The organism is Dyella sp. (assembly GCF_035503745.1).
Lineage (GTDB): Bacteria > Pseudomonadota > Gammaproteobacteria > Xanthomonadales > Rhodanobacteraceae > Dyella_B.
On sequence record NZ_DATJTC010000043.1, the window covers coordinates 57376 to 138982 of the forward strand.

The 81607-nt window shown below is 64.4% G+C and carries 95 protein-coding genes and 3 tRNA genes; 49 read left to right on the forward strand and 49 right to left on the reverse strand.

Annotated elements, in window-relative coordinates; genetic code table 11:
* The first annotated feature begins 73 nt into the window (after positions 1-73).
* The 3 genes from VME63_RS16640 to VME63_RS16650 all read left to right on the forward strand — a co-directional run bounded on the left by VME63_RS16640 (position 74) and on the right by VME63_RS16650 (position 3985).
* Positions 74-664, forward strand: a complete 591-nt coding sequence (locus tag VME63_RS16640) for an AHH domain-containing protein (protein WP_325434477.1) — start codon at positions 74-76, stop codon at positions 662-664.
* A gap of 57 nt (positions 665-721) precedes the next feature.
* Positions 722-1267 (forward strand): hypothetical protein, encoded by a 546-nt coding sequence (locus tag VME63_RS16645; protein ID WP_325434478.1) that lies wholly within the window; start codon positions 722-724, stop codon positions 1265-1267.
* A 1116-nt stretch (positions 1268-2383) separates the two neighbouring features.
* Entirely contained in the window at positions 2384-3985 is a 1602-nt protein-coding gene (locus VME63_RS16650; protein ID WP_325434479.1) for a hypothetical protein, read from the forward strand.
* 6 nt (positions 3986-3991) lie between these two features.
* Here the strand turns inward: VME63_RS16650 and VME63_RS16655 are convergent, their stop codons facing one another.
* The 14 genes from VME63_RS16655 to VME63_RS16720 all read right to left on the reverse strand — a co-directional run bounded on the left by VME63_RS16655 (position 3992) and on the right by VME63_RS16720 (position 14972).
* Entirely contained in the window at positions 3992-4456 is a 465-nt protein-coding gene (locus VME63_RS16655) for a hypothetical protein (protein ID WP_325434480.1), read from the reverse strand.
* Positions 4402-4836, reverse strand: a complete 435-nt coding sequence (locus VME63_RS16660) for a hypothetical protein (protein WP_325434579.1) — start codon at positions 4834-4836, stop codon at positions 4402-4404. Before VME63_RS16660 ends, VME63_RS16655 begins: the two co-directional genes overlap by 55 nt.
* Complete coding sequence (ptsP, locus tag VME63_RS16665; RefSeq protein WP_325434481.1) at positions 4787-6526, reverse strand: phosphoenolpyruvate--protein phosphotransferase; 1740 nt, start codon at positions 6524-6526, stop codon at positions 4787-4789. The genes VME63_RS16660 and ptsP overlap by 50 nt, the downstream gene beginning before the upstream one ends.
* A 124-nt stretch (positions 6527-6650) precedes the next feature.
* Positions 6651-6920 carry an HPr family phosphocarrier protein gene (locus tag VME63_RS16670; protein WP_325434482.1) on the reverse strand — a complete coding sequence of 90 codons (270 nt, stop codon included), beginning with the start codon at positions 6918-6920 and terminating at the stop codon, positions 6651-6653.
* Complete coding sequence (locus tag VME63_RS16675; protein WP_325434483.1) at positions 6913-7305, reverse strand: PTS fructose IIA subunit family protein; 393 nt, start codon at positions 7303-7305, stop codon at positions 6913-6915. The genes VME63_RS16670 and VME63_RS16675 overlap by 8 nt, the downstream gene beginning before the upstream one ends.
* Before the next feature lie 43 nt (positions 7306-7348).
* Positions 7349-8242, reverse strand: a complete 894-nt coding sequence (gene rapZ, locus VME63_RS16680; RefSeq protein WP_325434484.1) for an RNase adapter RapZ — start codon at positions 8240-8242, stop codon at positions 7349-7351.
* Positions 8243-8246: 4 nt separating this feature from the next.
* Positions 8247-9197 carry an HPr(Ser) kinase/phosphatase gene (gene hprK / locus VME63_RS16685; RefSeq protein WP_325434485.1) on the reverse strand — a complete coding sequence of 317 codons (951 nt, stop codon included), beginning with the start codon at positions 9195-9197 and terminating at the stop codon, positions 8247-8249.
* Positions 9198-9333: 136 nt separating this feature from the next.
* A complete protein-coding gene (gene hpf, locus VME63_RS16690; RefSeq protein WP_325434486.1) occupies positions 9334-9657 on the reverse strand; it encodes a ribosome hibernation-promoting factor, HPF/YfiA family in 324 nt (107 codons plus the stop codon).
* 162 nt (positions 9658-9819) lie between these two features.
* Positions 9820-11298, reverse strand: coding sequence for an RNA polymerase factor sigma-54 (locus VME63_RS16695; protein ID WP_325434487.1), 1479 nt, complete (start codon positions 11296-11298; stop codon positions 9820-9822).
* A 142-nt stretch (positions 11299-11440) separates the two neighbouring features.
* A complete protein-coding gene (gene lptB, locus VME63_RS16700; RefSeq protein ID WP_325434488.1) occupies positions 11441-12157 on the reverse strand; it encodes an LPS export ABC transporter ATP-binding protein in 717 nt (238 codons plus the stop codon).
* 9 nt (positions 12158-12166) lie between these two features.
* On the reverse strand, positions 12167-12748 hold the full coding sequence (gene lptA, locus VME63_RS16705) for a lipopolysaccharide transport periplasmic protein LptA (RefSeq protein ID WP_325434489.1): 582 nt from the start codon (positions 12746-12748) through the stop codon (positions 12167-12169).
* On the reverse strand, positions 12732-13412 hold the full coding sequence (lptC, locus tag VME63_RS16710) for an LPS export ABC transporter periplasmic protein LptC (RefSeq protein WP_325434490.1): 681 nt from the start codon (positions 13410-13412) through the stop codon (positions 12732-12734). The genes lptA and lptC overlap by 17 nt, the downstream gene beginning before the upstream one ends.
* Complete coding sequence (locus VME63_RS16715) at positions 13409-13951, reverse strand: HAD-IIIA family hydrolase (protein ID WP_325434491.1); 543 nt, start codon at positions 13949-13951, stop codon at positions 13409-13411. The genes lptC and VME63_RS16715 overlap by 4 nt, the downstream gene beginning before the upstream one ends.
* A gap of 10 nt (positions 13952-13961) precedes the next feature.
* Positions 13962-14972: a KpsF/GutQ family sugar-phosphate isomerase gene (locus VME63_RS16720; protein ID WP_325434492.1), complete on the reverse strand. Its 1011-nt coding sequence runs from the start codon at positions 14970-14972 to the stop codon at positions 13962-13964.
* Between the two features lie 161 nt (positions 14973-15133).
* Between VME63_RS16720 and VME63_RS16725 the strand changes: the two genes are divergently transcribed.
* Together VME63_RS16725 and murA are read left to right on the forward strand one after the other, a co-directional pair.
* A complete protein-coding gene (locus VME63_RS16725) occupies positions 15134-15373 on the forward strand; it encodes a BolA family protein (protein ID WP_325434493.1) in 240 nt (79 codons plus the stop codon).
* Between the two features lie 46 nt (positions 15374-15419).
* Positions 15420-16679: a UDP-N-acetylglucosamine 1-carboxyvinyltransferase gene (gene murA, locus VME63_RS16730; RefSeq protein WP_325434494.1), complete on the forward strand. Its 1260-nt coding sequence runs from the start codon at positions 15420-15422 to the stop codon at positions 16677-16679.
* A 94-nt stretch (positions 16680-16773) separates the two neighbouring features.
* Here the strand turns inward: murA and VME63_RS16735 are convergent, their stop codons facing one another.
* From VME63_RS16735 to purM, 3 genes are all read right to left on the reverse strand, one after another.
* The gene (locus VME63_RS16735; RefSeq protein WP_325434495.1) at positions 16774-17481 is read right to left on the reverse strand and encodes a DUF3108 domain-containing protein; all 708 of its coding nucleotides are present in this window, start codon (positions 17479-17481) and stop codon (positions 16774-16776) included.
* A 51-nt stretch (positions 17482-17532) separates the two neighbouring features.
* Positions 17533-18198, reverse strand: coding sequence for a phosphoribosylglycinamide formyltransferase (gene purN / locus VME63_RS16740; RefSeq protein ID WP_325434496.1), 666 nt, complete (start codon positions 18196-18198; stop codon positions 17533-17535).
* Positions 18199-18386: 188 nt separating this feature from the next.
* Positions 18387-19415: a phosphoribosylformylglycinamidine cyclo-ligase gene (purM, locus tag VME63_RS16745; RefSeq protein ID WP_325434497.1), complete on the reverse strand. Its 1029-nt coding sequence runs from the start codon at positions 19413-19415 to the stop codon at positions 18387-18389.
* A 96-nt stretch (positions 19416-19511) separates the two neighbouring features.
* On the opposite strand from purM, the gene VME63_RS16750 reads away from it, so the two are divergent.
* From VME63_RS16750 to VME63_RS16785, 8 genes are all read left to right on the forward strand, one after another.
* On the forward strand, positions 19512-20510 hold the full coding sequence (locus tag VME63_RS16750) for a DUF2066 domain-containing protein (protein WP_325434498.1): 999 nt from the start codon (positions 19512-19514) through the stop codon (positions 20508-20510).
* A 6-nt stretch (positions 20511-20516) separates the two neighbouring features.
* A complete protein-coding gene (locus VME63_RS16755; protein ID WP_325434499.1) occupies positions 20517-21092 on the forward strand; it encodes a CDP-alcohol phosphatidyltransferase family protein in 576 nt (191 codons plus the stop codon).
* 78 nt (positions 21093-21170) lie between these two features.
* A complete protein-coding gene (locus tag VME63_RS16760; RefSeq protein WP_325434500.1) occupies positions 21171-22337 on the forward strand; it encodes an AI-2E family transporter in 1167 nt (388 codons plus the stop codon).
* Positions 22334-23032 carry a DnaA regulatory inactivator Hda gene (hda, locus tag VME63_RS16765; RefSeq protein WP_325434501.1) on the forward strand — a complete coding sequence of 233 codons (699 nt, stop codon included), beginning with the start codon at positions 22334-22336 and terminating at the stop codon, positions 23030-23032. Before VME63_RS16760 ends, hda begins: the two co-directional genes overlap by 4 nt.
* Positions 23033-23267: 235 nt before the next feature.
* On the forward strand, positions 23268-23507 hold the full coding sequence (locus tag VME63_RS16770) for a DUF2164 domain-containing protein (RefSeq protein ID WP_325434572.1): 240 nt from the start codon (positions 23268-23270) through the stop codon (positions 23505-23507).
* Between the two features lie 25 nt (positions 23508-23532).
* Positions 23533-23919 (forward strand): VOC family protein, encoded by a 387-nt coding sequence (locus VME63_RS16775; RefSeq protein WP_325434502.1) that lies wholly within the window; start codon positions 23533-23535, stop codon positions 23917-23919.
* A gap of 51 nt (positions 23920-23970) precedes the next feature.
* On the forward strand, positions 23971-24285 hold the full coding sequence (locus VME63_RS16780; protein ID WP_325434503.1) for a hypothetical protein: 315 nt from the start codon (positions 23971-23973) through the stop codon (positions 24283-24285).
* Positions 24286-24305: 20 nt separating this feature from the next.
* Complete coding sequence (locus VME63_RS16785) at positions 24306-24653, forward strand: VOC family protein (RefSeq protein WP_325434504.1); 348 nt, start codon at positions 24306-24308, stop codon at positions 24651-24653.
* A gap of 46 nt (positions 24654-24699) precedes the next feature.
* Here VME63_RS16785 and VME63_RS16790 read toward each other — a convergent pair whose 3' ends face one another.
* Positions 24700-25503, reverse strand: coding sequence for an inositol monophosphatase family protein (locus VME63_RS16790; RefSeq protein ID WP_325434505.1), 804 nt, complete (start codon positions 25501-25503; stop codon positions 24700-24702).
* Between the two features lie 122 nt (positions 25504-25625).
* On the opposite strand from VME63_RS16790, the gene VME63_RS16795 reads away from it, so the two are divergent.
* Positions 25626-26387 (forward strand): RNA methyltransferase, encoded by a 762-nt coding sequence (locus VME63_RS16795; RefSeq protein WP_325434506.1) that lies wholly within the window; start codon positions 25626-25628, stop codon positions 26385-26387.
* A gap of 77 nt (positions 26388-26464) precedes the next feature.
* On the opposite strand, the gene VME63_RS16800 is transcribed toward VME63_RS16795, so the two are convergent.
* A complete protein-coding gene (locus tag VME63_RS16800) occupies positions 26465-27784 on the reverse strand; it encodes a hemolysin family protein (protein WP_325434507.1) in 1320 nt (439 codons plus the stop codon).
* 113 nt (positions 27785-27897) lie between these two features.
* Here VME63_RS16800 and VME63_RS16805 point away from each other — a divergent pair, with 113 nt between their 5' ends.
* Positions 27898-28527, forward strand: coding sequence for a pit accessory protein (locus VME63_RS16805; RefSeq protein WP_325434508.1), 630 nt, complete (start codon positions 27898-27900; stop codon positions 28525-28527).
* Between the two features lie 57 nt (positions 28528-28584).
* Complete coding sequence (locus VME63_RS16810; RefSeq protein ID WP_325434509.1) at positions 28585-29709, forward strand: inorganic phosphate transporter; 1125 nt, start codon at positions 28585-28587, stop codon at positions 29707-29709.
* A gap of 5 nt (positions 29710-29714) precedes the next feature.
* On the opposite strand, the gene VME63_RS16815 is transcribed toward VME63_RS16810, so the two are convergent.
* Positions 29715-30119 (reverse strand): hypothetical protein, encoded by a 405-nt coding sequence (locus VME63_RS16815; protein WP_325434510.1) that lies wholly within the window; start codon positions 30117-30119, stop codon positions 29715-29717.
* A gap of 167 nt (positions 30120-30286) precedes the next feature.
* Here VME63_RS16815 and VME63_RS16820 point away from each other — a divergent pair, with 167 nt between their 5' ends.
* Both VME63_RS16820 and recQ read left to right on the forward strand, forming a co-directional pair.
* Entirely contained in the window at positions 30287-30628 is a 342-nt protein-coding gene (locus tag VME63_RS16820) for an MGMT family protein (RefSeq protein WP_325434511.1), read from the forward strand.
* Positions 30629-30745: 117 nt separating this feature from the next.
* Positions 30746-32560 (forward strand): DNA helicase RecQ, encoded by a 1815-nt coding sequence (recQ, locus tag VME63_RS16825; RefSeq protein WP_325434512.1) that lies wholly within the window; start codon positions 30746-30748, stop codon positions 32558-32560.
* A gap of 71 nt (positions 32561-32631) precedes the next feature.
* Here recQ and VME63_RS16830 read toward each other — a convergent pair whose 3' ends face one another.
* The 3 genes from VME63_RS16830 to VME63_RS16840 form a co-directional block, all read right to left on the reverse strand.
* Entirely contained in the window at positions 32632-32970 is a 339-nt protein-coding gene (locus VME63_RS16830; protein WP_325434513.1) for a hypothetical protein, read from the reverse strand.
* 161 nt (positions 32971-33131) lie between these two features.
* The gene (locus tag VME63_RS16835; RefSeq protein WP_325434514.1) at positions 33132-33446 is read right to left on the reverse strand and encodes an MliC family protein; all 315 of its coding nucleotides are present in this window, start codon (positions 33444-33446) and stop codon (positions 33132-33134) included.
* Between the two features lie 83 nt (positions 33447-33529).
* The gene (locus tag VME63_RS16840; RefSeq protein WP_325434515.1) at positions 33530-33919 is read right to left on the reverse strand and encodes a thioredoxin family protein; all 390 of its coding nucleotides are present in this window, start codon (positions 33917-33919) and stop codon (positions 33530-33532) included.
* 198 nt (positions 33920-34117) lie between these two features.
* Between VME63_RS16840 and VME63_RS16845 the strand changes: the two genes are divergently transcribed.
* On the forward strand, positions 34118-34843 hold the full coding sequence (locus VME63_RS16845) for a cytochrome c biogenesis CcdA family protein (protein WP_325434516.1): 726 nt from the start codon (positions 34118-34120) through the stop codon (positions 34841-34843).
* A 47-nt stretch (positions 34844-34890) separates the two neighbouring features.
* Here VME63_RS16845 and VME63_RS16850 read toward each other — a convergent pair whose 3' ends face one another.
* On the reverse strand, positions 34891-35310 hold the full coding sequence (locus VME63_RS16850; RefSeq protein ID WP_325434517.1) for a PepSY domain-containing protein: 420 nt from the start codon (positions 35308-35310) through the stop codon (positions 34891-34893).
* 547 nt (positions 35311-35857) lie between these two features.
* Here VME63_RS16850 and VME63_RS16855 point away from each other — a divergent pair.
* Positions 35858-37369, forward strand: a complete 1512-nt coding sequence (locus VME63_RS16855) for an MASE1 domain-containing protein (RefSeq protein WP_325434518.1) — start codon at positions 35858-35860, stop codon at positions 37367-37369.
* Positions 37370-37449: 80 nt separating this feature from the next.
* Here the strand turns inward: VME63_RS16855 and VME63_RS16860 are convergent, their stop codons facing one another.
* Complete coding sequence (locus tag VME63_RS16860; protein WP_325434519.1) at positions 37450-37935, reverse strand: hypothetical protein; 486 nt, start codon at positions 37933-37935, stop codon at positions 37450-37452.
* Between the two features lie 634 nt (positions 37936-38569).
* On the opposite strand from VME63_RS16860, the gene VME63_RS16865 reads away from it, so the two are divergent.
* Complete coding sequence (locus VME63_RS16865) at positions 38570-38848, forward strand: HigA family addiction module antitoxin (protein ID WP_325434520.1); 279 nt, start codon at positions 38570-38572, stop codon at positions 38846-38848.
* A gap of 306 nt (positions 38849-39154) precedes the next feature.
* On the opposite strand, the gene VME63_RS16870 is transcribed toward VME63_RS16865, so the two are convergent.
* From VME63_RS16870 to VME63_RS16880, 3 genes are read right to left on the reverse strand one after another with little or no spacing between them, the layout of a single operon-like run.
* A complete protein-coding gene (locus tag VME63_RS16870; protein WP_325434521.1) occupies positions 39155-39607 on the reverse strand; it encodes a YeeE/YedE family protein in 453 nt (150 codons plus the stop codon).
* On the reverse strand, positions 39604-40032 hold the full coding sequence (locus VME63_RS16875) for a YeeE/YedE family protein (protein ID WP_325434522.1): 429 nt from the start codon (positions 40030-40032) through the stop codon (positions 39604-39606). The genes VME63_RS16870 and VME63_RS16875 overlap by 4 nt, the downstream gene beginning before the upstream one ends.
* Positions 40029-40904 carry an MBL fold metallo-hydrolase gene (locus VME63_RS16880; RefSeq protein WP_325434523.1) on the reverse strand — a complete coding sequence of 292 codons (876 nt, stop codon included), beginning with the start codon at positions 40902-40904 and terminating at the stop codon, positions 40029-40031. Before VME63_RS16880 ends, VME63_RS16875 begins: the two co-directional genes overlap by 4 nt.
* 76 nt (positions 40905-40980) lie before the next feature.
* Between VME63_RS16880 and VME63_RS16885 the strand changes: the two genes are divergently transcribed.
* Positions 40981-41289 carry a metalloregulator ArsR/SmtB family transcription factor gene (locus tag VME63_RS16885; protein WP_325434524.1) on the forward strand — a complete coding sequence of 103 codons (309 nt, stop codon included), beginning with the start codon at positions 40981-40983 and terminating at the stop codon, positions 41287-41289.
* Between the two features lie 643 nt (positions 41290-41932).
* Here VME63_RS16885 and VME63_RS16890 read toward each other — a convergent pair.
* From VME63_RS16890 to ftsY, 5 genes are all read right to left on the reverse strand, one after another.
* Positions 41933-42008, reverse strand: a tRNA-Phe gene (locus tag VME63_RS16890).
* 70 nt (positions 42009-42078) lie between these two features.
* A complete protein-coding gene (locus VME63_RS16895; RefSeq protein ID WP_325434525.1) occupies positions 42079-42357 on the reverse strand; it encodes an oxidative damage protection protein in 279 nt (92 codons plus the stop codon).
* Positions 42357-43412 (reverse strand): A/G-specific adenine glycosylase, encoded by a 1056-nt coding sequence (gene mutY / locus VME63_RS16900; RefSeq protein ID WP_325434526.1) that lies wholly within the window; start codon positions 43410-43412, stop codon positions 42357-42359. The genes VME63_RS16895 and mutY overlap by 1 nt, the downstream gene beginning before the upstream one ends.
* A complete protein-coding gene (locus VME63_RS16905) occupies positions 43409-44497 on the reverse strand; it encodes a membrane assembly protein AsmA (RefSeq protein ID WP_325434527.1) in 1089 nt (362 codons plus the stop codon). Before VME63_RS16905 ends, mutY begins: the two co-directional genes overlap by 4 nt.
* Before the next feature lie 21 nt (positions 44498-44518).
* Positions 44519-45628, reverse strand: coding sequence for a signal recognition particle-docking protein FtsY (gene ftsY / locus VME63_RS16910; RefSeq protein WP_325434528.1), 1110 nt, complete (start codon positions 45626-45628; stop codon positions 44519-44521).
* A 74-nt stretch (positions 45629-45702) separates the two neighbouring features.
* On the opposite strand from ftsY, the gene rsmD reads away from it, so the two are divergent.
* The 8 genes from rsmD to bla all read left to right on the forward strand — a co-directional run bounded on the left by rsmD (position 45703) and on the right by bla (position 52559).
* Complete coding sequence (gene rsmD, locus VME63_RS16915) at positions 45703-46260, forward strand: 16S rRNA (guanine(966)-N(2))-methyltransferase RsmD (RefSeq protein WP_325434529.1); 558 nt, start codon at positions 45703-45705, stop codon at positions 46258-46260.
* A gap of 46 nt (positions 46261-46306) precedes the next feature.
* Positions 46307-46846, forward strand: a complete 540-nt coding sequence (gene coaD / locus VME63_RS16920) for a pantetheine-phosphate adenylyltransferase (protein ID WP_325434530.1) — start codon at positions 46307-46309, stop codon at positions 46844-46846.
* Entirely contained in the window at positions 46839-47345 is a 507-nt protein-coding gene (locus tag VME63_RS16925) for a hypothetical protein (protein WP_325434531.1), read from the forward strand. Before coaD ends, VME63_RS16925 begins: the two co-directional genes overlap by 8 nt.
* 201 nt (positions 47346-47546) lie before the next feature.
* Entirely contained in the window at positions 47547-47801 is a 255-nt protein-coding gene (locus VME63_RS16930) for a YfhL family 4Fe-4S dicluster ferredoxin (RefSeq protein WP_325434532.1), read from the forward strand.
* Positions 47798-49513, forward strand: a complete 1716-nt coding sequence (gene ggt / locus VME63_RS16935; protein WP_325434533.1) for a gamma-glutamyltransferase — start codon at positions 47798-47800, stop codon at positions 49511-49513. The genes VME63_RS16930 and ggt overlap by 4 nt, the downstream gene beginning before the upstream one ends.
* A gap of 124 nt (positions 49514-49637) precedes the next feature.
* Complete coding sequence (locus VME63_RS16940; RefSeq protein ID WP_325434534.1) at positions 49638-50489, forward strand: MBL fold metallo-hydrolase; 852 nt, start codon at positions 49638-49640, stop codon at positions 50487-50489.
* A 30-nt stretch (positions 50490-50519) separates the two neighbouring features.
* Positions 50520-51578: a TMEM43 family protein gene (locus VME63_RS16945; RefSeq protein ID WP_325434535.1), complete on the forward strand. Its 1059-nt coding sequence runs from the start codon at positions 50520-50522 to the stop codon at positions 51576-51578.
* A 102-nt stretch (positions 51579-51680) separates the two neighbouring features.
* Complete coding sequence (gene bla / locus VME63_RS16950) at positions 51681-52559, forward strand: subclass B3 metallo-beta-lactamase (protein ID WP_325434536.1); 879 nt, start codon at positions 51681-51683, stop codon at positions 52557-52559.
* Positions 52560-52564: 5 nt separating this feature from the next.
* On the opposite strand, the gene VME63_RS16955 is transcribed toward bla, so the two are convergent.
* From VME63_RS16955 to cdd, 4 genes are all read right to left on the reverse strand, one after another.
* Complete coding sequence (locus VME63_RS16955; RefSeq protein ID WP_325434537.1) at positions 52565-53131, reverse strand: NUDIX hydrolase; 567 nt, start codon at positions 53129-53131, stop codon at positions 52565-52567.
* Positions 53132-53183: 52 nt separating this feature from the next.
* Entirely contained in the window at positions 53184-54083 is a 900-nt protein-coding gene (locus tag VME63_RS16960; protein ID WP_325434538.1) for a 5'-3' exonuclease, read from the reverse strand.
* Positions 54084-54087: 4 nt separating this feature from the next.
* Positions 54088-54657 carry a nitroreductase gene (locus VME63_RS16965; protein WP_325434539.1) on the reverse strand — a complete coding sequence of 190 codons (570 nt, stop codon included), beginning with the start codon at positions 54655-54657 and terminating at the stop codon, positions 54088-54090.
* Between the two features lie 87 nt (positions 54658-54744).
* Positions 54745-55158 carry a cytidine deaminase gene (gene cdd, locus VME63_RS16970; protein ID WP_325434540.1) on the reverse strand — a complete coding sequence of 138 codons (414 nt, stop codon included), beginning with the start codon at positions 55156-55158 and terminating at the stop codon, positions 54745-54747.
* 207 nt (positions 55159-55365) lie between these two features.
* On the opposite strand from cdd, the gene VME63_RS16975 reads away from it, so the two are divergent.
* Complete coding sequence (locus VME63_RS16975; protein ID WP_325434541.1) at positions 55366-56466, forward strand: NAD(P) transhydrogenase subunit alpha; 1101 nt, start codon at positions 55366-55368, stop codon at positions 56464-56466.
* 104 nt (positions 56467-56570) lie between these two features.
* On the opposite strand, the gene VME63_RS16980 is transcribed toward VME63_RS16975, so the two are convergent.
* The 3 genes from VME63_RS16980 to VME63_RS16990 are packed head-to-tail and all read right to left on the reverse strand — an operon-like array spanning position 56571 to position 58069.
* Complete coding sequence (locus VME63_RS16980) at positions 56571-57089, reverse strand: DUF3106 domain-containing protein (RefSeq protein WP_325434542.1); 519 nt, start codon at positions 57087-57089, stop codon at positions 56571-56573.
* Positions 57090-57092: 3 nt separating this feature from the next.
* Complete coding sequence (locus VME63_RS16985; RefSeq protein ID WP_325434543.1) at positions 57093-57485, reverse strand: hypothetical protein; 393 nt, start codon at positions 57483-57485, stop codon at positions 57093-57095.
* Positions 57482-58069, reverse strand: coding sequence for an RNA polymerase sigma factor (locus VME63_RS16990; protein ID WP_325434544.1), 588 nt, complete (start codon positions 58067-58069; stop codon positions 57482-57484). Before VME63_RS16990 ends, VME63_RS16985 begins: the two co-directional genes overlap by 4 nt.
* Before the next feature lie 138 nt (positions 58070-58207).
* Between VME63_RS16990 and VME63_RS16995 the strand changes: the two genes are divergently transcribed.
* Together VME63_RS16995 and VME63_RS17000 are read left to right on the forward strand one after the other, a co-directional pair.
* Positions 58208-58516, forward strand: a complete 309-nt coding sequence (locus tag VME63_RS16995) for an NAD(P) transhydrogenase subunit alpha (protein WP_325434545.1) — start codon at positions 58208-58210, stop codon at positions 58514-58516.
* Positions 58516-59979: an NAD(P)(+) transhydrogenase (Re/Si-specific) subunit beta gene (locus tag VME63_RS17000; RefSeq protein WP_325434546.1), complete on the forward strand. Its 1464-nt coding sequence runs from the start codon at positions 58516-58518 to the stop codon at positions 59977-59979. The genes VME63_RS16995 and VME63_RS17000 overlap by 1 nt, the downstream gene beginning before the upstream one ends.
* A 4-nt stretch (positions 59980-59983) precedes the next feature.
* Here VME63_RS17000 and VME63_RS17005 read toward each other — a convergent pair whose 3' ends face one another.
* The gene (locus VME63_RS17005) at positions 59984-60415 is read right to left on the reverse strand and encodes a hypothetical protein (RefSeq protein WP_325434547.1); all 432 of its coding nucleotides are present in this window, start codon (positions 60413-60415) and stop codon (positions 59984-59986) included.
* Positions 60416-60626: 211 nt separating this feature from the next.
* Here VME63_RS17005 and sufT point away from each other — a divergent pair, with 211 nt between their 5' ends.
* On the forward strand, positions 60627-61184 hold the full coding sequence (gene sufT / locus VME63_RS17010) for a putative Fe-S cluster assembly protein SufT (protein ID WP_325434548.1): 558 nt from the start codon (positions 60627-60629) through the stop codon (positions 61182-61184).
* Positions 61185-61376: 192 nt separating this feature from the next.
* Here sufT and VME63_RS17015 read toward each other — a convergent pair whose 3' ends face one another.
* Entirely contained in the window at positions 61377-61874 is a 498-nt protein-coding gene (locus VME63_RS17015; RefSeq protein ID WP_325434574.1) for an asparaginase domain-containing protein, read from the reverse strand.
* A 63-nt stretch (positions 61875-61937) separates the two neighbouring features.
* Complete coding sequence (locus tag VME63_RS17020; protein ID WP_325434549.1) at positions 61938-63581, reverse strand: acyl-CoA dehydrogenase family protein; 1644 nt, start codon at positions 63579-63581, stop codon at positions 61938-61940.
* A gap of 102 nt (positions 63582-63683) precedes the next feature.
* Between VME63_RS17020 and VME63_RS17025 the strand changes: the two genes are divergently transcribed.
* Positions 63684-64472 (forward strand): thioesterase family protein, encoded by a 789-nt coding sequence (locus VME63_RS17025; RefSeq protein ID WP_325434550.1) that lies wholly within the window; start codon positions 63684-63686, stop codon positions 64470-64472.
* Here the strand turns inward: VME63_RS17025 and VME63_RS17030 are convergent.
* Together VME63_RS17030 and wrbA are read right to left on the reverse strand one after the other, a co-directional pair.
* Entirely contained in the window at positions 64469-64825 is a 357-nt protein-coding gene (locus VME63_RS17030) for a DUF2069 domain-containing protein (protein ID WP_325434576.1), read from the reverse strand. The genes VME63_RS17025 and VME63_RS17030 overlap by 4 nt on opposite strands.
* Complete coding sequence (wrbA, locus tag VME63_RS17035; protein ID WP_325434551.1) at positions 64825-65421, reverse strand: NAD(P)H:quinone oxidoreductase; 597 nt, start codon at positions 65419-65421, stop codon at positions 64825-64827. Before wrbA ends, VME63_RS17030 begins: the two co-directional genes overlap by 1 nt.
* 58 nt (positions 65422-65479) lie before the next feature.
* Here wrbA and VME63_RS17040 point away from each other — a divergent pair, with 58 nt between their 5' ends.
* From VME63_RS17040 to VME63_RS17050, 3 genes are read left to right on the forward strand one after another with little or no spacing between them, the layout of a single operon-like run.
* On the forward strand, positions 65480-66751 hold the full coding sequence (locus tag VME63_RS17040; RefSeq protein WP_325434552.1) for a YihY family inner membrane protein: 1272 nt from the start codon (positions 65480-65482) through the stop codon (positions 66749-66751).
* Entirely contained in the window at positions 66751-67227 is a 477-nt protein-coding gene (locus VME63_RS17045) for a TlpA family protein disulfide reductase (protein ID WP_414648285.1), read from the forward strand. Before VME63_RS17040 ends, VME63_RS17045 begins: the two co-directional genes overlap by 1 nt.
* Positions 67228-67231: 4 nt before the next feature.
* Positions 67232-67498, forward strand: coding sequence for an acylphosphatase (locus VME63_RS17050; RefSeq protein ID WP_325434554.1), 267 nt, complete (start codon positions 67232-67234; stop codon positions 67496-67498).
* A gap of 138 nt (positions 67499-67636) precedes the next feature.
* Here the strand turns inward: VME63_RS17050 and VME63_RS17055 are convergent, their stop codons facing one another.
* From VME63_RS17055 to hemA, 3 genes are all read right to left on the reverse strand, one after another.
* Complete coding sequence (locus VME63_RS17055) at positions 67637-69739, reverse strand: tetratricopeptide repeat protein (RefSeq protein ID WP_325434555.1); 2103 nt, start codon at positions 69737-69739, stop codon at positions 67637-67639.
* Positions 69740-69883: 144 nt separating this feature from the next.
* Complete coding sequence (gene prfA, locus VME63_RS17060; RefSeq protein ID WP_325434556.1) at positions 69884-70963, reverse strand: peptide chain release factor 1; 1080 nt, start codon at positions 70961-70963, stop codon at positions 69884-69886.
* Positions 70964-71032: 69 nt separating this feature from the next.
* A complete protein-coding gene (hemA, locus tag VME63_RS17065) occupies positions 71033-72307 on the reverse strand; it encodes a glutamyl-tRNA reductase (protein WP_325434557.1) in 1275 nt (424 codons plus the stop codon).
* 96 nt (positions 72308-72403) lie between these two features.
* Between hemA and VME63_RS17070 the strand changes: the two genes are divergently transcribed.
* From VME63_RS17070 to VME63_RS17120, 11 genes are all read left to right on the forward strand, one after another.
* Positions 72404-74143: a tetratricopeptide repeat protein gene (locus tag VME63_RS17070; protein ID WP_325434558.1), complete on the forward strand. Its 1740-nt coding sequence runs from the start codon at positions 72404-72406 to the stop codon at positions 74141-74143.
* Positions 74140-74751, forward strand: coding sequence for a lipoprotein insertase outer membrane protein LolB (gene lolB / locus VME63_RS17075; RefSeq protein WP_325434559.1), 612 nt, complete (start codon positions 74140-74142; stop codon positions 74749-74751). The genes VME63_RS17070 and lolB overlap by 4 nt, the downstream gene beginning before the upstream one ends.
* Before the next feature lie 64 nt (positions 74752-74815).
* The gene (ispE, locus tag VME63_RS17080) at positions 74816-76201 is read left to right on the forward strand and encodes a 4-(cytidine 5'-diphospho)-2-C-methyl-D-erythritol kinase (RefSeq protein WP_325434560.1); all 1386 of its coding nucleotides are present in this window, start codon (positions 74816-74818) and stop codon (positions 76199-76201) included.
* Positions 76202-76230: 29 nt separating this feature from the next.
* Positions 76231-76307: transfer RNA gene (locus tag VME63_RS17085), tRNA-Gln, on the forward strand.
* Positions 76308-76340: 33 nt separating this feature from the next.
* Positions 76341-77297, forward strand: coding sequence for a ribose-phosphate diphosphokinase (locus VME63_RS17090; RefSeq protein ID WP_414648284.1), 957 nt, complete (start codon positions 76341-76343; stop codon positions 77295-77297).
* Between the two features lie 320 nt (positions 77298-77617).
* A complete protein-coding gene (locus VME63_RS17095; protein ID WP_325434561.1) occupies positions 77618-78289 on the forward strand; it encodes a 50S ribosomal protein L25/general stress protein Ctc in 672 nt (223 codons plus the stop codon).
* Positions 78290-78375: 86 nt separating this feature from the next.
* Entirely contained in the window at positions 78376-78960 is a 585-nt protein-coding gene (pth, locus tag VME63_RS17100; RefSeq protein ID WP_325434562.1) for an aminoacyl-tRNA hydrolase, read from the forward strand.
* A gap of 60 nt (positions 78961-79020) precedes the next feature.
* On the forward strand, positions 79021-80112 hold the full coding sequence (gene ychF, locus VME63_RS17105; protein ID WP_325434563.1) for a redox-regulated ATPase YchF: 1092 nt from the start codon (positions 79021-79023) through the stop codon (positions 80110-80112).
* A gap of 101 nt (positions 80113-80213) precedes the next feature.
* Complete coding sequence (locus VME63_RS17110; protein ID WP_325434564.1) at positions 80214-80711, forward strand: GNAT family N-acetyltransferase; 498 nt, start codon at positions 80214-80216, stop codon at positions 80709-80711.
* Between the two features lie 41 nt (positions 80712-80752).
* Positions 80753-81241, forward strand: coding sequence for an acyl-CoA thioesterase (locus VME63_RS17115; protein ID WP_325434566.1), 489 nt, complete (start codon positions 80753-80755; stop codon positions 81239-81241).
* 104 nt (positions 81242-81345) lie between these two features.
* Positions 81346-81431 (forward strand) — tRNA-Tyr (locus VME63_RS17120).
* Here VME63_RS17120 and VME63_RS17125 read toward each other — a convergent pair.
* On the reverse strand, positions 81394-81607 hold a 214-nt coding region (locus VME63_RS17125; RefSeq protein ID WP_325434568.1), incomplete at its 5' end, for a hypothetical protein. The genes VME63_RS17120 and VME63_RS17125 overlap by 38 nt on opposite strands.

Genomic DNA, 81607 nt, shown 5'->3' on the forward strand with positions numbered 1-81607 from the left:
CTCTTAGGCACGACACAACGGCCTGCGTCGATGCCAGTGCGCACATGAGGTGCCGTTTCACGGGAGGAGAAATATGGCATTTGACGAGGGCAAAAATCCGTCGAGTCAGCCTGATCTGGACATGGTGGCACTAAGGATAGGGGCCAATCAGGTCGCCGGGGGCGCCGCAGCCTACGAAGCCGGCAATGAAGCCGTTATCAAGAAGACGAAGCGTGAGACGCTCTATAAGAACGGCTTCACGTTGTCGGTGACCGCTGAACGATTGATCGCCGAGGCCGAGAGAACGACCCGACATTCGGCAAAACTGGCAAGAAATATGAAAGCTGCAGGTCAATTGCGGCCATCTGATGCGGGGCCAAAGACAGTTTCTACGCACCATGTTGTGGCTGCAACGGACGACCGGGCTTTCGAATCACGAAAGAAGTTGTTTCGATGGGGCATCGGCATCAATGACGTCGATAACGGAGTGTATTTGCCCGCCTTTGAAAATTCGACCGTGTCGAGCCTCCCTAGGGCTGTGAAACATGCCGTCGTGCACACGGACGTATATCACGTGAACGTCTTTGCACGCTTCGTCATGATCCCCAATGACGGCACGGCAAGAGGGCGTGTGGCGCTACGTCAAATCAAGCAGGAGCTGATCGATGGCGTTTTTCCCTATTAATTGGGCAATGAAATGAGACTTTGGGAAATAACAAACGACTTGATCGGTCAAGTATCCATGCTTGTGGTGACCGATCAGGACCGATTGAACTTGGGTTTTTGGGACCAGTTCAGTGACGACGGGTCGATGATGCGTTGGAACAGGCGCCCTAAATTACAACCATACGTGGATAAGAAACGGAAGAAGCAAAAGCCACGTGCCGATATAAGCCCCTTCCGGCCCGGCAGCCTTGCGCTCAACGCCAAAGCGCACGATGCGCTGGGCGACTTCCTTGGCCAGTTCGGGCAGTTGCTTGAAATCGACGTGTTGGGCGAGGTTGAGTATTACTATAACGTCACCAACGTCATCGCCAGTGTTGATCTTGATCGATCGGACGTGGTTCCTGGGGGATTCGTAAAAAAGCCGGCGTTCAATGAGTCTTCGATCCCTGCGCAGGCGACGGTATTTAAAGATGCGGCAGTTCTTTCCAGCATTTACGTCAATGATGCGGCGAAGTTCGAGCTTGAGGAGCGCATTGCCGCGTCAGGCATCACTGGCATGGGCTTCAAGCAGGTTTGGGGCGAGGTATCCAATGATGGAAGCTTGGGTCGGGGCGATGGCTAGCAGTACATGCGCCAAGCAACTCTCAGCCAAGTCTGCGCCCATCTGGGTTTCGGGTGATCGCGCGAAACAGTGAAGGCAGCTAAGGGGGCTAATATGGATGGCCGTGGAGTGAGTGAACGCTAGTTGCAGCGCTTCTCCTATTTGGTGGTGCTATTTATCTGCGGCGCGCTACATGCCCAGCAGTAGCGCGCTGTTACGACACGGCTGAACTGTTGTTGAGGTTCAAACCCTGCGGATCGCCATTGAACTGCCGGTATCGGTCATGCGACACGCCAGCGGCGAAGGGCGCGTTGACGGAACGACGATGATGAAGCCTACGAATGATGAGCCAACATGAGTCTGTCCTTAGACGATAGGTCCTTGGACGATAGTTTGATGCCAGGGCGCGAAAGCATCGAAGGGCATGCGTGATGCCGCCTTATGTATGGGGCACACGATGGCGTAGCTTTACTTCCCGTATTGCTTGAGGCGCATGCCGAGCCGATGGACGGCTAAATTTTGCAAAACGCTTCATGGCCAGAGCCTTCACCGCATGAGGTGCACGCATGGCGAGTGGCTTCATTGAGGGCGGCGGCGCCGTTGAAGACCGCCTCGCCATGCGCGCGAGGTGAAGTATGGCGAGCGTGTCGGCGTGGAACATTCGTCCTACCGGCAGGATTCGTGTAGTCGAACGCTGATATGGACGGTGATGAGTCTGATAGCGAGGGTTCCAGGCTCGCCGGGTACGGGATCTGGGCGGGTCGCGTGGCTTTGCAGCGCGAGTCAACGAATCTTTTTTCCAGCGAGCGCCATAAAAAGCGGCAGCGCTCGATGTGTTGAACAGGATTTATCCAATGGTTGTCACGCGTGAAATTTGGTGCGGACCAGTCGCGACGCTCCGGGCTTTCTGTCGCATGAAGGACATTCCCTGCAACTAAGTCAGGGTTGCCTGATAAGACGACGCGCCATAGTCAGCTTTCGTGCGCGCCATCAGTCCGGCGATCCTAGTCACCAGAAAGAAACTGGTCGCCGAGCCCCTGGGATAACCGATGGCGCGGCCTCGGTGACGGAGTGAGGGAGCGCATGCGCAACCGTATGGTATCGATTGGCACGGCGATTCAAAACAGGCGTTGGTTGATGCACGTCGTCATGGCGCTGGGATACGCCTTGGCGTATTCGCTGGTGCAAGCGGTCTCGGCCAGGCAGGGGTCGTTTATTCTTCCGCTTCGTGTGGCATGCCTGTTGCTGATCCCACGGCGGTACTGGGCTGCCATGGTGCTGGGCGAGCTTGGGCCGATGATCTATCTCAACCTCCAATGCGTGCAGGACTTCGGTCCGACCTGGGTGGTACTGAATTCCATTCCGGGGCTTGTGTTTGCCATCCCGCCAGTGGTCTGGTTTCTGCGGGGAGGCGGGCTATTTCCAAGCAACCGGTGGGTGAACATGCAACGCCTGTGGTGCTGCCTGGCGGCGGCGTCACTGATCTGGACCCTGCGAAGCTACGGGATCTTACTGGCCGTGCGCTTGCCAACCGGGCCTTATGTCATTCCATCAGGCATGGCGCTGATGTTTTTTGCCAACGCCTACCTGGGACTATTCATATGGGTGCCTTGGGTGGTGATGGTTCGCCTGCGGGGCCGAATGGACACCTGGCGCGTTCCCTCGTGGCGGACATGGCTGTCGCGCCCATGGGCGCGGGACGCGGCGATCGCGACGCTTGCGACCCTGGTGCTGATGGGCATGCAGCATCAGCTCGACGGGCAGGGCAAATTCATCATGGTGATGGCCCTGTTTTTGGCACCCATCTGGCTAACGGTCAGACACGGGTGGCGTGCCGCGGTGTTCGGCTGCACGCTTGTATGGATGGCCGCCTACTCGCTATGGACATGGAGGGTCGGTGAAACGGACGTCCAGGAGTTGCGATGGCTGGTGATTGTCCTGACGACCTGCTTGTACGTATTCGGGGTGCGCATTTCCGAGCAATCGCAGCGCAATCAGCAGTTGATGCTGACCACCCAGGCCAGGCAGCGCGTTGCCAAGGATGCCTTGCTTCGCGGGGAAAACCGCCTGGCTCAGGCGTCGATGGCGCTTGAATCGGTGGTAGGCATGCTGCAGATCGACTACGACCACGTGCTGGACCACTTCGTGCCCGCGGAGCAGCGCGAGAGGCAACGTAAACTGGCCCGGCATTTGCGGACTCAGGTGATGCGCCTGGCCGAAAGCATCAGTCCCAGCGCGTGGCGGGACCGCGGCGTCGTGGCGGCGCTTAACGAAACAGTCGGCGGGGTCTTGTACGAGGCAGGCATTACCTACGGTTGTGATGCGTCCAAGCGCTCGCTGGAAACCCTGAGCCAGGTGTTGCAGGCGGCCATTTATCGGATAACGGGCGAGGCGATGGCCGTGCTCAGCGAGTCCTATGAGTGCGCGCGCATCGACCTGACCGTGCGCACGCTTTGGCGGCAACGCAGGCGCTGGGTGGTGCTGCGCATCGATAGCACCGAAGACCAGGCGCATATCGCACGCGCGCTTGAGCACGCCCAAGAGCGTCATCGTGTGGGTATGAAGCTGGGTGCCAGCATGCACGACGTCAACGAGGTGCGGCAGTTCGTGCGCGTGTTCGACGGGACACTGCGCATGCGCCGCATGGGCGACGGCATGCGCATGTCGGTATTGCTACGGGAAGGGCCTCAGCGAGGCGAGTGCGAGCGTAAGGCACCTATCCGGTGGCGGGTCAGGTAAAGCCACTCAATGCAGTGAGGCATCCGTGCGGTTGGCCGGATCCAGATCATCACCGGGCGCCATCGCCATCGTGATCTGCACGTCGCCATCGTTTTGCGAAGTAGCTTCAATGGTGAGGTTTTCGTCGTGGTAAATGGGCTGGGACAAACCGCCCATGCTTGATGCCTTGGTGATTGCAACGCGCTGTGCATCCACGCCGATGGGCAATGCGAAGGCCACTGGTCCCGCGCTGCCAACGGCGGCGTGCACCGTGCCGTTGCGATCATTGACCTGGATGTAGCGCACGCCATCCTTTTCGAAAACGTACACGTGCCAGTTCGGATTGGCGCTAACGTCGGTGGCGTTCGGCCAGGATTCGCCCAATCCGGTGGTGGGTATCGACGAGGATGTGTGTGCCGTTGCGGTGCAAGCGATGCTCAGAGCGGCGATGCCGGCCAGTGCGGCACGGCGGATAACGTCGTGAGATAACAAGGCGTGTCCTTTGCATTGAATGGTGATTCCCCTGCGGGCGGAAATGTATCAAATGTTTCAGGCGCCTTTTGTTGATGCAGCGCAGATTTTTTTGTCAGATCAAACGCGGTGCGAGCGTTGCGCGTTGTCGTTGCTCGCAGCGTTTTTCGGCCGGTATCGCCGCGGTTTTTGTCATCGATGATTGCAGTAGTGTGCTCACTGCGATGGACGGCAACAACTAAACGCCGATACAGGCTGGGAAGTGTCCGCGACATTCGTACTAGCGCGTAGTCCCATGACAATGGATCGGCAATGCTTTCATTGCCGCTCGCGACGACGCTGCAAGAAAAACTACTGCCCGCAGCCCACCAGGCTGTTGAGCAGCAGCTCGGCTTCCTCATGCGTGCGCGCGCGGATCAGCAGCGGCGCATGCGCGCGCAGGCGCTCGTGGTCGAGCGTGGCGAGACGGTCGCGCACGTGCAGGATCTGGCTCGGGTGCATGCTGAATTCCTTCAGCCCCAGCGCCAGCAGCAGGGCGGTAAAGTTGACGTCGCCGCCGATTTCCCCGCACAGGCTCACCGGCTTGCCCGCGCGGCGGCCGGCGCCGATCACGTGCGAGAGCAGGCGCAGCAGGGCGGGCTGCAGCGGGTTGTAGATGTTTTCCAGCGCATCGTTGCCGCGGTCGGCAGCGAGCACGTATTGGGCCAGGTCGTTGGTGCCGATGGCGAGAAAGTCGGCGTGTTCCAGCAGCGCGCGCACGTTAATGGCGGCTGCCGGCACTTCGATCATGGCGCCGAGCGCCAGTTTTTCCGGCAGGTCGATGTTTTCGCGTTTCAGTTCCTGCCGCGCCAGCTTGAACAGCGTGCGCACGGCGATCAGTTCGTCCGGCTGGGTCACCATCGGTACCAGCACGCGTACCGGCCCGTAGCAGGCGGCGCGCAGGATGGCGCGGATCTGCGTGGTGAACACGGCCGGATGGCGCAGCGATAGCCGCACGCCGCGTACGCCGAGCGCGGGGTTTTCCTCGCCGCGGATCACCAGGCCCGCGGCGTCCGCCTTGTCGGCGCCCAGGTCCAGCGTGCGGATGGTGACCGGCGCGCCGCCCATGCCCAGCACCACGTCGCGATAGGCGATGAACTGTTCGTCTTCCGAGGGCAGGCCCTTGTGGCGCAGGAACAGGAATTCGGTGCGGTACAGACCCACGCCGTCGGCGCCGCGCGCGCGCGCCAGCGCGACATCGCCGGGCGATTCGGCATTGGCCAGCAGGTGTATTTCGATACCGTCGCGGGTGCGCGTGGGCGCGTTGGCGAGGCTGGCCAGCCGGCGGCCTTCCAGCGCCGCTTCGCGTTGCCAGGCGCGGTAGCGGGCGAGATCCTGCGCGGTGGGGTGCACGATCGCTTCACCGTGTTCGGTGTCGAGCAGGATCAGGTCGTCGTCGTGAATGGTGGCCAGGGCGTCGCGTGTGCCCACCAGCATCGGCAGGCTGAGGCTGCGCGCCAGGATCGCGCTGTGCGAATAGGGGCTGCCCGAACTGGTGATGACGCCCAGCAAGCCGTTGCCGGCCAGGTGCGCCATGTCGGCCGGCGCCAGGGTGTCGGCAACCAGGATCTCGCCCACGCGCGCGGCGATCTTGCGTTCTTCGACGCTGGTTTGCCGCTGCAGCGCGGAAATGACGCGGCCAATCACTTGGTCTACGTCTTCCATGCGGCTGCGCAGGTACGGATCGTCCATCCCGGCGAACACGCTGGCCAGGCGGTCGCGCTGTTTTTTCAGCGCGGCGCCGGCGCGGTAGCGGCCGATGCTGATCATTTCGTCCAGGCCGCGCAGCAGTTCGGCGTCGTCCAGCAGCAGGCTGTGCGCGTCGATGAATTCGTTGACTTCGCGCGCCAGCGCGCCGTGCAACTTGCCGCGCAGTTCGTGCAGCTCTTGCCGGGCGGTTTCCAGGGCGCCGTGCAGGTGTTCGAGTTCGGAGGAGATTTCCTCCTCGGTCAGCGGGCGCGTGTCGACCAGGTAGCGGCTGGGCTGGACCAGTCGCGCGCGGCCCAGCGTCATGCCGCGCGAAGCCATGGTGCCGGGCAGGATCTGCCTCATCGGCACCCTCCCGCCGGGGTCGGCGCAAGCGGCAAGGAGGGGAGGGCGAACGGCACCGTGCGCAGCGCTGGCGCTGCGTTGCTGTGGGCGTGGCGTTCGTCGGTCCCGGACCCTTGCTGCATGCTTACGCTCCTTCGTCGAATTTGCGATCGAACAGATCCACCACCGCGCTCAAGGCGTTGGTTTCGTCCGGGCCGTCCGCGCGGACGGTGAGTGGCGTGCCGATGCCGGCGGCCAGCATCATCACGCCCATGATGCTTTGTGCATTCACTTCGCGTCCTTTGCTGATCAGCCAGACGGTGGATTTGAAACCCTGCACGAGCTGCACCAGCTTGGCCGATGCGCGGGCGTGCAAGCCCAGTTTGTTGGAGACGACAATTTCTTTTTCAAGCATGGTCTATGAAGATTCCCCCGCGACCGCCGCTGGCCGCGATTTCTGCAAGTTCGTCCAGCGGTTTGTCGGCGTAATTGAGCACGCGCAGCAGCATCGGGAGGTTCAATCCTGACACGCAGCGTAGCCTTACCCCTAACGTTCCCAGCGACAATCCGATGTTGCAAGGCGTGGCGCCGTACAAATCGGCCAACACCAGCACGCCTTCGCCGTGATCCAGTTCACGCGCGTGCTTGGCGGTAAGCGTGCGCATGACATCCGGATCGGCGCGCGCGGGTATCTCAACCGTGGCCACGCGCAGCGGCAGTTTCGGCAGCACGTGGCGGGCGGCTTTGACCAGGGCCTGGCCGACCGACTCGTGGGTCATCAACAACACGCCGACGCTCATGACACGGCGGCTTCGTTGGGGTTTGCTTGAGACAGCATGGAGATCACTCAAGTTCACGATGGAAGGTGAGCACGCCTTCGCGCGTGGCGCGGTAGTGCGTGGCCAGTTTTTCGACCAGGTACACCGAGCGGTGGCGCCCGCCGGTGCAGCCGATGGAGATGGTGACGTAGCTGCGGTCGTCCGCCTCGAAACGGGGTAGCCAGGCATCGAGCCAGCGCGTGGTGTCGGCGACGTATTCCTCCACCATCGGCTGGCGTTCGAGGAATTCGCGCACCGGCGCGTCCTTGCCCGAGAGCGGGCGCAGGGTGGGTTCCCAATGCGGGTTGGGCAGGCAGCGGGCGTCGAACACGAAATCCGAATCCAGCGGCAGGCCACGGCGAAAGGCGAACGACTGAAACATCAGGGTAAGGCCGGCCATGCTTTGCGCGTAGCCGGTGGCGATCAGGCGGCGCAGCTGGTGCACGTTCAGTTCGGATGAATCGATCACCCGTTCGGCAATGGCCATCAGCGGACGCAGCAGGCGGCGTTCCTCGGCGATCGCGTCGGACAAGGAGCGCCGGCGCGTGGCCAGCGGATGCCGCCGGCGCGTTTCGGAGAAGCGTTTGGTCAGCACCGCATCGCTGCAATCGATGAAGATCAGGTGCACCTGCACGGTTTCGGCGAGCGCCGAGAGCACCTGGGGCATGTGCTGGAAGTCTTCGTCGCGGTTGCGTACATCCACGCCCACGGCGATGCGGCGGCGGTGGCTGTCGCCGCGCGTGGCCGCTTCCACCAGCTGCGGCAGCAGCGCGCTGGGCAGGTTGTCGACGCAGTAGAACTCCAGGTCTTCCAGTGCGCGCAGCGCCACGGTCTTGCCGCCCCCGGACATGCCGGTAAGCACCACCAGGTGAATGGCGTTCGGATCGTCGGCCATCAGGAGGCTTTCGGTCTGGCTCATGAGGTCACCAAGGAGGAAGTCGACGCATCTGGTGGGCCTGCCGGTCCATGAAGCTCAGCGCCGGATCGATGCCCTTGCTCTTGAGCATATGGCTGCGTACGGCCGCTTCCACCAGCACGGCAAGGTTGCGGCCGGGCGCGACGGGCAGGGTAATCATCGGCACCTTCACATCGAAGATTTCGCGGTGCCCGACGTCGCCGGTCAGGCGCGTCATGGCATCGAGGGGTTCGCCCTCGCGCATGGTTTTCAGATGCACGACCAGGCGCAGGTACTTGGACGTTTTTACCGAGGTGTGGCCGAACATCTCGCGCACGTTGAGCACGCCCAGGCCGCGCACTTCCAGCAGGTCCTGCAGCAGCTCGGGGCAGGCGCCGTCGATGACGTCCGGCGCGATCAGGGTGAATTCGGGCGCGTCGTCGGCGACCAGGCGGTGGCCGCGGCTGATCAGTTCCAGCGCCAGCTCGCTTTTGCCCGAGCCCGCTTCGCCGGTGATGAGCACGCCGATCGAAAACACCTCCAGCAGCACGCCGTGCAGGGTCAGGCGTGGCGCCATGGTGCGCGCCAGGTGGTATTGCATCCAGGTCAAAAGCTCGTGCCCGCGCTTGGCGCTGATCCACAGCGGGGTGTTGGTTTCCTCGGCCACCTCGCGCAGGTCCGCCGGGATCGGCTGGTCTTTGGTCACGATGAAGGCGACCGGGTGGGTGGCTGCGGCCTTGTGGATCACTTCCCAGCGTTGGCGCGAATCCAGGCCGTCGAGATAGCTCAGTTCCTCGGTGCCCACGATCTGGATCTTGTTGGGGTAGATCACGTTGAGATAGCCCACCAGCGAGGGCCGGCGGGCGGGGGTGGAGCCGTATTCCAGCACGCGCGATTCGCCACGCATGCCCGCGACCCAGCGTAGCGCCATGCGCTCGTGGATATCGTCGAAGAGTTGTCTTGCGGTGAGGCGATCCAAGGGCGTTCCTTTGCGCCGCGGGGGGCCTGGGCGAGGCGGCGGCGGGAACATTGTGCCAGTTCGAGCCCGGCGGCGCGTCTGGGCGCGGCCTGATCGGGTGAAATCGCCCGCCCCGGAGGGGGCGGGCGGAGGGGGGTCAGACGTATTGGCGAACCTCGCGCACTTCGCGCTGGTGTTTGTTGCACAGCTTTTCACGGTAGCGGCGAAGCTGGGTCAGGAGCGTGTCGAAGAGGTGGTCGATGGAGACGTACATGTCGTTCTCGGCGGCCGTGGCGTGCAGCGATCTACCCGCCACCATGAGCGTTCCTTCCGCGCGTTGCTGCAACTTGTCCACGGAAAGCACGACGTTCAGGCTGACTATGCGGTCGTCGAGGCGGGTCAATCGATCGAGCTTGGACTCGGCATGATCGCGCAGAGCCCTGGTGACATCGATCTTTTGGCCACTGAGTTGGAATTGCATGGTACGCCTCCTTCTAGAGCTGCCGCCGGGGGCGGCGTTGATCGATGCGCTGATCGCCGTGAAACGATCATTGCACCGTGAAGCTAAACCTTGATCTTGAATATGGGAACGCTCCGTCTGGCCGCAAGTTCCGAGTCGTGATGCCTTAACGACGCGAAGGATTCAGCTACTGCGCTGTCGTTCGCTGGAACTGGGAATGCGGAGAATTTCGCGGTATTTCGCGACGGTGCGGCGGGCGACCTGAATGCCCTTGCCATGCAGCTCTTCGGCGAGCGCCTGGTCCGACAGCGGCTTGCGCGGATCTTCGCCGTCGACGAGCTTGCGCAGCATGGCCTGGATGGCGGTGGCCGATGCACTGCCGCCATCTTCGGTGGACACGCCGCTGGAAAAGAAATACTTCAACTCGTAGGTGCCGCGCGGCGTATGAATGTATTTGCGGGTAGTTACACGTGAAATGGTCGATTCGTGCATACCTACCTCCTCAGCTACTTCGCGCAACACCAGCGGCTGCATCGCTTCGGGACCGTAGTCCAGGAAAGCGCTTTGCCTGCGTACGATGGCTTCGGCCACCTTAAGCAGTGTTTCGGCACGGGACTCCAAACTCTTGATGAGCCACCGCGCTTCCTGCAACTGACCACGCATCCAGCTCGCATCGTCGCTGCGGGCCTGCGCGATTAGACTGCAATAGTGATGGTTAAGACTTAGTTTGGGCTGGCTGTCGGGGTTCAAAACGACCCGCCAGCGGGTGCCTTCCTTGCGGGCGTAGACGTCGGGCGCCACATATTCCACCGGGGTGGTGTCCATGGCGGCGCCGGGGCGCGGGTCCAGGCTGCGGATCAGGATGGCGGCGGCGGTGGTGTCTTCCTCGCCGGCATGAAGCCGTCGCGCAAGCTTGGCCATGTCGTTGCGCGCCAAAAGCTCCAGTTCGCTTTCGACGATGCGCAAGGCCAGTTCCCGATGCGGCGTGGCCGGATCGAACTGTTCCAGCTGCGCGCGCAGGCAATCCTGCAAGTCGATGCTGCCCACGCCGGCCGGATCGAAGCGTTGCAGCTGCCGGCGCACGCTTTCCACTTCGTCCAGCGTGGCCTTCAGATGCGGCGGCAGCGCGGCGAGTACCGCGTCCAGGCCTTCGCCCAGATACCCATCGGTATTGAGCGCGTCGATCAGGACCGTGGCGATGGCCTTGGCGCGCGGATCCATCGGCGTGAGATTAAGCTGCCACAGCAGGTGTTCCTGCAGGGACTCCGGCGCCGCGTTCTGCGGCTCTATACCGTCTTCGTCGCGGTTGTTCTGGCTGTTGCCGTTGCCGCTGCCGTTGGTGGAGGAGAAATCGATCGGCTGGTCGGTGCTGATGTCGGCTTCGGTCCACTCCGGCGCTTCGTCGTTTTCGCTGCGGGTGGACGAATCGCTGTTGCCCGAAAGCGCGGACTGGAATTCGGCTTCGAATTCATCCTCCGTCTCGGCTTCGTCCTGCTCCGGGTCGGCGTCCTCGGCAAACTCCAGCAGCGGGTTGGCCTCGGCGAGCTGGCGCAACTCCGCGGCCAGCTCCAGTTGCGACAATTGCAGTAGCCGGATGGCCTGCTGCAATTGCGGCGTGAGAGCCAGTTGCTGATTGAGGCGGAACTGAAGTCCGGGTTTCATGCCTGCCAAAGTGGTGAATTCGGCATCATCCTAACCCTTCGCCGGAGTGCCGGCCATAGCTGCGCCGGCAGGAAGCGCGAGCCGCATCCGCGGATGTGAAACGGCGCAAATTGCCGCTTGTGCGGCGGGTTTGAATGGAGTATTACAGTCGGAATTCCCGCCCCAGATACACTTCGCGCACTTTTTCGTCCGCCAGGATGTGCGCGGGGGTGCCGCGCGAGAGCACCTCGCCCTCGTTCATGATGTAGGCGCGGTCGCAGATGCCCAGGGTTTCGCGCACATTGTGGTCGGTGATCAGTACGCCGATGCCGCGCTCTTTCAGATGCCGCACGATGCGCTGGATTTCCCCGACCGAGATCGGGTCCACGCCGGCGAACGGTTCGTCCAGCAGCATGTAGCGTGGCTCGGCGGCCAGCGCGCGGGCGATTTCCACGCGGCGCCGCTCGCCACCGGAGAGGCTGATGCCTTTCTGGCCGGCGATATGTGCGATTTTCAGTTCGTCCAGCAGGCTTTCCAGTTGCGCGTCGCGCTTGCGCTGGTCCGGCTCGCGCAGTTCCAGCACGGCCATGATGTTGTCGGCCACGCTGAGACGGCGAAATACCGAGGCCTCCTGCGGCAGGTAGCCGATGCCGAGCTTGGCGCGCGCGTGCATCGGCAGGCCGGTGATGTCCTGCTTGTCGAGCTTGATGGCGCCGCCATCGGCTTCGATCAGGCCCACGATCATGTAGAAGCAGGTGGTCTTGCCCGCGCCGTTGGGGCCGAGCAGGCCGACCACTTCGCCCTGGCGGATGGAGAACTGGAAATCGCGCACGACCTGGCGTGCGCGGAAACTTTTTTGCAGGCCTTCAGCGGAAAGCATGAGTCGCGGTTATCCCTTGCTCGGCGCGCTGCTGGCAGGCGCCGGTGTGGTCGGTGAACTGGAAGACGATGCCGGCTTGGACGTGCCCGGTGCCGGCTTGGCGGGCGCCCCCTGCTTGGCGTTCTTCGGCGGCGGCAGCGGTTTCTGCTTGGGCAGGAACGTCATGGTCACCGGACCTTCGTTGCCGCTCTCGCCGACCATGTAGCCGGTGTTGGTGTTGTAGGTGAGCTTGGCGCCGTGGGCGTCGCCCTTGTTTTGCTGGTGCACGACCGCGTGGCCGGTGAGGATGGCGATGCTGTTGACGTTGTCGTAGTACAGCTGGTCGGCATCGCCGGTCATCAGGTTGCCGTTGTCGTCGATCTGCTCGATATGCGGGCGCTTCTGTGGCGTGCCGGTCACGATGATGTGATCGACCGTGGTGTCATCCTTGGCCGTCCAGATCTTGGCGACTTCGCCGGTCAGCTTCATCGTGCCCTGGGTGATCAGGATGTCGCCGGTGAAGGTGCTGACCGAGTTGGGTTCGTTGTAGCCGTCCATGTTGTGGGCATGGACGACGTGGATCGGCTGGTTGCGGTCATCCTGCCTTGCCAACGCCGGCTGCAGGAATAAGAGACCTGCAGTCAACAGGCTTAGCCGCAGCATTGTTTTGGCTTGAATACAGCAGGCCGTGCACGTCATTGAGCAACTCCAGATGGTTATCGTTTAGGTTGGCGCGCATGCCAACGCCGTGCATGACGCTTGCTCCCTGCGTCATGATGGCCGGATCCGCGGTTTGGATGCGGTTCTCCTTGGGCCAGCCGGTGACATTGGAACTGCATAATGTTGCCACGGGGCTCAATGCCCCCGACGGTTTTTGAATGAAGGCCGGGCGTTGCATGTAGACCGGGCCGTTGAGCTGCATCAGCGTACCGCTCTTGTTGACCCAACCGTATGGCGCGTTGCCTTGCCAATCGGGTACGCCCGGTTTTTTTGCCTTGATGTCGAACACGGGCGAGTTGATGTACATCGACTCGTCACCGGCGCGACGGTCCATGCGCGGCGCGCGCATGGTGAAGCTGAGCTGGCCGTTGACGTCGTAACTCCATACGGTGGAGTCGTACAGCAGATAGTCGGAGATCGGCGGCCCGATGAACTCGTTGACCGGCGTGCTGCCCGCCACCCAGCGCTGCAGAAACCAGCTGGCGGGAGCGGCGATGGCCAGGAACACGATCGTGGCGGTGGTGCGGTTGTCGCGCAGGTATTGGCGAAGGTTCATCGCCAGTGCTCCTGTTCGGCGGCGCTCTTGCCCTGCGCGTGCAGGATCAGGTCGCAGACCTCGCGCGCGGCGCCCTGGCCGCCGGCAAGGCGGGTCTGCCAATGCGCCTGTTCGACCACCCATGGATGGGCGTTGCTCACCGCCACCGCCAACCCGCTGATGCGCATGGCGGGGAGGTCGGGCAGGTCGTCGCCGACGAAGGCGGCCTGCTCGGGCGAAAGGTTCAGCGCCTCCAGGATCTGCTGCAGGCATTCGCGTTTGTTGCCCTGGCCCTGGTAGACGTGCGCGATGTCCAGTTCTTCGGCCCGCAACGCCACCGGATGGCTGATGCGCGCGCTGATGATCGCCACGTGCACGCCATGGGCCTGCAGGCGCTTGAGCCCCAGCCCGTCGTGCACGTGGAACACCTTGGTTTCGTGACCGCTTTCGCTGTACCACAGGCGGCCGTCGGTGAGCGTGCCATCCACGTCGAACGCCGCCAGGCGGACCTTGGCGGCGCGGGCAAGCAGATCGGCGGGGAGATGTTGGAGATAAGCCATCAGGTTTCCGTCAGACCACGCGCGCGCGCAGCAGATCGTGAATGTTGAGCGCGCCGACCACGCGCTGTGCCTGGTCTACCACCAGCAGCGCGTGAATCTGGTATTTCTCCATCAGCTGCGCGGCTTCGATGGCAAGCTTGTCCGCGCCGATCACCTTGGGGCCGCGCGTCATCAGGTCGCTGACCTTGGCGTTGCGCAGGTCCACGCCGTCGTCATCCAGTGCGCGGCGCAGGTCGCCGTCGGTGAACACACCCAGCAGGCGCTGTTCGTGATCGACCACGGCGGTCATGCCTAGGTGCTTGCGGGTCATTTCCATCAGGGCTTCGGTCAGGCTTGCGTCGGGTGAAATGGTCGGTACCCCGGAGCCGGTGTGCATGACGTCGCTGATGTGCAGCAGCAGGCGCCGGCCCAGGCTCCCGGCCGGATGAGAACGCGCGAAGTCCTCAGAGGTAAACCCGCGCGCTTCAAGCAGCGCGATCGCCAGCGCATCGCCCATCACCAGGGCGGCGGTGGTGCTGGCAGTGGGGGCCAGGCCCAGCGGGCAGGCTTCGGCCGAGATGCCCGCGTCCAGGTGTACGTCGGCCTGGCCGGCCAGCGAGGAATCGGGGTTGCCGGTAATGGCGATCAGCGGGATGCCCTGGCGCTTGATTACCGGCAGGATGAACAGGATCTCGTCCGTCTCGCCGGAGTTGGAGAGCGCCAGCACCACGTCCTGGGGCAGGATCATGCCCAAATCGCCATGGCTGGCCTCGCCGGGGTGGACGAAGAAAGCCGGGGTGCCGGTGGAAGCCAGGGTGGCGGCGATCTTGCGGCCGACGTGGCCGGACTTGCCCATGCCGGTGACCACCAGGCGCCCCTTGCAGGCCTGGATGATCCGGCAGGCGTCCACGAAGGCGCCGTCGATGCGCGGCTCCAGGGCGCGGATGGCGGCCGCCTCGGTGGCGATGACCGTGCGGGCGCTCTGGACGAGGGCGGCGGCATCCACCCGGGTGGATTTGGCTTTGGCGATGGGTGCGTTCATGCGTCCTCAGGGGCGGCTGGCGGGGCCGCTGGTCGGTCCGTGTCGTTTCTGCGACAGCAGATTTCCATTAACATGGCATATTCGCATTCTATCTTGATGCCTGACGCCCATGGCCCGATTCTTCGCCGGCCGGCGTTCAGGATCTCCGCAGTGGAAGAACAATGGACGCAGCCAGCATCCAGGCAATGATCGAAACCGGCCTGCCCGGCGCCCGGGCCCGCGTACAGGGCGACGATGGCGTCCACTTCGAGGCCGAAGTGGTGGCCGCGCAGTTCGCGGGCAAGTTGCCGCTGGCGCGCCATCGGCTGGTCTACGGCACACTGGGCGATCTGATGGGTGGCGCGATCCATGCGCTGGCGCTCAAGACCCTTACCCCCGAAGAGGCTGCCGCGCGCCGTTGACGGTTGCCGCCGCGCCCTTTGGTCTTCGTTTTTCCAAGGATTCCCAATGGCCAAAATTCTGATCAGCGGTGGCGAGCCGCTACGCGGTGAAGTAGGTATTTCCGGTGCCAAGAACGCCGTCCTGCCGATCCTCGCGTCCTGCCTGCTGGCCGATGAGCCGGTGACGATCAGCAACGTGCCGCACCTGCACGATGTCACCACCACCATGGAGCTGCTCGGCCAGATGGGCGTGCAGCTGGTGCTGGACGATCGCATGAAGATCCAGGTCGACCCGCGTTCGACCGACCGCTATTTCGCGCCGTACGAGCTGGTCAAGACCATGCGCGCCTCGATCCTGGTGCTGGGGCCTTTGGTGGCGCGCTTCGGCCAGGCGGAAGTCTCGCTGCCCGGCGGCTGCCAGATCGGCTCGCGTCCGGTCGACCAGCACATTCGCGGCCTGCAGGCGCTGGGCGCGGACATCGATGTGGAAAACGGCTACATCAAGGCGCGCGCCAAGCGCTTGAAGGGCGCGCGCATCGCCATGGACATGGTTACGGTGACCGGCACCGAAAACGTGATGATGGCCGCGGTACTGGCCTCGGGCACCAGCGTCATCGACAACGCGGCGCAGGAGCCGGAAGTGGTCGACCTGGCCAACTGCCTCAACGCGATGGGCGCCCAGATCGAAGGCGCGGGCACCTCCACCATGGTGATCCATGGGGTGGAGCGCCTGCATGGCGCCTCCTACGAGGTGCTGCCCGATCGCATCGAAACCGGCACCTTCCTGGTCGGTGCGGCGATGACCGGCGGCAAGGTGCGCGCCCGCAATGCGCGCGCCAGCACGCTCGACGCGGTGCTGGCCAAGCTGGAGGAATCGGGTGCGCACATCTCCACCGGTCCGGACTGGATCGAGCTGGACATGCAGGGCCGCCGCCCGAAGGCGGTAAACATCACCACCGCGCCCTATCCGGCGTTTCCCACCGACATGCAAGCACAATTCACCGCGCTCAACTGCGTGGCCGAGGGTGTAGGCATCATCACCGAGACGGTGTTCGAAAACCGCTTCATGCACGCGCACGAATTGCAGCGTCTGGGCGCGGACATCCGCCTGGAAGGCAATACCGCGATCATCCAGGGCGTGAACAAGATGAGCGGCGCGCCGATCATGGCGACCGACCTGCGCGCCTCGGCGTGCTTGGTGCTGGCAGGCCTGGTGGCCGAGGGCGATACCACGGTCGATCGCGTGTATCACATCGATCGCGGCTACGAGAACATCGAAGAGAAGCTAGGCACGCTGGGCGCGCGGATTCGTCGTCTGCCCACGTAAGTTTCCGCGTGTCATTCCTGCCTGCGCGGGAATCGCGCGCTTGGCAGGGCAAGGCAAGTCTTGAAGAAACGGGTCGCCGGTGTGGCCCGTTTTTTTATGGCGTGCTGTAGCGAACCAGCTGCAAGGTAAGATCGCCGCCGTCGCTCTGTGCCATCTTTACCGGCAACGCAAATTTTTTGGGCACGTACCACGCATCGAAATGCTTGTCCGAATCGGTGCGCGTCACGCGTTCGGCCTGGAAGCTGCCCGCCGGAACCTGTACCGCTTCGGTGCCTTGCACTTTGAACTGCTGCTGCTCCACGCGCTGCTTCACGCCCACCGGCAAGTTCACGCTCTGGTTGCCGCCCTGCAATGCCAGGCCGATGGCCAGTGGCATGGTGTTGCGATCGACCATGCCCGGCGTGGCGGCGTAGCTGGTCGTGCCCTTGCCGTCATCGACGCTCACTTGCCTGGTGTTCCAGTTCACCTGCATCAGACGCTGCTTGGTTTTCAGCGCGCTTTGCTTGGAGTGGTAGGTTTCGGTTTCCGGCGCGTTGTTGTTCCAGCGAAAACGCGTCACGTCGCTGGTGTTGGCGCCGAGCATGGCGGCAAGCCCGGAGGTACCTTTGATCTGATTGCTGTATTCGTATTCGCCGTTACCCAGCGACTTGAGCGTGATGGTGGCTTCGCCCATCGCTTCGCCGTCGCGCGATACCTGATAGGTCGCGGTGAACGGCGCAGGGCCGGCGGCAAACGCGGCAGTGGCGGACAGGGCCAGCGCGGCGCCAGCGAGGAAGGTGCGGGAGAGTTTGAGTATGCGCATGGATCGGCAGTGTACGCCCGGATCCTGAACGCATCGTTGCAACGGCGCGGTTCAGGCGATCAACGCGCCTTGGTGCCATCGCAAAGGTTTGCGAAGCACTTGGCCGTCGAAGATGATGGTGTCGGCGGCGAGCGACAATCGTTCCGAGGCGATCAACGCAACCACAGCCGGCAGCAGCTGGTGTTCCAGCGGAAGCAGTCGTGCGGCAAGCGTGTTTTCGTCGTCGCCGGGTTCGATCGTCAATGCGGCCTGTGCGATGACCGGGCCACCATCCAGTTCGGCGGTGACGTAGTGGACGCTGGCGCCGTGCTCGCTATCGCCCGCCTCGAGCGCGCGGCGGTGCGTGTGCAGGCCGCGGTATTTGGGCAGCAGCGAGGGATGGATGTTGATCATCCGCCCCACCCACGGCGTCAGCGCATCGGCGTCGATGATGCGCATGAACCCGGCCAGCACCAGCAGATCCGGCTTGCTGGCCGCGATACGCTCGAACAGCGCAAAGTCGTAGTCGCGGCGTTCGGCGTAGTCGCGCGGATCCAGCACCAGGGTCGGGATGCCCGCCGTCTTCGCCAGTTGCAACGCGCCTGCGTTGGCCTTGTCGCTGCCGACCAATACGAATTCCAGCGGCGATTGCCCGTTCGCGCGTGCCGCCAGCAGCGCGGCGAAATTGCTGCCGCGTCCGGAGGCGAGAACTGCGATGCGAAGAAGTGTAGATGGCATGGGTACGATTCTTTACGCCCTCTCCCCTCCGGGGAGAGGGCTGGGGTGAGGGGGCAGTCTTGCAAAAATTTTTATCGCGCCTGGAACGGGCGGCACTTAATGTGCGATCCAATTCAAATTCGTGTTCAAATTCGCGGCGAGGTTGGCCCCTCTCCCCAACCCTCTCCCCGAAGGGGAGAGTGAGTACATCAGTCGATATGCACGCGCTCGTCGCCTTGCGCGGCAACGACTTGGCCGATCACCGAACTCTTCAAGCCATGTCTGGCCAGCAGGTCCGACGCGGCGCCGACGGCGTCGCGCGGTAGCAGAACGGTGAAGCCGACACCGCAATTGAAGGTGCGCCACATCTCGGCGCGTGCAACGTTGCCTTCGCGCATCAGCCAGTCGAACACGGGTGGCAGCACGATGGCCGACGCGTCGATATGCAGGCCCAGGCCTTCGGGCACGACGCGGATGATGTTTTCCTTCAGGCCGCCGCCGGTGATGTGCGCCATGCCGTGCACAGGCACGGATTTGAGCAGCTCCAGCATCGGCTTGACGTAGAGGGTGGTGGGCGCCATCAGCGCGTCCGCCAGTTTTACGCCACCCAGGTCCAGATCGAACGGGTTGCCCGCGCGTTCTGCGATCTTGCGGATCAGCGAGTAGCCGTTCGAATGCGGGCCGGAGGAGGCCACGCCGAGAATCACGTCGCCCGCCGCCACGGTGTCGCCGCTCAGCAGGGCTGCTTTTTCCACCGCGCCGACGGTGAAGCCGGCCAGGTCGTATTCACCCGGCGGATACATGTCGGGCATCTCGGCGGTTTCGCCGCCGATCAACGCGCAGCCGGCCAGCTCGCAGCCCTTGGCAATGCCGCCGACCACCGCCACGGTGGTGTCCACGTCCAGCTTGCCGGTGGCGAAGTAATCGAGGAAGAACAGCGGCTCGGCGCCCTGCACCAGCACGTCGTTCACGCACATGCCGACCAGGTCGATGCCGATCGTGTCGTGGCGGTTCAGCTGCTGGGCCAGCTTTAGCTTGGTGCCCACGCCGTCGGTGCCCGACACCAGCACCGGCTCCTTGAAGCGGGTGCCGAGGTTGAACAAGCCGCCGAAACCGCCCAGGCCGCCCATCACCTCGGGCCGGAAGGTGCGCTTGACCAGGGGCTTGATACGTTCGACCACGGCATTGCCGGCATCGATATCCACGCCGGCGGCGCGGTAGGTGAGGGCGTCGGACATGGCGAACCTGCGCGTCGGAAAACGTCCAATGATAGACGTTAAGCGTCGGATTGGGCAGACTTTCCGTCATATCCCCGCCCTGAGTCCGGCCCGCCCATGCGCCTGTCACGCCTGCTGATCGTTACCCTATTGTTCGGCCTGGTTACCGGGTTGCCGCAGATCGCCCGCAGCCAGGCCGTGCCGCCCGCGTCGCCTTATACGGTGGTGGTGCCGGTGTCCGATGTCAGCGACGCACAGCGCGGCCAGGCGTTTTCCACCGCGCTGGGGCAAGTGCTGGCGCGCGTGTCCGGTGGCGAAGATCTCACCACCAAGCCTGGCTACGGCGACGCCCTGCAGAACGCCGCCGGCATCATCAAGAACTTCCAATACCAGCGCGGCGAGGGCAATCCGCCCACGCTGACCCTGGCGATTACCTTCGACCAGGGCGCGGTGCAGCGGCTGATCGCCCAGTTCGGCGCCAGCACCGCCGGGGTGAAACCGCCGGTGCTGCTGGTGGTGCGCGGCCCCGACGGCAAGGTGCTGGGCAAGGACGGCCTGGGCGCGCTGGCCGACGCGGTGGGCAAACGCGGCTATCCGGTAAGTTTTGCCGATCCTGCGCAGCTGCCCGATCTGGACAAGCTCGCCTCGGCCGATCCGGCGGCGATGTCGGCGATCAGCCGGCTGTATCACACCGGCTTGGTGCTGCTTGGCGACGTGCACGCCAGCGGCGCGGACTGGACCCTGATCAGCGGCGGCCAGGCCCAGCATTGGACCGCCCAGGGCAGCGGCAGCGACCTGCTCGCCGATGGCGGCAACAGCGCCGCCGATAGATTGGGGCAGGCGCTCAATGTGATCGGCGCGTCCACCGTCGAGGGCACGCTGTGGGTGTCGGGCCTGCATTCGGCGATGGACTACGCCAACCTGCTGTCCCTGCTGCGCGCCGATCCGTCGGTGCAGAACGTCGTCACCCTGGGCGCTCAGGACGATGGCCTGCTGCTGTCGGTGAAAGCGGGCATGCCGCTCGACGGACTGGCGGCCAACCTGACCGCGGGCGGGCGCCTGTTGCAGGGCAGTGCGCATGATGGCGCGGACGTCAGCCTGCGCTGGCTGCACTGAACGGCCATGATCGCCGCGATGCCCGCCGCGTCGCATTCCCCTTGGCGGCATCTGCCCAATGCCATCTCCATGCTGCGCGTGCTGCTGGTCGCACCGATCGGCTGGCTGCTGTGGCATCGGCAATGGTCCGGTGCGCTGACGCTGGTGGCGGTTGCCGGGGTCTCGGACGGGCTGGATGGCTTTCTGGCGCGCCATTACGGCTGGCAAAGCCGGCTTGGCGGCATGCTGGACGCGATGGCCGACAAGTTATTGCTGGTCAGCTGTTTCGTGATTCTGGCCTGGCTCGGCGAGGCACCGGTGTGGCTCACCGCGATCGTCTGCGGCCGCGATCTGCTGATCGCTACCGGCGCCTTGCTGTGGCGCATACTGATTGGCCGCATCTATCCGCAGCCTAGCCTGCTGTCCAAGGCCTGCACGCTGATGCAGATCCTGTATCTGCTGGCGGTGCTGCTGGCGCTGGCGCGCTGGCCGGCACTGGATGCGCGGCCGCTGGTCTGGCTGGTGGCCGCGCTGTGCGCAGCCAGCGGCGTGGATTACCTGCTGCGCTGGTCACACCGCGCATGGCACACCCTGCGCCCATAATGTGCGCAAGCCCCAAGACTTTGAACGGTTACCGACATCGGCGACACTTCCCATCACGCCCATACGCATGAGCCCTTCGTGTCCATAAGCCAAGAGACATCCCGCCGCTGGCAGATGCTGGCGATCACCGTCGTCATCGGATTGCTGGTGTGGCTGCTGGCGCCGGTGCTGATGCCGTTTGCGATCGCCGCGATGCTGGCTTACCTGGGCGATCCGATGGCCAACCGGCTGGAGCGCCTGGGCATGGGGCGTGCGCTGGCGGTGAGCATCGTGTTCATCGTGCTGATCCTGGTGATCGTGGCCACCCTGCTGCTGCTGGTGCCGCTGATCGCGCGGCAGATCGAAAACCTGGTGCTGAACTTTCCCCATTATGTGGAGTGGTGCAGGGACACCGCGCTGCCATGGCTGCAGACGAAGCTTCACCTTGATCCGAACGCGTTCGACACCGATCGCCTGGTCGCCCAATTCAAGGCGCACATCGGTTCGATCGGCAGCGTGCTCGGCAAGCTGTCGCGCTCGGGCATCGGCGTGGTGGCATGGCTGACCAACCTGGTATTGATTCCAGTGGTGTGGTTCTACCTGCTGCGTGACTGGGACCGCCTGGTGGCGTGGATCGATAGCATGCTGCCGCGTTCGATCGAACCCACCATCGCGCATCTGGCGCGTGAATCGGACGCCGTGCTCGGCGCGTTCGTGCGCGGACAATTGCTGGTGATGCTGGCGCTGGCGATCTACTACGGCTCGGCCCTGACGGTGGTAGGCATTTCAGTAGGGCCCCTGATCGGCATGATCGCGGGCTTGCTGAGCTTTGTGCCGTATCTGGGGTTCATCACCGGTTTCGCCGCGGCGCTTATCGCCTCGCTGGTGCAGCACGGCGACTGGACGAATCTGCTGCTGGTGGTCGGCGTGTTTGTCATCGGGCAGTTGCTGGAAGGCTATGTGCTGGTGCCCCGGCTGGTGGGCGAGAAAATCGGCCTGCATCCGGTGGCAGTGATTTTTGCCGTGCTGGCTGGCGGTTATCTGTTTGGATTCCTCGGCGTGTTGCTGGCGTTGCCGGCGGCGTCGGTGATCCTGGTGCTGTTGCGCTATCTGGCCGAACGATATCGGCAAAGCAATCTGTATACCGAAGAGGGGCCGCCGGACACGGCGATTGCCGAGATCGACGTGCAGGTCAGCGAGGATGGCGAAGGTCACGTGCATACGCAGACGCGCGTCGTCCGCGACGGGAATTCGCCCCAGTCATGACCGCGCAGTTGCCGTTAAGCCTGCGCTGGCCGCGCCGCCAGCGTTTCGAGCATTTCCACGCGGGCGCCAATGCCGCCGCGGTAGCCGCGGTGCGGGCGCTTGCCGTGCAGGCCGGTGCGCCATGGTTGTTGGTGAGCGGCGTGGCGGGCAGCGGCAAAAGCCATCTGCTGTTGGCTGCCTGTCAGGCGGCCAGCGAAGCGGGTCGCGCCGTGCAATACCTGCCGCTCAAAGCGCTCAAGGATCGCGCCGCGGCGATTCGCGGCGTGGCGGGCAGCGAGTTTCTCGCACTCGACGACCTGGATGCGCTGGCCGGCGAACGCGATGCCGAGCACGCGTTGTTCGATCTCTACAACCGTGCGCGCGCCGAAGGTACCGCGTTGCTTTTCGCCGCCGAATCGGTGCCGGCACAACTGCCGGTCACGCTGCCGGATCTGCGCTCCCGGCTCGGCGCCTGCACTCAGTTCGCGCTCAAGCCGCTGGACGACGAGGAGCGCCGCGAGGTGCTGAAGAATCAAGCCAACGTGCGCGGCATCGCGTTGGATGACTCCGTGCTCGATTGGCTGTTCGCGCGCTACGCGCGCGATATCGGCGCCTTGCTCGACTTGCTCGAGCGCCTGGATCAGGCTTCGCTGGCGGCGCAACGACGCGTTACGGTGCCTTTTTTGCGCCAATTTTTGCACGGCGACCGGGCATAGCGTTCTTGGCCGCGACTGTCGGCGCGCAGGCGGCAGATGATGAAAATGGCCTGGAATGACACTGCTGCCGTCCCCGCGGCAGCGTTGGCCATACGGGGTAAAGCCGTTTCGCCATGCAGGCAGATGTCCGGTCTAGGGCCTGTTCGCCTTTATTTCTTTTGATCGGTCCGAGGCAACTGTTTAACCAGTAATGCCGCAATCGGAGTATGTGCGGCGGTGACGCCATGCACCCGCTATTTCGCGGGCCGAAAAGCACGTCATCGTCCGGCGGATCAAGCATTACTTTTCCCAGGAGCTGCAACAGCAGATCGGTAGCTTCGATGCGGAATTCATGCTTGACTTTTTCGCCGGGAAAATTGGCGCATACTTCTACCATCGCGGCCTCTACGATGTGCAGGCCGCACTGTCGCGCAAAATCGACGATATCCAGGATGCGATCCTGCAGCGTGAGCAGGCCACGTCATTGCAGCGTTGATGCACGCTTCATCGGAGCCACCGGCATGATCGATCACACCGGCATTTACACCAGTCAGTTCGAACGTAGCAAGGCGTTTTACGCGGCCGCGCTCGCGCCCATCGGCTATGCCTTGCTGATGGAGTTTCCCGCCGCGGTCACCGGGCACACGGATGTCGCCGGCTACGGCGAGCCGGCCAAGCCGGACTTCTGGGTGTACAAGGGCGTTGCGCATGTGCCGCCGTTGCATGTGGCATTTCGCGTGGGCGACCGCGCGCAGGTCGATGCGTTTTACAAGGCCGCATTGGCCGCCGGCGGCCGCGACAATGGACCGCCTGGCCCGCGGCCGCATTACCACGAACATTATTACGGCGCGTTCGTGCTGGATCCGGATGGCAACAACATCGAAGTGGTGTGCCATCAGCCGGAGTGAGTGCCGGCGTTGGGCACGATGCGCGTCAGTGGATAAACAGGAGGACCGCACATGATTTGCCGTATCTGGCACGGACGAACGTCCCGCGAGCGGGCCGACGAGTACGCGGTGTTTCTCGCGCAACGTGCGATTCCCGATTACCGTTCGGTGCCCGGCAACCTGGATGCCGCGATACTGCGCCGCGATGAGGGCGAGGTCACGCATTTCCTCACCGTCACGCATTGGGTGTCCGAGCGCGCCATCAGCGCCTTTGCCGGCGAGGATGTGCTCAAGGCCCGGTACTATCCGGAAGATGCCGGGTTTCTGCTGGAATTCGAAGCGCAAGTACAACACTTTGACGTCGTGGCCGGGCAAGCTTCGCGTTGACGTCCACGCGTTCGAGGGTCATGGATATGGTCGGTTACGTACGTTCTTCGCGCGATGTCATCGTGCGCACCGGCGACTGGGCCGCGGCAACGCAGTTTTATGCCTCGGTGCTGGGTTTCGAGCAGGTGTTTGCAGACGAGAACCTGGTCGGTTTCGAGACAGGCTCGTTTCGCCTTTACGTCGAAAAAGGCCGCCCGCACGGACCCGTCTTCGACTTTCTGGTGCCCGACGTGCAGATGACGAAGCAGCAGCTGATCGCCTGCGGATGCACGGTGGTGGAGGAAGATCCCGCCGTGCCGCGCTGCTATCTGCGCGATCCGTTCGGCGTGACTTTCCATCTTGGCTTGCGCGATGGATCGCCGCCATGAATGAAGACGCCCGGCGGGCGCCTTTTTCATTCTCCGGGAGTGCCGATCAGGCTTTCAGCAGCGAAGGTGTCGCGTGGGCGCCGATCGCCTCGGTCATGGCTTTGACCACGTGCAGGTTGCCCGCGATGATGTTGCCGCTTTCGGGAATGCCGTCGCGGCCGGCGAAGTCGGTGTACAGGCCGCCGGCTTCGCGTACCAGCAGCGCGCCGGCCGCCATGTCCCACGGCTTGAGGCCGATTTCGAAGAAACCGTCGTAGCGGCCTGCGGCGGTGTAGGCGAGGTCCAGTGCGGCCGAACCGGAGCGGCGGATGTCTTCGGCCTGCGCCAGCAGCGCGCGCGTCATGGCCAGCTGCGCGTCCAGATGGGTGCGCTGGCGATAGGGAAAACCGGTTCCAATCATCGCGCCATTGAGGTTTTCGCGTTTGCCCACGCGGATGCGGCGATCGTTGAGGTAAGCGCCATCACCCTTGCTGGCGGTAAACAGCTCATCGCGCAGCGGATCGAACACCACCGCATACACCGGTTCGCCCTTGTCCAGCAGCGCGATGGAAACGCTGAAATGCGGAATGCCGCGCAGGTAGTTGTGCGTGCCGTCCAGCGGATCGATGACCCACACCTGCGGGCTTTTACCCGAGGCACCGCTTTCCTCGGCGAGGATGGCGTGCTGGGGATAGGCCCGGCGCAGTTCCTTGACGATTTCCGCTTCAGCCAGCTTGTCGACCTCGGAGGCGAAGTCCATGCGCTGCTTTTCGACGACGTTGAGGCCCTCGATGCGGTTCATGTAACGCAGGATCACGTTACCGGCGGAGCGCGCGGCGCGTACCGCGACGTTGACGGCGGGTCTGGTCATGGCTTTGGCTTGGCAAAAGAACGGGTTAGCGGTCGCGCAGTTTAGCAGATGACCGGGGCCGCTGCCCCGCCGGCCCCGGGTCGACTATGCTTTCGGGCCGATTCGCCCTCCTTTTCGCCGCAATGACCGTCAGCCACGATCTTCCAGACAGTTTCCGCTTCGTGCTTGTGCGCACCTCGCATCCGGGCAACATCGGCAGCGCCGCGCGGGCGATGCGCACGATGGGTTTTACCCGGATGGCACTGGTTGCGCCGCATCGCTTCCCCGACCGGGAAGCCTCGGCGCTGGCGGCCGGTGCCGACGACGTGCTGGAAGGGGCCGGTGTGCACCAGGGGCTGGTCGAGGGTCTTGCCGGGGTCAGCCTGGCCCTGGGTCTGTCGGCGCGTCGGCGCGGGGTCAACCTGCCCGAGCTGTCGCCACGTCAGGCGGCCGCGCAGGCCCTGGCGGCCGCGCAGCGCGGCGAGCGGGTAGCGCTGGTGTTCGGCAACGAGCGCACGGGGCTGGAGAACGAGGAGCTGGCGCGCTGCCATGCGATGGTGCGCATTCCCAGCGTGGACGATTTCAGTTCGCTGAACCTGTCGCAGGCAGTGCAGGTGATGGCCTACGAGCTGCGCATCGCCCTGCTTGGCGAACACGTGCCCGCGCCGCCGCCGCTGCACGACGAGCCCCCCGCCGACGCCGCGCAGATGGAACGCTTCTACGAGCACCTGGCGCAGACGCTCGACGATATCGATTTCCATAAGGGGCGCGCACCCACCACGATCATGCTGCGCCTGCGCAAGCTGTTTCAGCGCGCGCAGATGGACGAGCGCGAGCTACGCATGATGCATGGCATTTTTGCCGATGCACAGCGCATGGCGCGCCTGGCCGGCGAAAAGAAATAGCGCCAGCGTGCGTTCTCTTTAAAAGGAGGCGGCAGCCGTATTTCTGCTCGCGCGAGCCCAGGGGGTAAGCCGGCGCCTTACTGCTCGCCGTCGGTCAGTTCGATGCGCGGTGCCGGCGTGATCAGCAGTTTGTCGATGCGCGCGCCGTCCAGATCCACCACTTCGAAGCGGATGCCGCGCCACTCGAACACTTCGCCGGTTTGCGGAATGTGGCCCAGCGCGGCCATGACCATGCCGGCGGCGGTGCGGAAGTCGTGCTCGTCTTCGCCGGGCAGGTCGTCCACGCGCAACAGTTCGCGCAGGTCATCGGTGGAAATGGCGCCGTCCACCAGCCAACTGCCGTCTTCGCGCTGCACGATGGGCGAATGTTCCTCCGCGCCGTGGCCCAGCTGGCTGGCGCCCACCACGGCGGCGAGCAGGTCGTTGAGAGTGACCACGCCTTCGATGTCGCCGTATTCGTCAACCACCAGGGCCATGGGCGTTTCCGCGTCGCGGAATTCTTCCAGCAGATCCAGCGCGCGCGCGGTGGCCGGTACGTAGAGCGGCTTGGCCAGGGTGCGGAACAGATCCGGCTTGCCGGCGGTGATGGTGCGCAGCAGGCTTTTCACTTCCAGCACGCCTACGATGTCCGCCTCATCGCCGCGGCACACGGGGTAGCGCGAGTAGGGTGTCTTGCGCAGTACTTCCAGGTTTTCCGACAGCGGGGCATCGATGTCCAGCCAGGCGATGCGCATGCGCGGGCTCATTACGCTGTCGACCGTGCGGTCGCCCAGGCGCAGCACGCGGTTGACCATGGCCTGTTCGTCGGCGTCAAGCACGCCCTGTTCGGTGCTTTCGGCCACCAGCAGGCGGATTTCCTCTTCGCTGGCCGCACTTTCGCCGCGGTCCTTTACGCGCATGAGCACCAGCAGCAGCCCGCTGGAGCGGTTGAGCAGCCAGACGAACGGGGCGGTGGCGCGCGAGAGCAGCAGCATCGGCAGGGCCACGTAGCCGGACAGCTTCTCCGGCGCCGACAGTGCCAGGCGCTTGGGCACCAGTTCGCCGACCACGATCTGGATGAACGAGATGACCACGAAACCCAGCGCGATGCCGATGATCCGGGCGTAGGGCGCCAGCCAGCCCAGGGCGCCGATCTGCAGCAGTTCGCCGATATGCGCGCCGGCGGCGTCACCGGCCACCGCGCCGGTGATCATCATGACCAGGGTGATGCCAACCTGGACGGTGGACAGGAAGTGCTCCGGCGCTTCGGCATGGCGCAACGCCAGGCGGGCGCGGCGGCTGGTGCGGGCCATCTGCTTGAGGCGGCTCTTGCGCGAGGCGACCAGCGCCATCTCGGAAAGCGCAAAGAAACCGTTGAACAGGGCAAGGATGAGGACGAGCGCGACAGTAGTCAGCATCGCGACAGGGCATCTGGTGCGGGCATGGCACCAGTGTAAGGCATCGCAAGTGGTGCGGCGCGGGAGGGGGCTCCTGTAACATGCGCGTCACATTTGCCCCCCGGTAGGCCCCGATGTTCTCCCTCCAGACGATTTTCGGCAAAGGCGACAAGTTTTACGGCCTGCTCGAACAGAGCGCCGACGCCGCCCGCGAAAGCGCCAAGGCGCTGCACGAACTGGCCACCCAGGCCGACCACGCGCCCGTGATGGCGGCTTTCGCCGCGGCCCGCTCGCGCGAAAAGGCGCTGGCGGGGCAGATCAGCGAGGAACTGGTGAACACCTTCGTCACGGCGCTGGACCGCGAGGACATCGAGGCGCTTAACACCGCGCTCTACAAAATCCCCAAGGCCATCGAAAAATTCGCCGAACGCTACGAGATCGTGTCCAGCCGCCTGCAGGGCGTGGATTTCGGCCAACGCACCCTGGTGCTGATGCGCGCCACCGAAGTGGTGGCGCAGATGATCGGCGAACTGCGCAACGGCCTGCGCATCGATCCGGTCAAGAAACTGCAGGATCGCCTGCAGACGCTGGAATCGGAAGGCGACCGCATGCTGCTGGCGCCCTACCGCACGCTCTACCTGGAAAGCAACGACGCCATGCGCGCCATGCTGGCCAAAGATCTCTACGAGCTGATCGAAAAGGCCATCGACAAGTGCCGCGATGTGGGCAACATCGTCTATTCCATCGTGTTGAAGAACTCCTGAGGAATCCGCCTTGCACGCTTTCCTTCATGCATGGCGCACGGCCACGGGAGCGGGCGCATGAGCCTGGGCCTGGTCGCCATCGTGGTGCTCATCGCACTGGCCTTTACCTACATCAACGGTTTCCACGACACCGCCAACTCCATCGCCACGGTGGTCGCCACCAAGGTGCTGACGCCGGGACAGGCGGTGCTGCTGGCGGCGGTCACCAACATGATCGGCGCGCTGTGGGGTACCGCGGTGGCGGCGACGATCGCCGCGGGCATCGTCAATACCGGGGTGGTCGGGGCCGGCCCGCAGCTGCTGATCTGCGCCTTGCTGGCCGCGATCGTGTGGAACCTCATCACCTGGTGGCTGGGCTTGCCGTCCAGTTCAAGCCACGCCCTGGTCGGTGCGCTGGTTGGCGCGGCGATCGCGGCATCCGGCGGCCGTTTCGACGCGGTCATTTGGGCCCAGGGCACGGCGCACTGGTGGGCAGGTAAAGGCGTGCTGCCCAAGGTGGTGGTGCCGATGGTGGTCTCGCCGCTGATGGGCTTCGTGCTTGGGTTTGCGCTGATGGGCGTCTTGTACGGGTTGCTGGCCTGGTTTGCCAGCCGCAAGGGCGTGCTGCGCTACCTGGGGCGCACCCCGTTCGTGAACCGCTTTTTCGGCAAGGCCCAGATCCTGTCCGCCAGCGCAATGGGGCTGGCGCACGGCATGAACGACGCGCAAAAGAGCATGGGCATCATCGCACTGGCGCTGGCCAGCGCGACCGCCGCCGGGCAGTTCGATGGCCTGCCGCATTGGCTGTCCTTTCTGCGCATCCACGAATCGGCCGCCAGCGGCTTTGCGGTGCCGTCGTGGGTCGCGGTGGTCTGCGCGCTGACCATGGCTGGCGGTACCGCCGGCGGCGGCTGGCGCATCATCAAGACCCTGGGTCACCGGATGGTGAAGCTCCATCCCATCAACGGCCTGGCGGCGGAGGGTAGTTCGGCGCTGGTGATCCTGCTGGCGTCCCGCTTCGGCTTGCCGGTGTCCACCACCCACGTGGTGTCGTCCTCGATCATGGGCGTGGGCGCGGCCAAGCGCTTCAACGCCATCCGCTGGTCGGTGGTGGAGCGCATGGTATGGGCGTGGATTCTTACCTTGCCGGTCACGGCGCTGATCGCCTACGGCTTTGTCTGGCTGGCCCGGCACTGGGCCTAGCATCTCTAGAAAGTATCGCCGCCGCTGACGATCACTTGTTCCAGCTGATCCCCCAGCGTGCCCAGTTCACCGATCAGCCGGCGCAGCTCCTGCTGGTTCAACAGCTCGTACGGCCGGTTTTCGCACAGATGCAGGTAGGGCGAGCCATCCAGGTCCGCCACCGCCAGGAAGCCGTTGCGCTGTTCCCAGTTGAAGCGCAGGCAGCGTTTGGGGTCGGTGCCCGAAAGCGGGCCGATGGGCGTTGAGATGCGCAGATAGCGCCGTCCGCCTTCGTCCTCCAGTTCCGCCAGGTAAATACCCTGGTGGCGCCCGTGCGGCAGTGCCAGGTCGAAGCTGATGAGATATGGATCGTTCTGCCGCAACGGATGCAGACTGCCGATCAGCGAGCGCACGGCCTCGAAATGATGCATGGCGCGATCCTGATAGAAGCGAACAGGGCACTACTGTGCCACGACGCGGGCCCGCCCGGATTAATTTTGCGTACAAGGCATGCGAGGATGGCCCGGCGGCGCGCGCGCGCCGCGCCCATTGGCGCCCATGAACGATGCGGCGCGTCCCTGGCAAGGTGCACGTTGTCATGAAACCGGAATACCTGAAGGTCTTCGAAGCGATCGCGGCGATCCCGCCCGGCCGCGTGGCCAGTTATGGGGCGATTGCCGCCCGCGCAGGCCTGCCTGGGCGGGCGCGGCTGGTCGGCCGGCTGCTGGGCGAGGTGCCCGACGGCATGGTGCTGCCGTGGTTTCGCGTGCTGCGTTCCAATGGCCAGATCGCGATGCCGCCGGGCAGTCGCGGTTTTCGCGAGCAAAGCCGGCTGTTGAAGGCTGAGGGCGTGGAGGTAAAGAACGGCCGCGTGCCGCTGGCGCGTTTTGGCCTCGATGCGGATATCGATCGCGCCCTGTGGGGGTTGCCGGGCCGTTAGCGGCGAGATATGGCCGCGTTGTCGGCCGGGACTGTCGCGCATGTCCGACACCACGCCAGGTGATTGGACTACACATTCGGCGTGAGCCGCACGAAGCGGTTTGCTACGATGCGACGGATGTCCGCCACCGCCCTCGATATTCTGCAGAGCGTCTTCGGTTACGCTCACTTTCGCGATCCGCAGCAAGCCATCGTCCAGCACGTTGCCGAAGGCGGCGATGCGTTGGTGTTGATGCCCACCGGCGGCGGCAAGTCGTTGTGCTATCAGATTCCGGCTTTGTTGCGGCAGGGTACCGGTATCGTGGTGTCGCCGCTGATCGCGTTGATGCAGGATCAGGTCGATGCCTTGCGCGAAGCGGGCGTGGCGGCGGCGTACCTCAATTCCAGCCTCGATGCGCAGCGCCAGCGCGAGATCGAAAAGCAACTGCTGCAGGGCGAACTGGATCTGCTTTACGTGGCGCCGGAACGCTTGCTCACGGCACGCTTCCTGGAGTTGCTCGAACGCACCGGGATCGCGCTGTTCGCCATCGACGAGGCGCACTGCGTTTCGCAATGGGGACACGATTTCCGTCCGGAATATCGCGAACTGACGATCCTGCACCAGCGCTTCCCCGAGGTGCCGCGCATCGCGCTTACCGCCACCGCCGATCCGCGCACGCGCGCGGAGATCGTCGAGCGGCTCGCGCTGGAACAGGCCAAGCAGTTCGTCTCCAGTTTCGACCGGCCCAATATTCGCTATCGCGTGGGATTGCGCCACAACGCACGGCGCCAACTGCAGGATTTTCTCGCCGAGCGACGCGGCGACGCGGGCATCGTGTATTGCCTGAGCCGCAAGAAAGTGGACGACACGGCAAGCCAGCTGGTCGAGGCGGGCATGGCGGCGCTGCCCTATCACGCAGGGCTGGACGCGGCCACGCGCGCGGCCAATCAGACACGTTTCCTGCGCGAGGACAGCGTGGTGATGGTGGCAACCGTCGCCTTCGGCATGGGTATCGACAAGCCCGACGTGCGTTTCGTGGCGCATCTGGATCTGCCGCGCAGCATGGAGGGCTACTACCAGGAAACCGGACGCGCGGGCCGCGATGGCTTGCCGGCCGAGGCATGGATGATCTACGGCCTGTCCGACGTGGTGACGATGAGCCAGATGATCGCCCAATCCGAATCGGCGGATGAGCGCAAGCGCATCGAGCGACAGAAATTGGAATCGCTGCTCGCCTATGCCGAAGCCACGCGCTGCCGCCGCGAGTTGCTGCTTGGCGCGTTCGGCGAAGATTTTCATGGACCGTGCGGGCGCTGCGACAACTGCATCGAACCGCCCAAAACCTGGAACGCCACCGTGCCTGCGCAAAAAGCGCTGTCGGCGGTGTATCGCAGCGGCCAGCGCTTCGGTTCGGGGCATGTGATCGACATTCTGCGCGGCATCGATGGCGCGCGCATGAGCGAACTGGGACACGATCGCCTCACCACCTTCGGTATCGGCGCGGACATGGACGAAAAGCAATGGCGCTCGGTGTTTCGCCAATTGCTGGCGGCGGGCTTGCTCGCCACCGACGGAGAAGGGTACGGCACCCTGCGCCTGACCGCGGCTAGCCGCGATGTGCTGGTGGGCAACCAAGCCGTGCACATGCGCGAGGAAACGCGCGAGGCACGGCGCGCATCGCGCCGACGCGATAGCCAGCTGGTGACCGGAGCAAGCCTGGGCATCGAAGCCTACGAGCAGCCGTTGTGGGAAGCCCTGCGCGCACTGCGTTCGCGCCTGGCCAAACAGCATGGCGTACCGGCCTATGTGATCTTTCACGATGCCACGTTGCTGGCCATGCTGCGTGCGATGCCCGAAAGCGAAGACGACCTGGCCTCGATCAGCGGTGTGGGCGAGGCCAAGTTAAAACGCTACGGCCGCGACTTCCTGGAAGTGATCAACGCCAGGGAGTAAACACCTGACGTCATCCTCGTTCTCGACGTGACGACAAGGATTAAGGACGCTGGGCAAAAGAGCGCAACCGATCATCCGTGATCGGTCACGCCACGACTCGGACGACCCTGGATACGCCGCGAACGGCGCACGCGGGCCTGCGAAGGATCGACACTGCTGGGCCTGAAGGTGCTGGTGGCGCGCGCCAGCCGCGCATGCGGCAGATCGGCCTGTCCGGCGATGTAGCGCCATTCGCCCAAGGTTTGCGGAAGGCGCGCCTGCGGCCAGGCCACACGCAGCGCGTCCAGCGCCGCCTGTGCCGAATCGTGCCGCGCCCATTCGCGCGCCTCGACCAGCGAACGCCAGCGATGACCGTGCCGGACAATGCGAAACAGGCCACGGCTGGACGGAAAAACATACTGCGACATCACGGGAATGACTCCATGTCCGATGTTGCAAGCATGCCTGGCGCTGATGACGCGCCCGTTATTCCTATGCGTCATCCAGATGGCGGCGCGGGGATGATCCGATGACGTTTGTGACCGGGTTGTTAGAACCAGTGACTGTCAGTGCAAACTGACCCCAGGTCAGCTCAGTGCGCGTGGCAGGCGAGGCCCGGGTCGGCGATGGTTTCGCCCTTGGCGAGCGGGGCGAGCATGCCCTCGCGCATGCCCTTGGTCCACCATTGCCAGCCCTCGCCGGTATAGCGCGCGCCGCTGCCGGAGATGACTACATGCAGGGTGTGCATCTGTCCTTTGATCTTGACCCAGGCGGTGTGGGTATCCGGATACGCCGCCTGCACAGTCTGACCGTCACGGCAGACGTAGTTCGTCCAGGAAGCGGCATCGTCGGTTGCGGCCCGCTGCTCGGCCGATGCTGCACCGCAGCATGCCAGGGCCAGCGTCATGGCCGTGAAGGTTGTGCAGCCAATACGCATGGGCTGGCCCTCGGTTCACCAGGGGCCAGCATAAAACGACGCCTACCGGGTCACTAGGGCAGGGCGGATTTCGCCAGCATCCTGATCTGGCCGGGATCGGTCACGCCCACCTCGCGCCCGGTTTCCTTGGTGCCGTGGAAGACGATCAGCGTGCTTTGCTGGGTGATGCCCAGTGCGCGCTTTTCGGCGGTTTGATTGTCGTAATCCAGTCGCAGAATCAGCAGCTTGGCGAATGCCGGATCGTTGCTGAGCGCATCAATGGTCGGGGCCTGTTTGCGGCAGGTCGGGCACCAGCTCGCGTAGGCGTCCACCAGTATCGGCTGGCCGGCGGCCTGGGCGGCTTTGAGGGCATTCATGGAAAACGGCTGGATCGGTTGCGCATGCGCCACGGCGGTGACGAGCAGCGCCAGGGCGATGAGGTAAAGCGTGCGGAGCTTGGACATGGGACGTTTCCTTGCGATGGCTTTCACTATCGCTGTTCGGTGACAGGCGGCGATGGGTTACATGTATTGCGCAGGTTGTAACTGTTTGGATCCATTCGCCGAAAGACTCCGTGCACGGCAGCGTTCGCGCTTGACGGGCCTGGGCATGAACCATCGCGCGCACGGCGGCATTCACTTTCTTGGTAGGCCAATTAGCTTATGAATCATCATCTCAATCCTCTGGTTGCCTATCTCGCGGGCGTGCTGACGATCCTCTCGCCCTGCGTGATTCCGCTGGTTCCCATCGTGCTTGGCAGCGCCGCGCAGCGCCATCGCTTCGGGCCGCTGGCGTTGGCCTTGGGCCTGGTGGCTTCGTTTACGCTGGCCGGTTTTGCCATCGCCACCGTTGGCGCATCGGTGGGGCTGGACAGCACCAGCATCCGCACCTGGAGTGCGGCGCTGCTGCTGGTTATCGGGGTGGTCCTGCTGGTGCCGGCTCTGCAAACGTGGTTCGAGCACCTCATTGCGCCGCTGGCGAACTGGGCCGGCGAGCGGCAGGCGCGGCTGGAGCGCTTCGGATTGGCCGGGCAGGCCGGCATCGGCGTGCTGTTGGGGCTGGTGTGGAGCCCGTGCGTAGGTCCCACGTTGGGTGCGGCTATCGTGCTGGCCGCGCAAGGCAAGAATCTCGCCCAGGTGGCCTTCGTCATGCTGGCCTTTGCCTTGGGCATCGCCACCGTGTTGCTGATCCTGGCATTTGCCACGCAAAGCTTGCTGTCGCGTTGGCGCGGCCGCCTGATGAGCGCGGGGACGCGCGGCAGGCGCGTGCTCGGCGGGCTGATCGTGGTGGTGGGGGTGTTGATCGTCACCGGCATGGATCACAGCCTGGAGGCGGCGCTGATAGGCGTGCTGCCCGATTGGGTGACCAACCTCACCACCTCGCTTTAGGAAATGCGCGCCCACGCATGGGCGCGCTTGCACCGGTGCCGCACCGATCAGTCGCCGCCGATGATGCGCCCGGTCTGGGCGTCGATCTGCAACGATACGCCGGCGCCCGCGGCACTCTTCGCTTTGGCCGTCCAAATGCCGTGATCGAAATCGACGTCATGCACGTGGGTGAAGCCTTGGGTCGATAGCGACGCGCGCACGTCCGCTTCGCTGAAACGTGAGACCTGCTTGTCCGGATAGGCGCGGCCCGTTTCCGGATCGATGCGCAATGCCACATGCTCGCCATCGCCGCTGCGCGCGCGGGCCGTCCACATGCCGTGGTGGAAATCGAGGTCGTGAATATCGGTATAACCCTGCTCGGCGAGCTGTGCGCTCACCTCCTGCTGAGTCATCGCCTGTTCCTGTGCCATGGCACCGCCAGTCCATCCCAGCGCCAGCGCAATGGTCAATGAAACGATCTTCTTCACGGACGTTTCCTCATCTGCCTGCGGGACATCGAGTCTTGGATGCGATGCATCAATCCCGGATGAATGAAGCGTTGAGAGGCGGTTTTTCGTTCATCTTCTTTCGGCATGCATGCGCGCTGCCGCCAGCGAAATCCAGGTCAGTGGCGCTAACCTTGTGCGACTTTCCCGCGCTGGATCGTGTGATCCAGCCGCACCGGACAAGACCAAAAGGACGCGTTGCCGTTTCATCTCGATACGGCGGTAAAAAAGGCTGCATGGGTGGGCAAACCGGCAAATGTTCCATCCGCAGCGGCAGGGCGTGAGGGCGGCTTTCACAACTGAGGTCACAGCTTGCGCCGCGCAAGTTATTGCGAGGCTCCGCTTGCGTTAATATGGCCCGAAACATGGGGCAGGAAACTTCACCACGGTTTCACGCCAAAACGTGGATCGTCACCACGTCATTCCAAGCGTCACCGATCCTTCTGGGGAGTGGGATACGATGCAGGAAAAGTCAGGGCTAAACGGTTGGTGGAAGCAACTTGTCGTAGCTGTCTGCTACGGCATCGGAGTGTCTCTCATCCGGCAACTGGATGTTCCGCACTTCATGTTGCTTTGCGGTGTGCACGTGGCGGTGTTGATGCTGACGCCTTATCGCTATTGGCCACTGATGATGGCTGCGGAGGCCATCACGCAAGTTCCCCTTGCCATTGCATGCGCTCCGCAATGGGGGCTCACCTGGGCTTTGCTAAAACCCATTCCCACGCTGTTGCTGTGCGCCCCTATTGTGTATTTTTTCCGCAAGCGGACCGCGCTATTGGACCGCAAGGCAGGGGTGCATGTCGGCCTGCTGCTGGCTTGCGCATTGATCGTGTCCGTCGTGGTCATGGCCAACGACATGCTGCTGTTCTCCACCATCGTCTACCCAGCCGGGACCAAGCCGGCGCACTATGATCATCTGGCCGCGCAATGGCTGCTAGGCAACTTCCTGGGCATCCTGGCGGTGGTGCCGGCTTCGCTGGCGGTGCATCGGGCCGTTCGCGCAAACGGATGGCGCGATACGCTGGTCAAAGTCTCCGAAAGCCGTGTCGCCCTGGAAAGCGCGTGTTTTATCGCGCCGGCACTGGCAGTGCTGATGTGGGTGGGCTTTAGCAGCCCCCATCTGCGCGGCATGGTCCAAGTCGCCATGTTCCTTCCGGTGGTATGGCTGGCTTTGCGTCACGGCTGGCAAGGCGCGGCTTTTGGCGGTACCGCGGCCAGTCTTGCGCTCGTGGGGTTGATGCCGCAGACGTACGACCATGCCACCATTCAGGCGGAAGTGGTGATCGCGTTCGCCATTTCCACGATGCTGCTGGTAGGCGGGCGTATCGAAGCGCTGGACCGCAAGGCGGAGCGGGAGCGGCAGGAAGTGCGCACCGCGTTGGCCCTCGCGCAGCGCAACGTGCACTTGGGCGAGATGCAGTTGCGCATGACCGCGCAGGCACTTGAGCAAGCGCGGGAAACTGTGCGCGCCGGATATTCGATGATGCTCGGAAGGCTTCGCCACCTGCAGCCGGCCATCGATGATGGCGGCTATCAACGTGTCGCGTTGGCAGCGCAGGACCAGTTGTTCGGTATTTCCGACAGCCTGCATCCGGTGGTCTGGCGCGAGCGCGGTTTGCCGGCGGCCCTGCGCGAAGGCGCCGTTGCCCGCATGCTGGATCGCGCGGGCTTACGCTACTGGTGCGAGCTTCAAGGCCAGCTCAGCTGCCTTTCGTCAACGGTTCACCTGGCTCTTTACCGCATGGTTTGCGAGGCTGTCTCGGAGGGATGCAGTTACAAAGATGTCAGCGATGTATGCGTTCGAATCCGCAGTGGCGAGTCGGAAGGGCGGCGATGGGTGATCGTCAGTATCGTCTTCCAGGCCCATCCCATGCGCTTGCCCCACGTTCGCTGGGAAGACCTGCTTCCCCGTCTTGTGCGCACCACCAGCGGAGTCGGACTCAAGGCGATCAAAGATCGTGCCGCGACTTTCGAAGGGTACGCCCGCGAGCGGACTTTCCCCGGCGGACGAAGAATCAGTTGGCTGATGCGCGATGGCTAACAAAAGCCCGGCAATGTGCCGGGCTTTTTTCTAGTTGGCAGCGTCAGCCTTTGCGTGTGCTGACGCCTGCAAATTGCCAGTTACGGCCCATTGCTGCTGCATATGGCCGGATCGGTGCAGGTGTCCTGCGCCGTGACCGGCGAGGCGGTCAACTGCGTCGTGCCGTCGCTCATGGGCGTCGCGGTCACCGTGGTGGCTCCGTCGTTGTAGACGGTGGCTGGCGATGACGCCGGCCTCGCGTTGTTGCTTGCGGCAGCGGCGTGCTGCGGCGTGGAAACGTACTGAGCGAACTTGCCGATCGGCAAGACGATGAATTGACCGCCCGCCGTGCCGACACTGCCCAATACGTTGCCGTTCAAATCGTTGATCTGGATGTATTGAATGCCGCCGAGCACGAAGACATAGGCGTGATAACGCGGGCTGACGCTGACATCGGTGGTGTTTGGCCACGCCTGGCCCAGACCCGTAGACGGCGGCTCGGTCGCGAACGCTGCGAACGCTGCGCTCGATAAGCCGATGGTCAGCGCAGTGGTGAGCACGGCACGGCGAAAAACGTTCTGCAACATGGCTGATATCCCCTCGCGTGACGGTGGGCGGCGCCCACTTCTGCTTGCAATCTAGCATCGGTGATTGTTGCGCGCGCGTGTAGAAGTGCCTGCTAACGCAATTAATTCAGCGCGCCGAAGGCGGCGTGATTTTCATGTGAAGACGGTCGCGTACTCTTGCGGAAGGCCGTAAACAAAAGCGCTCCGCGGGCCGGCGCTGGGTATTGGGGATGGTGATTCTTTCATTGTCGGCATGTAGATCGATTAAATCGAAAAAATGCAGCCACGATTGCCGAAGGAGAACGGGGCTTACCCGGTGGCGCCACCGGTGCAGCGGTCGCCTTCACAGCCTGGATGGCGGACTTCGCCAGGAAGGCGTTGCAGGAGACACGCGCAACTCAAAGAGAGTTATCGAATTTGATCAGCGAGCGGCACCATCAAGAGGCATTTCGCCCAATTCTTAAATTTGAAGTACCGAGGGGCGGGTGCGTTGGATGCCCCCAGATCAATTATTGTTGAAGTGCGAGGATCGATCAGTCCAAGACAGCAGACTCGTTGTTTATCCATGGTGTCGTCGAAAACATTGGCCTTGGGCCCGCCATGAATGTGCGACTTGAACTAAGGCCTGAGGGGCGCGTTAGGTAAGGAGTGGCAAATGATTAGGAATCCTGTGCATCCGGGCGAGATCATCAAGAGCGATGTTCTCGAGCCGTTGGGTTTGACGATCGGGGAGGCTGCGGAACGTCTGGGCGTGACGCGTGTGACGCTGTCGCGTGTGGTGAATGGCCGCGCGGGCATCAGTGCCGAGTTTGCATGGCGGTTGGAGCAGGCTGGTGTGGGCACCGCGGAAACGTGGATGAACCTTCAGGCGAGCTATGAGCTTTGTCAGGCGCGTAAGAGTGCGCCAAAGGGCGTCACGAAGCTCGCAGCGTGATGCGAGGGCGCGCTCCGGTGCATAGTCTTCGACGCTCACAATGAATTTCATGCAACGCCACTTCAACGAATTAAGGATCACTACCATGCCTGATCACCGACGAGCATTTGCGAGCTCCGCGTGCGCACGATGTACACGCCCCGGACCATTTCATCCTCGGTCCGGCGTGCCCAATCTTCGGCGTCACGCTTGATGCGAAATGTCATGGAAACAGCGGGCCAGCCGGTCTTGCGGACGATGGCTTTCCACGACCCCTGTGCGGTCCTGATCAGCAGGGACAGGTTTGGCAGAGCAACCCTACAAGGCTCATTTCGCTTCTGCTGCGATGGTCTTCACGGGCAGCGATGGTGCCTTTGACCAATAGTCGGCGATCCATCCGCCAAACAGCATGCTTGGGACCAGTGCGAACACATCGGGATTAGACAGCCCGAGCCCGGCTAGTGCAGGGCCTGGGCAGTAGCCGCTAAGTCCCCAGCCGATACCGAAGAGGGCCATGCCGCCGAGCAAACGCACATCGATGCGCGAGGCGGTCGGCAGATTGAAAGTGTGTGCCAGCCACGGGCGATCTCGTCGTATCAGCAGGCGATAACCTATTGCGTATACGGTCACCGCACCGACCATGACCCATAGCAGGCTCGGATCCCATTGGCCAAACACGTCAAGGAAGGCTAGCACCTTACGCGGATCGGCCATGTTCGATTCATCCAGTCCAGCACCAAACAATGCGCCAGCAGATAGCGCCGCGAGAATGCGCTTCATGGTGTGCTCCCAAAGACATGGCGGATCAATGCGACCGTGAGCATGGCCGTAGCCATGAATACCGGCACCGCGACGAGTGAACGTGGTGACAGCCGTGCCACGCCGCAGATGCCGTGACCGCTGGTGCAGCCACCTCCAAGGCGGGTGCCCATGCCAACCAACAAGCCGGCCAGCGCCAATTGCCAAGCAGGTGCATGGCTGGTTGCATGAGCGTGACCATGCCAGAAACTCCACAGGCACGCACCTAGAGGTAAGCCGATAACGAATGCCACGCGCCATAGGGCGTCACCGGCTTTCGGCGGAAGCAGGCTATAGGTAATGCCGCTGATACCGGCGATGCGTCCGAGTGTTGCCATCAGCCACAGTGATGCCAGGCCGATCAATATGCCGCCGTACAACGCACTCCATGGCGTGAAATTACTCACGTGACCTCCCATGCGCCAATGTCCAGCGGGAGTTGCAGGAACCGCTGTCCATTTATGTCAGGTGAGGGCAGGTGGCCGGCGCGAATGTTTACCTGCAAGGACGGCCACAGTAGGCGTGGTACGGCGAGCGTGGTATCCCGCCTCATGCGCAGTTCGACAAATGCTTCTTTGGTGACGTGCGCGGCGAGATGCGCATTGCTTTCCCGTTCCTCGGCAAGACTCACCTGCGCCCGCGGTGCCACACCGTCGGGCGGATAGTCGTGGCAGAGATAGACGCGTGTCTCGGGTGGTAATTGGTACAAGCGCTGTACCGAGTCGTACAACGTGGCGGCATCGCCACCAGGAAAGTCGCAGCGGGCACTACCACAGGCAGGCGAAAACAACGTATCGCCAATGAATACAGCATCGCCGATGCGATAACTCACGCTGTCGGGTGTATGTCCTGGCGTAGCCATCACTTCCACTTCCAGCGTACCCAACGGCAGTCGCTCGCCTGTGTGCAGCAAACGATCGAAGGATGACCCATTGGCAGGAAAACTGTCGCTAAGACCCAATCGAGGTTTGAAGGTGGCTTCTACAATCGTGATACCTGCCCCGATCGCCACCGGTGCGCCGGTGCGGGTGCGCAGCCACGCCGCTGCACTGAGGTGATCGGCATGAGCATGCGTCTCTAGGATCCACACCAGCGACAGTTGCTTGTCGTGAAGGTAATCAAGCACGGCATGCGCGGCATGCGTGTCGATGCGTCCGCTGGCTGGCTCAAAATCCAGCACTGGGTCGATCACCACAGCCGTGTGGCTGGCGGGATCGCTGGCGACATGGGTCCATGTCGAGGTGGGCCTGTGGAAGAACGAGGTAACAAGCGCAGTCATGGCGGCCTCTGCAATGAACGGAGAGGCCAGTATATTAGAAAAATCTAATTAATAAAAGTACGGCACAATACGTGGCATGAAGTCCATCACCAATCCCGCGCGCATGCGCGCTCATGCAGGTGAGGCCGCCGACTTGCTCAAAGCGCTGGCCAACCAGCAGCGGCTGTTGATCTTGTGCCACCTGGCCGAAGGGGAACTGGCTGTGGGCACCATGCAGGAACGTCTGAACCTGAGCCAGTCGGCGCTCTCACAGCATCTGGCGCGGTTGCGCGAAGAAGAGTTGGTGACTACCCGGCGCGAGGCACAGACGGTGTACTACCAACTGGCCGATGGTCCGGTGCGGGCGCTGATGGCAACTCTGCACAGTATCTATTGCGCCAAGTGATCGATGACGGGTATGCATATCTCAGAGGTAGAACTGGCAGATCAGGTGCGTGTACCTGCACCTCCCCTCCCACTCTCCATTTGGCCGTCTAAACGCTATCGTTTCTAGGCTCGCCTAGTTGGGGACGCGCGCGTACATCGTCGCTCTTGAGGGCTTTTCGGGTCGCTAACGCGGTCGGCGCGAGGAAAATCCGGACGGCGCCGACGCGACTTCTGCGGTGGAGTAGGGGAGATGAAAAAACGTGCCCAACCACCGGTGGAGTCGGGGTGAGCGAAAGCGTTGATTGGTGTTTTAGCAGGACGCTAGGAAAAAAGTAGCAACGTGGGGCGGAGAGTTGCCACACAGCTCTCATATGGTGGTAACGGGGGATTTTTTCCTGGAAAAACGAAAACTGGTACGCACCCGGTTCCACAGACCTATCAGGTGTCTATCGGCAGCAGGTTAGGGAACTGCACCGACTATGGGACACAGTGTGGGAAGAGGAGGTCATCTTGGCCCATGTGGGCAAGCGGAGAAACACACGTAGTGTTTGCATCAATCAAATTGCTGGCAAGCCGTTGCCAAACGGCAACTGAGCGGCTAACAAAGTGACCCGATGCAGAAATGAAAACGGCCTGCATTGCTGCAAGCCGTTGAAATCTAATGGTGGCCGGGGACGGAATCGAACCGCCGACACGGGGATTTTCAATCCCCTGCTCTACCAACTGAGCTACCCGGCCAGGGTGGACGACCGCTTGGGTCATCGGTATTGCGTGGAGCCGCACATTAAATCGGATGGTGAGGGCCGCGTCAAGACTCGGTGTCGGGGGCGACGTAGCCATCAGGCTTTTTCGCTTCGCCGCCGAACAGGAATTTTTCCATTTCGCCGCCCAGGAACTGGCGCGATTTCGGATCGAGCGGGTTCAAGCGGTATTCGTTGATCAGCATGGTCTGATGGTTCAGCCACTGCTGCCATGCGGGCTTGGAGATTTCCGCGTAGATGCGCTGGCCCAGTGGGCCGGGCCAGGGGGCGAAGTCCAGGCCTTCGGCATCGATGCCGAGCTTGGCGCAGTGAACGGTACGGCTCATCAAAGGGGCTCCTCGGAGGATTGTGGCAACGCCAGCAGCAAGGATCTGACTGGAGCGGGCAGACCCAGCGAGGGCAGCTCCGACTCCGCGCACCAGCGTTGGTTGTCATTATCGGCGATGGCTTGCCTTGGCGCTGCGCCCTCGAACAACAAGGGCTGGATCTGCAGGCGGTAGTGGCTGAATACGTGGACGAACGGGGTCAGTGCCAGCGCATCGTCGATCCGCGCGCGCGCCTGCGCCTCGCGCCATGCGCCATCGGTGTCATCGGCTTCGGGCAGGCTCCACAGGCCGGCCCACACGCCGTGCGCGCCACGTCGTTGCAGTAACACGCGCTGGGTCGCGTCGCGCAGCACCAGCATGATGGTGCTGCGCGTGGGAATGGCCTTGGCTGGCTTGGGTGTGGGCAGTTGCGCGGTGAGGTGGTCGCGGTGCGCTACGCAGGTCTTGCGCATGGGGCAGGTATCGCACAAGGGACGAGTGCGCACGCATACCGTGGCGCCCAGGTCCATGATCGCCTGGGTGTAGTCGGCCGTGCGTTTGGCAGGCGTGTGTTCGTCCGCGCGCAGCCACAGCTGTTTTTCCACTTCGCGCTCGCCCGGATGACCCACGATGCCGTGGTAGCGCGTCAAGACGCGTTTGACGTTGCCGTCGAGAATGGGAAAGCGCAATTGGTAAGCCTGCGCGAGTATCGCGCCCGCGGTGGAGCGGCCGATGCCCGGCAGTGCCGCAAGCGCGTCGAAATCGCGCGGCAGTTCTCCGTCGTGCCGCTCCGCGCATAGTTGCGCGGCGCGATGCAGGAAGCGTGCGCGGCGGTAGTAGCCAAGCCCCGACCACAGTGCGAGCACGACGTCTTCGTCGGCGGCGGCGAGGTCGCCCAGCGTCGGCAGGCGCGCGAGGAAGCGCTGAAAATAGGGAATTACGGTGGACACCTGCGTCTGCTGCAGCATGATTTCCGACAGCCACACGCGATAGGCGTCGCGCGGATGCTGCCAGGGCAGGTCGTGGCGGCCATGGCGATCGAACCAGGCGAGCAATGACGTGGCGAATGCGGTCACAGGGGATGCGGCCCGGCGGGTTGGGCGGGTGCGGCGGCACTGCTTGCGTTGGCGGGCACGGCGTTGCCGGTCTGGATGCTGAGGCCCTCGATATGCACTTTGCCCACGTCCAGCGTGGCCATCTCGATTTGGCCGTTGCCGGGTGGCGAGGCAATCATCGGCCCTTGTGGATTGGCCATCTGGTTCCACCATTGCGCCAGCGCCAGGGGCGGCAGTTCCAGGTCGATGTGGTTGTCCTTGCCCAGCAGCTTCACGCGCAGCAGCAGCGGATTGTGCTGCGTGGCCGGCGACAGCGAGATGGCGGCGTCGTAGTCGCCCTGGCCGGCCTCGTAGAACTTGCCCGCAAGTGCGATCGATGCGTGGGCCGCACCCCACCAGCGTGCCTGGCCGCTCAGGCGCAGCGCCGAGGCGTTGCTATCGGAGGCGCGCAGTTGGAGGTTGCTGAGCAGCAACGTGCCATCGGCGATGCTTGGCACGCTGGATATCTGCAGTTGCAAGGGCGTGCCGTCGTTTTCCCTGGCCGAAAGGTTGATCCAGAATGGCTGCGAGGGCGCGAGGCGGCCGGTGTCGAGCGATACGCCGCTCAACCATTCGCTGTCGCCTTCCACCACGCTGCCGTTGCGGATGCGCACGCCGGTGACGATGCTTGGAATTTCTTCCGGCACGGTCGCCGACTTCGGGGGCAGGCTGGTCAGCCATGCCTGCAGCGCATCGAGATCTACGCGCGGCGAGTCGATCTGCAGGCGCGAGATCACGATCGGGCCGCCGAACAGCGAGCGCCAGGGCAGCACCAGCCGGCCGTTGGCCGCCAGCAGGATCGGCATGTTCGGTGCGCCCAGGCCGCTGTCGCGCGCGGCCAGCGTAATACCCACCAATTGCAGCGCCGGACGCGGAAACAGGGTGGGGCTGGCGGGGCTGGAGAGGGTGAGCTGCAAGCCAGCCTGATTAGCCTGGGTCTGCAACAGCCGGGTGAACCGGTCCGGTTGCAGCAGCAGATACAGCGCGGCCAGCACCGAGAGCGCCATGGCTCCGGCCATGCCGGCGCAGGCGATCAGCAGTACTCGCAATGGGCGCGGCAAATTCATCGGCGTTGGCAGGGCAATCTCTCAGGCACGAGCGAAATCGGCGGGAAGCAGGCCATCGACATAGGCATCGGCATCGAACACGCGCAGGTCCGCGGCGGTTTCGCCCAGGCCGACGAAACGAATCGGCAGCCCGAACTCGCGCGCCAGCGCGAATACCACGCCCCCCTTGGCGGTGCCGTCGAGCTTGGTCACCACCAGGCCGGTGACGCCGACGATCTGGCGGAACTGGCGCACCTGGTTCACCGCATTCTGGCCGGTGGTGCCGTCGATCACCATCAACACCTCGTGCGGGGCCTGGTCGTCGAGCTTTTTCAGCACGCGCGCGATCTTGCCCAGTTCGTCCATCAGCCCGCCCTGCGTGTGCAGGCGGCCGGCGGTGTCGGCGATCAGTACGTCGGCGTGGCGCGAACGCGCCGCTTGCAAGGCGTCGAAGATGACGCTGGCCGCGTCGGCGTCCTGGCCTTGGGAGATCACCGGCACCTGGTTGCGTTCGCCCCAGGTCTTCAATTGCTCGACCGCCGCGGCGCGAAAGGTGTCGCCGGCGGCCAGCAGCACCTGGCGCTTTTCCTCGCGCCAGCGGCGCGCGAGCTTGCCGATGGTGGTGGTCTTGCCCACGCCGTTGATGCCTACGGTGAGCACCACGAAAGGTTTGTGCCCGTCGATGGAGAGTGGCTTTTGCACAGGCTTGAGCAACGCGATCAGTTCTTGCCGCAGGGCCTGCAGCAAGGCATCGGCATCGGCGAACTCGCGCTTGTGCATGCGTTTGCGCAGGTCTTCCACCAGCGATGTGCTGGCTTCGATGCCCACGTCCGCGGTGATCAGCGTGGTTTCAAGCTCGTCCAGCAGGTTGTCGTCCAATTTTGGATGGCGCCGGAACAGCGAAGACAGGCCGCGCGCGAACGTGCTGCCCGACAGCCGCTCGCGCCAGCCGCGTTTGGCCGTCGCCTCGGCGGCAGGCTCGGCGGCAGCGGGCTCATCGGCGGCAGGCGCAACGGCCGCAGGGGCGGGATCGGGCGTATCCAGCGCGAGCGGCGTCTCGGGCGCCGCGACAGGGGCGGGTGCCGGTTGGGCCGTTTCCTCGTGTTCCCCGGTGCCGTTGTCGGCGGGCTTCTTCTTCCAGAACTTGAGCATGGGGGTCGTGATTCAAAGACAATGGGCGGCATGCTACCACCCCGACCCGTACTGCCCGCTGAGGGCTTGTGTCCATGAAGCCCGCGCCTGGGCGTATCCGCATCATCGGCGGCCACTTGCGCAATTCCCGTTTGGACGTGCCCGATCTTCCCGGATTGCGGCCCACGCCCGAGCGCGTGCGCGAAACCCTGTTCAATTGGCTGGCGCCGACCATGGCCGGGGTGCGCGCGCTGGACCTTTGCGCCGGAACCGGCGCGCTGGGCATCGAGGCGCTTTCGCGCGGTGCGCAAAGCGTGCAGTTTGTGGAGCCGCAAGCGGCGAGCGCCGACGCGCTGCGCGCCAATCTGGCGCGGCTGAAAGCGCAGGAAGGCGAGGTTGCCTGCGTGGATGCGGCGCATTTCCTGCAGCGCGCGGCCACGCCCTTCGGGCTGGTGTTCCTGGATCCGCCGTTCGCGCTGCAGCTGTGGTCGCCGCTGGCGCTGCGGCTGGAGCAGGGTGGGTGGCTTGCGCCCGCGGCGCAGGTCTACGTCGAATGTCCGCGTGAGACGACGCCCGCCATGCCCGACAACTGGGTGCTGCACCGCGAAGGCTACGCCGGCGAGGTACGTTATGCGCTCTATCGCCGTCACTAGGGCATTCCATTAAGCTAATGCGGTCCTTCCCGCGAACGTTGCGCTTGTGAACAAACCGCCGGTCAATACACGCCTTGCCGTTTATCCGGGTACGTTCGACCCGATCACCAACGGTCATGCGGATCTGGTGGCGCGCGCCGCCCCCTTGTTCGAACGCGTGGTGGTCGCGGTGGCGGAGAGCCCGAACAAGGGCAAGGGCCCCGGGTTCACGTTGCAGGAGCGCATCTCCTTGGCGCGCCTGGCGCTGGCCGACCTGCCCAACGTGGAGGTGCGCGGTTTCGACTGCCTGCTGGCCCAGCTGGTGGAGGAGATCGGCGCGGGCGTAATTATCCGCGGCTTGCGTGCCGTATCGGATTTCGAATACGAATTTCAGCTGGCGAGCATGAATCGCCATCTCATTCCCAAGGCCGAAACGCTATTCTTGACCCCGGCCGAGCAGTACAGCTTCATTTCTTCCTCGCTGGTGCGCGAGATCGGTCGCCTTGGGGGTGACATCTGCGGCTTCGTGCATCCGGCGGTTCAACAAGCCATGCGGCAGCGCTGGCATAAAAAGCAACCCGACACCGAAGGGGATAACTATGCGTAAACTCACTCTCATCGCCACGGCTCTTGCGTTGACCGGCTGCCTTGCCTTGTCTGCCTGCAACAAAAGCGGCGACGGCCAGGAGCAGGCCCAGCAACAGACCCAGAAGCTGACCAAGCCGACCGATCCGACCGATACCAAGGCCTGGAGCGCATACCTGGGCCAGATCGTGCAGGCCAACTTGCAGGGCATGTCCGCCCCGCAACCGTATGCCTACATGGTGCCGGCGGGCGACGACGATGCCACCAAGGACGCCCGCGACCGCCAGCTGAGCAATGTGCAGGACACCGTCGCCCGCGGCGTGCTGCCCGGCAACATGCTGGTGTTCGGCGGCCCGGATTCGGGCAAGACGGCGGACCTCGTCACCACGGCGTTCAAGGATGCCAAGCCGGGCTCCTTCAAGGGCGTGATCGTGCTCTTCATCGGCGACAAGGCCGACGAGCAGCGCGTGGACGACGTGCTGAAGCCGACCAACGCGACGATTCGCTTCGTTGCGATGTAATGGCAACTTCTCCCCCCTCTCCCTCCGGGGAGAGGGTTGGGGTGGGGGCAGCCGCGCGCCAGGGGCCGTGGAAATTGCCCTTGGCCGGCGCCGATACAGGCAAAAGCGCTGTCCCTGGCCTCGCTTGGCGCTCCCGCACGGGAGTGATCCGCGGATTGTTGCTGCGCACAACCGACAGCGGTCCATGTAGACTAGCCCGGCATGTCCCTGAAGATCCTCGATACCTGCGTCAACTGTGACGTCTGCGAACCCGCCTGCCCGAACAAGGCGATTTCGCTTGGCGAGGAGTACTACATCATCGATCCCGCCTTGTGCACCGAATGCGTCGGCCATCATGAAGAGCCGCAATGCGTGGTCGTATGCCCGGTGGAATGCATCATCGTCGACCCCGCGCACACTGAAACGCGCGCGCAGCTCGAGCTTAAGTACCAACACCTGATGGAGACCAAGGAATGAAGCGTGCGTTGCGCTGGCAGGCGTTGCTGATTGGGTTTTTGCTCGGCACGGGCGGGGCATTTGCCGCCGACCACCCCACGCCATCCAACCATGCCGCGCCGTTTGCGCAGCGACCCGGCCACGCCGGGATCGCCAGCGCCAATGCCCTGGCTACCGAGGCCGGCCTTGAGGTGCTGGCCAAGGGCGGCAATGCCTTCGATGCGGCGGTGGCGGTGGCGTCCACCTTGTCCGTGGTCGAGCCGGAAAGTTCAGGCCTCGGCGGCGGCTTCATGGCCACCATGCATATCGCCGCCACCAACCGCGACGTGTTCGTCGACGCCCGCGAGGTGGCCCCGGCGTCGGTCAACCCCAAGGACTACCTCAATCCCGACGGTACGCCCAATCGCGACACCTCGCTGAAGGGGCCGCTCTCGGCGGGTATTCCCGGCGAGCCGGCAGGGCTGGTGTGGTTGGCCAAGCACTACGGCAAATTGCCGCTCGGCGCGTCGCTGGCGCCGGCGATCCGCACCGCGCGGGACGGCTTCAAGCCCGACAGCCGCCTGCTCGGCGCCATCGCCGAAGAACAGAAGAACCTCAACCGCTGGCCGGCCTCCGCCGCCAAATACCTGCCCAACGGCAAAGTTCCCGCGCAGGGCGAGATCTGGCGCGATCCGGATCAGGCGCACACGCTGGAGCTGCTGGCCCAATACGGCGACTCGGGCTTCTACAGCGGCGAAATCGCGCAGAAGCTGGTCGATGCGGTGAACGCGGCCGGTGGCCGTTGGACGCTGAAGGATCTGGCTTCGTATCGTGTCAAGGAGCGCGCGCCGATCATCGTCGATTATCGCGGGTACAAGATCATCACCGCGCCGCCGCCGTCGTCGGGCGGCGTGGCGATCGCGCAGATCCTTAATATCCTTTCCGGCTTCGACCTCGCCAAGCTCGACCAGGCCCATCGCGTGCATCTGGAAATCGAGGCGATGCGCCGCGCGTTCCGCGATCACAATGATTACCTGGGCGATCCGGACTTCGTGAAGATGCCGCTGGACATGCTGCTGTCGCCTTATTACGCCGACGGCCTGCGCCAGAGCATCCTGCCGGACAAGGCCACGCCCTCCTCGATGCTGGCGCCGTCCAACGGCCAGGATCCGGGCATGCACACCACCCATTTCTCGATCATCGATGCCGACGGCAACATGGTGGCGATCACCTCCACGGTGAACTACGTGCTTGGTTCCACCTTCGTCGCCGACGGCACCGGCGTGCTGCTCAACGATGAAATGGACGATTTCGCGCTGGTGCCGAACAAGCCCAACGTGTATGGCCTGCTCGGCAGCAAGGCCAACGCGCCGGAACCGGGCAAGCGCATGCTTTCATCCATGTCGCCCAGCATCGTTATCGGCCCCGACCGCACCGCGGTCATCGGCTCGCCCGGCGGTTCCACCATCATCACCCAGGTGCTGGAAGGCATCCTTGCCTTCATCGACGGCGGCGACGCGCACCAGGTGGTGGCGCACAAGCGCTTCCATCATCAGTACATGCCCGATGTCGTGATGGTCGAGCCCGGTGCGTTCGACGCGGCCACCACCCAGGCGCTGATGCGCATGGGCTACACGCTCAAGGAGCGCGAACCGTGGGGCTTCATGAACGTGGTCATCTGGGATCGTCGCAGCAACAAGCTCGATGCGGCCAGCGATCCGCGCCGCGAAGATGGCCTGGGCAAGGTACAGTAAGCGCCTGCATTGAACGCTGCGCTTACATCCGCGTCACTGCGGTGCGGGTCGCGGTGGAGTTAAATATGCCGTGTGCGCGCAGGAATGGTGGCGCGGCAAGCAGGCAAGCGGTTCGGGAGCAGTCATGCAGTTCTGGTCGATCAACGGCAATACGCAGAAACTCGACGGCGGCGCGATGTTCGGCAACGCGCCCAAGGCGATGTGGTCGCGCTGGATCGCGCCGGATGAACTCAACCGCATTCCGTTGGCCTGCCGCTGCCTGCTGATCAAGGATCTGGAAGGCCGCAACGTGCTGTTCGAGACAGGTATCGGCGCGTTCTTCGAACCGGCGCTGCGCGAACGCTACGGAGTCGTGGAAAACCATCACGTGCTGCTGGACTCGCTGGCCGCCGCCGGGGTGTCGCACGAAGACATCGACGTGGTGGTGCTCTCGCACCTGCACTTCGATCATGCCGGCGGCCTGCTGGCGGCGTGGGAAGAGGGCAAGGCGCCTGCGCTGTTGTTTCCCCATGCGAAATTTCTGGTCGGCGCGCAGCACTGGCAGCGTGCGCTGAATCCGCACCCGCGCGATCGCGCCTCGTTCATTGCGCCGTTGCAGCAGCTTTTGCTCGATAGCGGGCGTCTGGAACTGGTCGCCGGCGAGTACTCGCAGGCGCTGGGGCGCGCGGTGCGCTTTTATTTCTCCCAAGGCCACACGCCGGGACTGATGCTGGCCGAATGCGCGGGCGTGGTTTTCTGCGCCGATCTGATTCCCGGCCGGCCGTGGGTGCATCTGCCCATCACCATGGGCTATGACCGCTTCCCAGAGGCGCTGATCGAAGAAAAACGCGATTTCCTGGAAGACAAGCTCTCACGCAACGTGCGCCTGTTCTTCACCCACGACCATGCCTGCGCCCTGGCCCGCGTGACACGCGACGAGCGTGGGCGCTATGGTACGGCTGAGGAGCAGCCCCAATTGTGCGGCGCTCTGTCCTGAGGCATCACCTGGCATCCACCCGGAGGTTCGATGAGCGGCGAGCGGAAGGCACCACTTTCCATCCGTGAGCTGCTGCTACCTGCGCTGGGTGCCATCCTGCTGCTGCTGGGTGTGGGCCTGGTCGCGGTCACCGAGAAGGGACATATCGATTACCGCACGCAGATGAAAAGGCATGGCGGCGACGTGCTGGACCTGGGCACCAACGCCCGTCCCGATTCGGACGAGCAGGGTTACATGGTGCGCGTGGTCGGTACGCTGGAAACGGTGGAGTCGCCGCTGGACCGTCAGTTCAACCAGCAGGCCAACGTGCCGGTGCTGATCCGCCACGTGCAGATGTTCCAGTGGCACGAGCAGCGCTACGGCGGTCCGGCGTCCTACGAAATGGACTGGGAAGACAAACCGATCGATTCCAGCCAGTTCGAACATCCCGAAGGACACGCCAATCCGGGCGCCTTTGCGATCCAGAGTGCGCAGTTCGATGCCGGGTTGCTGCGTCTGGACGATTTCACGCTGTCGGCATCGCTGGTGCACGGGCTGATCGCCAACCAGCCGGTAACACCGGACCTGCGTAACCTCCCCAGCAATCTCGCTGCCAGTTTCAGTCTTTACCAGAATGCCCTGGTGACCAGCGCGGTGCCGTCCAATCCGCACGTGGGCGATCTGCGGGTCAGCTGGGAAGGCGTGCCATCGCAGGAGGTGACGATCGTGGCCAAGGTCCAGGGCCGCGAACTGGTACCCGCCAGCGATGCCGCCGATGGCGTGGGTTACGCCGTGCAGCCCGGCGATATTCCCCTGACCGATCTGTTTCCCGATCTTCCGGTGCCGTTGCCGATGGGCCTGGTATGGCTGCGGCGCCTGTTTTCGCTGCTGCTGGCCACGGCCGGCACGGCGTTGCTGGTGCGTTGGCACTACCAGCGGCTCGATCTCGTGCTGGCGCCGTCCATCGCCGTGCTGGCGATCGGCGCGGTCGTCGGCGTGCTTTGGCTGGGGCACGACAATGCGCTGGCCGGATGGTGGCTGGGCCTGGCACTGGCCGGGGTCGCCGTGACGGCCTGGCGCGTGCGGGCGCTGCAATCGCCGCCGCAGTGACGCATCGCGCGCCGGGCTTTGCCTGCGCGTTGCCCTGAGCGTGCCTGCACAAAGCCCCGTGCGTGCAGCAGTATCGCCGCCAGTCCGCTACGGGAGTCCGCCATGCCGATTCGCTTGTCGTTGGGCGTTGCCTTGTCGTGCTGCATCGCCTGGTCGGCGGCGCATGCGCAGGATCGTGCCGCGTGGAACGCGCCGCAGCAGCCGTTCAAGGTGTTCGGCAACACCTACTACGTCGGTCCGCACGGTCTGTCCTCGATCCTGGTGAAGACATCGCAAGGGCTGGTACTGATCGATGGCGCCCTGCCCGAATCGGCGCCACGCATTGAAGCGAACATTCGCGCGCTGGGCTTTCGCGTCGGCGATATTCGCTGGATTCTCAATTCGCACGCGCATTCCGACCATGCCGGCGGCATCGCCGAACTTCAGCGCGCGAGCGGCGCCCAAGTGATCGCCAGCGCCGCCGGTGCGCATGCCATGGCGCTGGGCGGTGCCGACCCTGACGATCCGCAATACGGCCTGGCGCCGACCTTTCCCCCTGTGCACCACGTTCGCGTGGTAGCGGATGGCCAAACCCTGCATCTGGGCGATGTCGCGATCACGGCGCACTACACGCCCGGCCACACGCCGGGCAGCACGTCATGGACGTGGCGCAGTTGCGAGGGCGGCGCCTGCCTGAACATCGTCTATGCCGATAGCCTCACTGCCCTGGGCAACGCGCACTACCGCTACACCGATACGCCCGCGCATCCGCATCGCGTGGAGGACTTCCGCCGTTCCATCGCAACGGTGGCGGCGTTGCCTTGCGACATCCTGCTTACGCCGCATCCCGATGCCAGCGACTTTTGGGATAAGGTGAAACAGCGTCAGGCCGGTGTGCGGCCCGACCCGTTGGTGGACCATGCCGCGTGCAGGGCGTATGCGGCGGATGCGCAAAAAGGTCTCGATGCGCGTCTTGTGAAGGAGCGCGTGTCACCGCCATGACGGCTTTAGCCGAAGATCGCGGCGTGCTCGATGAACCATAGCCCCGCAAACAGCTTCGGATCGATCGAGTAGCCCTCCGCCGCGCGCGCAAGCAGCCACGCACCGGCTTGCGTGCGCGGTACTTCGTGCACCACGATGTTCTCGCTTTCATCGCCGCCGCCGTCGCCGATCTTTTCCAGGTCATGGGCGCGCACGAAAGCAATGATTTCGCTGCTCATGCCCGATGACGAGGGTCCTTCGTGCACAAAGCTCACGCGTGCGCAGCGATAACCGGTTTCTTCTTCCAGTTCGCGTTGCGCGGCCAGCAAGGCGCTTTCGTCCTGGCTGCCGGCAAGATCGCCGACGAGGCCGGCCGGCATTTCGATGGTGAATTGCTGTACTGCGACGCGGTATTGCTCCACGAACAGAATCTTGTCCTCGGGCGTTACCGCCAGAATGATCACCGCACCGCCCGGGTTGTTGCGCTCGGCATATTCCCAGCGGCCGCGGCGGCGCAGCGAAAGCCAGCGTCCTTCGTGCAGCGTTTGCGGGGGCGATTGGGCGTCTGCGGGGATGCGGTCCGTATGCGTCATGTTCCGATAGCCTGTGGATAAAGAGGGTGGTGATCGATGAACGCCATGGTCGCTAAGCGTCGTTGAGCGTGCGCAGGCGGCTGCGCGTAAGCGGCCCGAAACGAAGCTGCTCGCACAGCGCTTCGAGTTCGGTGCCGCCGCGCTGGCGTTGCAGGGCGTCGGCGGTGTCGCTGACCGGAGCGTCCAGCGCGATGCGGGTGAGCCGTCGATACAATCGCGCCGACTCGCCATGCTCTTTAAGTTTTGCCGCGCAGCTGGCCGCGCCGCGCAGGCGCAGGAACGGCACTTCGTCGATGCGTCCGAGCAATTCGTCCAGGCTGCCGAAATGCGCCAGCAGCGCCGCGGCGGTCTTGGCGCCGACGCCCGGCACGCCGGGAATGTTGTCCACCGCATCGCCGCATAGCGCGAGAAAATCGGCAACCTGTTCCGGATGCACGCCGAGCCGTTCGAATACCCCGGCCGGACCCCAACGCAGATTGCGTGCGAAGTCCCATTGTTCGTCGTGTTCGCCCAGCAGCTGGCCGAAATCCTTGTCGGCCGACACGATCACGCTACGAAAGCCGCGACCGCGCAAATGCCACAGCGTACTGCCGATCAAATCGTCCGCCTCATAGCTGTGATCGATCATCACGCGCACGCCAAGTGCCTGGGTGACGGCGCGGCATAACACAAACTGCCGCTCCAGATCCGGGGGCGGCAGCTCGCGATTGGCCTTGTACGCAGGATAGATCGCGTTGCGGAACGAGGTGGTGAGCGAGGCATCGAAAGCCACCGCCAGATGCGTGGGGCGTTCGCGCTCCAGCAACTCGCACAGGAAGCGTGTGTAGCCGTGCACCGCATTGACCGGGTGGCCGTCGGCATCGTGGAATTGGTCAGGCATCGAATGCCAGGCGCGAAAAACGTACAAGCTGCCGTCGATCAGGTGCGCGGTGGGTCGGCCGGTGGTTTTCACGAACTCATGCCTTCCACGACGACAACAGATCCTTGAGCGCCGGGCGGTCGCGATCGGGAATCTCCGTCTGCGGCGTGCCCAGGTGCACGAAGCCGATGACGCATTCGTTGGCGGTAAGTTTCAGCAGCGCGGCCACGTCCTCGTCGTAGGCCGCCCAGCCGGTGAGCCACTGCGCGCCGAACCCCAGCGCGTACGCGCCGAGCAGAATGTTGTAGGCGACGTTGCCGGCGCACAGTTTCTGTTCGATGTGGGGAATGCCGGCATCGTCGTTGAGCCGCGCGACCACCACCATCACCAGCGGTGCGAAGGTGTAGCGCAGACGTTCCTTCTCGCGCTTGGATTCGGGCAGGTCCGGATCGCGGCGGATGGCGCGCTCGGCGAGCTGCGCGCCAAACTTCAGTTTGTCCTCGCCGCGCAGCTCGATCAGCCGGAACGGTACCAGCTTGCCGTGGTCGGGCACGCGGATGGCCGCTTCCAGCAAGGCGTGCAGGGTGGCCGTGTCGGGAGCGGGTTCGCCGAGCTGGCGCGAAGGCGCGGAATGGCGTTGTTGCAACAGGGAAAGCGCGTCGGACATGGCGGGGAGGGTAGGGGAAAGCGCCTATCCTACAACCGGCCGTGCTGCCTGCACGCCTGGCCGCCAGAGCCGCGCGCGGCGCTGGCCTCAGCGCGCGTGCGCCAGCCGGAAGCTATCGGGCAGCAACGCATCGACCGTGGTCAAGCGTGTGTCGCCGGCAAGATTGGCCAGCAACACCGGCATCGACGGAGCGCAAAGTTCCCACAACACCTGGCGGCAGGCGCCGCACGGCGAGACCGGTTCCGGCGTATCGGCGATGATGGCGATCGCGCTGAAATCGCCGGGCTGGCATCCGGCGGCGATGGCGCCGAAAAGTGCCGTGCGCTCCGCGCAATTGCACAGGCCGTACGCGGCGTTTTCCACGTTGCAGCCGGAGAACTGGCGCCCGTCGCGCGTTTCCAGCGCCGCGCCGACCTGGAAGCGGGAATAGGGCGCGTAGGCGCGTTCGCGCGCGGCGCGGGCCAGGTTCAACAGGGTGGCGCTAACGGCTTGTTCGCTCATCGGGGGCTCCGTCGCTGTCCCCGGGTGGGCCGGTCAGTTTAGGGCCTGTTTACCCTATGGGCGTAGCCCGTGTTGCGTTTGAGTGGCTGCCAGGTGGCCATTCAAACGCAACACGGGCTACGCCCATAGGGTAAGCGAGCCCTGACGGGGTTCGCCCGGCCGGACGCATCGGCTAGGATTCGACAACTGCTCCGCTGGGGATGGCCGATGTCGATCACGGTGTCTGCGTTGCGTGAAACCGTCGCCGGAGAACGGCGCGTGGCGATCACGCCCGAAGTGGCAAAGAAGCTGCGCGGCATAGGCGCGCGCGTGCTGCTTGAGCACGGCGCGGGTGCGAGCGCCGGATTCCCCGATGCCAGTTACGCCGATGCGCAGTTTGCCGATGCGGCCCAGGTGATCGCCCAGGCCGACCTGCTGGCCTGCGTGGTGCCGCCCCAGGATGCCGTGCTCGCCGGCCTGCGCGAAGGAGCCATGGTGGTCGGCCAACTGCGTCCGCATGGCGCGGCCGAGCGCATCGCGCTACTGGCACAACGCAAGTTGACTTCTTTTTCGTTGGAATTGCTTCCGCGCACGACACGCGCGCAAGCGATGGACGTGCTCAGTTCGCAGGCGGCGGTGGCCGGCTATCGCGCGATGTTGATCGCGGCGGAGAACGCGCCGAAGTTTTTCCCGATGTTGACCACCGCGGCCGGCACCATCCGACCCTCGCGCGTGCTGGTGATCGGTGCGGGCGTGGCGGGTCTGCAGGCGATCGCCACCGCGCGGCGCCTGGGCGCGCAGATCGAGGGCTACGACGTGCGTCCGGAGACGCGTGAGCAGGTCGAATCGCTCGGCGCGAAATTTCTCGAACTGGGCGTCAGTGCCGCCGGCAGCGGCGGTTACGCGCGCGAACTCACCGCCGAAGAACGCGCCGCGCAGCAGCAAGCGCTGGCCGATCACCTGAAGGCGTTCGATGTGGTCGTCAGCACCGCCGCGGTGCCGGGCCGTCCTGCGCCCAAAATCATCAGCGCCGCGATGGTGGAGGGTATGAAACCCGGCGCCCTGGTCGTGGACTTGGCCGCCGAAAGCGGCGGCAATTGCCAGCTGACGCGCCCGGGCGAACGCGTGCAGCATGGCGAGGTAACGATTCTGGGCCCGCTGAACCTGGCCGCGGGCGCGCCGCTGCATGCATCGGAAATGTATGCGCGCAACATCTACAACTTCGCCCAACTGCTGATACGCGAGGGCGCGTTGCAGCCGGACTTCAACGACGAACTGGTCGCGAAAAGTTGCCTGACCCGCCAGGGCGAGGTGGTATTGCAGGGTTGAATGTTCGCTGTTAAGTGTTCACACCCGCCGCGCGCGCAGGGCGCGGCGACGCTTTTCCCATCGGCCGGTACGCATTGACCGGGAAGCCGAACCTCGCCGGGCGATCAGCGCCCGGGCATGCCGAAGGCGTGCTTGGCGGGCAAGGTGGAATTGGGCCCCATGTGTTGCAGCCAGCGCTGCCGTTCCTCGGGGCTTTGCTGCTGCCACTGGCGGCGTAGCGCTTCGCGCTGCGCGGGCGGCAGTTGCTGGAAGCGCTGGAAGGCATCGTGCAACTGCTGCTGTTTGGCCGGCGGCAGTGTTTCGTAGAGGTGCTGGTTACGCCGTGCCTGCTGGCGTTGTTCGGGCGTCATTTGCTGCCAGCGTTCGAGGTTGGCCTTGATTTCCTGCTGGCGTTCCGGGGGCAGCCTGCTCCAGTCCTGGGCGCGTTCAAGCATGTGCTCCTGCCGCTTGGGCGGGAGTGTGTCCCACTGGCCTTGCAGCGGGCTAAGCATGTTCTGCTGGGCGGGCGAGAGGCTGTTCCACGGGTGCGGGACGGGCGAATTCTGCGCGTACAGCGGCGCCCCGGCCAGCAGGCCGATCAGCAGGGCGGTTAGCAGGGGCAGGCGAAGTGGTCGTGGCAGCATGGATCAGTTTTTGCGCTGCTGGCCGTTGTTTTGATTGGCGGCCAGCCAGCTGTAGAAATCGAGGTTCTGGTAAAGGCCAGGATCGCCGTTCTCAGCACCCGGTGGAAGTTCGTTGTCGGTCTCGGCGGCCGTGGCCATGGCGGGCGTGGCGCCATTGGCCGGCGGCTTGGGCGTCGGCTGCCAGATCATCAGTGCGGCCAGGGCCATGGCGGCCAGTGCGCCGACCGGTAGCAGCACGCGTGCACGGTGGTGCGTCGCAGCGTGCCCGGTGGCAGCCTGCAAGGCGGTGCGGCGTGCGGCGCGCAGGCGTCCGGCGGTGGCCGGATCCAGGTGCTGGACCGCTTCGTGGTATAGCGCGCGGGCGCGCTTTTCCAATGATTTGTCGGACGAGTTCATCGCCACTCCTCCAGTTCTTCGCGCAGATGCTGCATCGCACGCGAAAGATGTGTTTTTACGCTGCCCTCCGAGCAGCCCATCGCCTGGGCGGTTTCCGCCACATCCAGGCCTTCCAGCACCCGCAGCATGAACGCTTCGCGCTGCCGCCGCGGAAGCTGCTTCACGGCGGCGGCCATGTCCGCGTAGGAACGTTCGCCGTGCAGCTTTTCCAGCGGGTCCGGCCCGGTATCGGCCGGTTCCCACGCGGGCAGTTCGTCGCCCTCGTCGTCGTGGCCGCCGCCCAGCCAGCCGACCACGATGGAGCGCACCTTGCGCCGGCGCTGCAAATCCACGATGCGGCGGCGCAGGATGCCCCAGAACAGGGGCGTCCATTCCTGGGCGGGTTTGTCCCGGTAATGCTTGACCAGGCGCAGCATGGCGTCCTGCACCGCGTCCAGGGCGTCTTCGCGGTTGCCCAGGTGCATTTCGGCCATGCGGAAGGCGCGGCGCTCCATGCTTGCCAGAAACCCATCCAGCGTTGCCGGAACGGCCCTGCCTTCCTGGCTGAGCAGTTCTGCCTCGAATACCGCCGAGACGCCGCTCATGGCGCCGTTTTCCGCATCGTCAGGGCGAGCATCCCGGGGCTCCATCTGTTCGACTCTCGCCATTAACGCACCGGGCTCGCGCGGGTTGACCCACGCCCGTATGATGAGGCGGACCTAGCAGATTGGCAGGGGAAACACATGCTCGACGGGTTCCTGGCGCTTTATGTGTTTATGCTGGCCGCATTCACGGGATACGAGATCATTGCGCGGGTGCCCGTCATCTTGCACACGCCGCTGATGTCCGGCTCGAACTTCATCCACGGCATTGTGCTGGTTGGAGCCATGATTGCGCTAGGTCATGCGCACACCCCGTTCGAGATGGCCATCGGGTTCATCGGCGTCCTGCTGGGCGCCGGCAATGCCGCCGGCGGGTATGTGGTTACCGAGCGCATGCTGGAAATGTTCAAGTCCAGCAAGCCCGGCAAGGGCAACGGGGAGACCAAGTGATGGCGTGGGCCCCGACCTTGATCGACGCTTCGTATTTTCTTGCGGCCCTGTTGTTCATCCTGGGGCTCAAGCGCATGAGTTCGCCGCGCACGGCGCGCGGCGGCATCGTCTGGGCCGGATTCGGCATGCTGTTGGCGGTGCTGGCCACCCTGTTGCTGCCGGATATCGCGAACCGCGGGCTGATCATTGTCGCGGTGTTGGTCGGCGTGGCCGCGGCGTGGTGGTCCGGGCGCCGGGTGGCGATGACCGCCATGCCGCAAATGGTGGCGCTTTACAACGGCATGGGCGGCGGCGCGGCCGCGGCGATTGGCGCGGGCGAACTGGTCGCGCATGCAAGCGATTACGTGGCCGCCGCGCCGGACACCTCGCCCTTGTTGCCGGAAAGCTGGTCGGCCCTGCACGGGGCGATTGCCGTGACGCAGCTGTCGCCGGTGGCGCTGGCGCTGGGTGTGCTGGGTGCGTTGATCGGATCGGTGAGTTTTTCCGGCTCGCTGATCGCGTTCGCCAAACTGCAGGGCTGGCTGGACCGCCGCTTCGTTTTCCCCGGTCAACGCGTGTTTAACCTGCTGGTGCTGGCCGGCGCCGTGCTGATCGGCGTGATGCTGGCGCTGGGGCATGTGTATGTTGCATGGGTCGGCGCGTTCTTCGTGCTGGCTTTGTTGTTTGGCGTCATGATGACCTTGCCCATCGGCGGCGCAGACATGCCGGTGGTGATTTCGCTCTACAACGCCTTCACCGGCCTGGCCGTGGCGTTCGAGGGCTACGTGCTGCACAACGAGGCGATGATCATCGCGGGCATGGTGGTCGGCGCGGCCGGTACCTTGCTTACGCAATTGATGGCCAAGGCGATGAACCGTTCGCTGGGCAATGTGCTTTTCGGCAGCTTCGGTGCGGCGGCGGGTGTGTCGGCGCAGGAGATCGGCGGTAGTCAAAAACCGATCGAACCCGCCGATGCGGCGGTGATGATGGCTTATGCCGAGCGCGTGGTGATTGTGCCCGGCTACGGCATGGCCGTGGCGCAGGCGCAGCACAAGGTATGGGAATTTGCGCAGCTGTTGATCGCGCGCGGGGTGAAAGTGAAGTTCGCCATCCACCCGGTGGCCGGGCGCATGCCGGGGCACATGAACGTGCTGCTGGCCGAAGCGGGCGTGCCCTACGACCTGATCGCGGACATGGAAGACATCAATCCGGAATTTCCGGCGACCGACGTGGCGCTGGTGATCGGCGCCAACGACGTGGTCAATCCGCTGGCCAAGACCGATCCTTCCTCGCCGATCTACGGTATGCCGATTCTCGACGTGGCCGACGCCCGGCAGGTGATCGTGGTCAAGCGCGGCAAGGGCACGGGGTTTGCAGGCATCGAGAACGCGCTGTTCTATGCCGACAACGCGCGCATGCTCTATGGCGATGGCCAGGCGGCGGCAGGACAGTTGGTGTCCGAGCTGAAAACGCTCGACACCTGATTCGTCAGCGCTTGCGCGTGGCCGGGCGCAGGCTGACTAAGGTCGCGACCGCCAGGCCCGCCACGTCCCAGAAGATATCGGCCTGCGTGGATTTCATGCGGGCCAGTTCCAGCAGCATCGAATAACCGGCCGTGCGCATGGTTTCGGCCAAGCCCAGGCCCATCATCGCCGCGATCTGTGCGGCCACGGTGAGCACGCGCACGTATACGCATGCCAGCGCGGTGGCCAGCCAGGCGAGCAGCAACACATTCCACTTGCGGCCATGCACCCAGCGGCCGATCGCCAGGGCAAGTATCCATCCGGCCAGCAGCGCCAGTTCCGGCAGAGGGCGGCGCAGCATGACCATGGGCACCAGCCACAGGGCGCCGGCGGCCAGTCCCAGCATCAGCGCGCAAATCAGCGCGAAGATTTCTCCCAGCACACGCTGCAGCATCATGGCTGGCCGAAAGGGGTGATGGGGGGCACGGTTACGCTCCGGTCCTGCTGGCAAAGCGCGCATCTTAGCGTGAGACGCCGGGATTTCTCCCCCTGGCCGCCCTTGAGATCGGCCGGCTTCAACCTGATCTGGAGGACAAGGCCCACGGGCGGCCGGCATAATAGCGGACCGGCATCTGGCCGGATGGCCCACCACGATCCCTTGAGATGGCATGAGCGGTTTCAGTCTTAGCAGCGAACCCTTCACCCTGGAGCGAGACTGCAACGCGGTCATGGTGCCCCAGGGCGAAAGCGTGACTTTGCCGGCCGGCCAGGTCGGCTATATCACACAGGCGCTCGGCGGAAGTTTCACGGTTTACGTGGAAGGCAATCTGTTCCGTATCGCCGGCAACGACGCCGACGCGCTGGGCAAGGAGCCGCCGCCCCCGCTCGAGCTGGCTGAGGACGCCAGCGATGCCGATGTCGAAAAACTGGTGTGGCAGCAGCTGCGCACGGTGTTCGATCCGGAAATTCCGATCAACGTAGTCGAACTGGGATTGGTCTACGACGTGAGTCTGGAGTCCACCGCGCCCGACCAGCGCAAGGTCTACGTAAAGATGACACTGACCGCCCCAGGCTGTGGCATGGGCGACGTATTGATCGACGATGCGCGCACCAAGCTGGAACTTATTCCCACCGTGGCCGAAGCGGATGTGGACTTGGTGTTCGATCCGCCGTGGAATCATTCGATGATGTCGGAAGCGGCCAAGCTCGAAACCGGCATGCTTTAAGCGCTCCGAAGGGGCCGCTGCACCCTTGCGTGGATCGAGGCGAGCCGGTTGGCGCGGCTCGTGCCGCTGCGGGCATCGAGGCGCCGTTAATTTCCGCTGGCGTGCAGTGCGAATATTCGAACGATGTTCGTGTGACGATCGAAGTTCAGCGAAAAGTTCGGTGACCGGTGCGTGGAATAGATCGGCGCACGCTTAAGGTGCGCCGACAATTTCCTCGAAGCGATTGGCGTCGCGATTCTTGCGCACCTTGGCCGGGTCCCACACGCGACCGTTCATGGTGATGTAGACGCCATCGGGCAAGGTTTGTACGGCGGCGACCGCGCACCCGATGTTGAACACCGCATCCGAGCCCTGGAAGCGCGCAGGATTAAGCGCGCCGGTGAGCACGATCACCTTGCCCTTGATCGTGGCCAGCTCCCGGGCGGTTTCCACCATGGTGTCGGTGCCGTGCGTCACCAGCACGTGGCGATGCGGTTGCGCCTCGATGGCCGAGCGGATCAGCGCGCGGTCCTCGGCGTTGATGTGCAGGCTGTCCTTGCGCAGGATCGGGATCACGTCGAATTGGAATGCCACGCCGAGCTGGCCGAGGATGTCCCCGATCTGCGGCGCGCCGATCTTGTAGTCGGACTTGTCGTCGAAGTAGATCTTGTCGATGGTGCCGCCGGTGGTGACGATGGTCAGATGCTGCATGGTGGTCGGGGTGCCATGGGAGTGAGCGGGCATTTTAACCGCAGAGCGCTCCGGCGCGGCCCTTCATTCAAGCAGCAGCCGCGTGTCCTCGCCATGGATGTCGGACAGGCGCAACAGACCGTGGCCAAGAAAGCGCCGCAGGGCGGCGGCGGGGCGTTCGTCGCCGCGCGAGGACGACCAGGCCGCCTGGCGCGCCAGCAAGGCGGCCGCCGCGCAGCGCACCAGTGTGGTGGCGATGCCGCGGGCGCCGGCCTCCAGTGCGTTGCGTTCCGTTTTCTGCGGGTCCATGTGCGTGGCCGCCGCGTCGAGGGCGGCGTGGATCGCGAACGAAGCCTGGGCGTTGTGGGCTTCGCCTAGCCAGCCGGCGATCACCTTGCGTAGCGCGGCCAAGCTGTTGTTGCCGGCCAAGGCGCGCAGGCTGTCCAGCGAAAGGACGTTGGTGGTGCCCTCCCAGATCGCGTACACCTGGGCATCGCGCAGCAGCTGCGGCAGGCCGGTGTCCTCGATGTAGCCGGCGCCGCCGAAGCATTCCAGCGCTTCGGAGCACAGGCTCACCGCCATTTTGCCGGTCCACAGTTTGGCCAGCGGCGTAAGCAGGCGTAGCGAGGCGGTTTCCTGCAGCGTGGCCACCTTTTGTTCCACGCGCCCGAGCAGGTAGGCCACTTCGAAAGCCAGGGCAAACGCGCCTTCGAATTCGGCCTGCATGTCGGCCAGTGTCTGCGCGTGCAGCGGCTGTTCGATCAGGCGACGGCCAAAGGCTTGCCGCCGCGCGGCATAGTCGCGTGCCAGCGCGATCGCGCGGGCCATGCTGGCCACGGCGCAGATCGCATTCCAGGTGCGGGTGACGTTGAGCATCGGGGCCACTTGCCGCACGCCGTGCGCGAGTTCGCCAAGCGGCCATGCCGGCAGGCCATCGAGATGGATCTCGGCGGTGGGCAGTTCGTGCGTGCCGAGTTTGTCTTTCAGGCGATCGATGATCAGCTCGGGCTTGCGCTCGGCGCCGTTCATCGTCTCCACGTAGAACAGCGCCAGCGCCGCGGTGCCGCTGCCGGCGCCCTCGGGACGGGCCAGCGCCAGCGCCGCCTCGCCGACCACGGCCGAACTGAACCACTTGCGGCCGTACAGGCGCCATTGGCCGGCGGCATCCTGTGCGGCCACGGTTTCGGTGTTGCCCACATCCGAGCCGCCCGCGTTCTCGGTCATCCATTGGCCCGAAAGCCAGAATTGGCTGGCATCGCGACTGAGCAAATGCGGCAGCGCGCGTTCGATCAGCGCTTTGTTGCCCGATGTTTTCAGCGCCGTCGCCGCGCCATCGGTCATTGCCAGGGGACAGGTATAGAACTCGCTGGCGATGTGATAGACGTAGACACGCGCAAATTCCTCCAGGCGCGCATGCTCGTGCTGCTCGTGGCCGGCGGCGAGAATGGCGTGGCGTGTCGTCAGCTGCGGGCCTTCGGTCCACGCGCGGGTCAGTTCGATGCGATCGACGCGGCGTCCCCAGGCATCCCATTGCGTCAGCACCGGTTTCTGGCGCGCGCTGCGGGCGCTGCGTTCGAACGCCATTTGCGCGTAATCGCCCAGCGCATCGAGATCGGCATCCAGCGCGGCCCGGCGCTTGGATGGAAAGATTCTGTCGAGCAACGCCGTCAACAGCCGGTCGTTGCGATGCGGATGAGCCAGTTGCGGAGCGTCTTGCAGAAATCCCATAGGGCACCTCGCCAAGCCTCTTGGCGAGTATAGGCACAGGCGTGTCCAGTGCGGATAACGGCGGCGATCCGCTAGCATGGGCGATCCGATGTAGGAGACAGGATGATGCGGTTTTCCCAGGCCCTGGATAGCGTTCGCCGCGATGGCGATACATGGATCGCCTCGGTCGGCGAGGACTGGCTGCAAGGCCGCAGTGCATTCGGCGGCATCCAGGCGGCGCTGGCGCTGCGGGCGATGCGCGATCTGGTGCCGGCCGGTACGCCGCTGCGCAGCCTGCAGGTTGCCTTCCTCGCGCCGGTGCCGGCGGGCGATGTGCGGATCGCGGCGAGTGTCTTGCGCCAGGGTAAAAACGTCAGCCAAGTGGAAGCCAGGCTGATCGACGGCGACGAAACGGTTTGCGTGGTGATCGGCGTGTTCGGCACGCCGCGCGCTTCCAAGCTGCATCTGCTGCCTGCGCAACCGGCGGTGCAGGCGATGCCCACGCCGCACGTGCTGCGTTACGTGCCGGGGCTGTTGCCGGAGTTCACCCAGCATTTTCACGCGCGTTGGCTTCAGGGCGATGTGCCGTTCTCCGGCAGCACCCAGACCGAACAAGTCGTCGATATCTCACTCAAGGACGATGGGGTTGCGGACGAAACGCACGTGGTCGCGTTCGCCGACTTTATTCCGCCGGTGGCACTGTCCATGCTCGATCAACCGGCGCCAGGCAGTTCCCTGACCTGGATGCTGGAGCTGTTGGCCGACCCGCGCGGATGGCCGTTGAATGGCTGGCGTATCGACGCGCAACTGCAGGCGGCGCAGGATGGCTACACCAGCCAGCAGGTGATGCTGTGGGGGCCCGGCGGCGAACCTGCCGCATTGAGCCGCCAGAGCATGGTGGTGTTCGGTTAGCCGGCGCCCGTGGCCGATTTGCGTTTCACGCCCGCGCCGAGCGTGCCGATCAGCAGCAGCGTTAGAAACACTTCAAGCAGCGCCAGCCAGCGCTCCTGTGCCGAGCTCCAGCTTTCGGCAACGCCATGGCAAAAATAAAACAAACTTAAGATACCCACCCAAAGCAGCGCGCGACGCATGTTGCGCAGCGCGAGCAAGGGCAGCAGCAGGGGCATCACTGCGATGGCGAGCGCCGCGGCCATGGGTATGTGTTGTGGCGGAAACATCCAGGCATACCACACGCATTGCAGCGCGATCAGCGCCATCCACGTGAACAGGCCGATGCGATCGACTGCCGCAAGCGGCGCGCGCATCATGGCGCCGCCAGCTTGCGCGCGGCGTCGGCAAGGCGCCTGCCCAGTGCGCGGGCCAGCTCGCGTTCGTGTTCGGTGATGGCGTTGTCGCCCTTGGGGCCGGCGACATGGCTGGCGCCATAGGGCGTGCCGCCGCTCAGCGTGCTGGTGAGGGCAGGCTCGGTATAGGGAAGGCCCAGCAGCAACATGCCGTGGTGGAGCAGCGGCAGCGCCATGCTCAGCAAGGTCGACTCCTGCCCGCCATGCATGGTGCTGGTGGCGGTGAACACGGCCGCGGGTTTGCCCGCCAGCGTGCCGCTCGCCCATTCGGCGCCGGTGCCGTCGAGGAAGTGCTTCAACGGCGCGGCCATGTTGCCGAAGCGGGTGGGACTGCCCAGCGCCAGGCCCGAACATTCGTGCAGGTCCTGGCGGGTGACGTACGGCGCACCCTCCTCAGGCTCGGGCGGTTGGGCCTGTTCGGTGACAGGCGCCACCGGGGGCACCTGGCGCAGGCGCGCACGTGCGCCGGGTACTTCCTCCACGCCCCGCGCAATCAGGCGGGCCAGTTGGGCGGTGTGGCCGTTGCGGCTGTAGTACAGCACCAGGATGTCATTCATGCGTTTGGGCGGTTAAGACTGGATGGGTTAGTGTACGTGCGACACCAGGGATGTTGATATGAACCTGCGCTTCAACCGGGATCGCACCCTCACCTTCGGCCATTTTCTCTGGCAGCGCTTTCTCAACGACAAGTGCTTCGAGACGGCCGGCGCGTTGTCCTACACCACGCTGGTGTCGCTGGTGCCGCTCACCGTGGCCGTGTTGGCGATGTTCGCGGCCTTCCCGATGTTCGAGGAGGCGCGCGATACGCTGATCAATTTCGTCTTCAGCAACTTTGTGCCGGCCGCGGGCGAAACAGTACAGAAAGCGCTGCTGGATTTCGCCTCCAACGCGCGCAAGCTCACCGGCATCAGCATCCTGGTGATGCTGTTCAGTGCCGTGTCGATGATGAACAGCATCGAGGATCGGCTCAACCGCATCTGGCAGGTGCGCAACCACCGGCCATGGGGGCCGCGCCTGTTGCTGTATTGGGCGGCGCTGACCCTGGGGCCGATCCTGGTGGTCGGCGGCATCGCCGTGACCTCCTACGTGGCCGCGGTGCCGATGCTCCGCGATGCGCGCGATCAACTGGGCATCGGGCAGCAATTGCTCAAGGCGCTGCCGTTCGTGGTGACCTACCTGACGTTGTGGCTGCTCTACACCACCGTGCCCAATCGCCGCGTCAACAAGCGCGACACGGCGATCGGCGCCTTGCTGGGGGCAATCTTGTTCGAACTGGCACGCTGGATGTTCACGCATTATGTCCAGCATGCGCAGAACTACCAGCAGATCTACGGCGCGCTGGCGATCGTTCCGCTGCTGCTGTTGTGGATCTACCTGTCGTGGGTGATCGTGATTCTCTGCGCGTCGGTGGCTGCCTCGGTGTCGGCATTCGAATATCAGGCGCCTTGCGATGTGCTGCCGGAGGGTTCGGAATTTCTTGCCCTGCTGGTGGTGTTGCGCCACTTCGTCGACGCGCAGCGCAACGGAGTAGCGCTGGATCCCGCTACCGTGCGGATGGCCGAACCGTGCCTGCGCAGCGAATCGATCGCAGCTTATTTCGAAGCGCTCGCGCGCGCCGATTTGATTCACCGCCGCGAATCAGGAGGCTGGATGCTGGCGCGTAGCCTGGACAGCACCGATTTGCTGCGTGTGTACTCGCGCAGTGGATACCCGCTGCCGCTCAACCCGGTGCAACAGGCCGCGGCGTCGCGCATCGAGTTGCCGCCGGAGCTTCTTTCGGTGCTCGACGAGCTGGCCCGTTCCATCGATACGACCTTGGGCACGCGGCTGGACAAGGTTTATCCTGTACGGACCCCGCCCATTGTCCCGTCCCCGGAATCCGAATGATGAAGTTGCCGCGTTTATCCATGCTCCTGGCGCTGCTGGCCGCTTGCGCGCTGTCCGCGCCGGCCTGGGCCGCCATGCCCGCACAGCCCACGTTGAAAGTCACCACGCTCGACGGCAAGCCCTATGATCTGGCAGCGCAGCGCGGGCATTGGGTGATCGTCAACTTCTGGGCGACCTGGTGCGGGCCCTGCATCAAGGAAATTCCCGGCATCGCCCATTTCGTTGCCACGCATCCGAATGTGCGCGCGATCGGCATTGCCTATGAAGACACCGAGCCGTCGGACATTCGCGCGTTTCTGGCCAAGCACCCGGTCACTTATCCCATCGCGCAAGTCACCATGGACAAGCCGTTGAAGGATTTCGACGAACCGCTCGGCTTGCCGACCACCTGGCTGATCGGCCCGGACGGCAAGGTCGCCAAACATTTCACGGGCCCGATCACGGCCACCGATCTGGCCGCCGCGATCGGGCATTAAGCGCATGAACGGCGCGCGTTTCCATGTGAGTGGCCGCGTGCAGGGCGTGTTTTTTCGCGCAAGCACGCGCCGGGAAGCGTTGCGGCTCGGCCTGCGCGGCTATGCGCGAAACCTCGCCGATGGCGGGGTCGAAGTTATCGCTTGCGGTACGCCGGAGGCACTGGGCGAGCTGGAGCAATGGCTGTGGCAGGGACCACCCGCGGCGCGGGTGGAGAAGGTTGTGCGCGGCGACTACACCGACACGGTGGCCGACGGATTCGACGTTTCCTGAGCGAAGCTGCCCGTTAAATCACGCGTGTTGGCGCTGCGCGCCGTCAACGATTCAAGCCGGCTAGTTCCCGCTGCAGCATTTCCATGCGTTGGGCGCAGTGCTGCGCCGGCTTGCTTATGGGCATGCCGCTGCGAAACGCTATAAATCGACGTCCGTCGGTGGGCGGCCGATGCGATGGCGGGCGCTGATCGCGCGCACCGCGCGGCGAAAGTCGCGCGCGAAGCCTTGCATGTCAAACAGCGCGTTGTGCGTGCGCTGCTGGGTGATGTGGTGGCGCAGTGTCGCCAGGGCGTGGGTGTCGTTGCCCAGTGCGGTGGCCATGCCGATAAAGGATACGTTGTCGCCCGTGATGAGCTCGGGCAGGCCCAGTTGCTGCAGCATGCTGGTGACGGTGCGTCCGGCGAAGGTGTCGCCGGTGCGCGTCAGCACCGGACAGCCGGCCCAGATCGCATCGGCGGCGGCCGCGCGCGCGTTGATCGGAAGCGCGTCCAGGTACAAATCCACGTGCGCATAGCGGGCAAGGTAATCGGCGTAGGGCATGTGCGGCATGAACACCATGCGCTCGGGGGCAACCTCGAGCGCGCCGGCGGCGGCACGCAGGCGCTCGTTGGTATCGGCCGGCCCGCTCAGCAGCCACAGCACGCTGCGCGGCACCTGCTTGAGAATCAGCATGCAGCGTGCGAACACCGCCGGATTGATGGCGTAGGTCTCCTGGAAACAGGCGAACACCACGCCTTGCGCCGGCAGGCCGCAGGTGTCTCGCGGGGGCGGTTTGCCGATGTGGCGGGTTGGATCGTTCGGTTGCGGGCAGCGCGGCAGGCGAATCACTTTTTCGCTCACGTGCTCGCGCAGTGCGGGCGGCAGCGTGGCGGCGTCGGACAGCACGTAGTCCATCCACGGTGCGCCGGAACTGCCCGCGAAACCCAGCCAGCTCACTTGCACGGGTGCGGCGCGCAGCGACATCAACTGGGCATTGCCGCGTCCGCGATAGCCACCGAGATCGAAAAGAATCTCGATGGCGGTGCCGTGAATGAGGCTGGCGATCTGCGCATGCGTCAGCGCCGAGACATCATGCAGCGTTGCGGCGGCGCCAAGGCGGCGCCGCACTTCGCCGCCGTCGTCGGGCGTCAGCGCGAACAGATGGACGTCCAGATCGCTGTCGGCCAGCGCCTCGATCAAGGCGACCACGTGTTGGCCGACGGCCATCTCGTGGAAGCCTTCGGAAAGCATGCCCACGCGGATCGGGGCATCAGGAAGCGGCATGGCATGACGTAAATTCAGGTGCTGGCGCAACGCGCCGGTTTGCCGCTCGACTTGTGCGGCGAAGGTACGTGCGCAGCGCAGTTGCAGTGCGGCGTCGGCATCTTCGGCGAGGAAGGCGAAAGGATGCGGGCCCGGCTCGTCCCGCATCACGGCATGGGCAACCTGCTCGCTCAGCGCGTCGATTCCATGCCAGCGGCACAGCCTGCGGCGCACGAACAGCAACTGGCTCGCCACGGCGGCCGAATCGGGCGCGCGCGCCAGCGCTTGGGTGAATGCGTGGTCGGTGCCCGGCAGATCGCCCGCTTCGTCCAGCATCAGCGCCGCCTGGTACATGTGTTGCGCGTTGGCGGGTGCCAGCTTGCCTGCCTGCAGCAGGGAGGCCGCCGCTTCCTGTGGGCGGCGCTGCATGTGCACGACGTGGGCGAGCATGGCGTGCGCGACATCGGAGGACGGTTCGCGCTGCAAGGCTTCGCGCACCTGCGCTTCGGCTTGCGGCAAGCGGCCCAGCGCCACTTCGGCGGCAGCCAGGTTGAGCCGGATGGTGGCCTGTTGCGGCAGGTTTTTCACGACTAGGGCGAACGCATCGCGCGCCTGTGCGTGCTGGCCGGCGGCCATGTAGGCCAGGCCCAGGTTGTGCAGCACGGCGGGGTGCTGCGGCGCCTGGGCCCGTGCCTTTTGCAGGCGCTCGATGGCTGCCTGAAGCCGGCCTTCGGTCAGCGCCAGGCTGGCCAGTTGGCATTGCAGATCGATATTGCCGGGCGCCAGTTCCGCGGCGCGGCTCAAGGCGATCTGCGCTTCACGGCGGCGATCCAGTTGCAGCAGCGCCATGCCGTGCAGGCGAATCAACTCCGATGCCACCGGGAACACGCGCCGGGCCAGGGTGGCGGCCTGGGCGGCTTCCTCGTAGGCGCCTTGCTGCAGCAGCTCGTTGAGCTTGCGCAGCACGGCGGCGAGATCGGTGGGCTGGGTTTGGTTCATTAGCCACAAACGAGTAGGTGAAAATGGTACGGCACTCGAATGCCTGGCGTCCGCCGCCATCCGATGGCCGGAAGGTGGTGGCGTGAGATGCTTCGAGGATCCCCTTGGCCCTAGCGTACCGCGACTGCGGGGCGCGGTTGTTGCTCAGGTGCTCGCCAGCGATTTCAGCTCGTCGGCCTGGTGTTCGCGGGTCAGTGCGTCGAGCAGTTCGTCCAGGTCGCCCTGCATGATCTCCGGCAAGCGGTGCAGGTCCAGTCCGATGCGGTGGTCGGTGACCAGGTTGTCCTTGTAGCGGTAGGTGCGGATGCGCTGGCTGCGGTCGCCCGTGCCCACTTGCAGGCGCCGCGACTGGGCCTGTTCGGCGGCCTGTTTGGACTGCGCCTCGTCGAGCAGGCGGGCCTTGAGCAGGCTCATGGCACGGGCGCGGTTCTTGTGCTGGCTGCGCTCGTCCTGGCATTCGACCACGATGCCGCTGGGCAGGTGGGTGATGCGGATGGCCGAGTCGGTCTTGTTGACGTGTTGGCCGCCCGCGCCGGAGGAGCGGAAAGTGTCGATCTTGAGGTCCGCCGGGGAGAGCTCGATGTCCTGGATCTGGTCAAGCTCCGGCAGCACCGCCACGGTGGCGGTGGAGGTGTGCACGCGGCCTTGCGACTCGGTCACCGGCACGCGCTTGACGCAATGCACGCCCGATTCGAACTTCAACCGCGAGAACGCGCCCTTGCCCTCGATGAGGGCGACGATTTCCTTGTAGCCGCCGTGTTCGCCTGGGTTTTCGCTCAGCACCTGCACTTGCCAGCGCTGCCGTTCGGCGTAGCGCGCGTACATGCGAAACAGGTCGCCGGCGAAAATCGCCGCTTCGTCGCCGCCAGAGCCGGCGCGCACCTCCAGGAACAGGTTGGCCTCGTCGCGCGGGTCTTTGGGAATCAGCAGCCACTGCAGCTGGCCGTCCAATTCGGTACCGCGCGATTCCAGCCGGGCGATGTCGTCGGCGGCCATGTCGCGCAGCTCCGGATCGTCGAGCATGGCGCGCGCATCGGCCAGCTCGCGCTCCAGCCGCGCCTGTTCGCCCATCGCCAGGGCGACGGGTTCGAGCTGCGCGTATTCGCGCGACAGTTCGCGGAAGCGCTGGGTATCGGCAAGCACGTCGGGCTGGCCTAGCAGCAAGCCGATTTCCTCGTGGCGTTCGGCGATGGCTTGGAGTTTTCTGCGGATGGATGGCGTCATCGACGAGAGCGGCAGGCAAGGGGGTGATCGAGCGGCCCATGATAAAGGGCGATGGACGATTCGGTCCGGCTACTCTTCGTCCGCCTGGGGCTTTTCGTCGAGTCGGTACAGGCGGCCGGCGGCGTGCAGCAGGTCGTGATCGCCGCTCAGCGCCGCCTCGCGCAGGCGTGCGCTGGGATGGTGCAGCAGCTTGTTGGTAAGCGTGTTGGCAAGGAACGCCAGCGCTTCCTCCGGCGATTTGCCCCGCGCGAGCATGGCGCGCGCCTTCTCCAGCACCTGGTCGCGATAGACCTCGGCGTGCTGGCGAAGATCCATGGCCGGATTTTTCACTGTCAGCGCACGTCGCCACGCCATGTAGCGTTCCACTTGCAGATCGATGATCGCATCGGCCTCGCGCGCAGCGTTCTCGCGCGAACGGCGGTTGTCGTCGATCACCTGGCGCAGGTCGTCGATGCCGTAGAGGTAGACGTCGCCCAGTTCGCCGACGGCCGGCTCGATGTCGCGCGGCACGGCGATGTCGACCATGAACATCGGCTTGCGCCGACGCGCCGCGATGGCTTTTTCCACCATGGCGCGGGTGAGCACGGGCTGGCGTGCGGCGGTGGAGGAAATGACGATGTCGGCCTCGGCCAGATGCTGGGGGAGGTCGGACAGGGCAACGGCATAGCCGCCATGGCGGCTGGCCAGTTCCTGTGCATTTTCCAGCGTGCGGTTGGCGACGATCAGGCGGCGGACCTGTTTCTCGGCCAGATGCCTGACCGCCAGTTCGATCGTATCGCCGGCGCCGATCAAGAGCACGCAGGCCTGTCGCAAATCGGTAAAGACGCGCTCGGCCAGGCGCACCGCCGTGAACGCCACCGAGACGGTATGCGCACCGATGCGCGTATCTGTACGCACGCGCTTGGCCACCGCGAAAGTGTGTTGCAGCAGACGGTCCAGCGGTGTTTTCAACGCGTTGGCGTCGCGTGCCTGCTGGTAGGCGTCTTTCACCTGGCCGAGAATCTGCGGTTCGCCCAGCACCATCGAGTCGAGGCCGGTGGCGACTCGAAACATATGCCTCACGGCCGCTTCGTCATCATGGCGGTAGAGGAACTCGTCCAGCTTGCCGGCAGTCAAACGATGATGACGATTGAGCCATTCCTGCGGCACGCCCTCGGCGCCTTCCGTTACGCTGACGTAAAGCTCGGTGCGGTTGCAGGTGGAAAGGATCATCGCTTCGTCGATGCCCGGCTGGTTGGCCAGGTCGCGCAACGCGGCGCCGGTCGCATCCTCATCGAACGCCACCTGTTCGCGCAGCGTAATGGGCGCGGTGAGGTGGTTGAGCCCGAGGGCGATCAGCTTCATGTCGTGATGCAAATAAGAGGCGTCGGGCGTTGGCCGGCGTAGACTACACGAGCCCGGCAGATCTGACCGGAACCGTTGGATGGATGGAGGAATAGTGTGCTGAGCGGGACGGTCAAGTTCAAGCAAGTGCGGCAGTTTGTAGCTGGCGGGTTGGTCGTGCTGAGCGTCGCCGGATGCGCCGTGTTGCCCAACCGGGCAGGTGTCGCATCCAAGGCATCGCCTCAGCCGCTGGCGCGCTTGACCGTGGCCACGCCTGACCTGGACCACGATCTGCTCGCCCAGCTGCTGGCGGGTGAATTGGCGTTGTCCCGGTCCGATCTCAAGGCCGCCTCGCAGGCTTATGGCAGGGCGATGATGCTTTCGTCCGACCCCGATGTGGCCGGCAAGTCGGCCGCGCTGGGGATTGCCATCCACGATCCGGTCGCCGCCGGCCGTGCCATCGATCGCTGGCAGGCGTTGGGTGCCTCCAAGGCGCAATTGGCCCAGGCGCGTGCCGAACTGGCGGTGGAGCAGGGTCAATCCGACGAGGCGCGCCACCAGCTGAGCCTGCTGCTGTCCAGCGGCGACAAGGAGGCCTGGCGCATGTTCGGCCGCGTGCTGATCGGCAGTCGCGATCCCGCGCTGGCGTCGAACCTGCTTCAGGCACTGGCCACCCCCGACCGCCTGCCGCCCGACCCCAAGGCGTGGCTGGCGATGAGCGAGCTGGGCGAGCAATTGGGCCGTCACGCGTATGCCGAGCAAGTGGCCGATGGCGCCATGAAGCGCTTCGGTACCGCCGAGACCTATGCTTGGGCCGCCCAGCTGAGACTCGACAACGGCGACCGCACCGGCGGTCTCAGCCTGCTGCGCCAGGCGCAGGTGAAAGACCCCGACAACATCGGGCTGCGCCTGACCTATGCGTCCCTGCTCGGCCAGGCCGGCCAATATGCGCAGGCCACCAAGCTGTTGGAAAAAGGTCCGCAGAACGCCCAGACCTATGCCATGCGCGCGGCGCTGGCCGCCAATGCCAAAGATGACAAGACGCTGGCGCAGGTGTACCAGCAGCTCTCGCATGCGCCGGCCGACGTGCGCGATGCCAGTGCCTATCTGCTGGGCCAATTGGCCGAGGTGCTCGATCACAAGGAGGAGGCGCTGAAGTGGTACGGCCAGGTTCCCGATGACGACGACCATGCCTTCGACGCCGATCTGCGCAGCGCGATCCTGCTGCAGTCGCTGGGCCGCAGCGCCGAGGCGCACCAGCAACTGGCCCAAATGCAGACCGATTACCTCGACCAGCCCGCGCAGCTGCGTCGGGCCTATGAAGTGGACGCCGATCTTTATCTGCGCGAAAAGCGCTACGGCGAAGCCACCCATGCGTTCACCCATGCGTTGCAGGTGGTGCCCGACGATCCGGATCTGCTCTACGGACGCGGGCTTGCCTACGCGGAGATCGGCAAGATCGATCTGGCCGTCGCCGATTTCCGCCACCTGCTGCAGATCAAGCCGGACGACGTCGATGCGAGCAATGCCTTGGGATTCACGCTCGCCGACGCCGATCGCGATCTCCCCGAGGCGGAAAAACTGATCGCCGCGGCACGCGCGGCCAAGCCCGACGATCCGTCCATCGCCGACTCCTGGGGCTGGCTGCAGTATCGCCTGGGCCACCTCAACGAGGCGGCGCAGATCCTGCGCGGCGCATGGCAGTCCGGCAAGGACGCCGACGTTGGCGTGCATCTGGGCGAGGTGCTGTGGAAGCAAGGGCGGCACGAACAGGCGCAGCAAATCTTCGATCAAGTGCGCCAGATGGATCCGGGCAACGTTAATCTGAAAGAAACCCTCAAGCGCCTGGAACCATGAAATCGTCCCTACGCATTCTCGCAGCGCTCGCACCGCTGCTGCTGGCCGCCTGCGCGCCCCAACAGCTTGTGCGCCATCAAGGCGATGCCGCATCGCTGGCGCAGCAGGACGCGCGCGAAAAACAATTGGCCCACGCCGACCACTGGACCTTGCAAGGCCACCTGTTCGTGTCCAACGGCCAGGACGGCAATGGCGGAACCGTCACGTGGACGCAGAACGGCGACCGCTACGAGTTCATCTTGCGCGCACCCATTACCGGCAAGAGCTTTCGCCTGACCGGCGGTCCCGACGGCGCCGAGCTGGACGGGCTCGATGGCGGCCCGCAAACCGGCCCGGACGCCGAGGCGCTGATGCGCCGCGTGCTGAACTGGGACGTTCCGCTCGGCCAATTGCGTGCATGGGTCATGGGCACACGGGCGGCGCAGGGTGGGGTGGCACAACTGAGTTTCGACGACAACCGGCTGCTGTCTTCGCTGCAACAGGATGGCTGGGACATCACCTATCCGGCCTGGGACACCACGCATCAACCGCCGCTGCCGGCCAAGGTGTTCGCCAGGAAGCCGCCTTTCATGGTGAAACTATCCATCCAGTCCTGGACGATGCAGTAAGCGCTTTGCTGCGCATGCGTTACGCTTGCCGCCGTCGCGGCTTGCGGCGGTTGACGCATCACTCATGAATTTTCGTATCGAACGCGCTGTTACCGCGCACGTCCATGCCCTCTGCGCCATCGAGCGCGCCGCCGTGCAGATGTTTCGCGGTCACGCGGCGTGGCCGTTCTACGCATCCATGGCGATTCCGCCCGAGCTGCTGGAAGAAGCGATCCAGCGCGGGCTGGTGTGGGTGGCCCTGGACGATGTGCGCGACGAGCCGGTCGGCTTCATCTGGCTCGATACCGAACATGGTGGCGATGTCGTGGGCATCGCCGAAATCGACGTGCTGCCCGATTGCAGTCGTCGCGGTATCGGCGCGGCGCTGTTGCAGCGTGCCTGCGAGTGGGCGCGGGCGGCGGGTTATCGCCGGGTCGATCTAGGCACCCTGGCCGACGTGCCGTGGAATATGCCGTTCTATGCCCGGCATGGATTTACCGTCGTCGACAAGCACGACCCCGCGTTCGCCTATGCGCGCGATCGCGATCGCGAAAACGGCTTCCCCGACGCCTTGCGCGTATTCATGTCGCGCCCCTTGTCCGCACCCGCTGCAAGCGAATGGAGCGTGTGGCCCGCGCCGGCAAAACTCAGTTTATTCCTGCGCATCACCGGGCAGCGCGCGGATGGTTGCGATGAGCTGCAAACCGTTTTCCGCATGCTCGATTGGGGCGACGAGATCCGCCTGCGCGTGCGTACGGGTGGTGCCGTCCAGTTGTTGAACTCCGTGGCGGGCGTGCCGGCGGAACAGAATCTGCTGCTGCGCGCGGCGAACGTGTTGCGCGCGCATGCGCGTGTCGAAGCGGGCGTCGACATCGAGATCGACAAACGCATTCCGATCGGGGCCGGTTTGGGCGGCGGCGCTTCCGACGCCGCCACGGTGCTGGTTGCGCTCAACCAGCTGTGGCATTGCAACGCCGGCATCGACGAGCTTGCCACGCTGGCGCGAAGCTTGCGCGCGGACGTGCCGGTGTTCGTTCTGCAACGATCCGCATGGGTGTCGGGAACGGGTGAACACTTCAAGCCGATCAGCCTGCCGCGCCGGTGGTATGTGCTGGTCGACCCGCATGAACGCACGTCGGCGGTCGAATTATTTCAAACGGCTGAATTGACACGTAATGCTCCCCCCGCCACAATTTCATCCTTTGCTTCCGGCGAAACGCTGGAGAACGCATTCGAACCGCTCGTTCGCGCGCGCTACCCGCGGGTCGCCGCTGCGCTCGACTGGCTCGGACATCACGGCCACGCACGCCTTTCCGGCAGCGGCGGTTGCGTTTTCCTCGAGACGGCGACGGTCGAGCAGGCTGAGGCCGTCGCCGGGCGTTGTCCGGCCGCGTTCACGGCCTGGGTGGCCCAAGGCGTCGGCCGGTCGCCGCTGCACCAGGCGCTGTTGCGTCATGGCGCTGCCGGCTGATCCGAAGCAAACTACAACAAGCTGAACACTGGGGCGTCGCCAAGCTGGTTAAGGCACGGGATTTTGATTCCCGCATGCGTAGGTTCGAATCCTACCGCCCCAGCCATTTTTCAATGGCCTGGTTTTCGAGGGAACAATCGTGGATACGTCCAGCCCGATGCTGTTTACCGGCAACGCTCACCGCGCCCTGGCCGAAGATGTCGCCCATCGGCTCGGCGTGCCGCTGGGCAAGGCGCTCGTCGGCAAGTTCAGCGACGGCGAAGTGCAGATCGAAATCGAAGAAAACGTCCGCCGGCAGGAAGTCTTCGTCCTGCAGCCGACCGGCGCCCCCAGCGCCGAGAACCTGTTCGAGCTGTTGACCCTGGTGGACGCGCTCAAGCGCGCCTCGGCGGCCAGCGTCACGGCGGTGATCCCGTATTTCGGCTATGCCCGCCAAGACCGCCGTCCGCGCTCGGCGCGCGTGCCGATTACGGCCAAGCTGGTCGCCCGCCTGATCGGCACCGCCGGGGTGGACCGCGTGCTGACCGTGGACCTGCACGCCGACCAGATCCAGGGCTTCTTCGACGTCCCCGTCGACAACGTCTACGCCTCGCCGATCTTGCTGGCCGACATCTGGCGCAACTACAGCATGGACGACCTGATCGTGGTCAGCCCCGACGTGGGCGGCGTGGTCCGCGCCCGCGCCATCGCCAAGCGCCTGGACGACGCGGACCTGGCCATCATCGACAAGCGCCGTCCCAAGGCCAACGTGGCCACCGTGATGAACATCATCGGCGATGTCGAAGGCAAAACCTGCGTGATGGTGGACGATATCGTGGACACCGCCGGCACCCTGTGCGCGGCGGCGGCGGCCCTCAAGGACCGTGGCGCCCGCAAGGTGGTGGCCTATTGCGTCCACCCCGTGCTGTCGGGCGCGGCGATCCGCAATCTGGAGGGGTCCCAGCTCGATCAGCTCGTGGTCACCAACACCCTGCCGCTGCGCGATGAAGCCAGGGCTTGCGGCAAGATCCGCCAGCTTTCCGTGGCCGAGCTCTTGGCCGAGACGATCCGCCGCATCGCCTTCGGCGAATCGGTCAGCTCGCTTTACATCGACTAGCCGTACCGGGCATTTCCTCCTCTCCCCGCGGGGGGAGGAGGATGCCGCGTTCCGCTTTTCCCACGCGCCCCGTTCAGGAGGCGGGCCGCGGCGAGGGGCAGGGCTCTCGCCCCCATGCTTCCTTGGAACCGCGCCCTGGCCGCCCTCATCGCGGGGCAAGCCCCCGCCCCCGCCCGCCCGGGGGAGGGGCGCAAAAGCCCGGATTTCTGTATACTTACCCGCTTTTCCGTCCGCGTAAGCGGACACTTCGACTCTCCTGGTCGCGGGGGAGTCCATCCGGCTGCCGTGAGGCGGCTTCCAAACCTTAAGGCAATACTGACATGGCTAAGATTCATGAGATTCTGGCTCAGAGCCGCAAAGACGAGGGGAAAGGTGCGAGCCGCCGCCTGCGTCGTGCGTCCTTTGTGCCGGCCGTCGTTTACGGCGCGGGGCAGGCCCCCGAAAGCATCCAGATCGAGCACAACACCATCCTGCTCGCCGCCAAGCACGAGTGGTTTTTCTCCTCGGTGCTCGACCTGAACGTCGACGGCAAGGTGCAGAAAGTGCTGGTGCGCGACTGGCAGAAGCATCCGTTCAAGCAGCAGATGATGCACATGGACTTCCTGCGCATCAATGAGAACGAAGCGATCCGCGTGAACGTGCCGATCCACTTCCTCAACCAGGAGAAGTCCCCCGCCGGCAAGACCGCTGGCGTGGTCATCTCGCACAACCTCAACGAAGTGGAAATCTCCTGCCTGCCGAAGGATCTGCCGGAGTTCATCGAACTCGACCTGGCTGGCCTCAAGCCCGGCGACATCGTCCACCTGTCGGAACTGAAGCTGCCGGCCGACGTGGAAATCGTTGCGCTGCACCTGGGCGCCGATCATGACGTGGCCGTGGTCACCGCCGTGACCGTGCAGGAAGAAGTTGACGAAGCTCCGGCCGAGGGTGCCGAAGGCGAAGCCGCCAAGCCGGCTGCCGAGGCCTCCAAGGATCAGCAGTCCAAGAAGTAAGCCGTCATGGCCTCTCGTGCCCTCTCTCCACGGGAGAGAGGGGCGGGATGGGCCGCTCATCTTGCGGACGCGCGACCACCTGACATATGGCAGGTCTACGACTCATCGTCGGGCTGGGCAATCCCGGTGCCCAATACCTTCGAACCCGGCACAACGCCGGGTTCTGGTTTGTTGATGCTTTGGCATCGGGGCAGGGCGAGCGCTTTGGCCTCGATGGCAAGCTGCATGGCGAAACCTGCAAAGTGCGCATCGACGGCGAACCGGTGTGGCTGCTCAAGCCCGCCACCTTCATGAACAAGAGCGGTATCGCCGTTGCCTCGGCGCTGCGCTACTACAAGATCGAGCCGCACGAGTGCCTGGTCGCGCACGACGACCTGGATCTTTCACCTGGCACGGCACGCCTGAAGTTCGATGGCGGCCACGGTGGCCAGAACGGCCTGCGCGACATCATCGCCCACCTCGGGCACGGCAAATTCCACCGCATGCGCATCGGCATCGGCCATCCTGGCCATCGCGACCAGGTGACGCCGTGGGTGCTGGGCCCGCCCTCGGCAAAAGACGAGGACGCCATGCTCGATGGCATCGCGCGCGCGCTGGACGTGCTGCCGCTGGCCGTCGATGGGCAGTTCGACAAGGCCATGCAGCAGCTTCACACAGCGGGGAGCCGGTGACCGTCATCGTGCCGGTCTACCCTTCCCCTTCGTTACGGTTTTTCTTTTTGGATCCACATCATGGGCATCAAATGCGGCATCGTCGGCCTGCCTAACGTCGGCAAATCCACCCTGTTCAATGCGCTGACCAAGGCGGGTATCGCGGCGGCGAATTTCCCGTTCTGCACCATCGAACCGAACGTGGGTGTGGTGCCGGTACCCGATCCGCGCCTGCAGGCCTTGTCCGGCATCGTCAATCCGCAGAAGGTGATTCCCACCGCGGTGGAGTTCGTCGACATCGCCGGCCTGGTGGCTGGCGCGTCCAAGGGTGAAGGGCTGGGCAACAAGTTCCTCGCGCACATCCGCGAAGTGGATGCCATCGCGCATGTGGTGCGTTGCTTTGAACACAGCGACATCATTCACGTAGCGGGCAAGGTCGATCCGATCGCCGACATCGAAACCATCGATACCGAGCTGGCGCTGGCCGATCTCGATTCCGTCGAGAAGGCGCTCAACCGCGCCGAGCGCGCGGCGAAGGCCAACGACAAGGAAGCCATCGCCAAGAAGCCGGTACTGCAAAAGCTCGCCGCCGGTCTCAACGAAGGCAAGACCGCGCGCAGCCTGGGCCTGGATGAAGAGGAAAAGGAGCTGGTGCGCGATCTTTTCCTGCTCACGCTCAAGCCTCTGATGTACATCGCCAACGTGCGCGAGGACGGTTTCGATAACAATCCGCACCTGGATGCCGTGCGTCAGCGCGCGGTTGCCGAGGGCGCCGAAGTAGTGCCGGTGTGCGCAGCCATCGAAGAAGAACTTTCGCAGCTGGACGACGCCGATCGCGATGAGTTCCTCAAAGATCTGGGCCTGGACGAACCGGGCCTCAACCGCGTGATTCGCGCCGGCTACAAGCTGCTCAACCTGCAAACCTACTTCACCGCCGGCGTGAAGGAAGTGCGCGCCTGGACCATCAAGCGCGGGTTTACCGCGCCGCAGGCCGCGGGCGTAATTCATACCGATTTCGAGCGCGGCTTCATTCGTGCAGAAACCGTGTCCTACGACGATTTCATTCAATACAAGGGCGAGTCCGGCGCGGCCGCGGCGGGGCGCCTGCGCAAGGAAGGCAAGGATTACGTGGTGAAAGACGGCGATGTGCTGCACTTCCTCTTCAACGTCTAAGTTTTTCGCGTAGCCGAACACCCCCAAAGCCCCGCGCAAGCGGGGCTTTTTCGTGCCACGATCAGCGTGACGCGAGAACATTCCCCAGCGCGGAATTTCCCATGCCCGAACCGGTTTTGCGCATACGCCTGGCACAACCCGACGATGCGCGCATCATCGGCGTGCTGATCCGTCGCCTCGCCCGCCGATGGATTCTTCCCGATCAAACGTTCGAAGCCGGACAAGCGCTGCTTGCGCGGCTCAGTGCGCGAACGCTGCGCGAAAAAATCGCGGGTGGGCAGCGTTTTCATCTGGGCTATCTGGGCGATCGGCTGGTCGGCGTTTCGGCCATGCGCGATGACTGCCACCTGGTGCAATTCTTCGTCGGCACCCAGTATCAAGGGCGCGGTTTCGCGCGGCAGTTGTGGACGCGAACCATGCAAGACGCCCTGCGCCGCGCCGGCACGCGCCGCTTCACACTCAACGCCACCCGCTGCGCGGTGCCGGTTTACCGGCACTTGGGCTTTCGCGCGACCGGCCCCGAACGGCTTTCGCCCAGCGGCCTGATGACCACCCCGATGCGACTGGTGTTGCCAGTCCGTGCCGGCAAAAGCGCATAATGCGCCCCCACCCGTCATAGATTCAGTTCATTGGAGACGCCATGTCAGGCCAGCAAAATGAAGTGACCTTCCGCTTTATGGCGCAGCCGACCGACGTCAACTTCGGCGGCAAGGTGCACGGCGGCATGGTGATGAAATGGATCGACCAGGCCGGTTACGCCTGCGCCGTCGGCTGGAGCGGAGCCTACTGCGTTACCGCGGCAGTCAGCGGCATCCAGTTCGTCAAGCCCATCCTGATCGGCGACCTGGTCAGTGTGCGCGCCAAGTTGATCCATACCGGCAAGTCGAGCATGCAGATGGCCGTGGATGTGCTCGCGCGCGACCTGCGTACCAGCGAAGAGCGCCTGGCAACCAGCTGCGTGATGGTATTCGTGGCACTGGACAAGCCCGATGGCAAGCCTACGCCGGTGCCGCCGTGGTCGCCGCGCGACGACAATGAGCGCCGCTTGCAGGAGCAGGCGCTGCGCCTGCTGGAGCTGTCCAAGAGCATGGAGCAACTGGTCGATACACGCGCTGCCGGGAACGACTGAACCTAGGCATCGGCAGTGCCGGAAAGTGGCGAAAAATCGGCTCTTTCGACCCCGTCGGGTGTTGACACGACAAGCCCCAATCCACACAATAGCCGTTCTTTGTTGGAGGGATACCCAAGCGGCCAACGGGGGCAGACTGTAAATCTGCTGGCTTACGCCTTCGGTGGTTCGAATCCACCTCCCTCCACCAGCTGACCATTCGCGGATGGTCTGACTGGCGGGATAAATGAACCGAAGCCTTGGAGGTGGATTTGAACCACCGAAACCAAGATGACGGTTCGACAAAATCGCAGGATGCGATTTTGAACGCGACGCGAAAGCGGCGCGGCCCGGAGGGCGGAGGGCAGAATGCCCGGAGTAATCCAC

What these genes read in the sequence shown, in the direction of transcription:
- VME63_RS17020 (WP_325434549.1), bottom strand. Translation starts at nt 63,581, where the DNA reads ATGGGATTTCTGCAAGACGCTCCGCAACTGGCTCATCCGCATCGCAAC.
- sufT (WP_325434548.1), top strand. Translation starts at nt 60,627, where the DNA reads ATGAGCGGTTTCAGTCTTAGCAGCGAACCCTTCACCCTGGAGCGAGAC.
- wrbA (WP_325434551.1), bottom strand. Translation starts at nt 65,421, where the DNA reads ATGAATGACATCCTGGTGCTGTACTACAGCCGCAACGGCCACACCGCC.
- VME63_RS16925 (WP_325434531.1), top strand. Translation starts at nt 46,839, where the DNA reads ATGCGTAAACTCACTCTCATCGCCACGGCTCTTGCGTTGACCGGCTGC.
- cdd (WP_325434540.1), bottom strand. Translation starts at nt 55,158, where the DNA reads ATGAGCGAACAAGCCGTTAGCGCCACCCTGTTGAACCTGGCCCGCGCC.
- VME63_RS16805 (WP_325434508.1), top strand. Translation starts at nt 27,898, where the DNA reads ATGTTCTCCCTCCAGACGATTTTCGGCAAAGGCGACAAGTTTTACGGC.
- VME63_RS16820 (WP_325434511.1), top strand. Translation starts at nt 30,287, where the DNA reads ATGAAACCGGAATACCTGAAGGTCTTCGAAGCGATCGCGGCGATCCCG.
- VME63_RS17025 (WP_325434550.1), top strand. Translation starts at nt 63,684, where the DNA reads ATGATGCGGTTTTCCCAGGCCCTGGATAGCGTTCGCCGCGATGGCGAT.
- VME63_RS16955 (WP_325434537.1), bottom strand. Translation starts at nt 53,131, where the DNA reads ATGACGCATACGGACCGCATCCCCGCAGACGCCCAATCGCCCCCGCAA.
- VME63_RS16880 (WP_325434523.1), bottom strand. Translation starts at nt 40,904, where the DNA reads ATGACTGCGCTTGTTACCTCGTTCTTCCACAGGCCCACCTCGACATGG.
- VME63_RS17030 (WP_325434576.1), bottom strand. Translation starts at nt 64,825, where the DNA reads ATGCGCGCGCCGCTTGCGGCAGTCGATCGCATCGGCCTGTTCACGTGG.
- VME63_RS16940 (WP_325434534.1), top strand. Translation starts at nt 49,638, where the DNA reads ATGCAGTTCTGGTCGATCAACGGCAATACGCAGAAACTCGACGGCGGC.
- VME63_RS17045 (WP_414648285.1), top strand. Translation starts at nt 66,751, where the DNA reads ATGAAGTTGCCGCGTTTATCCATGCTCCTGGCGCTGCTGGCCGCTTGC.
- VME63_RS16795 (WP_325434506.1), top strand. Translation starts at nt 25,626, where the DNA reads ATGACCGTCAGCCACGATCTTCCAGACAGTTTCCGCTTCGTGCTTGTG.
- VME63_RS17095 (WP_325434561.1), top strand. Translation starts at nt 77,618, where the DNA reads ATGGCTAAGATTCATGAGATTCTGGCTCAGAGCCGCAAAGACGAGGGG.
- VME63_RS16905 (WP_325434527.1), bottom strand. Translation starts at nt 44,497, where the DNA reads ATGAATTTGCCGCGCCCATTGCGAGTACTGCTGATCGCCTGCGCCGGC.
- murA (WP_325434494.1), top strand. Translation starts at nt 15,420, where the DNA reads ATGGCCAAAATTCTGATCAGCGGTGGCGAGCCGCTACGCGGTGAAGTA.
- VME63_RS16995 (WP_325434545.1), top strand. Translation starts at nt 58,208, where the DNA reads ATGCTCGACGGGTTCCTGGCGCTTTATGTGTTTATGCTGGCCGCATTC.
- VME63_RS16865 (WP_325434520.1), top strand. Translation starts at nt 38,570, where the DNA reads ATGATTAGGAATCCTGTGCATCCGGGCGAGATCATCAAGAGCGATGTT.
- VME63_RS16965 (WP_325434539.1), bottom strand. Translation starts at nt 54,657, where the DNA reads ATGTCCGACGCGCTTTCCCTGTTGCAACAACGCCATTCCGCGCCTTCG.
- VME63_RS16980 (WP_325434542.1), bottom strand. Translation starts at nt 57,089, where the DNA reads ATGCTGCCACGACCACTTCGCCTGCCCCTGCTAACCGCCCTGCTGATC.
- VME63_RS16800 (WP_325434507.1), bottom strand. Translation starts at nt 27,784, where the DNA reads ATGCTGACTACTGTCGCGCTCGTCCTCATCCTTGCCCTGTTCAACGGT.
- VME63_RS16985 (WP_325434543.1), bottom strand. Translation starts at nt 57,485, where the DNA reads ATGAACTCGTCCGACAAATCATTGGAAAAGCGCGCCCGCGCGCTATAC.
- purM (WP_325434497.1), bottom strand. Translation starts at nt 19,415, where the DNA reads ATGTCCGACGCCCTCACCTACCGCGCCGCCGGCGTGGATATCGATGCC.
- rapZ (WP_325434484.1), bottom strand. Translation starts at nt 8,242, where the DNA reads ATGAGCCAGACCGAAAGCCTCCTGATGGCCGACGATCCGAACGCCATT.
- VME63_RS17055 (WP_325434555.1), bottom strand. Translation starts at nt 69,739, where the DNA reads ATGAACCAAACCCAGCCCACCGATCTCGCCGCCGTGCTGCGCAAGCTC.
- ispE (WP_325434560.1), top strand. Translation starts at nt 74,816, where the DNA reads ATGAATTTTCGTATCGAACGCGCTGTTACCGCGCACGTCCATGCCCTC.
- VME63_RS16975 (WP_325434541.1), top strand. Translation starts at nt 55,366, where the DNA reads ATGTCGATCACGGTGTCTGCGTTGCGTGAAACCGTCGCCGGAGAACGG.
- VME63_RS16815 (WP_325434510.1), bottom strand. Translation starts at nt 30,119, where the DNA reads ATGCATCATTTCGAGGCCGTGCGCTCGCTGATCGGCAGTCTGCATCCG.
- VME63_RS16845 (WP_325434516.1), top strand. Translation starts at nt 34,118, where the DNA reads ATGAATCATCATCTCAATCCTCTGGTTGCCTATCTCGCGGGCGTGCTG.
- VME63_RS16870 (WP_325434521.1), bottom strand. Translation starts at nt 39,607, where the DNA reads ATGAAGCGCATTCTCGCGGCGCTATCTGCTGGCGCATTGTTTGGTGCT.
- purN (WP_325434496.1), bottom strand. Translation starts at nt 18,198, where the DNA reads ATGCCATCTACACTTCTTCGCATCGCAGTTCTCGCCTCCGGACGCGGC.
- bla (WP_325434536.1), top strand. Translation starts at nt 51,681, where the DNA reads ATGCCGATTCGCTTGTCGTTGGGCGTTGCCTTGTCGTGCTGCATCGCC.
- VME63_RS16895 (WP_325434525.1), bottom strand. Translation starts at nt 42,357, where the DNA reads ATGAGCCGTACCGTTCACTGCGCCAAGCTCGGCATCGATGCCGAAGGC.
- VME63_RS17000 (WP_325434546.1), top strand. Translation starts at nt 58,516, where the DNA reads ATGGCGTGGGCCCCGACCTTGATCGACGCTTCGTATTTTCTTGCGGCC.
- VME63_RS16810 (WP_325434509.1), top strand. Translation starts at nt 28,585, where the DNA reads ATGAGCCTGGGCCTGGTCGCCATCGTGGTGCTCATCGCACTGGCCTTT.
- VME63_RS16720 (WP_325434492.1), bottom strand. Translation starts at nt 14,972, where the DNA reads ATGAACGCACCCATCGCCAAAGCCAAATCCACCCGGGTGGATGCCGCC.
- VME63_RS16785 (WP_325434504.1), top strand. Translation starts at nt 24,306, where the DNA reads ATGGATATGGTCGGTTACGTACGTTCTTCGCGCGATGTCATCGTGCGC.
- hemA (WP_325434557.1), bottom strand. Translation starts at nt 72,307, where the DNA reads ATGAAGCTGATCGCCCTCGGGCTCAACCACCTCACCGCGCCCATTACG.
- VME63_RS17050 (WP_325434554.1), top strand. Translation starts at nt 67,232, where the DNA reads ATGAACGGCGCGCGTTTCCATGTGAGTGGCCGCGTGCAGGGCGTGTTT.
- VME63_RS17015 (WP_325434574.1), bottom strand. Translation starts at nt 61,874, where the DNA reads ATGCAGCATCTGACCATCGTCACCACCGGCGGCACCATCGACAAGATC.
- VME63_RS16645 (WP_325434478.1), top strand. Translation starts at nt 722, where the DNA reads ATGCTTGTGGTGACCGATCAGGACCGATTGAACTTGGGTTTTTGGGAC.
- VME63_RS16750 (WP_325434498.1), top strand. Translation starts at nt 19,512, where the DNA reads ATGCGCCTGTCACGCCTGCTGATCGTTACCCTATTGTTCGGCCTGGTT.
- recQ (WP_325434512.1), top strand. Translation starts at nt 30,746, where the DNA reads ATGTCCGCCACCGCCCTCGATATTCTGCAGAGCGTCTTCGGTTACGCT.
- VME63_RS16660 (WP_325434579.1), bottom strand. Translation starts at nt 4,836, where the DNA reads ATGAGGAAGCCGAGCTGCTGCTCAACAGCCTGGTGGGCTGCGGGCAGT.
- VME63_RS17040 (WP_325434552.1), top strand. Translation starts at nt 65,480, where the DNA reads ATGAACCTGCGCTTCAACCGGGATCGCACCCTCACCTTCGGCCATTTT.
- lptC (WP_325434490.1), bottom strand. Translation starts at nt 13,412, where the DNA reads ATGAACCTTCGCCAATACCTGCGCGACAACCGCACCACCGCCACGATC.
- VME63_RS16775 (WP_325434502.1), top strand. Translation starts at nt 23,533, where the DNA reads ATGATCGATCACACCGGCATTTACACCAGTCAGTTCGAACGTAGCAAG.
- ptsP (WP_325434481.1), bottom strand. Translation starts at nt 6,526, where the DNA reads ATGAGGCAGATCCTGCCCGGCACCATGGCTTCGCGCGGCATGACGCTG.
- VME63_RS16675 (WP_325434483.1), bottom strand. Translation starts at nt 7,305, where the DNA reads ATGAGCGTCGGCGTGTTGTTGATGACCCACGAGTCGGTCGGCCAGGCC.
- VME63_RS16755 (WP_325434499.1), top strand. Translation starts at nt 20,517, where the DNA reads ATGATCGCCGCGATGCCCGCCGCGTCGCATTCCCCTTGGCGGCATCTG.
- lolB (WP_325434559.1), top strand. Translation starts at nt 74,140, where the DNA reads ATGAAATCGTCCCTACGCATTCTCGCAGCGCTCGCACCGCTGCTGCTG.
- VME63_RS16990 (WP_325434544.1), bottom strand. Translation starts at nt 58,069, where the DNA reads ATGAGCGGCGTCTCGGCGGTATTCGAGGCAGAACTGCTCAGCCAGGAA.
- VME63_RS16930 (WP_325434532.1), top strand. Translation starts at nt 47,547, where the DNA reads ATGTCCCTGAAGATCCTCGATACCTGCGTCAACTGTGACGTCTGCGAA.
- VME63_RS16650 (WP_325434479.1), top strand. Translation starts at nt 2,384, where the DNA reads ATGCACGTCGTCATGGCGCTGGGATACGCCTTGGCGTATTCGCTGGTG.
- VME63_RS16885 (WP_325434524.1), top strand. Translation starts at nt 40,981, where the DNA reads ATGAAGTCCATCACCAATCCCGCGCGCATGCGCGCTCATGCAGGTGAG.
- VME63_RS16695 (WP_325434487.1), bottom strand. Translation starts at nt 11,298, where the DNA reads ATGAAACCCGGACTTCAGTTCCGCCTCAATCAGCAACTGGCTCTCACG.
- VME63_RS16860 (WP_325434519.1), bottom strand. Translation starts at nt 37,935, where the DNA reads ATGTTGCAGAACGTTTTTCGCCGTGCCGTGCTCACCACTGCGCTGACC.
- hda (WP_325434501.1), top strand. Translation starts at nt 22,334, where the DNA reads ATGACCGCGCAGTTGCCGTTAAGCCTGCGCTGGCCGCGCCGCCAGCGT.
- lptB (WP_325434488.1), bottom strand. Translation starts at nt 12,157, where the DNA reads ATGCTTTCCGCTGAAGGCCTGCAAAAAAGTTTCCGCGCACGCCAGGTC.
- pth (WP_325434562.1), top strand. Translation starts at nt 78,376, where the DNA reads ATGGCAGGTCTACGACTCATCGTCGGGCTGGGCAATCCCGGTGCCCAA.
- ftsY (WP_325434528.1), bottom strand. Translation starts at nt 45,628, where the DNA reads ATGCTCAAGTTCTGGAAGAAGAAGCCCGCCGACAACGGCACCGGGGAA.
- VME63_RS17110 (WP_325434564.1), top strand. Translation starts at nt 80,214, where the DNA reads ATGCCCGAACCGGTTTTGCGCATACGCCTGGCACAACCCGACGATGCG.
- hpf (WP_325434486.1), bottom strand. Translation starts at nt 9,657, where the DNA reads ATGCAATTCCAACTCAGTGGCCAAAAGATCGATGTCACCAGGGCTCTG.
- VME63_RS17115 (WP_325434566.1), top strand. Translation starts at nt 80,753, where the DNA reads ATGTCAGGCCAGCAAAATGAAGTGACCTTCCGCTTTATGGCGCAGCCG.
- VME63_RS17005 (WP_325434547.1), bottom strand. Translation starts at nt 60,415, where the DNA reads ATGATGCTGCAGCGTGTGCTGGGAGAAATCTTCGCGCTGATTTGCGCG.
- VME63_RS16670 (WP_325434482.1), bottom strand. Translation starts at nt 6,920, where the DNA reads ATGCTTGAAAAAGAAATTGTCGTCTCCAACAAACTGGGCTTGCACGCC.
- ychF (WP_325434563.1), top strand. Translation starts at nt 79,021, where the DNA reads ATGGGCATCAAATGCGGCATCGTCGGCCTGCCTAACGTCGGCAAATCC.
- VME63_RS16715 (WP_325434491.1), bottom strand. Translation starts at nt 13,951, where the DNA reads ATGGCTTATCTCCAACATCTCCCCGCCGATCTGCTTGCCCGCGCCGCC.
- VME63_RS16780 (WP_325434503.1), top strand. Translation starts at nt 23,971, where the DNA reads ATGATTTGCCGTATCTGGCACGGACGAACGTCCCGCGAGCGGGCCGAC.
- VME63_RS16840 (WP_325434515.1), bottom strand. Translation starts at nt 33,919, where the DNA reads ATGTCCAAGCTCCGCACGCTTTACCTCATCGCCCTGGCGCTGCTCGTC.
- rsmD (WP_325434529.1), top strand. Translation starts at nt 45,703, where the DNA reads ATGAAGCCCGCGCCTGGGCGTATCCGCATCATCGGCGGCCACTTGCGC.
- ggt (WP_325434533.1), top strand. Translation starts at nt 47,798, where the DNA reads ATGAAGCGTGCGTTGCGCTGGCAGGCGTTGCTGATTGGGTTTTTGCTC.
- prfA (WP_325434556.1), bottom strand. Translation starts at nt 70,963, where the DNA reads ATGACGCCATCCATCCGCAGAAAACTCCAAGCCATCGCCGAACGCCAC.
- VME63_RS16945 (WP_325434535.1), top strand. Translation starts at nt 50,520, where the DNA reads ATGAGCGGCGAGCGGAAGGCACCACTTTCCATCCGTGAGCTGCTGCTA.
- VME63_RS16640 (WP_325434477.1), top strand. Translation starts at nt 74, where the DNA reads ATGGCATTTGACGAGGGCAAAAATCCGTCGAGTCAGCCTGATCTGGAC.
- VME63_RS16835 (WP_325434514.1), bottom strand. Translation starts at nt 33,446, where the DNA reads ATGACGCTGGCCCTGGCATGCTGCGGTGCAGCATCGGCCGAGCAGCGG.
- VME63_RS16735 (WP_325434495.1), bottom strand. Translation starts at nt 17,481, where the DNA reads ATGCGCATACTCAAACTCTCCCGCACCTTCCTCGCTGGCGCCGCGCTG.
- VME63_RS16790 (WP_325434505.1), bottom strand. Translation starts at nt 25,503, where the DNA reads ATGACCAGACCCGCCGTCAACGTCGCGGTACGCGCCGCGCGCTCCGCC.
- VME63_RS16725 (WP_325434493.1), top strand. Translation starts at nt 15,134, where the DNA reads ATGGACGCAGCCAGCATCCAGGCAATGATCGAAACCGGCCTGCCCGGC.